The sequence below is a fragment of the Halalkaliarchaeum sp. AArc-GB genome (genome assembly GCF_031432225.1).
Taxonomy (GTDB): Archaea; Halobacteriota; Halobacteria; order Halobacteriales; family Haloferacaceae; genus Halalkaliarchaeum.
In genome coordinates this window covers 1-104,038 of sequence record NZ_JAVKGM010000012.1, presented here as the reverse complement: position 1 = coordinate 104,038, position 104,038 = coordinate 1, and the positions used below count along the sequence as shown (strand labels likewise).

At 63.5% G+C, this 104,038-nt stretch carries 95 protein-coding genes and 1 pseudogene; 57 read left to right on the top strand and 39 right to left on the bottom strand.

What is annotated here, in order from left to right; genetic code table 11:
- Positions 1-734: 734 nt before the first annotated feature.
- Positions 735-2,162 (top strand): MATE family efflux transporter, encoded by a 1,428-nt coding sequence (locus RH858_RS11985; protein ID WP_310561958.1) that lies wholly within the window; start codon positions 735-737, stop codon positions 2,160-2,162.
- A gap of 53 nt (positions 2,163-2,215) precedes the next feature.
- Here RH858_RS11985 and RH858_RS11980 read toward each other — a convergent pair whose 3' ends face one another.
- Both RH858_RS11980 and RH858_RS11975 read right to left on the bottom strand, forming a co-directional pair.
- The gene (locus RH858_RS11980; protein ID WP_310561957.1) at positions 2,216-2,920 is read right to left on the bottom strand and encodes an ABC transporter ATP-binding protein; all 705 of its coding nucleotides are present in this window, start codon (positions 2,918-2,920) and stop codon (positions 2,216-2,218) included.
- Positions 2,917-3,645, bottom strand: coding sequence for an ABC transporter ATP-binding protein (locus tag RH858_RS11975; RefSeq protein ID WP_259533032.1), 729 nt, complete (start codon positions 3,643-3,645; stop codon positions 2,917-2,919). Before RH858_RS11975 ends, RH858_RS11980 begins: the two co-directional genes overlap by 4 nt.
- 334 nt (positions 3,646-3,979) lie before the next feature.
- Between RH858_RS11975 and RH858_RS11970 the strand changes: the two genes are divergently transcribed.
- The 5 genes from RH858_RS11970 (at position 3,980) to RH858_RS11950 (ending at position 9,169) form a co-directional block, all read left to right on the top strand.
- Positions 3,980-5,104 (top strand): ABC transporter substrate-binding protein, encoded by a 1,125-nt coding sequence (locus tag RH858_RS11970; RefSeq protein WP_310561956.1) that lies wholly within the window; start codon positions 3,980-3,982, stop codon positions 5,102-5,104.
- A gap of 60 nt (positions 5,105-5,164) precedes the next feature.
- Positions 5,165-6,025: a branched-chain amino acid ABC transporter permease gene (locus RH858_RS11965; RefSeq protein ID WP_259533034.1), complete on the top strand. Its 861-nt coding sequence runs from the start codon at positions 5,165-5,167 to the stop codon at positions 6,023-6,025.
- On the top strand, positions 6,022-7,002 hold the full coding sequence (locus tag RH858_RS11960) for a branched-chain amino acid ABC transporter permease (protein WP_310561955.1): 981 nt from the start codon (positions 6,022-6,024) through the stop codon (positions 7,000-7,002). The genes RH858_RS11965 and RH858_RS11960 overlap by 4 nt, the downstream gene beginning before the upstream one ends.
- 89 nt (positions 7,003-7,091) lie before the next feature.
- A complete protein-coding gene (locus RH858_RS11955; RefSeq protein ID WP_310561954.1) occupies positions 7,092-7,787 on the top strand; it encodes a hypothetical protein in 696 nt (231 codons plus the stop codon).
- A 164-nt stretch (positions 7,788-7,951) separates the two neighbouring features.
- Positions 7,952-9,169, top strand: a complete 1,218-nt coding sequence (locus RH858_RS11950) for an MFS transporter (RefSeq protein ID WP_310561953.1) — start codon at positions 7,952-7,954, stop codon at positions 9,167-9,169.
- A 559-nt stretch (positions 9,170-9,728) separates the two neighbouring features.
- Here RH858_RS11950 and RH858_RS11945 read toward each other — a convergent pair.
- The 4 genes from RH858_RS11945 to glpA form a co-directional block, all read right to left on the bottom strand.
- Positions 9,729-11,150 (bottom strand): CRTAC1 family protein, encoded by a 1,422-nt coding sequence (locus RH858_RS11945; RefSeq protein ID WP_259533038.1) that lies wholly within the window; start codon positions 11,148-11,150, stop codon positions 9,729-9,731.
- 110 nt (positions 11,151-11,260) lie between these two features.
- The gene (locus RH858_RS11940) at positions 11,261-12,550 is read right to left on the bottom strand and encodes an anaerobic glycerol-3-phosphate dehydrogenase subunit C (protein ID WP_259533039.1); all 1,290 of its coding nucleotides are present in this window, start codon (positions 12,548-12,550) and stop codon (positions 11,261-11,263) included.
- The gene (glpB, locus tag RH858_RS11935) at positions 12,547-13,956 is read right to left on the bottom strand and encodes a glycerol-3-phosphate dehydrogenase subunit GlpB (RefSeq protein WP_259533040.1); all 1,410 of its coding nucleotides are present in this window, start codon (positions 13,954-13,956) and stop codon (positions 12,547-12,549) included. The genes RH858_RS11940 and glpB overlap by 4 nt, the downstream gene beginning before the upstream one ends.
- Positions 13,946-15,661 (bottom strand): anaerobic glycerol-3-phosphate dehydrogenase subunit GlpA, encoded by a 1,716-nt coding sequence (gene glpA, locus RH858_RS11930; RefSeq protein ID WP_259533041.1) that lies wholly within the window; start codon positions 15,659-15,661, stop codon positions 13,946-13,948. The genes glpB and glpA overlap by 11 nt, the downstream gene beginning before the upstream one ends.
- 180 nt (positions 15,662-15,841) lie before the next feature.
- Here glpA and glpK point away from each other — a divergent pair, with 180 nt between their 5' ends.
- The 5 genes from glpK to RH858_RS11905 all read left to right on the top strand — a co-directional run bounded on the left by glpK (position 15,842) and on the right by RH858_RS11905 (position 19,914).
- Complete coding sequence (glpK, locus tag RH858_RS11925) at positions 15,842-17,377, top strand: glycerol kinase GlpK (protein WP_259533042.1); 1,536 nt, start codon at positions 15,842-15,844, stop codon at positions 17,375-17,377.
- Positions 17,343-18,587: an AAA family ATPase gene (locus RH858_RS11920; protein WP_310561952.1), complete on the top strand. Its 1,245-nt coding sequence runs from the start codon at positions 17,343-17,345 to the stop codon at positions 18,585-18,587. Before glpK ends, RH858_RS11920 begins: the two co-directional genes overlap by 35 nt.
- 74 nt (positions 18,588-18,661) lie before the next feature.
- Positions 18,662-19,177 carry a YeeE/YedE family protein gene (locus RH858_RS11915; RefSeq protein ID WP_259533044.1) on the top strand — a complete coding sequence of 172 codons (516 nt, stop codon included), beginning with the start codon at positions 18,662-18,664 and terminating at the stop codon, positions 19,175-19,177.
- Complete coding sequence (locus RH858_RS11910; protein ID WP_259533045.1) at positions 19,174-19,674, top strand: DUF6691 family protein; 501 nt, start codon at positions 19,174-19,176, stop codon at positions 19,672-19,674. The genes RH858_RS11915 and RH858_RS11910 overlap by 4 nt, the downstream gene beginning before the upstream one ends.
- Before the next feature lie 93 nt (positions 19,675-19,767).
- On the top strand, positions 19,768-19,914 hold the full coding sequence (locus RH858_RS11905; RefSeq protein WP_259533046.1) for a hypothetical protein: 147 nt from the start codon (positions 19,768-19,770) through the stop codon (positions 19,912-19,914).
- A gap of 17 nt (positions 19,915-19,931) precedes the next feature.
- On the opposite strand, the gene RH858_RS11900 is transcribed toward RH858_RS11905, so the two are convergent.
- Complete coding sequence (locus RH858_RS11900) at positions 19,932-21,311, bottom strand: YhjD/YihY/BrkB family envelope integrity protein (protein WP_310561960.1); 1,380 nt, start codon at positions 21,309-21,311, stop codon at positions 19,932-19,934.
- Between the two features lie 134 nt (positions 21,312-21,445).
- Positions 21,446-21,889 (bottom strand): universal stress protein, encoded by a 444-nt coding sequence (locus RH858_RS11895; RefSeq protein ID WP_310561951.1) that lies wholly within the window; start codon positions 21,887-21,889, stop codon positions 21,446-21,448.
- Positions 21,890-22,086: 197 nt separating this feature from the next.
- On the opposite strand from RH858_RS11895, the gene gatE reads away from it, so the two are divergent.
- Together gatE and RH858_RS11885 are read left to right on the top strand one after the other, a co-directional pair.
- Positions 22,087-23,967 carry a Glu-tRNA(Gln) amidotransferase subunit GatE gene (gatE, locus tag RH858_RS11890; protein ID WP_310561950.1) on the top strand — a complete coding sequence of 627 codons (1,881 nt, stop codon included), beginning with the start codon at positions 22,087-22,089 and terminating at the stop codon, positions 23,965-23,967.
- Between the two features lie 90 nt (positions 23,968-24,057).
- Positions 24,058-26,385 (top strand): GAF domain-containing protein, encoded by a 2,328-nt coding sequence (locus RH858_RS11885; protein WP_310561949.1) that lies wholly within the window; start codon positions 24,058-24,060, stop codon positions 26,383-26,385.
- 16 nt (positions 26,386-26,401) lie between these two features.
- Here the strand turns inward: RH858_RS11885 and RH858_RS11880 are convergent, their stop codons facing one another.
- The gene (locus tag RH858_RS11880) at positions 26,402-26,803 is read right to left on the bottom strand and encodes an OB-fold domain-containing protein (protein ID WP_259533050.1); all 402 of its coding nucleotides are present in this window, start codon (positions 26,801-26,803) and stop codon (positions 26,402-26,404) included.
- A complete protein-coding gene (locus RH858_RS11875) occupies positions 26,796-27,953 on the bottom strand; it encodes a thiolase family protein (protein ID WP_259533051.1) in 1,158 nt (385 codons plus the stop codon). Before RH858_RS11875 ends, RH858_RS11880 begins: the two co-directional genes overlap by 8 nt.
- Before the next feature lie 97 nt (positions 27,954-28,050).
- On the opposite strand from RH858_RS11875, the gene RH858_RS11870 reads away from it, so the two are divergent.
- On the top strand, positions 28,051-29,001 hold the full coding sequence (locus RH858_RS11870; protein WP_259533052.1) for an NAD-dependent epimerase/dehydratase family protein: 951 nt from the start codon (positions 28,051-28,053) through the stop codon (positions 28,999-29,001).
- Positions 29,002-29,044: 43 nt separating this feature from the next.
- Here the strand turns inward: RH858_RS11870 and RH858_RS11865 are convergent, their stop codons facing one another.
- Positions 29,045-29,518, bottom strand: a complete 474-nt coding sequence (locus tag RH858_RS11865; protein WP_259533053.1) for an N-acetyltransferase — start codon at positions 29,516-29,518, stop codon at positions 29,045-29,047.
- A gap of 78 nt (positions 29,519-29,596) precedes the next feature.
- Here RH858_RS11865 and RH858_RS11860 point away from each other — a divergent pair, with 78 nt between their 5' ends.
- Together RH858_RS11860 and RH858_RS11855 are read left to right on the top strand one after the other, a co-directional pair.
- Positions 29,597-30,028: an archease gene (locus RH858_RS11860; protein ID WP_259533054.1), complete on the top strand. Its 432-nt coding sequence runs from the start codon at positions 29,597-29,599 to the stop codon at positions 30,026-30,028.
- 63 nt (positions 30,029-30,091) lie between these two features.
- Positions 30,092-31,012 (top strand): glycosyltransferase family 2 protein, encoded by a 921-nt coding sequence (locus RH858_RS11855; RefSeq protein ID WP_310561948.1) that lies wholly within the window; start codon positions 30,092-30,094, stop codon positions 31,010-31,012.
- A 104-nt stretch (positions 31,013-31,116) separates the two neighbouring features.
- Here the strand turns inward: RH858_RS11855 and RH858_RS11850 are convergent, their stop codons facing one another.
- The 7 genes from RH858_RS11850 to RH858_RS11820 form a co-directional block, all read right to left on the bottom strand.
- Positions 31,117-32,406 (bottom strand): uroporphyrinogen decarboxylase family protein, encoded by a 1,290-nt coding sequence (locus tag RH858_RS11850; protein WP_310561947.1) that lies wholly within the window; start codon positions 32,404-32,406, stop codon positions 31,117-31,119.
- Positions 32,406-33,074, bottom strand: a complete 669-nt coding sequence (locus RH858_RS11845) for a cobalamin-dependent protein (RefSeq protein ID WP_310561946.1) — start codon at positions 33,072-33,074, stop codon at positions 32,406-32,408. The genes RH858_RS11850 and RH858_RS11845 overlap by 1 nt, the downstream gene beginning before the upstream one ends.
- A 228-nt stretch (positions 33,075-33,302) precedes the next feature.
- Positions 33,303-33,671: a VOC family protein gene (locus RH858_RS11840; protein ID WP_310561945.1), complete on the bottom strand. Its 369-nt coding sequence runs from the start codon at positions 33,669-33,671 to the stop codon at positions 33,303-33,305.
- 96 nt (positions 33,672-33,767) lie between these two features.
- Complete coding sequence (locus RH858_RS11835; protein ID WP_310561944.1) at positions 33,768-34,871, bottom strand: cis-3-hydroxy-L-proline dehydratase; 1,104 nt, start codon at positions 34,869-34,871, stop codon at positions 33,768-33,770.
- Between the two features lie 85 nt (positions 34,872-34,956).
- Positions 34,957-35,544 carry a hypothetical protein gene (locus RH858_RS11830; RefSeq protein WP_310561943.1) on the bottom strand — a complete coding sequence of 196 codons (588 nt, stop codon included), beginning with the start codon at positions 35,542-35,544 and terminating at the stop codon, positions 34,957-34,959.
- Between the two features lie 136 nt (positions 35,545-35,680).
- On the bottom strand, positions 35,681-36,634 hold the full coding sequence (locus RH858_RS11825) for a helix-turn-helix transcriptional regulator (protein ID WP_259533062.1): 954 nt from the start codon (positions 36,632-36,634) through the stop codon (positions 35,681-35,683).
- 283 nt (positions 36,635-36,917) lie between these two features.
- Positions 36,918-37,139 carry a hypothetical protein gene (locus RH858_RS11820; protein WP_310561942.1) on the bottom strand — a complete coding sequence of 74 codons (222 nt, stop codon included), beginning with the start codon at positions 37,137-37,139 and terminating at the stop codon, positions 36,918-36,920.
- Between the two features lie 155 nt (positions 37,140-37,294).
- On the opposite strand from RH858_RS11820, the gene RH858_RS11815 reads away from it, so the two are divergent.
- Entirely contained in the window at positions 37,295-39,403 is a 2,109-nt protein-coding gene (locus RH858_RS11815; RefSeq protein WP_259533064.1) for an ABC transporter ATP-binding protein, read from the top strand.
- Between the two features lie 547 nt (positions 39,404-39,950).
- Here the strand turns inward: RH858_RS11815 and RH858_RS11810 are convergent.
- From RH858_RS11810 to RH858_RS11800, 3 genes are read right to left on the bottom strand one after another with little or no spacing between them, the layout of a single operon-like run.
- Positions 39,951-40,589 carry a bifunctional 4-hydroxy-2-oxoglutarate aldolase/2-dehydro-3-deoxy-phosphogluconate aldolase gene (locus tag RH858_RS11810; RefSeq protein ID WP_310561941.1) on the bottom strand — a complete coding sequence of 213 codons (639 nt, stop codon included), beginning with the start codon at positions 40,587-40,589 and terminating at the stop codon, positions 39,951-39,953.
- Between the two features lie 45 nt (positions 40,590-40,634).
- Positions 40,635-41,576: a bifunctional 2-dehydro-3-deoxygluconokinase/2-dehydro-3-deoxygalactonokinase gene (kdgK1, locus tag RH858_RS11805; RefSeq protein ID WP_259533066.1), complete on the bottom strand. Its 942-nt coding sequence runs from the start codon at positions 41,574-41,576 to the stop codon at positions 40,635-40,637.
- Positions 41,577-41,580: 4 nt separating this feature from the next.
- Entirely contained in the window at positions 41,581-42,537 is a 957-nt protein-coding gene (locus tag RH858_RS11800; protein ID WP_310561940.1) for a C-terminal binding protein, read from the bottom strand.
- Between the two features lie 177 nt (positions 42,538-42,714).
- On the opposite strand from RH858_RS11800, the gene RH858_RS11795 reads away from it, so the two are divergent.
- Positions 42,715-44,052, top strand: a complete 1,338-nt coding sequence (locus RH858_RS11795; RefSeq protein WP_310561939.1) for a DUF362 domain-containing protein — start codon at positions 42,715-42,717, stop codon at positions 44,050-44,052.
- 782 nt (positions 44,053-44,834) lie between these two features.
- Positions 44,835-45,593 carry a VOC family protein gene (locus RH858_RS11790; RefSeq protein WP_259533069.1) on the top strand — a complete coding sequence of 253 codons (759 nt, stop codon included), beginning with the start codon at positions 44,835-44,837 and terminating at the stop codon, positions 45,591-45,593.
- 104 nt (positions 45,594-45,697) lie between these two features.
- Here the strand turns inward: RH858_RS11790 and RH858_RS11785 are convergent, their stop codons facing one another.
- The gene (locus RH858_RS11785; protein ID WP_310561938.1) at positions 45,698-47,389 is read right to left on the bottom strand and encodes an aldehyde ferredoxin oxidoreductase C-terminal domain-containing protein; all 1,692 of its coding nucleotides are present in this window, start codon (positions 47,387-47,389) and stop codon (positions 45,698-45,700) included.
- Positions 47,390-47,607: 218 nt separating this feature from the next.
- The gene (locus tag RH858_RS11780; protein WP_259533071.1) at positions 47,608-48,579 is read right to left on the bottom strand and encodes a TIGR03557 family F420-dependent LLM class oxidoreductase; all 972 of its coding nucleotides are present in this window, start codon (positions 48,577-48,579) and stop codon (positions 47,608-47,610) included.
- 123 nt (positions 48,580-48,702) lie between these two features.
- Here RH858_RS11780 and RH858_RS11775 point away from each other — a divergent pair, with 123 nt between their 5' ends.
- Complete coding sequence (locus RH858_RS11775; protein WP_310561937.1) at positions 48,703-48,987, top strand: ubiquitin-like small modifier protein 1; 285 nt, start codon at positions 48,703-48,705, stop codon at positions 48,985-48,987.
- A 61-nt stretch (positions 48,988-49,048) separates the two neighbouring features.
- Positions 49,049-50,746 (top strand): annotated as a pseudogene (locus RH858_RS11770) (aldehyde ferredoxin oxidoreductase C-terminal domain-containing protein).
- 15 nt (positions 50,747-50,761) lie between these two features.
- On the opposite strand, the gene RH858_RS11765 reads toward RH858_RS11770, so the two are convergent.
- The 3 genes from RH858_RS11765 to RH858_RS11755 all read right to left on the bottom strand — a co-directional run bounded on the left by RH858_RS11765 (position 50,762) and on the right by RH858_RS11755 (position 52,770).
- A complete protein-coding gene (locus tag RH858_RS11765) occupies positions 50,762-51,043 on the bottom strand; it encodes a MoaD/ThiS family protein (protein ID WP_259533074.1) in 282 nt (93 codons plus the stop codon).
- 552 nt (positions 51,044-51,595) lie between these two features.
- The gene (locus tag RH858_RS11760; protein WP_259533075.1) at positions 51,596-52,147 is read right to left on the bottom strand and encodes a PH domain-containing protein; all 552 of its coding nucleotides are present in this window, start codon (positions 52,145-52,147) and stop codon (positions 51,596-51,598) included.
- On the bottom strand, positions 52,144-52,770 hold the full coding sequence (locus tag RH858_RS11755; protein ID WP_259536414.1) for a PH domain-containing protein: 627 nt from the start codon (positions 52,768-52,770) through the stop codon (positions 52,144-52,146). Before RH858_RS11755 ends, RH858_RS11760 begins: the two co-directional genes overlap by 4 nt.
- Positions 52,771-53,054: 284 nt before the next feature.
- Between RH858_RS11755 and RH858_RS11750 the strand changes: the two genes are divergently transcribed.
- Entirely contained in the window at positions 53,055-54,179 is a 1,125-nt protein-coding gene (locus tag RH858_RS11750; RefSeq protein ID WP_259533076.1) for a Xaa-Pro peptidase family protein, read from the top strand.
- A gap of 15 nt (positions 54,180-54,194) precedes the next feature.
- Here the strand turns inward: RH858_RS11750 and RH858_RS11745 are convergent, their stop codons facing one another.
- From RH858_RS11745 to RH858_RS11725, 5 genes are all read right to left on the bottom strand, one after another.
- Entirely contained in the window at positions 54,195-54,452 is a 258-nt protein-coding gene (locus tag RH858_RS11745) for a lipoyl domain-containing protein (RefSeq protein ID WP_259533077.1), read from the bottom strand.
- The gene (locus tag RH858_RS11740; RefSeq protein ID WP_310561936.1) at positions 54,449-55,477 is read right to left on the bottom strand and encodes an alpha-ketoacid dehydrogenase subunit beta; all 1,029 of its coding nucleotides are present in this window, start codon (positions 55,475-55,477) and stop codon (positions 54,449-54,451) included. Before RH858_RS11740 ends, RH858_RS11745 begins: the two co-directional genes overlap by 4 nt.
- A complete protein-coding gene (locus RH858_RS11735; protein ID WP_310561959.1) occupies positions 55,477-56,490 on the bottom strand; it encodes a thiamine pyrophosphate-dependent dehydrogenase E1 component subunit alpha in 1,014 nt (337 codons plus the stop codon). The genes RH858_RS11740 and RH858_RS11735 overlap by 1 nt, the downstream gene beginning before the upstream one ends.
- Before the next feature lie 128 nt (positions 56,491-56,618).
- The gene (locus RH858_RS11730) at positions 56,619-56,993 is read right to left on the bottom strand and encodes a DUF5518 domain-containing protein (protein WP_259533080.1); all 375 of its coding nucleotides are present in this window, start codon (positions 56,991-56,993) and stop codon (positions 56,619-56,621) included.
- A gap of 68 nt (positions 56,994-57,061) precedes the next feature.
- Positions 57,062-58,402, bottom strand: a complete 1,341-nt coding sequence (locus RH858_RS11725) for a heptaprenylglyceryl phosphate synthase (protein WP_310561935.1) — start codon at positions 58,400-58,402, stop codon at positions 57,062-57,064.
- A 152-nt stretch (positions 58,403-58,554) separates the two neighbouring features.
- Between RH858_RS11725 and RH858_RS11720 the strand changes: the two genes are divergently transcribed.
- From RH858_RS11720 to RH858_RS11685, 8 genes are all read left to right on the top strand, one after another.
- On the top strand, positions 58,555-58,755 hold the full coding sequence (locus tag RH858_RS11720) for a hypothetical protein (RefSeq protein ID WP_259533082.1): 201 nt from the start codon (positions 58,555-58,557) through the stop codon (positions 58,753-58,755).
- Positions 58,756-58,883: 128 nt separating this feature from the next.
- Positions 58,884-59,948, top strand: coding sequence for a BMP family protein (locus RH858_RS11715; RefSeq protein WP_259533083.1), 1,065 nt, complete (start codon positions 58,884-58,886; stop codon positions 59,946-59,948).
- Between the two features lie 9 nt (positions 59,949-59,957).
- Entirely contained in the window at positions 59,958-61,532 is a 1,575-nt protein-coding gene (locus RH858_RS11710; protein WP_259533084.1) for an ABC transporter ATP-binding protein, read from the top strand.
- Positions 61,525-62,718: an ABC transporter permease gene (locus tag RH858_RS11705; RefSeq protein ID WP_259533085.1), complete on the top strand. Its 1,194-nt coding sequence runs from the start codon at positions 61,525-61,527 to the stop codon at positions 62,716-62,718. The genes RH858_RS11710 and RH858_RS11705 overlap by 8 nt, the downstream gene beginning before the upstream one ends.
- Complete coding sequence (locus RH858_RS11700) at positions 62,711-63,763, top strand: ABC transporter permease (RefSeq protein ID WP_259533086.1); 1,053 nt, start codon at positions 62,711-62,713, stop codon at positions 63,761-63,763. The genes RH858_RS11705 and RH858_RS11700 overlap by 8 nt, the downstream gene beginning before the upstream one ends.
- Before the next feature lie 96 nt (positions 63,764-63,859).
- On the top strand, positions 63,860-64,075 hold the full coding sequence (locus RH858_RS11695; protein WP_259533087.1) for a DUF2892 domain-containing protein: 216 nt from the start codon (positions 63,860-63,862) through the stop codon (positions 64,073-64,075).
- Positions 64,076-64,081: 6 nt separating this feature from the next.
- Positions 64,082-64,843, top strand: a complete 762-nt coding sequence (locus tag RH858_RS11690; protein ID WP_310561934.1) for a VOC family protein — start codon at positions 64,082-64,084, stop codon at positions 64,841-64,843.
- A 159-nt stretch (positions 64,844-65,002) separates the two neighbouring features.
- The gene (locus tag RH858_RS11685; protein WP_259533089.1) at positions 65,003-66,568 is read left to right on the top strand and encodes a methylenetetrahydrofolate reductase C-terminal domain-containing protein; all 1,566 of its coding nucleotides are present in this window, start codon (positions 65,003-65,005) and stop codon (positions 66,566-66,568) included.
- On the opposite strand, the gene RH858_RS11680 is transcribed toward RH858_RS11685, so the two are convergent.
- Both RH858_RS11680 and RH858_RS11675 read right to left on the bottom strand, forming a co-directional pair.
- On the bottom strand, positions 66,569-67,030 hold the full coding sequence (locus tag RH858_RS11680) for a PUA domain-containing protein (RefSeq protein WP_259536415.1): 462 nt from the start codon (positions 67,028-67,030) through the stop codon (positions 66,569-66,571).
- A gap of 59 nt (positions 67,031-67,089) precedes the next feature.
- The gene (locus tag RH858_RS11675) at positions 67,090-67,587 is read right to left on the bottom strand and encodes an NYN domain-containing protein (RefSeq protein WP_259533090.1); all 498 of its coding nucleotides are present in this window, start codon (positions 67,585-67,587) and stop codon (positions 67,090-67,092) included.
- A 316-nt stretch (positions 67,588-67,903) separates the two neighbouring features.
- Here RH858_RS11675 and dapA point away from each other — a divergent pair, with 316 nt between their 5' ends.
- Genes dapA through RH858_RS11645 form a run of 6 tightly spaced genes read left to right on the top strand, consistent with a single transcriptional unit; the run spans position 67,904 to position 74,129 of the window.
- On the top strand, positions 67,904-68,815 hold the full coding sequence (dapA, locus tag RH858_RS11670; RefSeq protein ID WP_259533091.1) for a 4-hydroxy-tetrahydrodipicolinate synthase: 912 nt from the start codon (positions 67,904-67,906) through the stop codon (positions 68,813-68,815).
- Positions 68,812-69,726 (top strand): 4-hydroxy-tetrahydrodipicolinate reductase, encoded by a 915-nt coding sequence (gene dapB, locus RH858_RS11665; RefSeq protein ID WP_259533092.1) that lies wholly within the window; start codon positions 68,812-68,814, stop codon positions 69,724-69,726. The genes dapA and dapB overlap by 4 nt, the downstream gene beginning before the upstream one ends.
- Entirely contained in the window at positions 69,723-70,562 is an 840-nt protein-coding gene (locus RH858_RS11660; RefSeq protein ID WP_259533093.1) for a 2,3,4,5-tetrahydropyridine-2,6-dicarboxylate N-succinyltransferase, read from the top strand. The genes dapB and RH858_RS11660 overlap by 4 nt, the downstream gene beginning before the upstream one ends.
- 1 nt (position 70,563) lies before the next feature.
- The gene (gene lysA / locus RH858_RS11655) at positions 70,564-71,916 is read left to right on the top strand and encodes a diaminopimelate decarboxylase (RefSeq protein WP_259533094.1); all 1,353 of its coding nucleotides are present in this window, start codon (positions 70,564-70,566) and stop codon (positions 71,914-71,916) included.
- Positions 71,913-72,935: a diaminopimelate epimerase gene (gene dapF / locus RH858_RS11650; protein ID WP_259533095.1), complete on the top strand. Its 1,023-nt coding sequence runs from the start codon at positions 71,913-71,915 to the stop codon at positions 72,933-72,935. The genes lysA and dapF overlap by 4 nt, the downstream gene beginning before the upstream one ends.
- A gap of 27 nt (positions 72,936-72,962) precedes the next feature.
- Positions 72,963-74,129 carry a M20 family metallopeptidase gene (locus tag RH858_RS11645; RefSeq protein WP_259533096.1) on the top strand — a complete coding sequence of 389 codons (1,167 nt, stop codon included), beginning with the start codon at positions 72,963-72,965 and terminating at the stop codon, positions 74,127-74,129.
- A 39-nt stretch (positions 74,130-74,168) separates the two neighbouring features.
- On the opposite strand, the gene purB is transcribed toward RH858_RS11645, so the two are convergent.
- Complete coding sequence (gene purB / locus RH858_RS11640; RefSeq protein WP_259533097.1) at positions 74,169-75,623, bottom strand: adenylosuccinate lyase; 1,455 nt, start codon at positions 75,621-75,623, stop codon at positions 74,169-74,171.
- Between the two features lie 188 nt (positions 75,624-75,811).
- Between purB and purN the strand changes: the two genes are divergently transcribed.
- The 12 genes from purN to RH858_RS11580 all read left to right on the top strand — a co-directional run bounded on the left by purN (position 75,812) and on the right by RH858_RS11580 (position 87,965).
- Positions 75,812-77,440, top strand: coding sequence for a phosphoribosylglycinamide formyltransferase (purN, locus tag RH858_RS11635; protein ID WP_259533098.1), 1,629 nt, complete (start codon positions 75,812-75,814; stop codon positions 77,438-77,440).
- Positions 77,441-77,546: 106 nt separating this feature from the next.
- Positions 77,547-77,960 carry an NADH-quinone oxidoreductase subunit A gene (gene ndhC / locus RH858_RS11630; RefSeq protein ID WP_259533099.1) on the top strand — a complete coding sequence of 138 codons (414 nt, stop codon included), beginning with the start codon at positions 77,547-77,549 and terminating at the stop codon, positions 77,958-77,960.
- The gene (locus RH858_RS11625; protein ID WP_259533100.1) at positions 77,957-78,658 is read left to right on the top strand and encodes an NADH-quinone oxidoreductase subunit B; all 702 of its coding nucleotides are present in this window, start codon (positions 77,957-77,959) and stop codon (positions 78,656-78,658) included. Before ndhC ends, RH858_RS11625 begins: the two co-directional genes overlap by 4 nt.
- Positions 78,655-80,325, top strand: a complete 1,671-nt coding sequence (locus RH858_RS11620; protein WP_259533101.1) for an NADH-quinone oxidoreductase subunit D — start codon at positions 78,655-78,657, stop codon at positions 80,323-80,325. Before RH858_RS11625 ends, RH858_RS11620 begins: the two co-directional genes overlap by 4 nt.
- Positions 80,322-81,383 carry a complex I subunit 1 family protein gene (locus RH858_RS11615; protein WP_259533102.1) on the top strand — a complete coding sequence of 354 codons (1,062 nt, stop codon included), beginning with the start codon at positions 80,322-80,324 and terminating at the stop codon, positions 81,381-81,383. The genes RH858_RS11620 and RH858_RS11615 overlap by 4 nt, the downstream gene beginning before the upstream one ends.
- A 1-nt stretch (position 81,384) precedes the next feature.
- Entirely contained in the window at positions 81,385-81,846 is a 462-nt protein-coding gene (locus tag RH858_RS11610; protein WP_259533103.1) for an NADH-quinone oxidoreductase subunit I, read from the top strand.
- Positions 81,847-81,971: 125 nt separating this feature from the next.
- The gene (locus RH858_RS11605) at positions 81,972-82,232 is read left to right on the top strand and encodes an NADH-quinone oxidoreductase subunit J (protein WP_259533104.1); all 261 of its coding nucleotides are present in this window, start codon (positions 81,972-81,974) and stop codon (positions 82,230-82,232) included.
- The gene (locus RH858_RS11600) at positions 82,229-82,606 is read left to right on the top strand and encodes a proton-conducting membrane transporter (protein WP_259533106.1); all 378 of its coding nucleotides are present in this window, start codon (positions 82,229-82,231) and stop codon (positions 82,604-82,606) included. Before RH858_RS11605 ends, RH858_RS11600 begins: the two co-directional genes overlap by 4 nt.
- A complete protein-coding gene (gene nuoK / locus RH858_RS11595) occupies positions 82,606-82,908 on the top strand; it encodes an NADH-quinone oxidoreductase subunit NuoK (protein ID WP_259533107.1) in 303 nt (100 codons plus the stop codon). The genes RH858_RS11600 and nuoK overlap by 1 nt, the downstream gene beginning before the upstream one ends.
- A gap of 4 nt (positions 82,909-82,912) precedes the next feature.
- Positions 82,913-84,925: an NADH-quinone oxidoreductase subunit L gene (nuoL, locus tag RH858_RS11590; RefSeq protein ID WP_259533108.1), complete on the top strand. Its 2,013-nt coding sequence runs from the start codon at positions 82,913-82,915 to the stop codon at positions 84,923-84,925.
- The gene (locus tag RH858_RS11585; RefSeq protein WP_259533109.1) at positions 84,925-86,448 is read left to right on the top strand and encodes a NuoM family protein; all 1,524 of its coding nucleotides are present in this window, start codon (positions 84,925-84,927) and stop codon (positions 86,446-86,448) included. Before nuoL ends, RH858_RS11585 begins: the two co-directional genes overlap by 1 nt.
- Positions 86,448-87,965, top strand: coding sequence for an NADH-quinone oxidoreductase subunit N (locus RH858_RS11580; protein ID WP_259533110.1), 1,518 nt, complete (start codon positions 86,448-86,450; stop codon positions 87,963-87,965). Before RH858_RS11585 ends, RH858_RS11580 begins: the two co-directional genes overlap by 1 nt.
- A gap of 51 nt (positions 87,966-88,016) precedes the next feature.
- On the opposite strand, the gene RH858_RS11575 is transcribed toward RH858_RS11580, so the two are convergent.
- Positions 88,017-88,250, bottom strand: a complete 234-nt coding sequence (locus RH858_RS11575; protein WP_259533111.1) for a hypothetical protein — start codon at positions 88,248-88,250, stop codon at positions 88,017-88,019.
- 4 nt (positions 88,251-88,254) lie between these two features.
- Positions 88,255-88,533, bottom strand: coding sequence for an acylphosphatase (locus tag RH858_RS11570; protein WP_259533112.1), 279 nt, complete (start codon positions 88,531-88,533; stop codon positions 88,255-88,257).
- A gap of 77 nt (positions 88,534-88,610) precedes the next feature.
- Between RH858_RS11570 and RH858_RS11565 the strand changes: the two genes are divergently transcribed.
- The 3 genes from RH858_RS11565 (at position 88,611) to RH858_RS11555 (ending at position 93,967) form a co-directional block, all read left to right on the top strand.
- Entirely contained in the window at positions 88,611-90,065 is a 1,455-nt protein-coding gene (locus RH858_RS11565) for a phosphomannomutase (protein WP_259533114.1), read from the top strand.
- Between the two features lie 86 nt (positions 90,066-90,151).
- Positions 90,152-91,522 carry a geranylgeranyl reductase family protein gene (locus RH858_RS11560; RefSeq protein WP_259533115.1) on the top strand — a complete coding sequence of 457 codons (1,371 nt, stop codon included), beginning with the start codon at positions 90,152-90,154 and terminating at the stop codon, positions 91,520-91,522.
- A gap of 201 nt (positions 91,523-91,723) precedes the next feature.
- A complete protein-coding gene (locus RH858_RS11555; protein WP_259533116.1) occupies positions 91,724-93,967 on the top strand; it encodes an NADP-dependent malic enzyme in 2,244 nt (747 codons plus the stop codon).
- 73 nt (positions 93,968-94,040) lie between these two features.
- Here RH858_RS11555 and RH858_RS11550 read toward each other — a convergent pair whose 3' ends face one another.
- Positions 94,041-94,325: a DNA-directed RNA polymerase subunit L gene (locus tag RH858_RS11550; protein ID WP_259533117.1), complete on the bottom strand. Its 285-nt coding sequence runs from the start codon at positions 94,323-94,325 to the stop codon at positions 94,041-94,043.
- Positions 94,326-94,419: 94 nt separating this feature from the next.
- Here RH858_RS11550 and RH858_RS11545 point away from each other — a divergent pair, with 94 nt between their 5' ends.
- The 4 genes from RH858_RS11545 (at position 94,420) to RH858_RS11530 (ending at position 98,715) form a co-directional block, all read left to right on the top strand.
- Complete coding sequence (locus RH858_RS11545; RefSeq protein WP_259533118.1) at positions 94,420-95,616, top strand: FAD-binding oxidoreductase; 1,197 nt, start codon at positions 94,420-94,422, stop codon at positions 95,614-95,616.
- A gap of 5 nt (positions 95,617-95,621) precedes the next feature.
- Positions 95,622-96,731: an FAD-dependent oxidoreductase gene (locus tag RH858_RS11540; RefSeq protein ID WP_310561933.1), complete on the top strand. Its 1,110-nt coding sequence runs from the start codon at positions 95,622-95,624 to the stop codon at positions 96,729-96,731.
- Positions 96,732-96,913: 182 nt separating this feature from the next.
- Positions 96,914-98,365: a sodium-dependent transporter gene (locus RH858_RS11535; RefSeq protein WP_259533120.1), complete on the top strand. Its 1,452-nt coding sequence runs from the start codon at positions 96,914-96,916 to the stop codon at positions 98,363-98,365.
- Entirely contained in the window at positions 98,365-98,715 is a 351-nt protein-coding gene (locus tag RH858_RS11530; protein WP_259533121.1) for a hypothetical protein, read from the top strand. The genes RH858_RS11535 and RH858_RS11530 overlap by 1 nt, the downstream gene beginning before the upstream one ends.
- A 66-nt stretch (positions 98,716-98,781) precedes the next feature.
- Here RH858_RS11530 and RH858_RS11525 read toward each other — a convergent pair whose 3' ends face one another.
- Together RH858_RS11525 and RH858_RS11520 are read right to left on the bottom strand one after the other, a co-directional pair.
- Positions 98,782-99,228, bottom strand: coding sequence for a GtrA family protein (locus RH858_RS11525; protein ID WP_259536416.1), 447 nt, complete (start codon positions 99,226-99,228; stop codon positions 98,782-98,784).
- Complete coding sequence (locus tag RH858_RS11520) at positions 99,228-99,959, bottom strand: glycosyltransferase (RefSeq protein ID WP_259533122.1); 732 nt, start codon at positions 99,957-99,959, stop codon at positions 99,228-99,230. The genes RH858_RS11525 and RH858_RS11520 overlap by 1 nt, the downstream gene beginning before the upstream one ends.
- Positions 99,960-100,038: 79 nt before the next feature.
- Here RH858_RS11520 and RH858_RS11515 point away from each other — a divergent pair, with 79 nt between their 5' ends.
- Together RH858_RS11515 and RH858_RS11510 are read left to right on the top strand one after the other, a co-directional pair.
- A complete protein-coding gene (locus RH858_RS11515) occupies positions 100,039-102,438 on the top strand; it encodes a DUF2298 domain-containing protein (protein WP_310561932.1) in 2,400 nt (799 codons plus the stop codon).
- A 37-nt stretch (positions 102,439-102,475) separates the two neighbouring features.
- Entirely contained in the window at positions 102,476-103,927 is a 1,452-nt protein-coding gene (locus RH858_RS11510; protein ID WP_259533124.1) for a DHH family phosphoesterase, read from the top strand.
- Positions 103,928-104,038: the final 111 nt, after the last annotated feature.

Genomic DNA, 104,038 nt, shown 5'->3' with positions numbered 1-104,038 from the left:
CCCGATCGGCCGGCTGTGGGAGTGTATCCCGATCGGCCGGCTGTGGGAGTGTATCCCGACCGGAACACTGGCCGGTTCGAGAACGAAATTCATATCGCCGTGAGTACACCGCTCGATTCGGAACCCGTCTGTTGGGATTCTTCGCCGCCCCGTTCCATTACTTCCGTAATTTTGTAATATCCACTTGTGTTCGGTAGTGGTCCGTCTCCGGCACCGACCTGACACGGTCTCCGTTGAAAGAGAGGGATTCCTCGATGCAACGGGTAAATGTTCGACATCGTCGGACGGTGAATTGATCTCTCCAACGGTATTCCGCAATAATCTCGGAATCAACGACTATTGTAATCGTGTTACTGCCGAAAACCCGCCAGAGCGTGCCGATAGTCGAAAGCTACCGAAACAGTTGGTGCCGCGACGAATTTCCGTTCCAGGAATTTCGACCAGCAGCATTTGCGTTCTCTTCCCCGAAACGACATATGTAATAACCCCTGAACTGTATCGACAACGTGTAATTGGCGTGTTTCACTCACGTCGAACAAATATTCGATGCGATAGTATCAAAATATCTTTACGATACGCTCCTTCTTGCCCGAGGAGATCCATCCCGAACGCCGTTTCGTTCGTCGCGTTCCGACAGTGGGCGCTTGGATTCGGGACAGTATCTCAAGATTTAACAATACCTCGATGTAAGATCTGGATAGCTTTGGATGAGCCCTGCGAGGAGTGTTCGATAAATGTCCCTCCGTGATCTCGTCGGCTACGTGTTCCGTGGACGCGAGCAGATCGATCTCGTTTCGGGTTCGATCGGAAAGCCCCTGTTCTTCCTGTCGCTGCCGCTCGTGTTGACCAACCTGTTTCAGGTCGCGTACAACCTCGCGGACACGTTCTGGCTCGGCCAGTACAGCACGAACGCACTCGCTGCGATCAGTTTCGCGTGGCCTCCGGTGTTCCTCCTTTTGATGCTGGGAATGGGGATCGCCGTCGCCGGGAGCGTGCTCGTCGCCCAGTACACCGGCGCAGAGGAGCACCGGACCGCGGAGTACGCCGCATCCCAGACCGTCGTCTACGCCCTCATCGGGTCGTTTCTGATCGGCGGAACCGCCTATCTCGCCGCGGAACCGCTCCTTTTCGTGCTGGGCGCCTCCCCGGAAGTCCTGCCCCTTGCGACGGGGTATCTCGAAGTCGTCTCGCTCGGGTTCGTGTTCATGTTCGGGTTCATGGTGTTCAACTCGCTCATGCGGGGCTACGGGGAAACGATTACGCCGATGCTCGTGATGTTCGGGACCGTCGTGTTGAACATCGTCCTGGATCCGTTCGTCATCTTCGGGTGGGGACCGTTCCCGGAGCTGGGAATCCTTGGCGCCGCGTATGCGACGGTGTTTTCCAGGGCGCTCGGGTTGAGCGTCGGGATGTACATCATGGTGTGGGGAGATCGCGGCGTCACGGTCAATCTGACGGACATGGTTCCGGATCTCTCGTTCCTCGAACGGATCCTCCGTATTGGGGCACCTGCAGCCGTCGAGGGCGTCTCGCGTGCGATCTCTCAAAACCTGCTGTTGTTCGTCGTCGGCTGGTTCGCGACCCCCGTCGTCGCCGGATACGGGATCGCCACGCGCGTGTTCTCACTGGTGTTCCTGCCCGCCGTCGCCGTCGACCGCGGCGTCGAAACGATGAGCGGACAGAACCTCGGGGCGGGAAAGCCCGACAGGGCGGGAGCGTCCGCCAGGATCGCGGCGGTGTCGCTTTTCGGTCTCATGTCTGTCGTCGGTGTCGTCGTCTGGATCGGTGCGCGGCCGATCGCCGGCCTGTTTACGCCGGATCCGGCAGTCGTCGACGCCGCCAGTGAATTCATGCGATACGTCGCGCCGACGTTCGGGTTCATCGGAATCATGCGGGCGTATTCGGGGAGTTTGTGTGGGGCAGGAAAGACGCTCACCGTCGCGGGAATCGCGATCGTCATGCTCGGGATCCTCCGGTTCCCGATCGCCTGGGGAACCGCCGGGGTGATCGGCGAAACCGGGATCTGGATCGCGTTTGCGATCTCGAACGTCGGCGGTGCCGCCGTCGCGTATCTCTGGTACCAGCGCGGCACGTGGCGGGAGGGGGACCTGACTGACCAAGATCACGACGTGGGTTCCGACTCCTCTCCGGCGACCGACTGATGACGAAAAACACGCTGAAGGGGTCCTTTCTCGAGGAAGGTGAGTTCGGACGATCACCCGCTCAGGTAACTTTCCTTGACGCGGTCGCTTTCGAGCAGCTCCTGGCCGGTTCCTTCCGTCGCAATGCGGCCGTTTTCCAGGAGATACGCGCGATTCGCTAGATCGAGTGCCTGATCGACGTGCTGTTCGACCAAGACGATGGTGACGTCGTCGCTGATCTCGTCGACCTTCTCGAACACCCGGTTCGTCAGTTGGGGAGCGAGCCCTCCCGACGGCTCGTCGAGTGCGAGCACTTTGGGTTTGGCCATCAATCCCCGGCCGATCGCGACCATCTGCTGCTGTCCGCCGCTGAGGGTTCCCGCCTTCTGGTCGTTGCGCTCTTCGAGTATCGGGAACATGTCGTACACTTCCTCGAGAGTCTCTTCGAAGGTTTCGCGTTCGGTGTAGGCACCCATTTTGAGGTTCTCGTACACGGAAAGGTCGCCGAATAGGTTCCGCTCCTCGGAGACGTGGACGAACCCGCGTTCGACGATCTCGCTGGGGGATAAGTTACGACTGTCGGTTCCGAAAATTTCTACCGTACCGTCGGTCGGCGTAATGAGGCCCGACATCGTCTTGAGAAGCGTCGACTTCCCGGTGCCGTTCGGACCGACAATCGCGACGACCGAGTCGTCTTCGCGGATCTCGAGTGAGACGTCCCACAGTACCTGGAGGTCACCGTAGTGAACGTCGAGTTCGTCGACGGTGATTCCCGTCATGCTTCCACCTCGGTACCGAGGTACGCCTCCACAACCTGCTGATTCTGCTGGATCTCGTCGGGAGTTCCCTCGGCAATTTTCTGCCCCTGATTCAGCACGACGATCCGATCTGTCGATCCCATGATCGCGTCCATAACGTGCTCGATCCAGAAAACAGAGATTCCGAGCTCGTCTCGAATGCGGACCAGCGAGTCGGCCATTTCGAAGAGTTCAGTCGGCGTCAGGCCGCTCCCGATCTCGTCGACGAGGATAAGCTTCGGGTCGGAGGCTAACCCTCTCGCCAGTTCGAGAAACTTTCGATCGGCGAGAGTAAGACTCCCGGCGTGTTCGTCCTCTGTGGCCTCGATGTCGACGAATTCCAGACACTCGCGTGCGATCTGCTCGGCCTCGCTTCGGGACAGCGATTCCTGTCGCCCAAAGATCGCTCCGGCTGTGACGTTGTCGAGGACGGACAACTCGTTGAACGTCTGGGGAGTCTGGAAGGTACGAGCGATACCGAGCTTGGCGATCTGGTTGGGTTTCTTGCCGACCAACTCCTCACCCTGAAACTGTATCGAGCCTGCATTAGGGAGATGAACTCCCGTCAAAGTGTGGAAGAGAGTGGTTTTCCCCGCACCGTTCGGACCGATCAGCCCAACGATCTCCCCCTCGTCGATCGCGAGATCGACGTTGTCGACGGCAGTCAAGCCGCCGAACTCTTTGGTAACACCTGTAGCAGTCAGCATGATCGCTCGTTTCGACTATCGATATATAAATTGTCGGGTAGATCTATAACTCGGCAAGAAGGTCGACCGGAACGGCGCGTTTTCTCCCCACCACAAGATCAACCAGCCGTCTACTGATTCGGCGTAACTCCCCGAAAATAAGTCAAATAACCAACGTGAGAGCCGAGCAGCGTTCCAAATCCTGGTCCCGTGCCTGTTCCATAGCCAAACATTTATAATAAATTGGTATAGTGGCCCATACATGGGGAGTAGTAGCTACTCACACAGCCGACGGGCATATATGAAAGCTATCGGTGGAGTTTCAGCGCTCGGCACGGCTTCCTTGGCAGGATGTGTGGGGGAAGATTCGGACGATGTATTGATTGGAAACACCGCAGCGTTGTCCGGACCGATGTCGTCGTACGGCCCCTACATCCGGGATGGACTCGAATACGCGGCCCAGCAAATCAACGACGACGGTGGAGTCCTCGGGCGAGATCTCCGGATAGCGACGGAGGACAACGAATCCGATCCCGAAACCGCCGCAACGACGGCACTCCGGCAAATGGACGAAGGGGCCGTGGCGGTAACTGGGCCCGTGTTGAGCGACGTCTCCATCCGGGTGAGACACGAAACGGAAGCACAGCAGGTTCCGTTCCTCCCGATCCAGGGGGCATCACCCCGTCTACTGGACAAGGAGACCCGGTACACGTTCCGAGTCGGGGCACTGCCGGCACCGTACTACGCGAGAGCTACCGGCGAATTCGTAGAACATATCGGCGCAGATAACTACGCCGCGATCGTGGCTGATTACTCCTACGGCCACTCGTATCAGGAAGGAATCGAAGAGTTCGTGAAGTCGATCGACGGGCTGAACACGCAAGTCGAACTGGCTCCGGCCGGCGCGGACGACTTTTCCAGCCAGCTCCGGGCATTGCCGGACGATATCGAGTACATGGACCTCGGCGGTCACCCAGTCGGCATCTTCACGATCATTCCCCAGATGTGGGAGGTCGGACTCGATCCGGACGCCACGTCGGGTCCCGGGGATCCGTTGCCGATCTTTTATGACGCCCTCGGAGACGACATCGACAGAGGAATCACCCAGATCCACATGGTCGATCCGACGACGGACGAGTATGTAGACGTGGCCCAGCAATACTTCGAAGAAACCGGCGAGTTCTTCGATCCGTTCACCACGTTCGGATACGTCACGGCTCAACTCGTCGCGGAGGCCATCGAAGACGCCGGTGAAGCGGATCCACAGGCAGTTCGCGACGCCATCAGCGATATCCGTTTCGATTCGCTGCTCGCGTATCCGCTCGAATACAACGAGTGGGGTGAGCTAACGGAGTCCAAGCTTCAGGTGCTGGAGTTCAACCTCGACTCCCCGCCGTACTATCCAGACAGCGACTTCTACGTGGAATCTCTCTTCGAGACGGATACGTTCGAACCGCTGGATCCCGATGAGTGGGAGTAGGACGGCCCCGCGGTCGAAACGACGTGAGTGCGGCGGGAACACAATCGGCAGGACACGACTATGGAACTGCTCACGACGCTGATCGAGATAACGATCGATGGAATCGGGAGGGGGATGCTGTGGGCGCTCCTCGGCGCCGGGATCACACTGGTGTTCGGACTGGGGGAGGTACTAAATCTGTCTCAGGGCGTGTTAGCAGTGGTCGGCGCGGCGGTGGTGTTCGAGATGACCAATATCGGCGTCCACGTCGTCCCCGCGGTCGTGATCGGCATCGTCGCGCTTGCGGTGTTGAGTTACGCGATCGATCAGGTCATTTTGAGCAGCGTCTATCGATCGGAAGGGGAAGAGCGGATCATGGTGGCGATCTTCGTCACTGTCGGTATCCTTCTCGCGCTCGAAGGGTTGATGTTCCAACGGTATCCGGGCAGTTTCTCGCTTCCCGGGGGGATTTCGAGCATCGACGTCGGTAGTGTGACGATACTCGGCGCGAGCATCCTGAACATCGCCGTCGGTGTGATCGTTATCTCACTTCTATTCATCTATCTGAATTACACGTATTCGGGGAATGCAGCCCGAACGATCGCCTCCGACGAGACAGGAGCGTATCTGTGTGGCGTTGACGTGCGGAGAATGAGAACAGTTATTTTCATATTGAGCGGAATGTTGGCCGCAATAGCCGGGATCCTCTACGGAATCGGGACCGAGATCTCGGTCGCGGCGGCGTTCGAACTGACCGTGTTTGCGCTCCTTGTGTCAATCGTCGGCGGCGTACGAGACGTCCGAGGAACGATCATGTCCGGTATCGGCCTGGGAGTGGTGTTCACTTACGCGAACTATTTCATCGGTAGCTACGTTGCGATGATCGCCCTGTTCCTGGCAGTCATGTTGACGATCGCGATCAGAAAGGAGGACACACTATGAGTGTGATCGACTACGTACGGGAGTTCACGAACGATAGAGGGAACGGTCGGCTACCCGAGCTCGGAATCATTCTCGCTTTCTTCGCCGTCTTACCGCTTTTCGCCGTCAGCGGCTACTTACTGCGAGTCTTTACGATCGTCGTCGTCTTCGCACTGTTTACCGTCGCGTTGAACATTGTTTTCGGCCATACCGATCAGCTGTTCCTCTTCGTCGGCGGGCTCGCAGGTATGGGAGCATACACGACGGTTATCGCAGCGAACTCCATTGGAACGACGCCGTGGATAACGCTCCCGCTGGGAGTGGCAATTGCAGGGATGATCGGCGGGACGGTCAGCTACGTTGCCGCCAAACGGAAGTTCACTGTTATCCTGATCGCAATATTCACACTGGCCCTCCAGTTGTCCATCATGGAGCTTCTCACGGGAGCGAGAGGCCTGACCGGCGGTAGCGTCGGAATGCCCGTTCAGGGAGTCGGCATACAGAGTGATATACAGTTTTACTATCTGTTTGTCGCCGTTCTGATCGGATTCCTCGTCGTGTACGCACGGATGATCGACTCCCGATACGGACTTGCGTTCGAAACGATAAGACAAGAAGAGCTCGCCGCGGAGGCAACTGGCGTCGACGTTGTCAGGTACAAGGTCATCGCCGGAACTGTCGGATCTCTAATGATTGGATTCGCCGGCGCGGTTTACGCGTTTTGGGCCGGATACATCTCCCCCGGGACGTTCTCGTTTTTGAGTATTGACGTACTCGTGTTGATCATGTTGACTCTGGGCGGGATGCGAACGCTGTCCGGACCAGTCATCGGTGCGATAGCGGTGGTCAGCATAGAGGAAATACTCGCGTCGTATCCCCAGTGGAGGCTCGTCATCTTCGGAACACTACTGATCGTCCTGTATCTCAATTTCCGTCAGGGGATCGTTCCGAACGTCAAGAGCGCGTATCGCGAGCGGTTCGCTTCCGAGAGTGGTTGATACAGCAGGCGACGGAGGAACCGCCAAATCCATTCCCGCGCTCTTGCTCGGTCGATAGTTGTATAGGGGGAGCGGACCTGTAAGAACACATGGGACTGGTAATCGAGGAGGTGACGATCCTTCGGGAGGTGGCGATCGACTTTTCCCTCGAAGACATCCTGGCAACACCACCGCTTTCGAAGTGGCGGAAATCCCGGAACTCGAGAGACCAACTCGAAGCGGCGGTCGAACGGATCCGTCCGGAGGTCGAACGGGAACTGAACCCCCGGGCGATCTACAGAGGAGTGCCCACGGAGACCTCCGGAATTCACGCGTATTCGCCGCCGGCTCCGGTTACGAAAGCGGAATTCGTCGGCAACATCGTCGTGACTCCAGGGGAGCTAGAATACGGGAACGAGCACGCCGAAGGGATGTTCGACGACTTCGTGCGGGACGCGATCGAAAACGTTGCAGTTCAGCGGCTTTCTGCCGTCGTCGGACAGCGGTTCAGGGACGAGGCGAACGAGCGGGGATACAACACGACCCGACTGTTCGCCCCGGGATCCGGCATTGAAAACTGGCCGTTGGAAAACCGCCGATACGTGTTCGACTCACTACCCTGTGAGGAGATCGGCGTGCGGTTGACCGACGCCGGACAGGTCGAACCGAACAAAACAGTGAGCTGTGTGATCGGGTTCGGTCCCGACATCGAACAGGCACCTGGGCTCGTCTCTTGTGAGGGTTGTTCGAAACTGCCCGACTGCCCGTACGCAGGGGCGAGGGACGCGATAGCCGCAAACACGTGAGCGAATGTACTCGCTGACTTCGACACCCGTATCGCATCACAATCGCTAAAGGCGACGAGGTCACACGTTCGGATAGCAGCTGGGAGCTGGCCTCGAACCACCATGCCCTGACGCGAGTGGGTTCCGTTGGCGTGTGTTTAGCTCCCGTCGTCGAAATCACAACCATGAACGATTCAGCGTATCCGACGAAACGATGGGCGATTCTCGGAATAGCCTGGGGAGGATTCTTCGCCGTGGCCATGGCGTGGTACGTAATGCCAACCTTGCAGCCGGACATCCTGGAGCTGTACGGCGTTACGGCCGCACAGTTTCGAACCGCGTTGACGCTTCCCTTTCTCGTTGCAGGGATACTGGCGATCCCGGGTGGGATCGTCGCCGACAGGATCGGTATTCGACGGGCTGCAACGCTCGGTCTCGGAATCGCGGGCGTCGGCTTCCTCCTTCGCTCACAGGTCGGCGGCTTCTGGAGCCTTCTGACTCCGATGTTGCTCGTCGGGGTGGGGATGGGACTGACGATGCCGAACCTCCCGAAACTGGTGAGCGTCTGGTTCCCGCCCGACGAAACCGGATTGGCGACGGGAATCTACAACACCGGCCTGATGGGCGGCCTCTCGACTGGACTGATCATCGCGCCGTTCCTTCCCGGCTGGTCGACCGGGAACCTCCTGCTGGGGGGTGTCGTTCTGGTGTTGGCCATCGCCTTCTTTGCGATCGTGCGCGATTCCCCACCCGGAGACGAGCTCCCGAAAACGCCCATGATCGAAGGGATACAACGGGCAGTGAAAAGCAGGAACACGTGGATCGCGTCGTTCGCGCTGTTTGCGGGACTCACAGGAATGGTGGCGATACAGGGGGAGCTTCCGGTTGGGCTTTTCGAGCTGTACGACATCCCGACTGCGACCGGCGGTCAGATCGCGTCGCTGATCACCTACGCGAGCGTCGTCGGCGCGTTGACGATCCCCGGGTTCGCCACCAGACGGGACCGTCGCAAGACGATGTTGGTCGTCGCCTCCGTCGGGTTCGGTGTCGTGATGTTCCCGGTCTGGCTCACGGGTAACGTGACTGTGCTGTTCGTCGGCACCGCGATCGCGGGCTATCTCGCTGGGGGTGCCCTCCCGATCATCATGGAGGTGCCGACCTGGCTCCCCCGACTGGAGTCCGATCCCGTCGAATCCCAGCACGTGGGTGCAGCCTCCGGCTTGATGACGAGTCTGATGAATGTGGGGGGCTTTGTCGGACTCCCGTTTATCATCGGTCCAATAATCGATCTACAGGGATACACCGTCGCCTTCGGCGTCGCGATGGTCATCTTCGCGTTCCAGGGAATTCTCGGCCTGCTGTTTACGTTCCCGGAGATCACGGAACCTGCCGGGAGTCAATAACAGGAATACACGGAGAGAAAATACCGAAATCATCGAGATCAGTTCATTACCGACATCAGTTCGCCATAATTATCTTATTTGAATAATAACATTGATATTGATATATTAGGGATTTCTGTCTACTGAGAGTACATCCACGATAGATAATCGTTGCCCACTCGGAAAGGTCGAGCAGTGTCCAGTTCGTCGATCGAGCCTTATCAGGTGATTCTATAGCGGTCTCGTCGCCGTTCTCTGCACAACAAAAGATACTAGATAAACTCGATGACCTCCAATAATTACAGAAATAACCCCAATATCGGGGATATATCCAATGTTATGAACTCCAGAACCGTATCGCCATCATCAAACGCTCGAGAGGGCTGTCGAGATCAGTTCGATGTAACTGTGGCGGCAGCTCCCCGTATGTTGAGGAAATCAAAACAGAGTTAGACTAAACGTGACCACCATTCGACAATTAAACAGACATGTAATACTATACATATCTAATACTATACTTTTGAGTAATAGTAAATATAATTACCTAGTATTCGGCCATCGATCGCTGCCCGTCGATCCACTATCGACGTCGCGGATGCTCGACGACGAGTTCGCGACACGTCTCGGGCGAGTCGACCGTCGTCTCGTATCCGCCGGGCCACCACACACGCAGTCGTCGGGGGGTCTCCCCGCCCAGTCCGAAATGTGCGACTGGTTCCGACTGACAGAGATAGCTGGAGCCTGCGTCGACGAGACGTCGTTTCCGGGTTTCGTCCGTTTCGAGTTCGACGACGGCACCGCGTGCGGGCGCTCCGTGAGCCGTCGTGGGTGCCACCCGGAGCCAGTCGTTGTCGTTTTCCACCGCATAGAGGCTGGGTGGCTGGGCGGCGACTTCGCCGTGGACGATGAGCAACTCCAGTGTGCCGTCGTCGTCGAAATCGGCGACGACCGCCCCAGTCCCGAACCCCGTCGGCTCGAGCGCGTCCCCCGGATCGAGTTCCGTCCAGCCGTCGAGTCGCCGACGGAACAGCGCGTTCGCTTCGCCCAGACAGTTCTGAAACAGTTCCACGTGTCCGTCGTTGTCGAAGTCGGCCGCGATCAGCGTCCGCGTGGAGGCTGGACGGGCAAACTCCGACGGGGCCACGTCTTCGAACCCCGATTTCCCCGGCCGAAAGATCCGGCCGGGGCCCTCCCAGTTGCCGACCGCGAGTTCGAACGCCCCCGCGGCCGCAGGCATAGACGACCGAGTGGGCTCTTCGCCGTCGGGAAGATCCGTGGCCCCGACGAGTGCGAGCCCCCGCGTGTTCCCGTCCGGATCCGCGAGTTCGGCGGCGGAGTCGACCTCCGAGAAGTTCCCGCCGCCGTTTTCGAACAGGCGGTTCGGACCCCCATCGACCCCGAGATACAGGTCCATTCCGTCGGAGACGAGCGGCCCGGCACACACCGACCGCCCCCCACAGGTGACGTCGACGCCGAGCGCGGGTGCCATGTCGGTGAGCTCCCCGTCCTCGCCGAGTTCGTAGTACCTGAGTTCGCTTCCGTAGCAGGCGATCGCCACGCCGTACTGTCCGGTTCCGAACCGGTCGATCGCGGCGACCGACCGACCCGAGCGGAAGTTCTCCCGGCCCTCGTTCACCTCGAGGGCGAACACGTCCCGCCAGACGTCGCGGTCGGCAGCCGCCCGATCCAGAAGCAGGTCCCCGTCGGCGGTCACCCCTCCGAACGTGTCGGTGTTGTGAACGTACAGCTCCTCACAGCCGTCGGCGTCGAGATCGGCCGCCGCGACGCCAATGGCGTGACGCCCCGAATCGGCGACGATCCCACACGCGACGTCGACCAGATCGTCTCCGCCGTCGGAACCGGCCGCCGGCTGATACAGCCGATTGTTACCGTCGTACCCACAGACGAACGCGATCGGTCCCCGACGCCCCGGGGTCACCGCGGCCCCGTAGCCGCGCATCGCCCCGTCGTCCACCAGGCGGTCGGAGACGTCCCCGAACATACCCCGCCCTCACAGGTCACCGAATAAGAGGATAGGGGTTCGAATCAGGCCAACAGTTCCCGGATGGAACCGGTCTCCCGGATGGAACCGGTCTCCCGGACCGAACCGTGTCACTCCGATACGACCGCTGCCTCGAGCACCTGCAGAGGATGTTTGATCTCGTAGCCGGTCCCGTGTTCCATCTGCATCGCGCAGGTCGGACACTCGGTCATCCCGACCTCGCCGTCGGACTGCTCCATGTGGTGGAACATCTCCTCGCCCATCGCCATCGACGCCTCGTACTTCTCGGCTTTCCAGCCGTACGTACCCGAGATCCCCGAACAGGAGTCGCCGACGTCCTCGATCGCGACGCCGTCGACCTCGCGGAACAGTTCGACCGCCTGTCGGTCGAGCCCCTGGTTTCGGGCGTGACAGGGCGCGTGATACGCCAGCGCGGGATGGTCGACCTCGGCGTCGGTTACTGCCGACTCCAGATCCTCGTGGATCCGGAGATACTCGAGCGCCTCGTAGGTGTGCTCGGAGACGTCGTCGATTCGATCGATGTCGAACAGTTCGGGATACTCCTTGCGCAACGAGAGCGAACACGAGGTACACGAAGCGACGATGTCGGCGTCGTCGTCGATCGCCGCCGCGAGTGATTCGACGTTCGTTTCGGCGGCCCGCCGTGCGTCCGAGAGCATCCCGTTTGCGAACATCGGCGTGCCCGAACACCGCTGTTCGGGGACGAGCACCTCGTAGCCGAACTCCTCGAACACCCGGACCATCGCCTTGCCGACCTCCGGCGTATTGTAGTTGGAGTAACAGCCGTGGAAGTACGCCACCCGTTTGTCGTCGCTTTCGACCTGCGCACCGCCGCGCTCGCGCCACCACTCCCGGAACGTCTGTGTCGCGAACGCGGGGAACTCCCGCTCGCTCGGAAGCCCGAGCAGTTTCTCGTTGAGCTTCCGGGTCACGCTCAGTCCCATCACGAAGTTGACCAATCTCGGGACCTTGCTACCGACTTTAGCCAGGAGGCCGTAGTTCGCCAGGATCCGGTTTCTGAGGTACTCCCGGGATAACTTGTTCATCTGTTCGTCGACGTATTCGCCCCTGGCCTCGTTGTGCATCTGGGCCAGCGGTACCTCCGAGGGACAGGCACTATCACAGCGGAGGCAGTTCGAACACGAGAGGATCGAGTCGTCGATGTCCGCGTCCTCCTTTCGCTTGAGACGCCACTGTTCGGGCCCCTGGAACTTCGGCCCCGGGAACTCGTCGTCGACCGCTGCGACCGGACACGACGTCTCGCAGGTGGTGCACTTGTAGCAGGCGTCGGCGCCCGCCCTGAGGTCCAGTTCCCGTTCGGGGAACACCTCGATCGGTTCGACCGCGTCGTCGTCGCACGGTGGCTGGTGGTTGCTCATCGGTTTGCCTCCAGTGTGGTGTCGTTTGCAACCGCGGCGGCACCCCTCCCGGCGACGACGCCGGTGGCCAGCGAGACGCCGCTTGCCGACTTCTCCCGAGCGACGTCGGCACCGCCGAGCACCGCGCCGGCGGCAAACAGGTTCGGATACTCCGGCTCGCCGTCGCCGGACGGATCGACGGGTCGAAGCCGATTGTCCGTCGCGAGGCCGAACCTGGCGAAGGGGTGGTCGCCGAACGCGTCGTCGAGGAACCAGTCGTATCGATCCGCCGGATGGGCGACCGGACAGTCGAAGACGGGTTCCGTCACGCGTTTTCGATCCGACTGTAATCCCTTTCCGATCAGCCCACCCGTCGCGAGAACGACGGCGTCGGCGGCGTAGGGGACCCCCGTTCCGTTCCGATCGACCACGACGGTCTCGACGGCGCCGTCCGTGCCGACCGTTCGATCGACGGCTCTTACACCCGTCTCGAAGCTGACTCCCGCCGCGTCCAGTTGCTCGAGCAACAGGTCCTCGAGCCTGAGACCCGGAAGGCTCGGCGGCCCCATCGGGATCTCGAACACCTCCGCACCGAGACGATCTCCGAGTTCCTCCCGGATTTGGTCGGCACGGTCCTCGCCCAGAAACGCCGGAAATCCGACCCGGATGTCGGACGCGTCAGCCACCGAATCGGCGAACTCCGCCAGCTGCGGTTCGACTGCCGTCGTCAGCGCTTTTCGGGCCGGAACACCGTCGATCGGCTCGTCGTCGTCGAGCGCCCTGGCAAAGCGGGTGATCTTCGCGTCGTCCCGGAACGCCTCGGCGAACTTGACCTCCGCGCCCGCCACCGGGAACGGAACGCCGGACGCCGACAGCCCGTCGGCGAGCGCGCCCGCGTCGTACTCCGAAAGCGACCGGAACCCGACGACGAACATCGGGCGCTCGTCGCTGGCGACGCCGGCCGCCGTCGCCGCCGGGTAGCGCGCGGTCGGTTTGACCGTCCCGCCGAACGTCGGTACGAGCGCGTTGCTGTCGGTGTGTCCCCCCCGGTAGGCGTCGCCGACGAGCTCGTCGAACAGCGCGAACCCCTCGGCGACGGCCTCGGAGCCGACGATCGAGTAGGGGTGTTCCTCGGGAAGGTCTTCGATCGCGTCGTACGGATTCACTACCGGGCCGCGGAGCGTGGACTCGGAAGCTCGCTCGGATCCAGACCCGGAACCAGAACCGGAACCGGAACCGAGATCGGACTCGCCATCCTCGCGTTTCGGGACGTATCCGAGTGCGTCGACGAGCCCGGATGACTGTCGGAGAGTGCTTTTTTTGTGGGAGACGAGCCTGACGTCTGCACCCTCCCGGGCGGCCGAGATCGCCGCGGTCGTCCCCGCGAGTCCGCCGCCGATCACGAGCACGTCGCTTTCAAGCCCCATGACTCCCTCCCGACGTGCCGCGTTCGGTTCCCGGGTCGAACGCGTCGAAGTCGATCTCTTCTTTCCGTACGTCCCGCCGACCAGCGGGATCACAGTCGTGGTTCATCGTCGTCGCGTGGAGCATGTGCGTGAGCATCGCCTGCGATAGCTGTTCGCCCCACAGAGAGTGTCTGACGCCCTTGAATCGCTCGCGGTACAACTCCTCGCGCGCCTCCCGGGCGATCGCCTCCCCGTACTCCGGATACAGTTCTGCCGCCATTCGATGGCTGCAGAAGCCGCCCTGACAGTTCCCCATCGAGGCCCGGGTTCGGAGGCGGACGCCGTTCAAGTCGGATCCTGCCTGCGCGATCGCGTCCTGGAGTTCCGCGCGAGTGACCGCCTCACATTCGCAGATCACCGGGTTCGGCCCGTCGGTGTCGAGCACGTCGGGCGATCGCGATCCGAGCCGTTGGACACTCCGTCGGCTCACCGGCGACCGGAGCCCGAACTGGTTCATGTATCTCTCGAGGGCGTCGGGCTCCTCGGATCCGGGGAGGGGGTGATCGGCGGTTTCGCAGTCGGCGTCGACACCCAGGCGATCGCAGACGTGGTCGGCGACGTCCTCGGCCATCAGGCGGTAGGTGGTGAGCTTGCCCCCCACGACGGTCGTCAGTCCGGGAAGGTCGTCGCGGTCGTCGTGATCCAACAGGAAGTAGTCCCTCGTAATATCGGTCGGATCGTCCGTTCCCGTTCCGGGGGGCTCATAAAGCGGTCGCACGCCCCAGAACGACCGCAGCGTTCTAGACTCCCGGAGGACCGGGAGCAGTTCCGCGAGCGTGTCGATCATCAGGTCGACTTCCCACTGCTCTTCGGGATACTCCTCGGGATCCTCGACCTCCTCGTCGGTGGTGCCGAGGATGCACGCAGTCTCGTGGGGGACGACGATGTCGGCGTCGCCTTTGGGTCGACACCGGTTGATCACGGTGTCGACCTGCCGCACGTTCATCACCGTCATCACGCCCTTCGACGGTCTGACCTCGATGTCGACCCCAGCGAGATCCCCGATCCGTCCGGCCCAGGCCCCGGTCGCGTTCACAACGTGGTCCGCCTCGATGCGTTCGGTCGTCCCGGGCGTCCGGTGGACTCGTTTCCCCGGCCCCGAGTCGTGTTCGACTTCCACGCCGACGACCTCGCCGCCCTCGACGAGTACGTCGACGACCTCTGCATGGGTTTCGATCCGGGCGCCGTGGTTCTCCGCATCCGCAGCGTTGGCCACACAGAGCCGGAAGGGATCGATCGCCGCGTCGGGAACGGTGATTGCTTTGTCGACGTCGCCCGCGAGATACGGCTCTCGACGTCGGGCCTCCTCGCGTGAGATGACTTCCGCCGGGATGTCACACGCTTTGCATCCCTCGAGTTTCTCTTCGAAGTACTCCTCGCTGTCCTCGGGCCGCTTTACGAACAGCCCGCCGGTGTCTTCGATACAGTGTCCGGCGATCTCCCGCAGAATCCTGTTTTCGGCCATACACTCCCGGGCACTCTTGCGGTCCGACACCGCGTAGCGACCTCCGCTGTGGAGCAGTCCGTGCATCCGCCCGGTCGTCCCGTGGGTGAGGGTCCCCTTCTCGACGAGGACGGCGTCCAGCCCGCGCATCGCCAGATCCCTGACGATCCCGCAGCCAGTCGATCCGCCGCCGACGACGATCACGTCGGCTGATTGGGTCATTTCCGTTTCGACGTTCGTCCGCACGCACTTTATGTTATCTCCGATTCCGGAGCGTCGATAACGATATCTCGTTTCAACGACCCTGCAGCGCGGTCTCCCCGTGGTGACCCGCGTCAGGGGAAAGATTATGGCCCCGTTCCACGACAGTTATCGATGACGCTTCACCGAGCGTAACGAACCATGCAACGATACGTCGGAGCGATCGATCAGGGGACGACCGGGACGCGGTTCATGCTGTTCGACCACGACGGCACGGTCGTCGGAAACGCGTACCGGAAACACGAGCAGCTGTACCCCTCCCCGGGCTGGGTCGAACACGATCCCGAAGAGATCTGGAAGAACACACGGGCGGTCATCGAGCGTGCGCTCTCGAAGGCGTCCGTTGCGCCGGATGAACTGGCAGCGATCGGAGTGACCAACCAGCGGGAGACGACGCTTTTGTGGGAGCGGGAGACCGGGAGGCCGATCCACGACGCGATCGTCTGGCAGGACCGACGGACCACGGAACGGGTCGAACAGTTGCGCGAAAACGGTTGGGAAGAAAAGATCCGAACGAAGACGGGACTAGAGCCCGATGCGTACTTTTCGGCGACGAAAGCGGAGTGGCTGCTGGAGAACGCCGACCCGATCGAGGTGGAACCCGCACGCCACGAGGACGTCCGCGAACGGGCCGAAAACGGCGAGATCCTGTTCGGGACGATCGACACGTGGCTGATCTGGAACCTCACGGGGGAGCACGTGACCGACGTGACGAACGCCTCCCGGACGATGCTGTACGACATCCGCTCTGGGGAGTGGGACGACGAGCTGCTCGCGGAGTTTTCGCTGCCCCGCGAGATGCTCCCGGAAGTTCGGCCCTCCTCCGACGAGGAGACCTACGGGACGACTGATCCGGACGGCTTTCTCGGCGCGGAGGTATCCGTCGCGGGCGCGCTGGGCGACCAGCAGGCGGCGCTGTTCGGACAGACGTGTTTCACCCCCGGCGAGGCGAAAAACACCTACGGTACTGGGAGTTTCTTCCTGATGAACACCGGCGAAAAGGCAGTCGACTCCGAACACGGCCTGCTCACGACGGTGGCGTTCCAGCGTTCGGGCGAGCCGATCCAGTACGCCCTCGAGGGGTCGATTTTCATCACCGGCGCGGCGATCGAGTGGCTGGAGGACGTCGATCTGATCGAGGATCCGGCCCAGACCGAGGAACTCGCACGATCAGTCGAATCGACCGACGGAGTGTATCTGGTTCCGGCGTTTACGGGCCTCGGTGCGCCCCACTGGGATCAGCGTGCGCGGGGAACGATCGTCGGCATGACCCGCGGCACCCGGAGGGAACATCTCGTGCGGGCGACCCTCGAGTCGATTGCCTACCAGACGCGAGACGTCGCCGAGGCGATGGCCGCCGACGCCGACGTCAAGCCGGAACAGCTTCGCGTCGACGGCGGCGCGGTGAAGAACAACTTCCTGTGTGGGATCCAGGCCGACATCGTCGACACGGAGATCGTCAGACCGGAAGTCGACGAGACGACCGCGCTGGGGGCGGCGTACGCGGCCGGCCTCGCGGTCGGATACTGGGAGGACCTCGACGAGCTCCGGGAGAACTGGCGGATCGACAGGACCTTCGAACCGGGCGGTGACAGACGCGATATCGAACGGCGGTACGACCGCTGGAAGGAAGCAGTCGACCGTGCGAAAGGCTGGGCGATCGAGCCGGACGAGTGAGATCGAACACGGCTACACGCCGACATCCATCCGACAGATGAACCTCGAGGAACGAATTACCAGACGGCTACGGCGGAACCGGAGCCGGCAGCTCGTCCGGGACTACGCCGCGGTCAGTCCGGTGTCTCATCCACCGGAGCCTGTCGCACGCGAGGCTTCACTCGAGCGGATTCTGGACGCACTCGAGCCGGCATTTTCGGGGGCGCTTCCCCCGTCGACGTACGTCTGGGGGCCGAAAGGAGCCGGCAAAACCGCGCTTGTGAAAGCCACCTTCGATCTCCTCGCCGGCGTCTCGCGGGAACAACACCGTGGCATCCACACGACGACGAGAACCGAGCGTCCGAAGACGCCACCGTTCGTGTACGTCGACGCACGCGATGCGGACAGCGAGTTCGCCCTGCTTGCGGCCGTGCTGAACGGACTGCTCGATCGTCCCGCACCCACCCAGGGAGTGAGCACCGGACGGATCCGGGAGCAGATCTCCCGGGAGATCGACGGCCGCGATGGCGTCGTCGTCGCGGTCGATCACGTCGGGGAACCGCGCACACACGACCTCACGTCGGTCGCGGAAACGCTCGCCACCGTGGAGGGTACGTTCGTCTGGATCGGTATCGGTCGGGACTCCCCCGACGTGTACTCGACCGAGCCGGACCAGGTCGTCGAGGTTCCGGCGTTCCGGCGTCACGCGATGGTCGACGTCCTCACCGACCGCACGTCCGCCGGGCTCTCCCGAAACGCGGTGACCCACGAACAGCTCCGGGAACTCGCCGTCTGGGCCGAGGGCGACGCACACGACGCCCTGGCTGCGGTGTTCGGCAGTGCTGTCCTCGCGGAACGGAACGGTACCGACACGATCCGACCGTCCGATCTCGACGCCGGCATCGACGCCGTTCCCCGCCCGTGTATCGCGCTCGGACGGGTGCTCTCGTTACCGAAGAACTGGCAGCGCGTGCTCGCCGCGCTGGTCGATCTCCCCCGTGACGACCGGACGTCGGTGACGAAAGCGACCGACGCGCTCGCCACGTCTTCCGGGATCGAACTCTCTGCGGGAACCGTCCGGCGGATGCTGTACGAACTCGCCGAGGAAGGCATCCTGGACCGAGAGCCGGCGGAAGCGTCCGGAAGCCGGGGACGACCCCCCAGCCGGATCGAACCGCTGTTTCCGACGCTGGTGTTTCGCGAACTGTATCGCGAACGGACCGACGAATGACGCGTCGTCGACGGCGGCAACCGGTGCGCTGGACGTGTAACTTTTGAACGTCGGTCCCTCACTGACGGGAAACGATGATCGAATCGACCGTACAACTGGGGGAGCTGGGGATCGGACTTCTCGGCTCCGAGCTGTTCCCCCGCGGGTGGGAACACTACCTCCTCGGCGGACTGCTCATCGGGCTGGGAACTGTCGTCATCTACGCTGCGACGGCGATCCCGGCGGGCGCGAGCACGTTCCTCGAATCGACGCTGTCGTACGCCTCCCGGCTCCGGCGGTTCCAGCAGCCGCGGTTCGTCGGCTCCCGTGACTGGCGGGTAGTGTTCACACTCGGGATCGTCGCGGGCGCGGCGGGCTACTCCGTCGTCGCCGGCGAGTTCGGCTGGCTGACCGACGTCCAGCCGTGGCGGCTGTTCGTCGGGGGAATCCTCATCGGCGTCGGGACCCGCCTCGGGAAGGGCTGTACGTCGGGACATGGGGTCTGTGGAGTCGGCTCCGGCTCCCGGACGTCGATCCTCAACGTCGCCGTGTTCATGCTCGTCGCGATCGGCGTCGCGCAACTGGTGTTCGCGATGGGGGTGCGGCCGTGAGTCCGACCGCCGAAGAGGGAAGCTCCGGGGAAACCGACGGCGGTCGCGACCAGCATCCGCTGTTTCTCCCCACCGTCTTCCTCGGGGGCGTTATCTTCGGCGCGGGGCTTTCAGTGAGTCGGATGGCACGGCCGGAGATCGTCCTCGAGTTCCTGCAGTTTCGGGATCTCGGGCTCCTTTTCGTCATGGGCGGGGCGGCGGTCGTCGTCGGGATCTCCGTGTTCGGGCTGGTCCGCTCCGGAAGGCGCGCGCCGCTTACCGGCGACCCGTACCGGCGGCGGTTGAAGTCGATGGACAGAAACGTCATCCTCGGGGGCGGAATCTTCGGTGTCGGCTGGGGCCTGTCCGGGATCTGCCCGGGAGCGGCGTACGCCAGCCTGGGTATCGGGAACGTGATCATTCTGTACGGCATCGCGGGGATGTTCCTGGGCGCGTATCTCCAGGGGTATCTCCGGGAACTAACGGCGGAGACGCCGGAACCTGCCGTCGCGGACTGAACGCCTTATCGGCCGACAGCGTCGACACGACAGCCGCCGAAACCGGCCCGCACCCGCAGCCTTTTATCGCCGGCCACCGTTGCCGCAGATGAGATGCCCCAGGTTCACCTCGACGAGGAAACGATCGACCGCCTCGACCGCCTCCGGGAAGAAGACGAGGAGTACGACGAAATAATCAACGAACTGATCAACATCTACGAGGTCGAGGAGCTGACGCTTTTCCGCAGCGGCGGGGAGTGATCTCCGGCTCGTTTGCGTTACCGCCTCTCGCGGACGAAATCGATCGCCTTCCACGGGGTTCCCAGCGCATTCAAGCCGATACCGACCAGCACGAACAGCACGTACAGCCCGAGTGTCGAGAGGAACAGCACGATCATCGCGGCGATCGCCCAGCCGCCCGAGAGATAATAAAACGCCCCGAGGGTGAGAACAACCCCGTACAGCAACACCAGATACGGCCCCCACCCTCGAGCGTGTCCGCGCCGGAGGCGGGACCGAACATATCGTTTCAGTTCGGCCTCGAGTTCCGGCTTCTCGACGGTCCGCCGTTCGACGTCACCTTCGAACTCCTCGAGCCGGGCGCGCAGCTCCTCCAGCTCCGTTTGCATCGCCGCCACGTCGGGGGCGCCCCTCACGCCGTCGGTCGGATCCGCGGACGGGGCGTCGTCGGACCCCTCCGTCGATTCGCCATCGTCGCGGTCGTCGTCCGCCATACGTCCCCCCACACGAACGGGGGACTGTTGTAGTTGCCGGTCCGTCGACCCGTCGGGCCGTCGTCGTACCCCCTCCCGGTTGGTGAAGGTATCACGCAACCGGCTGATCCCTCGCGAGGGCGACGAGTCGCCCTCAGATGGCGGTTCGCTGTCTCCATCTCCGTCGAGCACGGCGTTGATCGCGGCCCCGACCAGGAGCACGATCGCCGCGAAGTACAGCCAGGTAACGATCAACAGGATACCGCCGACGAGCCCGTACACCTGATACTGTCCGGCCGCGCCGGCGTACACCTGGAACCCCGCCTGCAACACCGTCCAGCCGACCGCGGCGAATATCGTTCCGGGAAGCACTTCGCGAGCCGTCACTTCCGGGTAAGGAAGCAGGTAATACAGCGGGAAGAAGACGACTGCGAGCACGATCGGCAACGCGAGCACGCTCGTGATCCCGAACAGCGGACCCACATTCAGGGCGGCAACCACGCCCGCCGTGACAACCATGAGCACCGCCCCCAGGCCGATGCTTGCGGCGACGAGAACGGCATCCAGAAGTTCGTCGAGGAGCCCGATCGACTTCTCGGAGTCGTACACGCGCATGAAGGCGACGTCCAGCCCGCGAAACACCTTCAGTGCCGACCAGATCAGTCCAACGACGCCGACGACCGTTGCCCCGACCCGGCCTTCCGCCCCAGCGATCGCCCCTTGGATTATCTGTTCGCCTTCCGGCGTGATAATCCCGGCGACGAGGCTCACGAGCGTCGCCGCCATCCGTTCGCCGAAGAACGTCGTAGAGAGAGCGACAACGAGCAGAAGCGCCGGGAAAAGCGAGACGAACGCGTAGTAGGCGACGCTGGCAGCGAGAAACGTGACCTGCTGGTCGCGAACGACGGCTACGACCTCCCGTACCAGCCTTCCCGTCGTCGCGATCCGCGATCCGGGCCGATCGGGCCCCGTTTCGTCCCCGGAGCGGGATGACACAGCGCTGTTCACACGGGGGATTTCGGCGCTTTCCTACATAAGTCGACGGGGACGGTTTCCCGTCGTCACACCGGCTCCCGTCGTCACACCGGCTTCGTGGATTTACGAACTGTCATCACCGGAACGTCCGCGGTCCGGACGACTTTCTCCGTGACGTTGCCGACGAGGAAGCTCTCGATGTTGCCGCGTCCCCGCGTCCCCATGACGATCGCGTCGAGTCCGTTCTCCTCGACGTAGTCGACGATCGCCTCGTAGGGCTTGCCCTGTTCGACCGCCTGTTCGCAGTCGACGCCTGCCTCCTCGGCCAGTTCGGCGATCCGACCCGTCATCTCGAGACCGTGTTCGCGAAGCTCTTCTATCCCCTCTTTTTTGCGTTGCAACTTGAACGGCTGCCCGCCCACCTCTGGATCGATCACGTGCAGGGCGTGGACTTGTGCGCCGAGCTCGGCGGCGAGCTCGACACCTTTTTTGGCAGCAGCTTCGGCCTCGTCGCTTCCGTCCGTCGGGATGAGAATTGTTCGGTACATGAGGTTGTCACACGTACAAGTGAAACAACTGACACCGCTTATAAAATACTTTATGTGGGGTATAAACTACTTTATCGGCGACTAAAGGTAGTAGACATCGGGAGACGGCCGCCGAAACGGAACGACAGCCACCGACAGCGAGCGGCCGGAAAGCGTATCGAGCCACCTTTTTACCGTCCGACCGCACACGTCCGATAATGACCGACAGCGACTCCGCGTACGACTACGGGGATCTCGGGCTCGTCGCCGGCCTGGAGATCCACCAGCAGCTGGACACCGAGACCAAGCTCTTCTGTGATTCGCCGACGGCGTTGCGGGAACCCGAGGAGGCCGAGCGGACGATCACCCGGTATCTCCACCCGACGAAAAGCGAACTCGGAGAACTCGACGACGCGGCACTGGAGGAGAGCCGCGTCGACAGGGAGTTCGAGTACCTCGCGTACGACACCACCTGTCTCGTCGAGGAAGACGACGAGCCACCCCGTCGGGTCGACGAGGAGGCGCTCGAGGTCGCGCTACAGATCGCCAGCCTGCTGGACGTCGACGTCGTCGACCAGGCGCACGTGATGCGAAAGCTCGTCATCGACGGCTCCAACACCTCCGGCTTCCAGCGGTCGATGCTGCTCGGACAGGACGGCGAGATCCAGACGAGCGAGGGCGCGATCTCCATCGTCGATCTCCTGCTCGAAGAGGAGTCGGCACAGCGCGTCGAAGAGCGGGACCACGGTGTCGTCTACAGCCTCGACAGGCTCGGGATCCCGCTCGTCGAGATCGGAACCGGGCCCGACATTCGCTCCCCCGAACAGGCCCAGGAGGCCGCAGAGCGGATCGGAATGCTGCTCCGGTCGACCGGCCGCGTAAAGCGCGGTCTGGGAACCATTCGACAGGACGTCAACGTCTCGATCGCGGAGGGGGCCCGCGTGGAGATCAAGGGCGTCCAGGAGCTCGGCGAGATCGCCGACATCGTGGAGCTCGAGGTGCGGCGTCAAGTGGAGCTGCTGGAGATCGCCGACGAACTTGCCGATCGGGGCGCAAGCGTCGCCGATCCCGTCAACGTGACCGACGTGTTCGACGACACCGACTCGGGAGTCGTCCGGGGTGCCGTCGATGACGGCGGGAGCGTGTACGCGGTCCGTCTGGAAGGGTTCGACGGGCTCGTCGGCAGGGAGATCCAGCCCGATCGCCGTCTCGGAACCGAGTTTTCCGATCACGCGAAACGCCACGGCGCAGGCGGGATCTTCCACACCGACGAACTCCCGGCCTACGGGGTGACCGAAGCCGAAGTCGAGGCGCTTCGGGAGGCAGTCGACGCCGGGGCGGAAGATGCGGTCGCGATCGTGGCCGACGGCACAGAGACCGCGGAATTGGCGATCGACGCCGTCGCCGAACGGGCGGAAACGGCGCTCGAAGGCGTGCCCGAGGAAACCCGGGGTGCAAACGACGACGGGACGACACGATACCTCCGACCGCTCCCCGGTGCGGCTCGGATGTACCCCGAGACCGACGTACCGCCGGTCGAGCCGGATCCCTCCGACGTCGAGACCCCAGAACTGCTCACCGAGAAAGTCGAGCGCTACCGCGACGAGCTGGGCCTCGACGAGGGACTGGCCCGACAGGTTGCATACGGCCGGCGAATGCCGCTGTTCGAGTCCGCCGTCGAGGCGGGCGTCGATGCGACGTTCGCGGCCTCGGTTCTGGAGAGCACTACGACCGAGCTCCGTCGCGATGACGTGGCCGTCGAGAACCTCGAGGACGACCACTACCTCGGGGTGCTGCAACTCGTCGAGGACGGCGACCTCGCGAAGGAGGGTGTCGAAGACGTGCTCCGGACTCTCGCGGACGATCCGGTGTTGTCACTCGAGGATGCGATCGACGAGGCGGGCGTCGCAGGAGTCGACGAAAGCGAGGTTCGAGAAGCGGTCGTCGAGGTGGTCGAACGCAACGCCGACCAGATCGAATCGGAGGGAATGGGTGCCTTCTCCGGGTTGATGGGCGAGTGTATGGGTGCGCTCCGTGGAAAGGCCGACGGCGAACTCGTAAGCGACGTGTTGCGCGAGGAGATCCAGCGCCGGAGCTAACTGCCTTTCAGTATCTTTACGTTCCGTCGCCGTAACCGCCAGACGACAACTGTAACGATCGACTCATGAAACGAGCGTGGGAGATGACAGATGCGTCCAGTTGCTGAGCCGATCCAGGTGCTGTACGTCGACGGTGATCGGGAGCGGTCCGAGCGAATCCGGACAGCCATCGAAGGAGTGGACCGGGAGATAACCGTGCTGACCGCCAGCAGCGCCGCGGACGGCCTGGCGGTACTGTCCGATCGGGACGTCGACTGTGTCGTCGCCGTCCACGAGCTGCCGGAGACGAATGGAATCGAGCTCCTGGACGCTGTTCGTGAGCGTGAGTCGACCTGTCCGTTCGTCCTTCGTCCGGACAATGGATCCGAAGAGATCGCGAGCGAGGCGATCTCCGCCGGTGTGACTGACTACCTCCAGACGAGCGCCGGGGACGACCCACACGAACTGCTTGCAACCCGAATCCGGAACGCGGTCGAGGACACTCGGACCGGCGAGCAGACGGCAGTGGAACACCGGATCAACGTCGTGGTCAGGCGCATCAACGGGGCGCTGGTTCGTGCCTCGACGCGGGACGAGATCGACGAACGCGTCTGTGAGATCATCAGCGACTCCGAGCCGTACAGGTTCGCCTGGATCGGCGAGTACGACGAGAACACCGACACCGTCGAACCTCGAACCTCCGCCGGGACCGGAGACGGATATCTCGAGGGACTCGAGATCACTGCAGACGACAGTCCGACGGGACAGGGACCGACCGGGAGAGCAATCAGAAACAGGGAGTTAACCGTGCTCCAGAACATCCCGGAGACCCCGGAGTACGAACCGTGGCGCGACCGGGCGCTCGAATACGGCTACGGATCCAGCGCGGCAGTCCCCCTTATTTATAACGACACACTGTACGGCGTGTTGAACGTCTACGCCGACACGAAGTACGCGTTCGACGAACACGAACGGGAGCTTTTGTCGAACCTCGGCGAGACCATCGCTCATGCGCACAGGCGCATCGAACTCCAACAGCAGTACACCGACCAGTACCGCACCCTGTTCCAAGACGCTCCCGTGATGCTCGTGTCCACTCGGGCCACCGGCGACGGGCCGGTCATCGAGGACTGCAACCGGACGTTCGCCGATCGGCTCGGATACACTCGCGAGGAACTGTCCGACACCCGGCTTGCCGACTACTACACCACGGAGTCGGCGGAACAACTCCTCTCGGAGGACGGGTATCGACGCGCACTCGACGGCGATTTCGTCCGGGAACAGCGGACCCTCGTGACACGCGATGGCGAGGAACTGCTCACCGTCATGCGCGCGTCACCCCGACAGAATACGGACGGTGAGATCGTCGGAACCCACGGACTGTTCGTGGACATCACGGACGAACAGCAAGTTCGAGAGCTCGAACGCACGAACGCGGTGCTGTCGACGCTGTTCGACGCGTTACCGCAGGGCATCCTCGTCGAAGACGAGTCGCGTCGCGTCCTGCTCGCCAACGAGCGGCTGTTCGAGCTGTTCGAGTTCCCGGCCAGTCCCGAGGAACTCGTCGGCGAGGACTGTGATCGGATTGCCCGCGACGTCAGCCAGAAATTCGAACGACCCACGGAATTCGTCGAGCGCATCGACGACCTGATCGCCGACCGTGACCCAGTCGACAACGAGCCACTGACACTGGCGGACGGACGAACGTTCGAGCGGAGCTACCGTCCGATCGAACTCTCGGAAAGCGAGGGCCACCTGTGGGTGTACCGGGACGTCACCGATCGCACCGAGCGCGAGCGGGAACTGGAACGACAAAACGAGCGACTCGAGGAGTTTACCTCCGTGGTCTCTCACGACCTGCGCAACCCGTTGAGCGTCGCCCGAGGACGGCTCGAACTCGCTCGCGAGGAGTGTGACAGCGACCATCTGGACCACGTCGAGCGGATGCACGGTCGGATAGAAACGCTGATCGAGAACCTCCTCACGCTGGCCCGGGAAGGAACGTCAGTGAGTACCGGCGAGCGGGTCGAGCTCCCAGCTCTCATCGACGGCTGTGCCGGGAACGTCGAAATCGACAACTCGGCAGTCGTCGTCGACCTCGAGCGAACCGTGCTGGCCGACCGGAACCGCCTCAAACAGGTGTTCGAAAACCTCCTTCGAAACGCAGCCGAACACGGTGGGGCAGATGTTTCGGTGCGGATCGGCGAACTCGACGACGAGGACGGGTTCTACGTGGAGGACGACGGTCCCGGAATCCCGGAGAGCGATCGCGACGAGGTGTTCGAAGCGGGCTACTCGTCGTCCCCCGAAGGCACCGGATTCGGACTGAGCATCGTCAAAGAGATCGTCGAAGCACACGGATGGGAGATCCGCGTCACCGAAGGCACGAACGGGGGTGCGCGCTTCGAAATCACCGGCGTGGAGTTCGAGGGCGGGTAGCCATCCACGGCGGGATTCATCCGTCGGCTACTGGTTCGAACATGAATCCGTCCCACTCCTGGCTGTCGGCTTCCCGGATCCCGGCCTCGGGGTCGCGAAGCTGGGTGCAGTAGACCGGCTCGACCCGGTCGCCGATTTCGACGTCGCCAGTCGTGAGCTGGCCGATCGCCCGAACTGACTCGCCCTCGAGGTCGAACTCGACGATCGCGAGATGGTTCGGCTCGCGGACGCCCGGCGGCGTCGCCGTCGAGGTCGTCCAGGTCACGACCGTCGCAGTGCGATCGCCGAGGTCGATTTCCTCGACGGGTTCGCCGCCGTTGCGACCGACAGGATGTCCAGGATACGTGATCGTGCCGTCGTCGTATCTGACCGCACTCAGTTCCGGCCGAACTTCGGACTCTGTGTCGCGCTCAGACATCGCCGGCCTCCATGATCGTCGTGGTCACGCAGTTTCCGAACCCGCCGACGTTGCATGCGAGTCCGACCTCGGCGTCGACCTGTCTGGGGCCGGCCTCGCCGAGCAGTTGCTGGTAGATCTCGTACACCTGGGCGACGCCGGACGCCCCGAGAGGGTGACCCTTGGACTTGAGGCCGCCGGAGGTGTTGATCGGCAACTCCCCGTCCCGGTCGGTGACGCCTTCCTCGACGGCCTTCCAGCCGGCCCCCTTCTCGAAGAACCCGAGATCCTCGCTTTGCAGGAACTCGAGGATCGTGAACATGTCGTGGAGTTCGGCCACGTCGATGTCCTCGGGACCCCGGTCCGCCATCCGGTAGGCGATCTCCGAGGACTCCACGACACCCCGCATCGTCGTCGGATCGTCCCGCTCGTGAACGACGTGGGTGTCGGTCGCGCCGCCGATTCCAGAGACAACGACGTGATCGAATCCACGCTCCCGCGCGAGGGACTCGGGACAAAACAGGAGTGCAGCGGAGCCATCAGTGATCGGACAGAAGTCGTACAGCCGGAGGGGGTCGGCGACGATCGGTGATTCAAGCACCGTCTCGAGGTCGACCTCCTTGCGGAACTGAGCGTGGGGATTGTCGATCCCGTTGCGGTGGTTCTTGACCGCCACCTTCCCGAGGCTCTCCCGCGGAGCGTCGTACTCGTGGAGGTACAGCCGGGCGGTAAGGCCCGCAAACGACGGGAGCGTGACGCCGTGTTTGTACTCGACCGGGTGGGTAAGCGACGCGATCACGTCGGTCGCCTCCGCGGTCGACCGGTGGGTCATCTTCTCCCCGCCCACGAGAAGCGTCATCTCGGAGGCGCCAGACGCCACCGACTGCCAGGCCGCGTACACGCCGGCACCGCCCGAGGAGGAGGTCTGGTCGATCCGCTGGGTGTACGCCGGCAGCGCAGAGAGGTCGTGTGCGAGCGCGTTCACTACGCCGGTCTGTCCCTCGAACTCGCCGCTTGCCATGTTCGAGACGTACAGGTGCGCTATCTCGTCGGGGGTGACGCCGGCGTTCTCGAGACACGCTGCGCCCGCCTCCGCGAGTAGTTCCCTGATCCACGCCTCGCGGTCGCCGAACCGCGTCATCGACGCGCCGATTATCGCTACGCGATCCATACGCGGAGGCCGTGGGGAACCCCGGTATAGCTTTCGGCACGGGCCGACCGGATCGTCGACCGGAACGCACTTGTCCCCCGCCACGGATCGCCCGGACATGGATCTCACCGACGCCCGCGTGCTGGTGACCGGCGGCGCGGGACTGGTTGGATCGCACCTCGCGGCGGCGCTTCTGGAGGACGCCGATCACGTCCGCGTCGCAGACGACTGCTCGAAGGGCGATCCCGACCGGCTCCCCGACGGGGTCGAGTTCGTCGAAGCCGACATGTGCGACAGTGGCGACGTCGCCGACGTCGTGACGCCGGATCTCGACGTCGTCTTCCACCTGGCGGCGTACACGGACACGAACTTCACGGACGGTCGACTGCTGTTCGAGGAGAACACCCAGATGACGTACAACGTGCTCGAACGGATGGACGAGGTCGGCGTCGACGCCTTCGCATTCACCTCCTCCTCGACGGTGTACGGGGAGGCACCCCGTCCGACGCCCGAAGATCACGCTCCCCTCGAGCCGATCAGCGTCTACGGCTCCGCCAAACTCGCCGACGAGGCGCTTACCTCGACGTACGCTCACACCTACGGGATCCAGTCGTGGGTGTTCCGGTTCGCGAACATCGTCGGTCCCCACCAGCGGGGAACCGTGGTGCCGGACTTCATCGAAAAACTGCTTGCTGATCCAGACACGCTCGAGATTCTGGGCGACGGCCGTCAGGAGAAGTCGTACATGCACGTCACCGACTGCGTGGACGCGATCCGCCACGTCGTCGAACACGCCGACGACCAGTACAACGTGTACAATCTCGGGACGGAAACGACCACCTCTGTCACCCGAATCGCCGACGTCGTCTGTGCCGTGATGGGCGTCGATCCCGGCTACGAGTACACCGGCGGCGACCGCGGCTGGGAGGGTGACGTCCCGCGGATGCGCCTGGACGTCGAACGGCTCTCGTCGCTGGGGTACGAACCGGAACTGTCGAGCGACGAAGCGGTCCGCCGGGCAGCAGAACAACTGTACGCGGAGCTCCGGGAAGAGAACACCGCAGGCTGATTGTGGCTGCTGACAGCTATTCCGGGATCGGCCGCCACCGGCGTCACCGCCGGATGAGGTTCGACAGCTTCTCCGTGAGCCCGCCGTCCCCGAGCTTGAGGTAGTAGGCGTCGCCGCCGTCCTCGTAGTAGTTGCGGATGTGTCGGTCGACGTCGAAACCGAGATGACGGTAGAATTCGAGGGCGTTCTCGTTCGTGGTTCGGGCGTGGCAAGTCACTGTCCGGTGGTTCGCGGCGACGTCCGCGACGAGACGTTCGCCGTATCCTTGTCCACGGAATTCGGGGGTGACCGCGAGAAACAGGATGTAGCCGTCACGTCGGACGGAGGCGAACCCCGCAAGTTCGTCGTCCTCGAAGTAGAGGTGAGAGGTTGCCCGGCGGTAGGCGTTCCTGAAAAAGCCCTTCCGCTGTTTCAGGACGTTCTCCTCCCGGCGGATCCGCTCTTTGAGCTCCCAGGCGAGCTCGAGGTGTTCGCTGTCCCCGGGTTCGTCGATCCGTTTCTCCACCCTGACGCTCACTACTCGCTGTTACTGTGCGATAGCAGTTAACTCCACTGGGCCGAAGCGAATACTACCTCCCCCAGCAAAATACCCCGTATGGAGTACACGCTGCGGGACCACACGGCCGACGTCGCCGTCGAGGCGACCGGCGCCACGCTGGGGGAGGCGTTTGCAGCCGTTGCGGAGGGACTCACTGAGGCGATGTGTGAAACGTATCCCTCCGGCGGCGAACGGTTCTCCGTCGAAGAGCGCGCCGAGAGTCGGGAAGCGCTGCTGTTCGACTATCTGGATCGACTCATCTACGAACGGGACGTTCGGGGCGTGCTCCCCGTCGACCACGACTGTGCCGTCTCCGTCGACGAATCGACAGCGAACGGGGAGGACGACGAGTGGGTTGCCGTCGCGAGCGCCCGCGGCGTGCCCCTCTCGGAGGTGACCGCACGCGACGTCAAGGCAGTCACGTACTCCGAGATGACTCTCGAGGAACGTGACGGCGAGTGGTACGCGTACGTCGTGTTCGACGTCTGATCCCCCGATCCCGGCGAACACCCGACGGATTGATTTATAAGTCTGGTTTCCCGAAACGTTCCCATGTCCCGAGACCCTCCAGCGAGCGTTCTCCTCCCGACGACTGTCTGGACGTCCGCGATCGAGGAAGTCGCCGACCAGCTCGGCCCGTCGGACGAGCTCCTCGTGATCTGCGATACGGCGTCGGATCCGGTCGTCAGAGACGTCTCGGAGGACACGGGCGCGGTCCGGCTCGTGATCGCCGGTGAGCCGGTGGGTTGTTCCGGGAAGGCGAACGCCATCGCCGCCGGGATGGAGGCCGCCGAACACGACCGGATTGTCTGGACCGACGACGACTTCCACCACCCGGACGACTGGCTCGAGAGGCTGCTGTCGGCGTACGACCGACAGGGGCCGACCACCGAGGTGCCGTCGTTCGTCGGTCGGGATCCGCTGTCGACGCTTTTCGAACCACAGTACGCTCTTGGCGGTACGGCCGGCGTCTACTTCGGCGACGTCGCGTGGGCCGGCGCCGTCGTCTTCGAGCGCAATGATCTCCCGGACGAAGGGATGTTCGTACGCGACCTCAGGAGTACGGTGAGCGACGACGGCCTGTTGACCGACCGCCTGGACATCACGCCGGTAAAGCGTGTGCGACGCGTCGAGGTGGGCGGTACGGTTCGGGAAACGCTCGAACGACACGTTCGGTTCGTCCAGATCGTCCGTCGACACGCGCCTGCCGGATTCGCGATCAACGGCGTCCTGGCGCTGGGGACAACGGTCGCAGGGGTACTGTTTCCCCTGCCGACGTTGGCCCTGTTGACCGGACTGTTTGCAGTCCTGTACGCCGCGTTCGGTGTTCGACGCTGGACGTTCCTTTTGGCGTATCCGTCGGTGATGGTGTCGGTACCGTTTCTGGCGTACGGCCTGCTGCGCCGCACGTTCGTCTGGGGAGGTCGGCGCTACCGGTGGCGGAGTCTGTTCGACGTCGAGGTAGTTGAGTAAACAGTTCCAGCTCGGCCGGCACGGTGGAGGGAGAATCGGTACGGTGGGGGCAGAATCGGTACGGTGGGGGCAGAATCGGTACGGTGGAGAGAGGAGACGTCGTCCTACCGGACGGAATTTACCATCGCCCGGACGTTCTCCGGTTTGGCTTCGTCGAGTCCGACTCCCGGCGCCAGAACGAAGCCGTTCTCCCCGACGGTCTCCACGAGCTCTTTCGAGTAGTCGCGGACCTTCTCCGGTTCCGCAGTGTAAAGTAGCGACGTTGGAACGTTTCCGGCGATACACGTTCTGTCCCCCAGCACCTCCGCCGCCCGGCCCATGTCCGTGTTCTGGAAGTGCCAGACCATCGGCCCGTCGGAATACTCGGCAATGATTTCGAGTCTGCTCTCGTAGCTCCCCTCCGCGAACAGCCAGGGAATCAGACCCTCTTCGTGGAGGGCTTCGATCACTGTCCGGAGCTGCGGCCAGTAGAACTCCTCGAACTCCGCAGGGGACATGAAGCTGTCCGCCCCTTTGTGCAATGGAATGAACACGTGTGGGTTGTTGTTCACCCGTGCGGTCGTGATCCCGAGTTCGATCGCCCACGGGGTAATCCGCTCGATCGCTTCGAGGAGAGTGTCGGGGCGGCGCTTCAGATCCATCATCACCCCTCTGGTGCCCCTGATGGTGTCCCCGAGCATATCATACGGTGCGAGAGTGATCCCGCCAACGTTTTGAGGGTGACCGGACGCGACGATCTCCTCGACGGTCGCTCCGACGACGCCTTGCCACTCGAGGGCCGCCTCTCCCGCCTGCTCGAGCGCATCGAACGCCTCCTGCACCTCCGGGAGGCCGAACGGGAGAACGAACGGGTGGACGCTTGCGATCCCGACGCTGAGCGAGATCAACTGGGGTAACTGCGCTAGCCCACCCAGCTCCCCGAACGCTGCCGGTACGTAGTTCCGAAGGAGGAAGTCCGTCGGATCCCGGATGAACGCGTCGTAATCCTCCGCGCTCATGTAGTCGGGCTCCTTGGCCTGATAGACGGTGTCCGGCGAGGAGCCGTCCCCCGGCCAGTCGAACACCCGGTAGTCGACTGCCTCGAGGGACTCCGCCGACGGAATGAGGGTCGTCGACCACGGGAAGACGTCGAGATCCAGGTCCTCCGCGAAATGAAGGAGCGCCGCACTGAGCTGTTCCCCGTCGTTCATCGCCGTTTCCGGCGTGATCCCGTGATGAAACGCCGGGTAAAACGTGCTCAACACGGAGACTGGAACCCGATCCGGACCGTCCATCCGGACCGCGTCGGCGTATCGTTGCGCCCGTTTGCGGTACTGCTCTCGCGCGTCTTCGTCCGTGAATTCGACTCCTTCCCCGGCGATCCACGAGTCGAGAGTCGGCTGGGGCAGCGACATCACGCCACCTCCGCCCCCTCCAGCCACTGTTTCGCCAACTTGACTCCGCCGGGTGCGTCGGTTTCGTAACCGTCGGCCCGAACGTACATGCGGACGTCGTCGGTGATCTGCCCGCCGCCGATCATCACTTTCGTCCCCTTGCGTAGCCCGTCGTCGTCGAACTCCTCGATGAGTCCCGCCTCTTCGAGCGCGTCGACCGTCTCTTGCATCGAGTCGAACGCCGCCGTCAAAAAGCCGCTCAGCGCCACAATGTCGGGATCGTGCTCCTCGACGGCGTCGACGAAGTCCTGCACGGGGACGTCGATCCCCAGGTCGTGTACTTTGAACCCGTTCAGATCGAACATGAAGTACACGAGGTCCTTCCCGATGTCGTGGATGTCGTCCTTCACCGTTCCCAGCACGACGGTTCCGAGCGTGTCCTCCTCCTGTTCGGGGAGCTCCTCTTGGATGAGCTGTGAGATCTGTTCGATGATGTCGCCCGCGTACATGAGGTCGGGAATGAAGTAGTCTTCCGCCTCGTACCGGTCGCCGACGATCGCCATTCCCGCCTTCAGATCGTCGAGAACAGCCATCGGATCCTCGCCGGAGTCGAGACGCTCCTCGGCTATCTGTATTGCCCGTTCCTCCTCGAGATCCGCCAACGCGTGTATCAGTTCGTCTGAAGCCATATTACACCAATATGTCGACTATCACATCACTTAAAGTACGACTGCTATTCCCATTGAACGGCAGGTAGAACGTTTGAAATTGGACTTTCGCAAGTTCAGTATGAACTACAATATATAAACAGACAGTAATGGGTAGTTGTCACATATTCGGAAAGCCAACGCGTCGTCGTTCCACAGAACTGTAACTGGAAGAATGCGTTTTTCGAGTAGTGACCGAGATTGTTCGCATCAGAGCGGTTCGATCAGTTCGACGACGTGGCCGTCGGGATCCTCGAGGAACGCGGTGCGGGCGCCCGCGGCGGGCTGGTCCCCCGGCTCTTTTATTGCGCCGTGGTGATCGATCCGCTCGAAGGCGGCGTCGACGTCGTCGACCTTCACTGCGACGTGGTCGTACAGGTCGCCGCTTTCCTCCGGTTCTTCGCCCTCGGTGTCGGACAGCTGGAACTCGACGCCCCCTTCGTCGGCGACGTACACGTTCCGGGTGGCTCCGTCCTCGGTGGTGAACTCCCAGGAGCGCTCGAACCCGAGCTGTTCGACGTACCAGTCGGCCGTCCGGTCGGCGTCGGCGACGTTGAGGCAGGTGTGGAGTATTTCCATAATACGAGGTGACTCGGTGAACTGATAAATCCCCGCAAGAAACGGGCTTTAAAACCTCACACCGGACTGGCTCGGACTCCCACCACCTGGCTGGCGCTACGTGTACGTCGCGACCGGCTCGCCGAGCACGTCCTCGCGGGGCTCGACGCCGAGGCCGGGATCGGTCGGCGCCACGAGCGTTCCGTCGTCCCCGGTGGGGGCGCCGTCGGCGGTGGTCACGTCGTTGTAGTTGTGGAAGTCGGTGGCGGCGAAACAGACGTCCGGCGGGGTGCTGACTGCGAGATGGGCGATCGCGGTCGTGGCGATCTCGCTTCCCCAGGTGTCCTCGACGATCATCGCGATGCCGAGTTCGCTGCAGAGATCACGGACCGTTCGGGCCCGCGTCAGCCCGCCGACCTTCGAGATCTTGAGGTTGATCAGGTCCATCGCGTCGTCCTGGTGGCCCCTGATGACGGGCTGGACCCCGTCGATGATCTCGTCGAGCACGAATGGGTGATCAGTCCGTTTTCGGACGGCCCGACACTCCTCGTAGGTAGGACACGGCTGTTCGATGTACACGTCGACGTCGTCGACAAGTTCGACCAGCCGGACCGCCTCGTGGCGGGTCAATCCCGTGTTGCAGTCGGCATCCAGGACGTGCTCGTCGTCGAGTTCTGCCCGGGCCGCCCGGACGCGTTCGGCGTCGATCACTGGCCCCTCGCCGACCTTGAGCTGGAACTTCCCGTATCCCTCGTCGCGATAGTGTGCGACGCGTCGAGCCATCTCGTCGGGCGTCCCCTGGGAGATCGCCCGATAGAGGGGAGCGCCGTCCCCGAACCGTCCGCCCAGCAGTTCGGCCACGGGCGATCCAGCTACTTTTCCGGCAATGTCCCAGCAGGCCATGTCGATCGCCGACTTCACGTACGGATGGCCGCGGAGCCGTCGATCCATCCGTTCGGCGAGAACCGCCGGCTGCGTGGGATCGGCACCGAGAACGGTGTCTGCGAGTTCTTCGATTCCCGCCCGTGCGCCACGGGGAAAGGCGGGGAGATATGCGGTGCCCAGCGTCGACAGTTCGCCCCAGCCGACGACTCCCTCGTCGGTGTCGAGACGGACGATCGTCGAATCGAACGCCTCGTAGGAGTTGCCGCCCGCCCAGTCGTAGCTTCCCTCGGCGATCGGGAGATCCACCTGATAGACGCGTATCCCTGTGACGTGCATTTACAGGCTACCAACCTGCCGCTTTGGCTAAAAGGTTAGGGGCGGAAAACGCGTTCGAATCGCGCCGGTAGAACCGCTCTCTTCGTTACATTCGACGATCTCGGTAGCGATGAACCACGGACAGCCCCAGCAGCGCACCCGCAAACAGTGTGGCGTATCCCATCCCCGGCACCGCCGAAAACGGCGACAGCCCGAGCCACGCCAGCCCGACCACCCCGAGCGACAGGCAGGCGAGCGCCAGATAGTACCTGCTCCACGTGTGACGCACCTGGCTGCTCCTCTCGAGATACGCGAGGAGTTCGTCGGCTTCTCCGGCCAGTTCGACCCGTCCGCGATCTCTGTCGTAGTCGATGACGCCTTCGGCGGCGAGTTTCGGCAGATGTGACTGGTACAGCGAGATGTAAACGCGCTTTCGTTGCTCCGAGGCCACCTCCCCCATCGGCAGGTCGTGTTCCCCGGCGGCAATCCGGGCCGCGAGGTCACCGATGGTCGTCTCCGCCTCGACGTGTTTCAGGTACTCGAGGACGTCCCGGCGGCGTCGGCTGCTCAACAGCTGGTGGACGGCGTCCGGAGAGAGGTCCCCGGCAACGTTCGCGTTCGGATCCACAGGTCGGTCGTTGCTCGGCTTCGTCGACTTCCGCGAGAGGGCTCCCGCAGCGAGTATTTTCCCCATTAAAGATCCCTGTCGGAGGAAACGAAGCAGTCGACAAAACAGTTTGCAGCAACACAGTACTATAGTCGAACTGACAGTATTGCCGGGCTGGTTGTGATTCGATGGCCAACCCATGCACAACAGGCGTTCGACGGCGTCACTCGTCGATCGGACACCTGGTCAGTTCGACGACTTCGACCGCCTCGTTCACTGTGACGCGAAGCTCTTCGGTGTCGACCGGAATTCTGATTCGGATCCGCAGGGGGTCGGCTTCGAGCAGTTCACACTCTATGTTGCTGATGTACGGTGCGTTTCGCCAGGTCAGTTTGCTGAACGGGATCGTCTCCTCCAAGCCGTGCTCGTAGTAGAAGGCGACCACTCCAGGATCGTTCAGGATCTCGAACCAGATCAGGCACCGGCGGGTGTACTCGCAGCGTTCACACACGTAGTCGACCCAGATGGGATTCCGAAAGCCGCAGGAATCACAGACGCCTCGGTCGCCGGCATCGTGCCCGTGGCAGATGTCGATCTTCGAGTCGACGCGTCCGGCACACTCCGGACAGACCCCGCTCATCATCGGGGTGGCCTTGGCGTCGTAAAAGGCGTGTGCGGCCTCGAGGAGTTCCTCGGGTGTTCTGTCCTGGATCCCTGCCGGCGGAAACGCGAACCGCATGTACGTCCCCGCCGGATACTCCTCGCCGCCGATACCCGGACACTCCGTACAACGAACCAGGATGCGCTCGTTTACGTACTGTAATTCCACAGGCGCGCCACAGTACGGACACCTTGAGTCACATTCGACCGGCTCGATTCGCGGTTTTCGGTTGATGCTCCCCGCGAGAACCGCCCGAATAACCTGTTTTCCCGCCTCCCGGAGGTCGTACCCCCTCTCGGTTTTCCGGACGAAGTTCCCAGTGAGCTTCGAGAGGTGATAGTTGAAGTTGCCGGGATCGTTGTGGCCGACTTTCTTCCGGAGGACAGCAAACCGGACGGGGGTCTCGGACGCCTTCCAGAGCGTTCGGAGAATCTCGATTCGGGTCCCGTCCCCGAGAATTGCGAACGCCTCGTCGGGCGTTAGTTCCTGGGACGTCTCAGAATCCGGGGAGACCATATCGTGTAATAGTTTCACATAACTAATTCTTTTTGGATAACTCGACGGGCAGATCGGGAGATCGCTGACTCGCGAGACTGTACTCCGAGTGAATACGTTCCCGGGGAACAGTCGACTCGGTGTCTGACCGACTGAATCGTACATCCTGTCTCATCCATCGTTATCACAGTCACGGATCCGGACGTACTCCGGATGTGGATGATCGAGACTGTGCTCACGCTGTCGTCGCCGATCCCCTATCGAGCGTTCGAGCCCCAGCCTCAGAATGGTCCGAGCCCCGATCTCAAAGCGTTTCAGCGATTTCCTCGACGGCGAGGGCGATCCGATACAGGAGATAGACCACCAACAGGAAAATGCCGACGCACAGCAGTCCGGCCCAGACCGCGAGCGGTATAATGAGGCTTCCCATGATCAGTAGTCCATACACGAGACTCGCGACGAACAAGACGACGACCGCTCCGACGAGCCCTGTCGGGACCTCGACCTCCGCGAATGTGATGCTCATACTTCCACACTCCGACGAGCGGACTAATAGATCCTGATCAATCAAACGCGTGTTTGCGCCTCTCACTCCGGCCACCGAACCACCTCCCCCGGACAAACAGCGGTCGACTTCTCCGGAGCCGTCGGATACTTGCTCCCCGAGGGCCAGTGTCGGGTGTGTCGACGGACGCGGACGAACGGAACGTCTTCGAGGTGTATCGGGACCGGGTCGACCGGCCGATCACGCGGCTGTTCCGCGAGTACGGCACCGCCGAGTGGCCGTACCTCGCGGTCGGGATGACCGCAAACGTGATCGCCCGTCTGGCGAGCCTGGTGCCGCCGCTGGTGTTGGGGGTGGCCATCGACGCGGTGTTCACCGGCGAGGGGGAGTTTTCCCTCCCGATCGTCCCCGACGCGTGGCTTCCGGCCGAGCAGGCCGGCCAGTTCTGGCTCTCGGTCGGGCTCATCGTCGGCGGCTTCCTCCTCACGGCGGTGTTCACCTGGATCTACGGCGTCGCTGCAAACTACTTCGCCCACCGGGTGATGCACACCGTCCGGACGGACTCGTTTGCGAAGATGCAGCGGCTCGATATGACCTTCTTCGACGACAAACAGACCGGCGAGGTGATGAGCGTCCTCAACAACGACGCCACCAACCTCGAGCGGTTCCTCGACAACGCCCTGCAAAACTCCGCCCGACTCGGGGTGATGGTGCTCGGGATCGCCGCCGTCCTCTTTTATCTGAACTGGCAGCTCGCGATCGTCACGCTGATCGCAATCCCGCTGATGGTGCTTTTCACCGTCTGGTTCATCCGGGCGATCGAACCCCGCTATGTGAAACAGCGCGCCGCGGTCGGCGATCTCAACACCGTCCTCGAGAACGCGCTGTCGGGCGTGGAACTCGTCAAGACGAGCAACACCGAGGAGTACGAGACCGAACGCGTCCGCCGGGCCTCCTTCGAGTATTTCCGGCGGACCATCTCGATCCTCAAGCTCAACTACCTCTACCGGCCCGGAATGGAACTGCTGGCTGGAGTGGCGTTCGCGGCGACGTTCCTCGTCGGCGGGATCTGGCTGTTCGCCGGCCCGCCAGGGCCGTTCACGCTCCCGCTTACGGTCGGCGCGTTCGTCACGTTCGTCTTCCTGACCCAGCAGTTCGTCGCCCCGCTTGCCGAAGTCTCCAACATCGTCGATCAGTACGAGAACGCGAAGGCGTCCGCCGAACGCGTGTTCGGCCTCCAGGACGTCCCGATCCGGATCACCGACGCCCCCGAGGCGGTCGACCTCGACGTGGAGGGTCGCGTCGCGTACGAGGACGTCTCCTTTGCCTACACCGAGAACGCACTCCAGGACCCCGACGAGGCCGGCGAGTACGTGCTTTCGGACGTCTCCTTCGAGGCCGAAACCGGCGAGACGGTGGCGTTCGTGGGGCCGACAGGTGCCGGCAAGTCGACTCTTTTGAAACTCCTGCTCCGGCTGTACGAACCGACGGAGGGATCGATTCGCGTCGACGGATACGACATCCGCGACGTGCGAATCGAGAGCCTCCGGAACGCGATCGGCTACGTCTCCCAGGACACGACGCTTTTCGACGGGACGATCGCCGAGAACATCCGCTACGGTCGCTACGAAGGAGCGATCGAGATCGGCACCGATCCGGACGCGACCGGGGGCGGGCTCCGTCGTCGGCTCGTGGATGTCTCCGCCGGCGACGGAGAGAGTGACGTTGACGCCGGCGGCGTGAAGCGCCGAATCGACCGGAGTCGGGAAATCCCGAACCCGGAGGAACTTCGCGAACAGGTGACCGAGGCGGCGAAGGCGGCGGAGGCTCACGAGTTCATCTCCTCGCTACCGGACGGCTACGACACCCGGGTCGGCGAGCGGGGCGTGAAGCTGTCGGGGGGTCAGCGACAGCGGATCGCAATCGCCCGAACTGTTCTCCAGGATCCCGAGATCCTGATCCTCGACGAAGCGACTTCGGCGGTCGACACGGAGACGGAAATGCTGATCCAGCGGTCCTTGAACCGCCTCGCTGCAGACCGCACGACGTTCGCGATCGCACACCGACTGTCGACGATCAAGGACGCCGACCGGATCCTCGTTCTGGAGGGTGGACGGATCGTCGAGCGGGGTGCCCACGAGGAGCTACTCGAACGCGACGGGCTGTACGCGAAGCTGTGGGGAGTGCAGGCCGGCGAGATCGAGTCACTGCCCGAGGAGTTTATCGAGGCCGCCCGCGAGCGCGCGAACGAACGGGGCGTCGAAACCGAGTATCTCGACGATTGAGACGGACTGGGAGTGACTACTTTCGATACGTTTCGATGTCCACGAGGAGTATCGACAATAGAGCCACTACTGTCCACGATACTACCATATTCAAATATTATCTGTATATATGATATTTATTGAATACTGATCGATGGGGTTCGAACAGGGAGCTCACAGAATCCATCTATTACCTTTCGTAATCGAACGGTTCGTCGCGCTGTACTCAGTCGATTATCGGCCAGTTCCTCGATCGGGTGCCTGCCAGTCCCCAGTCGAGGGCGATGACGCGAACTATACCGAATCTTGGCGAGAGAAATGCAGATTACACGTCGCTATCTGCCGATAAAGCGGAATTACTTATCGGATATATTCGGAAAACAGTCGAGATCTCGAAATCGAACCAAAGGATCCTTAAAAACATACGATAATTGATTTAAAGTCGGATTAGACAGATAATCGATTATTATCTGTCCCGAATCGATCTCGGCCAGCCTCAGACCGAAGTGAGTCCCGACCGATATCGAACCGGAGACTCGATCCGGCCTCACCGTAGGAACTTCCGCCGTCACTCCCGGGCAGCGGCGACTGCCTCGACGGTCCGACACGCGTTCTCCGTGATCCTCGAGTACTCGCCCCTGTCGACGGCCTCATCGGAGACGATTCCGCTTCCCACGCCGACAGCTGCTGCGCCGGCCTCGACGTACGACCCCGCGTTCGAGGGGCCGACACCGCCGGTGGGAACCAGCGGGATCTGTGGGAGGGGGCCGCCGATCGCGGCGACGTGTTCGGGGCCGCCCGTTTTCGCCGGGAAGACCTTGACGAATTCGGCACCCGCTTCGTACGCCTGTAACGCTTCACTCGGAGTGAACGCCCCCGCGACGACGGGCGTTCCGTAGCGATTACACGTCTCGATGACGCCGGGATCAACCGTCGGAGTCACCACGAACTCGGCACCGGCCAACTGGACGGCGCGGGCGGTTTCCCCGTCGAGGACGCTCCCGGCCCCGACGAGCACGTCGTCGAAGAGGTCCGAAACGGCGTCGACGAGTCCCGTCACGTTCGGCGTGTCCGCCGTGATCTCCAGTGCGGTTACGCCCCCGTCGACGACCGCGGAAGCGACTTCGACGACAGAATCCTCGGTCACACCCCGGAGTATCGCGAGTACGCCACTGTCGGTGATCCACTCGAGTTGACGATCCTCCATGTAGGCACCCGCGTGCCGGCCCCCTTAAAGCCAACTACCCGAATGCTACCTATCGATGTCGGAACTCCCTGTTTCGATGACGGACTCCACCTCCCGGGGCGTTACGACTGCGAGATCCCCTTCGATCGTACGCTTCAGCGCGGCCGTGGCAGCCCCCCACTCCAGTGCGTCCGCGATCGACTCCCCCCGGACGCGCTGGGAGAGGAACCCGCCGACGAACGCGTCTCCGGTGCCGATTGGATCGACGGTTTCGGTCCCGAACGACGGTTGCCACACGGGTCCGTCCGGACAGCTCGCGAGCGCGCCGTCCGAGCCTCGCGTCACCACGACGGTCTCACAGTCGTAGCGTTCCCGGAGCTGTTCGGCGATCGATTCGGCCCCCCCATCGACGTTCAGTATCGTCTTCGCGTCCCGCTCGGGGACGAACAGGAGGTCGACGTCCGGCAAGAGCTCGTCGTACGCCGACCGCGCGGTTTGGGGCGACCAGAGCTTACTCCGGTAGTTGAGATCGAACGCGGTCGTGGTGTCCACCGAGAGGAGTTCACTCGTCGTCCGATACAGCGTCTCGGAAAGCGCCGGGGTTATCCCCGTCGTAAAGAAGACGTCCGACTCCCGGATCCACCGAACCGAAAGTTCTTCGACGGTAGCTGAGGTTATCGCCGCGTCGGCACGGTCGTAGATCACATCCGTCCCCCGTGGCTGTCCACCCTGTTCGATGTAGTAGGTTCCCTGCCGGCCGTCGTCGCTCCAGGCGATTGCCGGAGTCACGCCGTGCTGTCGGATGTCGTTTCTGACGCGCCGGCCCAGTGATGTATTCGGGAGCTTCGACAGCCAGACGGCGTCGACCTCGAGACGGCTCGCGGCGATCGCGACGTTGCTCTCGGCGCCTGCGGTCCGGAACTCGAGCTGTGATGCGGTTTCCAGTCGCTGGCCGCGTTGCGGGGAAAGACGCAGCATCGTCTCGCCGAACGTCGTTACCTCGACCATTACCCTACACGTCGGTATTGACGAGGTTCATCGGTCCGTCCCCATTGAGTACGCCGATTACGTCTTCGGTTACGGTACGACGTAGCTCCGCGAGCGAGTCCTCCGAGTACCAGGCGACGTGGGGGGTGAGGATCACGTCGTCCCGGTCGATCAGGGGGGAGTTTTCCGGGGGTTCCTCGGGCAACACGTCGAGCCCGGCCCCGGCGAGCTCGCCAGTCTCGAGCGCCTCGGCGAGCGCGCCGGTGTCGATGACCGCCCCGCGGGCAGTGTTGACGATAAACGCGTGATCCCGCATCTGCTCGAACGCCGCCGCGTCGAAGAGTTCCTGTGTCTCGTCGGTCAGGGGGACGTGCACCGAGAGGACGTCCGACCCTGCCAGCAACTCGTCGAAATCGACCTTTCGCGCGCCGTGTTCTGCGATCTCTTCCGCCGAGAGATACGGATCGTACGCGATCACGTCCAGACCAAAGGCTTCGGCCTTCCTGGCGAGTGTCTGTGGGATCTCGCCGAACCCGGCAAGGCCGAGCGTCTGTTCGGTCAGGCGGTGGATCGGTTTCCCCTGGTTCCAGTCCCAGGTTCCGCCCGTTATTTCCCGATCGAAGAGCGCTACCTTGCGGACACATCCCAGGATCAGCGCCATGGCGTGTGTCGAGACTTCGTCGAGACAGTACGAGGGTACGTTCACGACGGAGACGCCGTGCTCGGTCGCGGCATCGAGGTCGACGGAGTCGACACCGATCCCGTACCGACCGACGACCTGGATTTCGGGACGCGCCTCGAACACCTCTTCGGTCACCTCGCCGTACTGGACCAAGAGCCCGTCGGCGCCCTCGGCCGCTTCGATGATTTCCTCCGGTGATCTGGCCTGTGCACCCTCCAGCTCTACGCCCGCACGGTTCGCGAGATCTTGTTCTATCGACAGATCAGGGAAGTTGTAATCCGTGACGAGTATCTTCGCCATACTGGCACCTATACCGGGTGAAGAAAATAGGGTTTCCCTTGCTGCAAGATTGTTGATGTGTGTAGGTCCCGGGTCCCCCTTCACGAGTTGTGAAGGGAAGCGATCCATCCGGCCTGTAGTCCCCGATCCGAAATGAGGGATCCTTTTTATAGCTATCGACCGAAACCGAAAATCACGATGACAGACGACACAGGGAGGGACGTAGTGATCTCGGAGGCGACGATCCTCGAGACCTGTGGCGATCGGGTGCTCCCGGAAATGGGAGTCGTCGAACAGCTCTGGGAGACCGATCCGATCCCGCCCGAGGAGATCGAGGATCGTGCCGCCGCGTGTGTGACGTCATTCGAGTGGGACGATGTCCCGGACGGTGGCTCAGTCGCGATCGGCGTGGGGAGCCGCGGGATCGCGAACCTCCCCACGATCGTGCGTGGGGTCGTCCGTGGGGTCGAGGACGCGGGCTATGAGCCATTCGTGTTCCCCGCGATGGGGGGTCACGGGGGTGCGACCGGGGACGGACAGCGGAAGAAGCTCGAGGCGCTGGGGGTGACCCCGGAGTCGATCGGCTGTGAGATCCGCTCGGAGATGGCCGTCGAGCAGGTGGGGACGACCGCCGACCGGGACGTCCCGGTCGTGGCCGACGCCAACGCCGTCGCCGCGGACGCGATTGTCCCGATCAACCGGATCAAGCCACACACCGGCTTCAGTGGGTGCGTCGAGAGTGGCCTCTCGAAGATGCTCGTCATCGGAATGGGGAAACAGCGGGGCGCCAAGCTCGCCCACGAGTGGGCAGTCGACTGGAGCTTCCGGAAGATGATCCCGTCGATCACCGAACGATTGCTCTCGGAGCTCCCGATCGTGGGCGGCGTGGCGATCGTCGAGGATCAGTACGATGACACGGTCATCGTTGAAGGGATCCCATCTTCGGAATTCCTGGATCGGGAAGCAGAACTTCTGGAGATAGCATACGACTACATGCCGACGCTCCCCTTCGATGAACTCGACGTCCTCGTTGTCGATCGAATGGGTAAGGAGATCAGCGGGACAGGGATGGACACCAACGTAATCGGTCGGATCCACATCGCCTATGAGCCACCACCGGAGCGGCCGACGATCGGCCGGATCTATGTTCGATCGCTCACCGGGCCCTCTCATGGTAACGCCACGGCAGTGGGGCTTGCCGACTTCGTCCACGCCGACCTGGAGGCGGCGACCGATCGAACGAAGACCTGTATAAACGCATTGACCGCGAGCGCTCCGCAGGGGTCCCGGATGCCGCCGGTCGTGGAGACGGATCGCGGCGGGCTCGTCGCCGCGCTCTCGACGATCGGGGTGTACGATCCCGGGACGGTCAGGGTGGTCCGCGTCACCGACACGATGCACCTGGACCGGTTTTACGCCTCCGCTGCGCTCGTCGAGGCCGCCCGAAAACGGGATGACCTCCGCGTACTCTCCGAACCGAGCCCGATCGAGTTCGAGAACGAACGGTTCCGTGCACCCTCCCCTTCTACAGGCTGAGCAGACCGAGTGCCTCGGGGGCCGTGGACTCCCCAACCGTGACCCGCCCGACCGCCCGAGGCTACCAGGCCGATGGTCGGATGGGAATGTTTGACTAACCCACGGGAAGCCTCGGAGTCGTCCGGAAATCTTCGATTTCCGTAATGACGTGAGACGAAATCTCTCGAACCACTTGAGCCCGAGGCGGTTCACTCCTTGCTCGTGACCTTCGAGATGCCGACGACGGTATCGACCTCGAGTAACCACATCAGCTACAATTGGATGGCGTTGGCGTCTTTCTTGATTGCGACCATCGCCAGTACCTCGCGCTTGACACCCCCTACGTGTTCGACTCCAATCTCGTATTTAGGTTACAATACTAATTTTGTAACGTTCAGGTATTCTGTACGGCAATTCACTGTCGTCGCAACACGCATCATCCGCTCAGCCACGGCAATCGGACAAGTATCCGGCTTTCGAAGTCGTCGAAACGGCCGGACGATCGACAGCGTCGCGAGTCGGCTGCTCAAGTCGGCGGAGACAGTAGCGCTCGAGGTTGTCCAGAACCCGCGGAATTATCGTCTCCGAAGGCCGTCTACGCAGCAGTTTCCGAGGAAGCATTGACAGGGGACACCTTTCGGATCAATAGCGGAGTTGACAGCGGTCCCGGATCCCACGTCCGAATGTATCGATCCACTTCTGGTGAACTGCCTCGGCCTGCTCCGCCTGTAGAATCGTTTTCGAGGAGAGTCGGTACAGTTTTGGCCGGTACATTTTTGAAGATCTGAGAAGAAAACAGTGACATGGGAACGCTCGACCATGTAATGATCCGCGTGGAGGATCTCGATGAATCACTGGACTGGTACAAGACGCACCTCGAATACGAGGAGAAGGGACGCTGGGAGGCGGACACATTCACGAACGTCTTCCTCGGCCCGAAAGACATGCACGAGGACGGAGCGAAACTCGAATTGACGTACAATCACGACGGCCGAAGTTACACGATGGGCGACGCGTGGGGACACATCGCCGTCCGCGTCGACGACCTCGAGGACGCCTACGAGGGCCTGATGGAACAGGGCGTCGAAGACTACCGGGATCCCGAATCCTGCGGGTACAAGTACGCGTTCGTGAAAGACCCGGACGGCCACGAGATCGAGATCGTCGAGCGCGATCACGGCGCCCAGTGGAGCCTGGATCACACCATGATCCGGATCGAAGACCCAGACGAAGCGCTCGGGTGGTGGACCAGGAAGCTCGAATACGCGTACAACGGGAAGCGGTGGGAAGCGGACACGTTCGCGAACTACTTCATGGAGCCGCTCGACGCCGCGCCCGAGGAGATGGCAGTCGAACTCACGTACAACTACGACGACCGGACGTACACGATGGGCGACGCGTGGGGGCATCTCGCCGTCCGCGTCGACGACCTCGAAGCTGCGTGGGAGGACCTGATGTTGCGGGACGCCGAGGACTACCGGGACCCCGAGTCCTGTGACTACAACTACGCCTTCACGAAGGACCAGGACGGCCACGAGATCGAGATCGTGACCGTCGACTGAGAAGAGCGGGTGTCGTGATTTTCTGGTCGATCGGTCTTCCGAAAGGCTGGTCGAACGGTAACGACCGACAAATGTCAGACTAGCTGACATCACTTCTCGTGGACTTACGGGGCTAACCCGTAGATATTCTGGATCTGCTGTTCGGGGACGGTTCCGTCGTCGTTCCAGCCCCGCGTGTCGTAGTACAAATCGAGCGCGTCCTCGAACCCCGCTAACTGGTCGACGTACGGGAGCGTGTCGTCCGCGCGGTCGAAACCCCGCCGGTTGTTGAAGTCGCGCTCGAGTGTGACCACCCGTTCGCCGACGGCCGTCAACGCCGAGAGATCGGCGTCGAACAACGCCTCGAGTCGCTCGGGATGCTCGGCGATCATCCCCCGGGAGAACCGACAGATGACACCGCAATCCTCGAGGGCGCGCATGTTCTCCTGGGTAGCGACGGCCGGCGCTTTCCCCTCCAGTCCCTCCGGTGGGAACGCATCCGCCTCGTCGACCAGCGGGTACTCCCACGCGTAGAAGGTGGAGTACATGTGGTCGCCGCCGCGGTTGGCGACGGCGTACGCGAGCCCCTGGCCGTGGAGCGTCCGCCCTTCGTGGGCCGCAAAGTCCAGCCCTTTTACCGTCCAGTTCTCTACCCCCAACTCCTCGTGACACCGGGCGATCCCCTCCGCGAGCGTGTCGCCGATCCCCTCGCGGTGGGCGATCTTCTCGACAGTCTCGTGGATCAATTCGACGTCGCCGAACGCGTCCTCGCTTTCGAGATACGCCGCGATCGTGTTGCCACACGAGATCGTGTCCATCCCGAGTTGATCACAGAGTTCGTTCGACTGCATCACGTCGACGACGTCGTCGACGGCCTGGTTCGAGCCGAACGCCATGATCGTCTCGAACTCGGGGCCTTCGGTCTCGAGGCCGCTTTCCTCGTCGCGGGTGGGGAGCTTGCAGGCGAACGCACAGCGGGAGCAGGTGCCGCGTTTGTGCTTTTTGGCCTCGACGGCGTCGCCGTTGATCCCCTCGATCCCCTCGAACTGTTTCTCCGACCAGTAGCGGGTGGGCATCCCCTCGATCTCGTTTGCGAGATCCGTCACCGACGCCGTCCCCTGCCGTTTCATGATGCTGTCGCTTTCGGCAGCCTCCCGATGGATCTCCGCTTGCACGTCCGGAATCTCGATGTCGGGGGCCGAGTCGCCCTCGAACGTGACCGCCTTCAGGTTCTTCGCCCCCATCACCGCCCCGAGACCGCCCCGCCCGAACGCGCGGCTCTCGGAGGTCATGATCGAGGCGAACCTGACCTGGTTCTCGCCGGCCGGTCCGATACAGAGCACGTTTTCGGCCTCGAGACCGCGCTCGTCGTGTACGTACTCGGTGACCTCGGGGACGCGCGCACCCTCGAGTTCCGGCGCCGGATCGAACTCGATGCCGTCGTCGGTGACGTGAACGATGAGCAACTCGTCGCTTTCCCCGACGAACTCGACGGCGCCGTATCCCGTCTCTGCAAAGGGGCGGGAGACGAATCCGCCGGCATTTGAAGATGCGAGCCCGTTCGTGAGCGGCGACACGGCGGTCGCGTTCGTTCGGCCGGTGAAGCTCATCTCCGACTGCTGGAGGGGGCCGGTCGAAAAGTAGAGCCTGTTGTCCGAGCCAAGTGGATCGGCGTCGAAGGGAATTCGTTCGTGAGCCAGGCGCGTTGCGACCCCGCGTCCGCCGATAAACTCGTCGCGGACATCGTCGATCCGTTCCGTCTCGTGGTCCCTCGCAGACAGATCTACTGTGAGGAGTGACCCTTGCGTTGTAAGCATCGTTCGATTCATCGCTCCGTTACGTTTTGAATCTACTGCTCGGTTACCGTGCTGCTGTCCGGGCGTCGATGGAACTATGACCGTCGTCGATTGGTTCGCTTGTCGACACCGTTTACGGACGACGTCGACTGGCACAACCCGATCTGGAGGCACGAGGATGGCAGCGTCGCGGAGTGGTAAGTTACCGGTACACGAGCTACCGATCGAAGAGCCTCCTCCTACCGATCGAGGATCTCCGTCTCCATCATCTCGATGAACTTCTCTTGATCCCGACTCGTGGACAGCAGTTCGACCTCGTCGAACCCGGCGGCCTCGAGTTCGTCGAGTTTCTCCCGGAGGTCGGCGGGATCGTCAGTGACCAGGAACTCGTCCGTCATCTCCTCGAGGGGGATCTCCCTGCCCGCAGCCTCGATTTCCCGCGGATCTGCGATTTCCTGGTCGAAGCCGATCGCCGGCGGCCCGCGCCAGAACCCGGTGCTCTCGAGCGCGCGCTCGTAGTCCTCGTCGTAAGACACCAGCAGCTGACGGATCCGCCTGATCTCGTCCGGATCGCGGTCGGCCGTGGCGGCACCGTCTTCCAGCGCCGGGACGAGATGCTTTTCGTAGACGTCGACGTCACGGAGCGTGAGGAACCCGTCGGCGTACTGTCCGGCGACGTGGGTCGATTTCGGTCCGTTTCCGGCGACGTACAGCGGCACGCGTTCCTCAGGAAGCGTGTAGAGGTACAGGTCGTTTGTCTGCCAGTAGTGGCCGTCGAAGTCGACGACTTCGCCGCTCCAGAGTCGGGTGATGATCTCGCAGGCGTCGATCAGCCGCTTTCGTCGTTCCGGATACGGGGGCCAGTCGTATCCCAGTGGCACCTCGTTCATCGCCTCCCCGGTACCCAGTGCGAGGTGAACTCGCCCGGGATACATCGCCCCAAGCGTGCCGAACGCCTGCGCCAGGAACCCCGGATGGTAGCGGGCGATCGGCGGTGTGACTCCCGTCCCCATCCGCAGGCTGTCGGTCCGCTCCAGGGCCGAACCAAGCCACGGGTGGGCCGCTCCGCAGTGAGCGTCGGTGTGCCACCACGGGTGTACGTGGTCGCTGGTCCAGACGGTGTCAAAGCCCGCACCCTCGGCCCGCTGTGCGTGATCGAGTAACGTCGTCGGGTCGTACTGCTCGTGGGCGGCAAACAGGCCAATCTCCATAGCTCCACTTGCTCGGTCAGTACGCATATAAGTATTCCCTGCTCCGAGAGATACCGTTCCCTGCCCCGACCGACATCATTCCCTGCCACGACAGATAAGTATCAGTAGACCGAGCGTGCGTGTATGGAGGTCGAGTGCAACTTCTTTGGACCCGTTCGCGACGTTGTCGGAACGAAGACTGTCGTCTGTGAACTTCCGGTGGGGGCCACCGTCGCCGAACTCGTCTGCGATCTCGACGAGACCTACGACGGGCTCGCCGATCAGCTACTGGAAAGAGAACACGAACTGGCCGAAAACCTCGTGATCACCGTCGACGGTCGGAACGTCCAACAGCTCGACGGGGGAGAAACGGAACTCGACGACGGGGCGGTCGTTCGGATCTCTCCATCCGTCGGTGGCGGCGGCTAGAAACCGGAGACGGTCGCGTCCGAAACCAACGTTTAATATGTATGGTATTGTCTCACCAGACATGATCACTGCAGGTGGTCCACTGTTGACGTTGGACGTCACCGATCGAGAGGCCAGAGAGGAGAACATCGACGACGTACTGGGGACGTTTATCGGTGGACGAGGTGTCGCAACCAAACTCGCTCACGACCGGATCCCGTTCGACGCCGATCCGTTCGGACCCGAAAACCGGGTGTACGTCTCGACCGGGCCGCTCCAGCAGGCGACGATGAGTTTCACGGGCCGGATGAACGTGACCGGCCTCTCGCCGTTGACTGGCGGCCTCCTCTCGACGAACGCCGGCGGCTATCTCTCGCGGAACTTCGTCGGGACGGGTCACAACTGCGTCGAAGTCGTCGGTGAAAGCGACGAGTTGCTCGCGATCCACGTCACCGACGACGGCGTCGAGTTCGAGGAAGTCCCCGAACTCGAGGAAGCAACCGTCCCCGAGGTCACCGAGCACGTAAACGACGAGCGCGATCTCGAGGCCGAAAACGTGCTCTGTATCGGTCCGGCGGGGGAAACCCTCGTCCGGTACGCCTGCGTGATGACCTACGAGTCCCGGGCGTTCGGCCGCGGCGGCATGGGGGCAGTGCTCGGGTCGAAAAACGTCAAAGCCATCACCTTCGAAGGGGACACCGAGTTCGACGTCGGCCTCCCGGAAGACGTCCAGTCGGAGGTCCACCAGAAGGCGGCGACGTCGGATTCGATCTTCCGGCGACAGGGCACGACCTCCGGGACGGAGTTCATAAACGACGAGTTCTCGCTGCCGACCCGATACTTCAACGACTACCACTTCGAAGCGGTCGAAGGGATCGGTGGCGACGCTGTCGAATCGAAGAAGTACAAAAAGGAGGCGTGTTCTGCCTGTGCGTTCGCCTGCAAGCTCCCCACCCGCGACGAAGCCAGCGGCCTCGAAACCGAAGGCCCCGAGTTCGAGACGGTCTACTCCTTCGGCTCGAACCAGGGCGTCGGAGACGTCGTCGACGTGATGAAGTCCAACGACCTGTGTGACGAGTTCGGTCTGGACACCATCTCGTGTGGGGTCACCATCGCCGCCTACATGGACGCCCACGACGAGTTCGGCAACGCGGCGCTCGCCCACGAACTCATCGAGAAGATCGCCTACCGTGACGGGGAGGGGGACCTCCTCGCGGAAGGCGTCGACCGCGTCCACGAGGAACTGGGCGTCGACAACTACACGGTAAAGGGAATGGAGTTCGCCGCCCACGACGGACGGACGATCCACGGCTAGGGGCTGTCCTATGCGGTTGCCAACCGCGGGGGCGACCACATGTACTCTGTGATGCTGCGGGACGAATACGACGGCAATTTCCCGCGTGAAGGGCTCGACGGGAAGCCCGAGCGCATCGTCGAACTCGAAAACTACGCGGCGTTCCGGGACAGCGGCATCATCTGTGCGTTCTCGAAGGAGGCGGAGGGGTTCGTCTCCGAAGAGACGTTCGAGAGACTGTTCGATACAGAGTACGAGAAACTCGTGGAGGTCGGGAGCCGGGTCGTCGAACTCGAACGGCACTTCAACAACAGACGCGGGATGGACCGCGAGGACGACGATCTGCCGTACGAGATCCCCGGGTTCGAGGCCGGTCTCGACGAGTATTACCAGACGCGTGGCTGGAACGACGACGGGACCGTTCCCGAGCACCGCGTCGCCGAATACGCAGAAACCGACGAGCCGGGCGGAACGGCCGACGACTGACCGTCACACCCCGCGTTATCCCTCTGGCATCGGTGAGGAAGTGATGCTAAGTCGATCGCCGTCTTCGAGTGTCGTATCGCCCCCGTCGAGTAGTTTCGCGTTCGTGCCGTTCCGCACGACCAGTACGGTTTCCTCCCGGAACCCCTCGAGGAGACAGAACTCGGCGGAACGGTCGTTTTCGGTTTCGAGTGCGGCGAGCAGATCTTCGACCGTCGAATCCGGCGGGACTGTGTAGGTGAACTCCGTTCGATCGAACAGCTCTCGAACCGCTCCGTACGTCTTGATTTCGATTTCCATGGACGGTGGTGGTGGTCCGACCGTTTGAATCTACGGCTCCGGAAGATGGGGCCCGATCGGGGAGTAATAAAAAGTATATTTCTACCTAACTACCATATTTCGTATATTAAATTCGAACGGAGATACCATCGATTGTTCACCTCCCGATCGAGTGAAACTAAAGGCGACGCGAGACGATGGTACCCGAAGGACGATCGCCCGATCGACAGCCACTCCTGGACGTAAAATTCGTCCGTCCGCCAAGCGACAACGAAACGGATTTGGACCGTTAAACCAGAGGATCAGTTGGCTCACCGTGGTTTTCGAATCGGATCTTCGAGTTCCGTCCGTAGTCGGTTACCTACTCCTCGAGATCGCGGTCTAGCTCGGATCGTTCGATGCGACGATCGTAACGAGTAGTTGTAAATTATCTCGTGATCCCATGGCATAATACTCAGTAAAAATACTATAACTGAAACATTATACTTATAACAATCCTTTGGGTTTTCAACCGGTGCCGAACCCCACGTTCTTTCTTCCTCCACAAACGTTTCTAGAACGGCTTCCGGAGCGCTACGACTCGAGACTTTTCCGGAGCGCTACGACCTCGTCGCGGATCGCGGTCCACGCTTCGAGAGATCCCGGGATTTCAGCGGCCGTCCGTCCCGTGGCCAGTTCGCGAACGATCTCGTAGGGCTCCGTCGGGTCGTACACGTCGTACAGTTGCAGATCGCGTCCACCGGCGATCTCGACGTCGACGGTGCCGTAGCCGAACACCGAGCCGGTGAGCCCCTGCGAATAGCCGACGTTTTGAACGCGGCTGTATTCGACGCGACGAACCGACCGACCCAGGATTCCAGTTTTCACCGCGATCTCGCCGTCGGTCAACACGAAGTTGGTCGTGACCACCCGCAAGTAGTGGTACAGACCCGGCACGGCCGCAACGGGAACCAACAGTAGCGCCCAACCGCTGACGGAAACGGCGAGCCAGAACACGACCACGAGCAACGCCACGCTGAGCCCGATGCCCGGCAATGCGCGAGTCGTTCGTGGTGACGCCTCCCACATGACAGTCTCGCCGTCGAATCGACGCCAATCGTCGGATACGACCGGATTCGGACTCATCGGTCTCGGGTGTTATCGGTGCCGGCGCCGTCGGTGTTACTGTCACCGTTGCTGTCCGTTCGATTGGCGTCGGTATCGTTTCCGTCCGTTCCAATCTCGTCGTTACCGTTGTCGTCCTGACCCTCCTCGACGATGCGCCGAATCGTGCGCAGTTCCGTCAGAATCTCCGCGAGTACGTCCTCCTTGTCGTCTCCACCACGTCCGTCTCTACGCTCGATCCGGCTGTCGATGAGCTCCTGGACGTCTGCGGGTGCCGGCACGCTCCGGAACTGCATCTCGACGCCGGAACTGCCGGCGGTGCTCACCTCGACGTTGCCGTAACCGAAGTAGGAACCGATGGCGCTCTGGCTGTAGGAGATGTTCTGTACCTTGTCGAAGCCGATTTTCTGGACGTCCCGCGAGAGGATGCCGGTCTTTTTATACAGGCCGGAGGTCGTGACGACGTAGTTCGTGTTCGTATAGGTGAGATACGCCCCGAGGATGATCACGAGCCCGATGAGGAGAATGGAGAGCGGAATGCCGACGATCAACGCCGGGACGAGGCTACTTCGGTGTGGACGGCTCGACCACAGCACTTCCTCGTCCTCTTCCAGCGTAAGCCAGTCGAAACCGACATCGTCCATCGAGGTCGCTGTCGTCACGTCAGGGGTTTCTGTAGTCACGTCCCCAGTCACATCCCCGGAGGGGAAAGATCTATCGCGACTTTCCGATGACTTTCCCGGGATCGACGTCTCGTATCGCAACTCCGTGAGAGTAGTTCACCGTCCGATCGGGTAGCCACGCGCTGACGGACGATTCCGCGGAACGGAGACGGCCGAACACACAATATCGGTACGGGTCGGCCGAATAGCAAGAAGCGGAACGCATACGGCCACAGTTTCCGAACGGGTTCAAAAGGGCCAAAACAATGACCGATCACGACGCAATAACGACACGGCTGTCACGGGCCAGGAGCGGGCTTCGATCCGGAGTCGCCGACGCGCTCGTCTGTTTCCCCAGTTCCAACATGTACTACCTCTCGGGGTTCGAGGACGAGCCGATGGAGCGGCACCTCTTTTTGATCGTCACCCCCGACGACGCGCTGTTTCTGGCGCCGGAGATGTACGACGAACAGATCCGGGAGGAGTCGCCGATCGCCGACGTCCGAACCTGGGGGGACGACGAGGATCCGATCGCATTGCTTGCATCCATCGGCGAGGAGTTGGAACTCGCCGCTGGACGGCTCCTGGTCGACGACCGCATGTGGGCAATGTTCACCCAGGACCTCCGGGAGGTGTTCCCGGAGGCCACCTTCGGTCTGGCGAGCGAACTGCTGACCGACCTGCGCATCCGCAAAGACGACAGCGAACTGGATCGCCTCGAACGGGCGGCGTCGATCGCTGATTCGGTGAGCGAATTGATCCGCACGCTCGGTTCGGACGCGATCGGCATGACCGAACGCGAACTCGCCGTCGAGATCGAACGTCGACTCGAGGACGCAGGCGGCGACGGGATCTCCTTCGACGTCGTCGTCGGGTCCGGTCCGAACGGTGCCCGTCCCCACCACCGCCACGGCGCCCGGGCGATCGAACCCGGCGATCCGGTAGTGCTCGACTTTGGGACCCGGTTCGGCGGGTATCCGAGCGACCAGACCAGGACGGTCGTGTTCGGCGGGAATCCGCCGACGGAGTTCGAATCGGCGTTTGACGCCGTTCTGGCTGCACAGAAGGCGGGGATCCAGGCGATCGAACCTGGCGTCGAGGCCAGCGAGGTCGATCGGGCCGCACGCGAGGTCATCGAAAAGCGAGGCTACGGCGACCAGTTCATCCACCGGACTGGCCACGGGGTCGGACTCGACGTCCACGAACCCCCCTACATCACCGGAGAAAACGACCGGAAGCTCGAGGAGGGAATGGTGTTCAGCGTCGAACCCGGCGTCTACATCGAGGGGGCGTTCGGGATTCGCATCGAGGATCTCGTCGTCGTCACTGGGGACGGCTGCAAGCGCTTGAACCGATCACCCCGAACCTGGAAACCGCTCGGTGAGGAATAAGGTCGGTTCCAGGCGTCACGCCGGCGCAAGTACCGCCAGCGTCGCCCCGCGGGTGAACTCCTCGTCTTCCAGGAGGTGAATTTCCTCGAGTTTCCCCGAGACCGGTGCGGAAACGTCGAAGCTCACTTTTTCGACCTGCAGTTCACACAGCGGATCACCGGCCTCGACAGTCGCCCCCTCCCTGAGGAACCAGTTGACGACGACCCCTTCCTCGGACTCGACGTCCGCAGGCCAGTGATCGTCGACGAGGACGGCGACTCGCTCCCCACTCATTCGTGGACAGCCCGGACGGCGTCTGCGATGTCACCGGTATCCGGGATCGTTTCGTTCTCCAGCGGCCGGGCGTACGGGATCGGGACGTCCGGGTGGGCGAGCCGTTCGACCGCCTCGAGGTCCGCGAGACCGCCCTCGACGACCGAGGCAATTATCTCTCCGGTCACACCGAACGAACGGTAGTCCTCGTCGACGACCACCAGCCGACCGGTCTTCCGGACCGATTCGAGGACGGTGTCGGTGTCCAGCGGAACGAGCGATCGGAGATCGACGACTTCGACGTCGATCCCCTCCTCAGTCAGCGATTCGGCAGCCTCGAGCGCCCGATGGACGTGGAGTCCGAGCGTGACCACGGTCACGTCGCCACCCTCGCGTTTCACGTCTGCGCTCCCGAACGGGATCGTGTAGTCTGTCTCGGGCACCGGCGTCTTCGGTCCATCCGGTGCGGGCATCCAGCCAATTCCCATCAGCCGCTTGTGGAACATGTACACGACCGGATCGTCGTCCCGGATCGCGTTGTGCATCAACCCCTTGGCGTCGAACGCCGTCGACGGGACGACGACTTTCATTCCCGGGAGATGAGCGAACGTCCCGTACAGCGTCTGTGAGTGCTGGGCGGCGTCGTTGTACGTCCCACCCACGGCCGCGGTGAGCACCATGGGCACGTTGACGGCGCCACCGCTCATGTAGGTGTTCTTCGCCATCTGGTTGTAGATCTGATCCATCGCGACGCCGAAGAAGTCGACGAACATCAGCTCCGCGATGGGCCGCATCCCTTCCTGTGCAGCGCCGACAGCCGCCCCGAGGTAGGCGGTTTCACTGATTGGGACGTCCATGACGCGGTCGTGGCCGAACTCGTCGAGCAGCCCCTGCGTGGAGTCGAAGATGCCGCCGTAGTCGGCGACGTCTTCCCCCATGTAAAACACCTCCTCGTTGTCGCGCATTTCGTCGGCGATGGCCTCGACCATCGCGCGGCTCATCGTCAGTTCGCGGTCGACCGACTCAGGGGGAGCCTCTGCCGTCATTAGTCGTCACCTCCTGCCAGATCGAACTCCGGTTCGGTGTCTGTTACTCCCGACGGCGGATTGACGAACGCGTCCTCGTAAGCCGCTTCGGGATCCGGTTCCGGCTGCTCTTTGGCCCATTCGATCGCCTCGTCGACGCGCTCGTGAGCCGCCGTTTTGATCGATTCCATGGTTTCCTCCTCCACGCCGTGTGCCCGCAGCTCTTCTTTCAAGCGTTCGATCGAATCGCGTTTCGCTGCCAGTTCCTGGTCCTCCTCGGGCCGATACGTCTCCGGATCACCCATGAAGTGCCCCATTCGACGGTGGACCTGGAGTTCGAGCAGCGTCGGGCCGTTGCCGTCGCGGGCGCGCCCGATCGCCTCGTCTGCGGCCCCGTAGACGGCGATCACGTCGTCCTCGTCAACGCGGATTCCGGGCATGTCGAATCCGTCCGCGCGCCTGGAACCGTCGAGGGGTGTCGTGACTCGTTCCTTCGGCATGCTGATCGCCCAGTCGTTGTCCTCGATCACGAACACCACCGGCAGGTCGTGGACGCTCGCGAGGTTCAGCGACTCGAGGAACGCCCCCTGGCTGATCGCCCCCTCACCCAGGAACGCTACGGCGACGCTGTCTTTCCCGCGCTTTTTGGCGGCCATCCCTGCCCCGACCGCGGGCGGACAACCCTGGGCGATGATCCCACTGCAGGCGAACTTCACGTCCGGATCGAACAGGTGCATGTGTCCTCCTTTCCCGGAGGAACAGCCGGTTTCCCGGCCGAAAATCTCCGCCGTCATTCGGTCGAGGTCGACCCCCTTCGCGATGGCGATGTGGTGGGGTCGATGTGGTGCCGTCACCGCGTCGTCGTCCCGGAGGTGATGGCACACGCCGATTCCGGACGCCTCGTGGCCCGCTGCGAGGTGAAGCTCGCCCGGGATCGGTCCGGCGCTGATGTCGAAGGCCGGCTGCTTGCCCACGAGGTACTCCTCTTGAAGCCGTTCTTCGTAATACCTGGCCGTCACCATGTCCTCGTACAAGCCCGTCAGCTTCTCTTTGCTTATCGTTGTCATACTACAATGTGTGAGCTACGACGCTAAACGTGATAAAGCTATGTCACGAATGTGTCCGGCGGCTGGTGGGTCCGGCTGTCCCTGACGTCGACTCCTCAGGAGTCACGTTCCTCGCGGAGATACGCCCCCAGATATCCACCGAGTGCCCCGAGCCCCGCGTTCCAGACCAGAAGGATCGGAAAAAACAGGAACAGAACCACCAGCAGTTCAATGCCGGCTGGAATCCCTGGACCGCCACCAGTCACGGGGGCGACCACAAAGAAGCCGAAAATAACGAGCCCGAAAAGCAGGAACGGAACGAACGCGAAGAGCCCCGAGAGGGCGCCGACCTTTGCTCCACGTTTGCGGTTTTCCCCCTGTAGATAGCCCGCCACGCCGCCGCCGAGGACCGGGGAGATGCCGGTAAACGAAAGGACAACCGTAACGACCGCGCCGATGATCGCGTTGAGGAGAGTGTCGCCTCTTGCCATAGAGGTTCGAGGACAGCGACCGATAAAATAGTTCCTCGTCTCCGTGTTTTTGTCCGGCTCTCACCACGCTACCGTGGAAGTTCTTCGATCGGGAGGTGATGGGCCGGGAACGACACCGACGGCTCGTCGTCCGACTGAGGCGATCTGGTTGACTCCCGAAACGTCCGAAGGCAGACTGAATCAAGGAGATTTGCAGCGAGAGTCGACGTCGACGAGTTGCCTCCGGGTGGCCCGAGCCTGGCTTCGAGCCGACTGTGGTAGTCGTCCCGGAACACCGCCGACATCTCCGCCGGATCCGTGAGCCGCCCCTCGCGGATCGCCTCTCGAACGTCCGTTTCGGCCCTCGCGAGGACGCAGTGGGCTGTAACTCCTGCAACCAGACAGTCGCGTGCGGCCCCGGCCGGATCCTCGACCGACGGGATCGTCGAGAGGTATTCGACCGCAGCAGTGTCGGCGACGTCGGCGGTGCCCTCGAGCCACGCTTCGATCCTGTCGGGGTGAGCCGACGTCCCGATCTCCGAATCGGCGACGAACGAGGAAGCGAGATCGGCTTCCTCGGCGGCGATCCGGTGGAAGACGTCCCCGACGATCACCGTATCGGCGCCTGCCGAGAGGATCTCGGTCGCCTTATCGCGGGAGTCGATCCCGCCGCCGTACCACAGCCGGGTCCAGTCGAGAGCGGGGGCAGTCATCTCGAGAATGTCGACCGCTTCAGAGCCACCATATGTACCGGAGTATTCGAGGTAGAGTACTTCACTGCCGAGATACCGTTCCGCTGCCATCGCCCGGTCTCTGGCCTGTTCGGGGGAGAGAAGATCTGACTCGCCGACCCCCGCCTCCCGGGCGGCCGCGCTGTCGGGGTTTTGGATGACGTACGCTTCGAAGACCGCGGAGTAGAGCATCCAGTTCGTGAGAAACTCCGCGAGACGGTCGCCGTATCGGTTCACGACCCGTGACGGCAACAGCTTCTCGACGGCTGCAGGTGCCAGTTCCTCCCGGATGAACCGCGTTCCGGTTCCGAGGGTGCCGACGAACGCCTCGTCGTCACCGTTGAGGACCTGCGGCACCGCCAGGAACGACGACGCAGACAGCGTCTCCTCGGTGACGTGACTCGCCGCGCTCGGCTCGTGAAACGCCGGCGTCGACACCGACGAGAGCAGCCTGAACGTCTCGACGGTGTTCGTTTCCGTTACGTCCGCCGACCCGCCGACGGAGATGCCGTCCGTGTGTTCGAGATACCGCGGATACGCGATCGGGAGCTTCTTTGCGTCCTCCGGATCGACCTTGGTGACGTGCTCCCAGCCCCCCGGAACCGGGTTCGTGTCGAACGGCAACAGCGTTCGACCGGCGAGACACCCCGCCGTCGTCGCCCGGCCGATCGTTCGCGCGATCCGGTCGAATACGCTCATCACACGTATCCTGCCCCGCGTGACCGAATAAGCGCTGCGTTTGAGCGTCGACTGCAATCAACTCCCTTCCAGGGCGTGAATCCAGATGGAATTTGATACCATAGTATTTCGACACGATTATACGTAGAGCGTCGAACCACCCGATACAGTCGATGCCGGATCCCTCCCGCCTCCGCGACAGCACGCAGATCGTCTTACCGTGTGCTGCACTGGACGGGATAGAAGAAAGCATCGAACAACAGTTTACGGTCACGGTGTTTCAGGACTCGGACCAGTGCCGGATAATCGGTAGTCCCGTCGAGATCAAAGCGGTAGGCGAATACCTGGCACGCCAGGGATATTCAATCAGATGACGGCCACCGGCTAGAGAAGAATTACGAGCAGTTCTCAAGCAGTACCTGCCGATATCCTCCTGTAAAGCGTGAGGAATTCACTCCACAGATCCGTAACAATAAATACCCCGTGTGCGGCAACGGGTGATATGGATCGACGGCAATTTCTGACGACGGTAAGCGCGGGAACAGCAGCAGCGATCGCGGGCTGTATGGGCGGCGGCGGCGGCGCAGACTTCAACGTCGGGATGGTGTACGCGACTGGCGGGCTCGGCGATCAGTCGTTCAATGACATGGCACACACCGGTGTTCAGGAGGCCGAAGAGGACTTCGAACTCGACTACCAGAACGCCGAACCCGACGGTCCAGACGAGGTAGGGGAACTCCAGCGTCGATTCGCGAACAGCGAAGACCCCGACTTCGACCTCATCAGTTGTATCGGCTTCGTCCAGGAAACAGACCTGCTCGACAACGCCCGGGAGTTCCCGGAGCAGAACTTCATGATCGTCGACGGCGTCGTCGAGGCAGACGACGGGTTCGTCGACAACGTGGCGAACTACATCTTCAGGGAGCAGGAGGGTTCCTTCCAGGTGGGCGTTCTCGCCGGAATGCTGACCGGGATGGAGTACGACCACGGCGGGGGATCGACGAACACCGACGAGCAGATGGTCGGGTTCGTCGGCGGTCAGGAAGTGCCGTTGATCGAACGGTTCGAAGCAGGATACAAGGCCGGCGTCGAGTACGTCGACGAAGACATCGAATTCACGTCGGCGTACGCAGGCGACTGGAACGATCCGTCCACCGGGCAGGAGATCGCCTCGTCGATGTACGACGACGGTGCAGACGTCGTGTATCACGCGGCCGGCGGCACCGGATCGGGCGTCTTCGAGGCAGCCCAGTCGGAAGGGCGGTACGCGATCGGCGTCGACGACGACCAGTCGCGTACGGCGCCCGAGTTTTCCGACGTGATCGTTGCCTCGATGCTCAAACGGGTGAACGTTGCAGTGTACGAGTCGATCGAGAACACTCTCAACGACGACTTCCGCGGCGGAGAACTGAACGATCTGGGTATCGCCGAGGATGGTGTCGCCGCAGTGATCGGCCAGGACTTCGAAGGCGAACTCCCCGCAGCGATTACCGACGAACTCGAACTGACGCGGGAGGCCATCGTCGACGGCGACATCACGGTTCCCGACAACCTCGATGACGTGTAGTCCGTCAGAATGAGACAGTACGAAGGGCCGGACGGCGCCGAGGAGGCCGATAGCGTCGACTACGCCGTCAGAATGGAAGGGATCACGAAACGGTTCCCGGGCGTCGTGGCGAACGACGACGTCGACTTTGCCGTCGAACGTGGCTCTGTGCACGCACTGGTCGGCGAGAACGGTGCCGGCAAAACGACGCTCATGAACGTCCTGTACGGCCTCTACCGGCCCACGGAAGGGAGACTCGTCGTCGACGACACAGAGCGGACGTTCGGGAGTCCCCGTGACGCTATCGACACGGGAATCGGGATGATCCACCAGCACTTCATGCTGATTCCGCCCATGACAGTCGCGGAGAACATGGTGTTGGGAGAGGAGCCGACGAAATTCTTCGGGCTCCTGACCGACGAAGAGCGAGCGATCGAGGAGACCCGTACGCTGGCAGAACGGTACGGATTCGACATCGATCCGACCGAACGCGTCCACGAGATCAGCGTCGGCGAACAGCAGCGCTTGGAGATACTGAAAGCCCTCTATCGGGGGGCAGACGTGCTCATCCTGGATGAACCGACCGCGGTGTTGACGCCCCAGGAAGTCGAGTCGCTGTTCGACATCTTCGACGAGCTCGTGGCGGACGGCAAGACGATCATCTTCATCACGCACAAACTCGGCGAGGCACTCCGCGCCGCCGACCAGATCAGCGTACTCAGAGACGGGAAACTCGTCGACACTGTCGACACCGACGAGACCACACGGGAAGAACTCGCGACGATGATGGTCGGACGCGAGGTGCTGCTCGAGGTGACCAGCACGCCGGCCGACCGGGGAGAGACGACACTCGCTGTCGAGAATCTCGAAGTCGACGACGACCGCGACGTGCGGGCGGTCGACGGCGTGTCGTTTTCGGTCGCCAATGGGGAGATATTCGGAATCGCTGGCGTGGACGGCAACGGGCAGTCTGAACTCGTCGAGGCGATCACCGGATTGCGGGCCGCCGAATCGGGCCGGATTATCCTGGACGACGAGGACGTAACCCACGACTCCCGACGCCAACGAATCGCCGCCGGAATGTCGTACATCGCGGAAGATCGACAGCGCCGGAGTCTCGTATTGAACTACGATCTCCGCCGGAACGCGCTGTTGGGGACTCAGCGGCTCCCAGAGTTCGCCGACGGCGGATTCGTCGACTGGGACTACACAGGCGAGTACACTGACACAGTTATCGACGAGTACGACGTCAGACCGCCCGACCCAACCGCATCAGCCCGCTCGCTTTCGGGCGGGAATCAGCAGAAGTTCGTCGTCGGTCGCGAACTCGAACGGGACCCTTCACTCGTCGTCGCTTCACAGCCGACCCGGGGCGTAGACATCGGTAGCATCGAGTTCGTCCACAACCGGCTGCTGGATCTCAAAACGGAGGGGGTCGGACTGCTGCTCGTCTCCTCGAAACTCGAGGAGGTACAGCGCCTCTCCGACCGGATGGCGATCATGTACGACGGTCGGTTCATGGACGTCGTCGATCCGGACGACGTGACCGAAGAAGAGATTGGACTGTTGATGGCAGGCGAGTATCCGGAGGGGGACGATGAATAGCGAGTCGATCGAAGAGTTGCTGGATCGGCTCGTCGACGCCTCGGGGACCGAACGGATCGCAATCAGCCTGGCCGCGCTGGTGTTCGCGAGTCTCGTCGGGGGAATGCTGGTGTTCGTCTCCGGCGCGGTCGCGACGTGTCGAGTCCCGGCGTTCGGGATCGCGGGCGTGGAGTTCTGCTACAACCCGATCGAGGTGTACGCGATGCTTGTGTACGGTGCGTTCGGGACTCCCGTGAACATCGGCCTCACGCTCCAGGAGACGACGCTTTTGCTTTTCACCGGCCTGTCGGTGGCGGTGGCGTTCCGCGCCGGCCTTTTTAACATCGGGACGCAGGGACAGATGGTCGTCGGGGCGCTGGCGAGCGCGCTTACGGTGATCTGGCTGGCGCCGTATGTCCCCAATAACCTGCTCGGGGCGCTTCTTCTGGTGCCACTTTCGGTCGTCGTCGGCGCAGCCGTCGGCGGCTTTTACGGCGCTATTCCGGGAGCAATGAAGGCGTACGCCGACGCCCACGAGGTGATCACGACGATCATGCTCAACTTCGTGGCGTTCGGAATCACCTTCTATCTCGTACGAAACCACGTCGGCGATCCCACGGTCGACGCGGTACAGACCGTGTCTGTCCCGGAGTTCGTCCGGTTGTCACCGACCATCGGCGGGACGCGTTTTTCGCTGATCGCCCTGATCTCGGGACTTGTCGTCGCCATCGGCGTGTATTTGCTGTACAAGCGCACAGTAATCGGCTACGAACTGCGGACGAGCGGGCTCGCACCCGAGGCGTCAGAATACGGCGGGGTGAACGCCGAACGCAACATCGTCACGAGCATGACGCTGTCGGGTGCACTCGGCGGAATCGCCGGGTCGATGTACGTGTTGATGATCCTGTACCGGTTCCAGACGGAGATGCCGCCCCTGGGATTCGACGGGATCGCCGTCTCGATTCTGGCCGGGAACAATCCCATCGGGGTGATCCCGGCGGCCGTGCTGTTCGGCGCGTTGAAAGCCGGTGCGCTACAGATCGACTTCGCCCTCGGCGTGCCGAACGAACTGATCGAGGTGCTCCGCGGGCTCATCATCCTGTTCGTCGCGATGCCGGAGTTCTTCCGGATGCTCGGCAAGCGTGCCGGCTACGGGACGGACGGTTCGGACGCCGCAGTGACCGACGGAGGTGAAACGGATGGATAGTCCCCGACTCTCCCGACGGTCGGGACTCCTCGCAGGTGGAATTATCGCACTGCTGTTCGTCGTCGCAATGGTGCCAGGGCTCCGGGAAATCGGCGCCGACGTGGTGGGGGTCGTCGACGCCTCCTACGTTCGCAGCGCGCTCCGGTTGACGGTCCCGATCGCGTTCGCCGGGATGGGCGGGATCTTCGCGGAGAAGTCCGGCGTCATCAACATCGGGCTCGAGGGGCTGTTGATCATCGCCGCCTTCACGGCCATCGCAGTAATGTGGGCGCTCGGCGGCAGGGGCGCGGAGGGCATGTGGATCGCCTTCTTCGCGGCCGTTGTGGCGAGCGCAACCGTCGCGTTCCTCTTTGCGGCGGTGTGCATCGAGTTCAAGGCCGATCAGATCATCGCCGGGCTGGCGGTCTGGTTGATCGCGCTCGGGATCGCCCCGTTCGGCAGCATCATCATCTGGGAGACGGTCAACAGCCCGAGCGTCGGCACACTCGATAGAATCCCGCTTCCGGTCCTGTCGGAACTGCCGTACGTCGGTCCAGCACTGTTCGACGTGAGCCCGCCCGTCTACCTGCTGTTTCTTGCCGTTCCGTTCTCGTGGTACCTGCTGAACCGAACGTCGTTCGGCAAACACCTCCAGGCCAGCGGCGAGGACCCCAAAACCCTCGACACAGTCGGCGTCGACGTGAGGAAGATCCGGTACGCTGGCGTCCTGCTGTCCGGAATCTACTGTGGCATCGGCGGCGCCGGGCTCGCGCTCAACACCGGCCAGTTCGTCGGCGGCGGCGAAACGATGATCGACGGTCGCGGCTGGATCGGCATTACGACGTACCTGATCGGCAACTACAACCCGATCGGCGCCGCCGTGGCGTCGTTTTTCTTCGCCGGACTCGACGCGCTACAGCTCGAACTGCAGCGGATCGCCGGCATCGAAGTCTCCTCGACGCTCGTCGGGATCATCCCGTACGTTGCCGTGCTCGTCGTGCTCACGTTCGTCGGGCGAACCCGGATGCCGGGCGCCGCCGGGGAACATTACGATCCCGACGAGTGACGGGTTCGATACGACGTTCTCGACGAGAGTGGTGGTCGCGACGGACACGGGATCAGTGCGCACAAGCGTTTTACTCCACGACCACCACCAACGCGTATGGAACGAAACGTCGGCGAAACGGACCGGCTCGTCAGGATCGCGCTCGGCGCCGTCTCCGGCCTCGCGTCGCTTGGGATTCTCGGTGGCGTCATCGCGGCGAGCGGTGGCCTGGCGCTGGTGTTGGGTCTCGTTGCGATCGTCCTGCTCGCGACCGGGACGGCGGGCACCTGTGGCGCATATCAGGTGCTTGGTGTCAACACCTGCAAGCGGTAGCCGACGATGCTGGGTGGGTGCAGGTGGCTCGCACTGGAAGTGACGTATCTCGATCCGGTCGTGGAGTTCTATCGAGAGCGACTAAATCTCGAACCGATCGTCCGATCGGACCGCGAGGTGGCGTTTCCGATCGGGCCGGACGGCGATGTCGAGAGGGCCCGAGGTAGCACCGATAGATCCGGGAGCGGAACCGGAAGTGAACTCAGGCTGCGACGGCCGGAGGGCGTCCCCCGCGGGGGGCTTCACACCCACTACGCCTTCGCCTGTCCGAGCGACGTCTACGACCACTGGTACGAGCGTCTCGACGACGACCTCGAACTCCAGGAAGTCGACTTCGGTTCGATGCGGTCGCTGTACGCGGACGATCCGGCAGGGAACTGCGTCGAAATCGCTGGGGCGGACCCACCGAGCGGATCCGGGGACCTCCAACTGACCCGATTCTTCGAGGTGGTACTGGAGGTCGAGGACCTCCCGGACGCGGAGGCGTTTTACGTCGATCTGGGGTTCGAGGTCGTGGATAGGGGATCGAACCGTCGCCGGACGCGGCTCTCGACCGGCGCCGTCGATCTCGAGCTGTGGGAACCGCACCTCGGGCTCGCCGACGCCCGGGGAGGCGTCCACGTCGACCTCGGACTCGAAGCCGCCGATCCGGACGCGGTCGCCGACGCGGTTTCCGACCGGGTGACAAAGTGGGAACGTATCGAGGACGGCGTTCGGATCCGCGACCGGGACGGGCATTACATCACTCTCGTCGAGATCGGTACGTGAATCCTCGAGACCGGTGTGTGAATCTGCAAGACTGTGGAGGGCTGTGACACGATCCCGCCGGTTTCCCGAACCGTAGGATGCGTCGAAACGCTGAAACCCGGGCTCTCTTAATTTATAAGAGACGACGTTCCGGATCGAAATCGAACCTACAGTACAACAATGACGAAAAACACGCTGAAGGAGTCCATTCTCGACGAAGACGAGTTCGGAGTGACGTGGGAACACGTGCCCGGTCGCGGGGCACGCGAGCAACAACAGGATGCGGTCTTCGAGGCCGCCGAGGTCGCCGCCGAAGGCGACGTCGTCCACGGGATCTCGGTGACGGAAAACGCGGGTGGAAACCCCGCTATCTCCGCGGAGTATCTCGGGATGAAACTCGAGGATCTCGACGTCGATCCCCTCGTGCACTTCACCGCGAAAGACAAGAACCGAAATCAGCTCGAAAGCCTCCTGTACGCGATGGACCGGGAGGGGATCCACAACCTGCTTGTAATGACTGGCGACTACCAAAACGACGGCTATCAGGGCCAGTCCAAACCCGTCTACGATCTGGACCCCGTCCAGATCATGGACCTGATTTCGGACCTCAACGAGGGGCTCGAGTACACCGACAAGTTCGGCCGCGAGAAGAGCCTCGAACCCACCGACTTCTTCGCCGGCGTCGCCGTCTCCCCGTTCAAAAAGCTCGAATCCGAACTCGTCCCCCAGTACTGGAAGCTCGAAAAGAAAGTCGAACAGGGCGCCCAGTTCGTGATCCCGCAGGTGGGGTACGACGCCCGCAAGTTCCACGAACTCCTCCAGTACGTAGAAGATCACGACCTCGACGTCCCCGTGATCGGCAACATCTACGTGCTGGATCCCGGCTCGGCGAAGGCGATGAACGCCAATCGGGTACCCGGCGTCATCGTCACCGACGAGCTGCTCGAGGACATCGAAGAGGAAGCCGAAGAACACGACGATGACGGCAAGCAGGCTCGCCGCGATCGTGCCGCCAAGATGTACGCCTTTATGAAGGGGATGGGTTACGACGGCGTCCACATCGCCGGCCACGAGATCGACCACGACGGCGTGGAGTACATCGTCGAGCGCGGCGAAGAGCTGGTACCGGAGTGGCGCGATCTCGTCGAAGAGTTCGACTACCCCATGGAGGACGGCTTCTACTACTACGAACGCGACCCCGAAACCGGTCTCAACACCTGGGATCGAAACGCGTTACCGGAAACGCCCAAGCGGTCGCTCAACTACCGGGCATTCAAGGTGATGCACGACCAGCTGTTCGAACCCGACGGCGCCCTCTTCGGTCCCATGCGCTGGAGCGCGGAGAAGGTCGACGGCAGCCGTCTGGAGGGTCCCTACCAGATGACCGAACGGATGGTCAAAACCGCCTCCAACGACTGCGAAGAGTGTGGCAACTGCGCGCTCCTGGATCTGGCGTATCAGTGTCCGATGTCCCAGTGTCCGAAGAGCCAGCGAAACGGCCCCTGTGGCGGCAGCTACGACGGCTGGTGTGAGGTCCACCCCGGCGAACAGAAGTGCATCTACGTGAACGCCTACCGGGAGCTGAAAGCCGACGGCGGCCCCGAAAAGGCCCGCGAAAAGCTGCGCGAACTGTACATCCCCCCGCCCGACTGGGAGCTGGAGAACACCTCCTCGTGGCTCAACTACTTCCTCGGGCGCGACTACGCCAGCAAAAACGCCGGCATCAAGCCCCCGCAATCCGACTGATCACTCCGCGTCGGGATCTCCGGCACCCTCGCGTACTTTCACGGCCATTCCGGTTTCGAACGTTCGCATGCCGTCAGCCGACAGCTCGGCACGTCCGACAGCCAGCACGTGGCCCGCCTCGTGGATCACGACCACCTCGTCGCGAGATCTGACGTCATCGTCGACCTCGGCGACGAACTTCGCGAACACGTTTTTGCCATCGCGGACGAACGGCTCCGACTCGTCGCCGACAACGACTGTGTAGCTCCCTTCGAGTGCTTCGTACAGCCGTCGCCCGCCAGCGATTCCGAGGGTGAACCGTCCGTCGACACCGTAGGAAACGAGCCGACCCTCCTCGGCGACGATCTGACGTGGACGGCCGCCGGTCGACCGACGAACCGTCAGCTCCTCTTCCGGCGGGAATAGGGCCTTGCCTGCGCCTGCGCCGAACTGGTAGTCGGCGACCGTGCGCAGCGACGCCAGATCCGGCGCGCTCGCATCGGGTGGCTCTTCGGTCGGTGAGTCGTCGGGGGAGTCCGCCGTCACAACAGGAACACCTCCTCCCGGTCCGAGAGGTCGAGGAAGCTGTCCGCCGCATCGACGAGTTCCTCGGCCGTCGAGGAGCCGAACCCCATCACTTCCACCCGGACCCCCATGTGACGGAGATGCGAACAGAGCCGGGAGAAATCCCCGTCGCCGGTACACAGAACGACGACGTCGACGTGGTTCGCAAGCGTCACAGCGTCGAGGCTCATCCCCACGTCCCAGTCGGCCTTCTTCGAACCGTCGGCGAACGTCTTGATGTCCTTGATCTTCGTCTCGAATCCGATGTCCTCGAGCGCCTCGAAGAACGTCTCCTCTTCGGGCGAGTCCGCACGGATAACGTACGCGATCGCACGCACGAGTTGCCGGTCCTGAACGGCACGGGACAGCAGTTGCGTGTAGTCGATGTTTCGAGAATAGCGACTCTGTGCGGTGTGATACAGGTTCTGAGAGTCGGCGAGGACGGCGATCCGCTGGTCCGGATGAATGTCGGTCATGGGAGGAAACTCGGCCGGCCGGATGTTAGGGATGTCGTTCGCCGCCGGCGCGAAACACGCCGAAGACGCAATATATAAGAGTCTCACCACCGTTCCTCCGTCCGTGACATCTACCGCACCTGTCGACGGCACGCTCCGCTCGGCAGCTTCGCGTCCCTTCTTCCCCAAAAAACGGGTGCGGTAACGCTCGTTGCGGGAGTGGCGATCCCGTCTCGGGCGGCGTTCGACTCGAAGCGAGTATCAGCGTCCGGACAACCAGTAGCGAACTACCAGCGAACCACGAAGGCGGATTACCCACTACGAACCCGAGATCACAATGACAGAAACACACTTCGAAGGCGTCTACCCCGCAATGGTGACGCCGTTTACCGACGACAACGAGGTCGACCACGAAACGCTCGCAGCCGACGCCCGCCGACTGGAGGCCGCCGGCGTCGACGGGCTGGTCCCGGTCGGATCGACCGGTGAATCGGCGACGCTCACCCACGACGAACACGCGGAAGTCGTCGAAACCGTCGTCGCAGCCGTCGAGGACGTCCCGGTCATCGCCGGCACCGGCTCGAACTCCACCCACGAGGCGATCGATCTCTCCCGGCGCGCCGAAGAGTCGGGGGCCGACGGCCTGCTTTTGATCTCGCCGTACTACAACAAGCCGGAGGCGCAGGGCTTTTACGAACACTACACCGCGATCGCCGATGCGGTCGATCTGCCACAGATCGTCTACAACGTCCCCTCCCGAACGGGACAGAACATCCCCATCGATACGACCGTCGAACTCGCCTCACACCCCAACATCGCCGGCTACAAGGCCGCTTCGGGCGACCTCAACCAGATTTCCGAGATCGTCGAACGGACCCGAGAGGAGTCGTTCGATGTGCTCTCGGGCGACGACGGCATGACGCTCCCGATCCTCTCGGTCGGTGGAACCGGAACGATAAGCGTCGTCGCCAACGTCGAACCCGAACGAACCTGTGCGATGGTCGGCGCGGCGCTTGCAGGCGACTACGACCGCGCCCGGCGGCTCCACCACGAGCTCGGCCCGCTGATGCGGGCGCTGTTCGTCGAAACCAACCCGATCCCGGTGAAGGAAGCCATGCACATTCGAGGCCACACCAGCCACTACATCCGATCGCCGCTGACGCGACTCACTCCGGAGAATCGAGATTACGTCAGGGAGGTACTCGCACAGCTGGACGCGACGGAACCGCCGGAGGTGCCGAACCCGTGACGCGGGACGACACGCCGGTCGAAACCGACGGTGGCACTACCCCCGTTTGCATCGCGGTCACCGGTGCCGGCGGCCGAATGGGGCGGGAGGTGATCGAACTCGCGAGCGACCGGAACGGGGTCGAGGTCGCGCTCGCGGTAAACAGGTCCGCTGTCGACGACGTCAGGGACCACCCCGTTCGGACCGTCGGGGGACGCGAGGATCTCGCGGAAGCGCTCGCGGACACCGAGCCGGACGTCCTCGTCGATTTTACCGCGCCGGCGGCGACCGTCGAGTACGCCGAGGCGTGCGTCGCGGCGGACGTCCCGATCGTCACAGGGACGACCGGCTTCGACGAGACCGACCGCGAGCGACTCGACCGGGCGAGCGAATCGGTTCCCGTCCTCGTGGCGTCGAACTTCTCCCGCGGGATCCTGGCGCTCCGTCGGGCGGTCGAGGAGGCGGTCCGTGCGCTCCCCGGTTACGACGTCGAACTCACCGAAACACACCACAACGGCAAGCGGGACGCGCCGTCGGGCACCGCCAAGACGATCCTCGAGGACGTCGAGGCGATCGTCGGTGACGGAGAGGACGCGCCCGGTCGGGTACACGGCCGGGAGGGCGACCAGCCCAGAACAGCCGGCGAGATCGGCGTCCACGCCCGCCGAGCTGGAGACGTAACTGGAGAGCACGAACTGCTTCTTGCGGGCAACCGGGAGGCACTCGAACTCACTCATCGAGCCGGCGACCGGGGCGTCTTCGCGGCGGGCGCGCTCGATGCAGCCGCCTGGCTCTCCGAGGAGGAGGCGGGGCGATACGAGTTCGCCGACGTCGTAGACGACCACCCGAACAGCGATTCGAACGGCAAGCAGACCGCGGAACGAAACGAGAAGCCACCGACGACAGACGATACGAAGGGAGACGATACATGACGCTCGAATCTGCAATCGACGACCTGTGGAACCGATACGACAACGGACTGACCGCCGCCGAGGCGACCGACGACGACCTGGCTACCCTCGAGGCGTTCCTCGAATCCCTCGAGGCGGGTGAGATCCGCGCCGCCGTCAAAACCGGCGACGGCGTCGAAAGCTGGGAGGCAAACGAATGGGTAAAGCGTGGAGTTCTGCTCAACTTCGGCCTCCGCGAGACCGAACCCAGACAGTACGGCGGAGTTACCTACTACGACGTGCTCCCGCTTCGCCGGACCGACGATCTCGGCGATCGAGGGACGAGAAACACGCCCGACGGGACGGTGATTCGTCGCGGGGCCCACCTCGGCGCCGACTGCATCGTGATGAGCCCAGCGTTCGTCAATGTCGGCGCCTCGGTGGGCGACGGGACGCTCGTCGACTCCTGTGACACCGTCGGCTCGTGTGCCCAGATCGGCGAAGACGTAAAACTGGGAGCCAACACGCTGATCGGCGGCGTGCTGGAGCCGATCGAGGACGCCCCGGTGATCGTCGAGGACGGCGTCTCGCTGGGTGCCGGCTGCAGAGTCACCTCCGGCTTCAGAGTCGGAAAGAACAGCGTCGTCGGGGAGAACACGCTTCTCACCCCTCGAATTCCGGTGTACGACCTGGTAGAGGAGGAGGTCGTCTACGGCCACCTGCCAGCGAACCGTCGAGCGTTCACGCGATACGTGGAGTCGTCGGTGTCGGACCACGACCTGCTGGAGGGTGGCGCGTACAAACCCGCCGTCGTTGCCACTCACGTCGAGGAAGAGACCCTGGAAGCGACGCGGCGGGAGGGAACGCTGCGGGAGTGAGATGGCCGGAACGAACGACGACCGGATCCCGGACCACGACGACCGGATCCCGGACCACGACGATCCAATCCGTCGACTCGACGACTGGAACGCGAACGCACTCGAAGGGTTAGCCGAGGAGTACGACACTCCATTGTACGTCGTCGACCTCGGGCGCGTCACGGAAAACTGCGATCGGCTCCGGGAAGCGTTCCCGGAAGCGGACGTCAGATACGCTGTCAAGGCACACACCGGACGTTCGGTCCTGGAGACAGTCCGACGCGCCGGGCTGGACGCCGAGTGTGCCTCCGCAGGCGAGCTTCAGCGCGCTCTCGCTGCCGGCTTCCCCGGAGACCGGCTCCACTACACCGCGGTGAATCCACCCGCCCACGACCTCGATGCGGTCGTTTCCGCGTGGGAATCCCATCCCGACCTCACTGTCACCGTCGGCGCGACCGACACCCTCGATCGACTCGAGGAACGAGGCTTCGACGGCCGGATCTGTCTCCGCGTCAACCCGGGAATCGGCGCCGGCCACCACGAGAAGGTCCGGACCGGGGGGGACGCGAAGTTCGGCGTCCCGCGTACCCGCGCGTCGGAGGCCGCCATCGACGCCGCGGAACGGTTCGATCTCGTCGGGCTTCATGCACACGCGGGGTCCGGGATCGCCGGAGACGACCTCGCGGACCACCGCGAACTCGTCGACCGAATGGGGAAGCTAGCCCGGACAGTCGCCAACCGGCTCAACGAGGTGGAGTATCCCGGACTCGAATACGTCGACGTCGGCGGCGGGTTCGGCGTCCCGTACCGAGAGGAGGAACCGCCGCTGGATCTGGCTGCGGTCGCTGCGGCCACGAGGGACGCACTCGGTTCCGTTCCGGGGCGAAACGGCAATGGGGCGCGCCTCGCGATCGAACCCGGCCGGTACGTCGTCGCGGACGCCGGCGTGCTGTTGACCCGGGTCAACACGGTCAAGCCGACCGCCGAAACGACGATCGTCGGCGTCGACGCCGGGATGACCGACCTGCTCCGTCCGGCGCTGTACGACGCCTACCATCCGATCGCGAACCTGTCAGCAGGTCGATGCCAGGAGGCGATACCTGCCACAGTCGCGGGACCTATTTGTGAAAGTGCCGATGTCTTCTGTGACAATCGTCCGCTCACCCGGCCCGAGCGCGGTGACGTCCTCGCCGTGGGGATCGCCGGAGCCTACGGGTACGAGATGGCGAGTCAGTACAACTCTCGCCCCCGTCCGGCGGAAGTCGCCGTCGACGGTTCCGACGCGTCCGGCCCCTGTCTGGTCCGGCAGCGGGAAACCGTCGAGGACCTCACCCGGGTCGAGCGACCGATCGAGCCACTGGAGGATTACGAATGAGCCAAACCCACGCAGCCCCGTTCGAGAAGTACCACGGAGCAGGAAACGACTTCGTCGTCGTCGACGCGAGCCACCCCGCCGTCCGGGGGATCCCGGATCGACGGGCGTTCGCGACGACGGTCTGTGACCGAAAGAATGGCGTCTCCCGCCTACAGAACGGGGACGACCACCCGTCCAGGCCGGACGGCGGTGCGACCGCACTCGACGGCGGTTCCGGATCGGCCCTCCCCGAAGGTGTGGTCTCCGAACCCAGGGTCGGTGCCGACGGCGTCCTCTTTCTGGACCTCTCCCCGGAGTTTACCCCAGCCCGGGTCGTCATGACGCTCGTCCAGCCGGACGGCTCGGTGGCGGCGATGTGCGGCAACGGCGCCAGATGTGCCGCCCAGTGGGCCCACGAACGCACCGGCGAGACGGAGTTCATGATCGATACGATGGCGGGGACCCGGTACGCGACGGTCGAACCCGACGAACCGGGCGAGGGATGCGTCGAGATCGAAATGGGGACGCCCAGGTTCGACGAGAGCGTGATCGAACGCGAGATTGGGGAGCTGACCGTTACTGCTGTCGACACCGGGGTCCCACACGCCGTCGCCTTCGTGGACGACGTCTACGAAATCGACCTCGAGTCGGTCGCTCCACCGATCAGACACGCCGACGTCTTCCCCGACGGGGCGAACGTGAACGTCGCCTCCCGCGTCGAGGAATCCACGGACACGGGGGACACAGAAGACAGAGCTGCAACATTCGAACAGCGAACCTACGAGCGGGGGGTCGAAGGAGAAACCCGGTCGTGTGGGACCGGCGCGGTCGCCATCGGCGCAGTCGCGGTTCACCTCGGAATCGTCGAGGGAGACGTCGTTGACCTGCGTCCCTCGGGCGGTGAGCTGCGAGTCCGAGTCCCCGACGGCGAGCCGGCACACCTGTCCGGTCCAGTCGAGCGGGAGTTCACCGGGACGGTGCTTCCGGGCGTCGCCGAAGAGCCGGGAGAACCGCCGGCCGCGGAAGGGTCAGCCAAGTGACGACAGCGTTTCCCCCGTTTCGTATCCGTGAATGAACACTCCCCGGAGTTCGATCCGATCGCGTTCCTCGAAGACGCAGTACAACGACCGTCCAATGAGAGTGTCGAGGACGTCACCGCGTTGCTCGTGGAAACCATCCGGAGCCACACCAATCCCTCCGTCGAGGTGACCACCGACGACCACGGGAACACGCTCGCCCGGAAACAGTCGGGGGCACCCGAGGCCGGCCCACACCTGGTCTTCAACACGCATCTCGACACGGTATCCCCACACGTCCCCTTCGAACGGGACCGGGCCGGAACCGGCGACGACCGGAGCGACGTGATCCGCGGTCGTGGCGCCTGCGACGCCAAGGGCCCGCTCGCGGCGCTGCTTGCGGCGTTCATCTCGGCCCGGCCCGAAACCGGTCGACTCACCCTCGCGGTTACCCCCGACGAGGAGACGCTTTCGACCGGTGCGGCCGGGCTCACCGGCCGCCTGCCGGGCACCGACGACACGCTCGCAGGGGACATGTACGTGGTCGGCGAGCCGACCGAACTCGACGTCTGTACCGCAGCGAAGGGGCGGTTCCAGGGGACGATCGATCTCGACGGCGTGGGAGCCCACGCCGCGGAGCCCGAAAGCGGAGTCAACGCGGTTGCTGCGCTGGAGGGCGCCCTCGGCGCGATCAGGCAGTTCGACGAGGGGTCCAAGTCGCATCCGCAGCTGGGTTCCCCCTCGCTCGTCCCGACGACCGTCGACGGCGGCGAGTCGACGAACCAGGTGCCGGCGTCGTGTCACCTCGTCGTCGACCGTCGTCCGATCCCCCCGGAAACCGCAGCCGAGTTCGAAGCTGCGCTGGAGACCGCTGTCCGTGACGCGATACCGGACGACGTCGGTGTCTCGTTCGACCTCACGGATCGTCCGTCGCCGTTCCTCGAGTCGTTCGCTACCGACCCCGATCACGAACTGGTGGAAACGCTCTCGAAGGCTGCAGCTTCGACCGGGGACGGGGGCAACGTCCGCCCGTTCGCCGCCGCGACGGAGGCGTCCTATTTCGCCCCCGCCCCGACGGTCGTGTTCGGCCCGGGAAGTCTCGCAGACGAGAACGGGCCAGTTGCTCACGCCGATCGAGAGTACGTCCGTGTCGCGTCAGTTCGGCAGGCGGCCACGGCGCTGTCGAAAACGGTCGAGGAGCTTCTCGGACACCGTTGAGCGGACTCGGTGAAAGCGAAATCGACCAACCGACGTGGCTCAGTCGAGTTCGTCGACGAGGTCGTCGGCAAGACCCGTGTAGCCGGCCGGCGACAGCTCCTGTAGATCCGCACGCACCGACTCGTCCACGTCGAGTTCGGCGAACAGCTCACGGAACGCCTCGAGGGTGACGCGCTGCCCCCGAGTGAGCTCCTTTACTCGTTCGTACGCCTCGGTATCTCCCTCCCGCCGGAGAATCGTCTGGACAGCCTCGCCGATCACCTCGGGAGTTGCCTCGAGCTCCTCGCGCATCACCCGCTCGTTGGGCGTCACTTTCTCGAGCCCGTCCGCGAGTTTCGAGTAGGCGATCAGACAGTGCGCCAGGGCGGCACCGACGTTCCGTTTCACCGTCGAGTCCGAGAGGTCACGCTGGAGTCGGGAGGTGGTCACGTAGTCGGCGAGGAACGTGAGGTCGCTGTTCGCCTTCGAGAGATTCCCCTCCGCGTTCTCGAAGTCGATCGGATTCACCTTGTGCGGCATCGTCGAGGAGCCCGTCTCCCCCTCGGTGGCCTCCTGGCCGAGATACCGGTCGGAGACGTACAGCCAGGCGTCGAGCGCCAGGTCCCGCAGAACGTTGTTGACACCCCGGACGGCGTCGAACAGCTCCGCGAGGTCATCACAGGGGTTCACCTGCGTCGCGAGCGGACGGTGATCGAGTCCGATCGATTCGACAAACGACCGCGAGAACGACCGCCAGTCGACGTCCGGGTAGGCCGCGTGGTGGGCGGCGTAGGTTCCCGACGCGCCGGCGAGCTTGCCCGCGAGACTGTCGACGGCCGCGACGAGTCGAGCCTCGGTCTCGCGGGTTCTGGCGGCGTACACTGCCATCTCCTTGCCGAACGTGGTCGGCGTCGCAGGCTGACCGTGCGTGCGTGCAAGCATCGGGACGTCGCGGTGGTCGCGAGCCATCGACGCCAGCCTCTCTCGCACGTCACGTATCGCCGGGAGCACCACGTCCTCGAGAGCGTCACGGACGAGCAGACGGTGGGCGAGGTTGTTGACGTCCTCGCTGGTCAGCCCGAAGTGGATCCACGGGTACAGCCGTTCTGCGTCCTCGATCTCGTCTGCCGCCTCCAGATGGATCCTGAGGAAATACTCGACTGCTTTCACGTCGTGATTCGTCGGCTCGTACCCGTGGGACCCCTTCGTTTCGAGCCGCTTTACGAGGCGGGCGTCCTCGGCGTCGAACCCTTCGACGGCGTCCCGAATCGCGGCCCGGTCGTCCCGGGTGAGCGAAAGCGGGATCGCATCGAGATCGGCCAGCGCGAGGAGATACGCAGCCTCGACGTGGACTCGGGCCCGCATCAGCCCCGCCTCGCTCGCGTACGGCGACAGCGGCGTCGTTCTCCCCGCATAACGTCCGTCCAGCGGTGAAACGGCCGCGAGCGGATCCGATCGCGGGAGGTCCGACAGCGCACCCGTCCCCCAGGTCGACGGCTCGGTGTCTGTGGGCATGCCCGCTCGTGCCGTCGGGACGCGCAAAAGGCTGTCGGTGCGGCCAGCTCTCGGTGGCCACGGGCGTGCATATACTCCGGTAGTAGCTGCAATAATGACAGGTATGTATCCGAGAACGTGCGTATTTTCTCGAGACAAGGGAGGGGACGACCGGAACGGTTTTCCGAAGGCACGGGGAGTGATCACACATGGTGAAACTCGCTGGACTGGCGAGCAATCGGGGACGGAACCTGCTTCGGATCGACGAACTCGCGCCCGGCGGTGCCGAGTTCACCGTCGTGGTCACGAACCACGAGGGGGCGCCCGTGGTGGAGTCGGCCTCCGAGCGCGGAATTCCCACCGAGGTAGTCGAACGGGACGACGGCGAGTCGCGGATCGCTCACGAGCGCCGGTTGCTCGAGCGTCTCGAAGCGTACGACTTCGATCTGGTGTGTCTCGACGGCTACATGCGGGTGTTGACCGATGAGTTCCTGAACCAGGTGCCGGTAACTCTCAACGTCCATCCGTCGCTTCTGCCCGCGTTTCCCGGCGCGAACGCCCACGAGGACGCTCTCGAAGCGGGCGTCCGTACCTCCGGCTGTACGGTCCACGTCGTCACCGAGGAGGTGGACGGCGGGCCGATCGTGACCCAGGAACCGGTGCCGGTGTACGCGGACGACGACGAATCGACTCTCAAACGACGAGTGCTCGAGCGTGCCGAATACGTCGCGTATCCACGGGCAGTACGCTGGTTCGCCGAGGACCGCGTGGTCGTCGGTCACGACGGGGACGGTCGACCCACGCACGTCCACGTCGACGGCGACATAGACGACGCGTTTCCGGAACGCCGGATCGCCTCCAGCGACCGGGTTCGCAGGCTTCGCTACGGGGAAAACCCCCATCAGGAGGCGGCTGTCTATGCGGATCCGACCTGCAAGGAGCCGAACGTAGTGGACGCCAAGCAACGCAATCCCGGGGCAAAGGCGCTGTCGTACAACAACTACAACGACGCCGACGCCGCGTTGCGGCTCGTACGGGAGTTCGAGGATCCGGCCGCCGCCGTAATCAAACACGCGAATCCGGCCGGCTGTGCGACCGCCGACTCGCTCGCGGACGCCTACGACCGCGCGCTCAGAACGGACGCCAAGTCCGCGTTCGGAGGGATCGTCTCGCTCAACCGAACGTGTGACGTCGAGACTGCAGAGCGAATCGTCGACTCCTTCAAGGAGGTCGTGGTGGCTCCTGGATACACCGACGGCGCAATCGCGGTGTTGGGGGAGCGCACGGACCTTCGGGTGCTCGACGTCGGTCCGTTCGGCGAGGGATCGACCGACGGAACCACCGCCGAACAGACGGACCGGCCACCGATGACCGAAAAGCCGATCGTGGGCGGACGCCTCCTCCAGGAACGCGACGAGTGGGCCCCGTCGGCCGAGGAGCTCGAAGTCGTCACCGAACGGGAGCCGACCGACGCGGAGATCGAAACGATGCTGTTCGCCTGGAAGACACTCAAACACGTCAAATCGAACGGGATCGTCTTCGCGACCGGGACGGAGACGGTCGGACTCGGTGTCGGCCAGGTCAGTCGGGTCGACGCCGTGAACATCGCCGCGATGAAAGCCGAAAAGGACGCCGACGGGAAATCCGCCGAAGGTGCGGTGATGGCTTCGGACGCGTTCTTCCCGTTCCCCGACGGGATCGAAGACGCCGCCGAGTCCGGAATCGAAGCGGTGATCCAGCCGGGGGGCTCCGTCAACGACGCCGACGTGATCGAGGCCGCCGACGATCACGGGATGGCGATGGCGTTCACCGGTCGGCGGTGCTTCCGACACGACTGACAGCCGTGGGTCGGTTCCTCACGGTGATTTAAACACGTTCTCGACTAAGAATCAACCCTTATATATTGGGCCATCCAACCCTCGAGCGTTACGGAGAACTCCCCTAATGAGCTGGATAGCGATTGGCGCGCTCGCGGTGGTCGGACTCGTCATCGGACTGTCGATGATGGTGATATCCGCCCTGATCCGGCCGAGTGTGCCCGAACAAGGTAAAACCGCCATATACGAGAGCGGTGAGGTGCCGACCGGCACGGCGAGGCTGCGATTCAACATCCAATACTACATGGTTGCGCTGCTTTTCGTCGTGTTCGACATCGAGACGGTCATGCTGTTCCCGTGGGTGCTGGTGTATCGTCCGGCGCTGGAGCAAGGCGTCCCGGCGATGCAGCTGCTCGCCCCGATGTTGATCTTCGTCGGCATCCTGGTCATCGGTCTCGTGTGGGCGTGGCGCATCGGCGCGGTACAGTGGGTGAAATCACCGCGGGCGACCAGACGGAAGACGGAGCGTGATGCACAATGAGCACGGAACGAGAACCGTTCGTCGCCGACGAATCGAAGGTACAGACGGACACTCGCGACGCCCGGATGACGGGACAGGACAACCGATTTAACTCCCCCCTGCGGGACGCGCTCGGTTCCTCGCCGTTCATTCTCACGAAGTTCGACAAGTTCATGAACTGGGCGCGGGGGTCGTCGATGTTCATGCTGCAGTTCGGGATCGCCTGCTGCAGCATCGAGATGATGCACACCTACGCGGTCAAACACGACCTCGACCGCTTTCATGCGGGCGTCCCGCGCGCCTCTCCGCGGCAGGCGGACGTGATCATCGTTCCCGGGACCGTGGTATCGAAGTTCGCTCCGCGGATGAAGCGGGTGTACGACCAGATGCCCGAGCCGAAATTCGTCGTCGGAATGGGATCGTGTACTATCTCCGGCGGCCCCTTCCAGGAGGGGTACAACGTCGTCAAAGGCGCCGAGGAAGTCATTCCGGTCGACATCCACATTCCCGGCTGTCCTCCCCGACCCGAGGCGCTCATCTACGCGATCGCGAAGCTTCAAGAGCGCATCGCGAACGGCGAGTCCAGCCCCGTCACAGTGAAGCCGTACGAGCTCGAGCAGTTCGGCGACCTCGAACGGGACGAGATCGTCGACAAGCTGGCCGAACAGATCGACGAGGACGATCTGGTGATGCGTTACAACTGGGCTGATTCGCCATGAGCATGGAAAAACAGACGACCGAAACCGGACCGGAACCCATCGCACAGCAAGAGCCCGACGAACTGGAGTCGCTGCTGGGTGATCTGGTGCTCGAACGCGACGATCACGTCAACGCTCCCGGGTTCGTAATCCGCCCGGATCACGTTCAGGACACGCTCTCGCTGCTCAAGGAGGAGGCCGGCTTCGACCACCTCTCGTGTGTGACCGCCCAGGAGTACGAGGACCGTTACGAGTCGATCTACCACCTGAAGAAGTTCGACGATCCGACCCAGGAAGTCGACGTGGTCGTTCCCGCCGACAAGGACCGACCCGTCTCGGAATCGGCCGAGCCAGTGTTCAGGACGGCCGACTGGCACGAGCGGGAGGCGTACGACCTGGTCGGGATCGAGTACGACGATCACCCCGACCTCAGACGGATCCTGCTTCCCGAGACCTGGCAGGGACATCCGCTGTCGATGGACTACGACGGCAACCAGCCCCAGATCGTCCCACTGCGGGAACACGCCAACCCGCTACAGGAGGATCACATGGACGCCGAGGCGGACACGATGTTCCTGAACATCGGTCCCCACCACCCGGCGACCCACGGGGTGCTCCACCTCAAGTGCGTGCTCGACGGCGAGCAGGTTGCCGACGTCGAATGTGACATCGGCTACCTCCACCGGTGTGAAGAGCAGATGTGTCAGCAGGGCACCTATCGCCACCAGATCATGCCCTACCCGGATCGCTGGGACTACACACCCGGCGGAATATTGAACGAGTGGGCGTACGCGCGAGCGGCCGAAGATCTGGCGGACATCGAGGTCCCCGAGTACGCGCAGGTGCTCCGGACGATGAGCGCCGAACTCACTCGGATCGCTGCGCACATGCTTGCGCTTGGAACGTTCGGGCTCGACGTGTACGGCGACTTCACGGCGATCTTCATGTACGCCGTCAAGGAGCGCGAGAAGGTACAGAACATCCTCGAAGAGCTTACCGGCCAGCGGCTGATGTTCAACTACCTCCGGCTCGGCGGAGTCGTCTGGGACATCCCGGAGCCCCGCGAGGAGTTCTTCTCGATGACCAGGGACTTCCTCGACGAGCTCCCGGTCGCGATCCAGGAGTTCAACGACCTCGTCACCAGCAACGAGATCTTCCAGATGCGGACGATCGACACCGGCGTGCTCCCGCCGGAGGTCGCGAAAAACTACGGCGCCACCGGCCCGATCGTTCGGGGCTCCGGCGTCGATTACGACCTCCGCCGTGACGACCCGTACGGCTACTACGACGAGCTCGACTGGGACGTCATCACGATGGACGGCTGTGACAACTACAGTCGGGTGCTCGTCCGGATGAAGGAAGTCGAAGAGTCCGCGAAGATCATCGAGCAGTGCGTCGACCTGCTCGAAGACTGGCCCGAAGACGAGCGCAACATCCAGGCGAACGTCCCGCGGACCCTCAAGCCCGAGAAGGACAAGGAGATATACCGGGCAGTCGAGGGTGCAAAAGGTGAACTCGGCATCTACATCCGCTCGGACGGGACCGACAAGCCCGCCCGGTTCAAGATTCGGAGCCCGTGTTTCTCCAACCTGCAGACCCTGCCGGAGATGTCCACCGGGGAGTACATCCCGGACATGGTCGCGTCGCTGGGTAGCCTCGACATCGTTCTCGGGGAGGTGGACCGGTGACGCCCCTCCAGCTGTTCCCCGAACAGATCGCCGATCTGCTCGGGCTCGAGGGGTTGCTCGGTGCCGTCGTCGGAGGCGCCATCGGGGCGGCGTTCGTCGCGGTCGTCATGCTGAGCATGACCGCTCTCGCCGGCCCGTGGGCGAAACGGAAAATCACCGCGGCGTTCACCGACCGGTACTCGGTCGAACGGGTCGGACCGTGGGGCCTCGGGACGATCATCGTCGACTCGGTTCGCCTGCTGTCGAAGGAACTCATCATTCCCGACGGCGTCGAACGCCCGTCGTACGATCTCGCGCCGTTGATCCTGCCGGCGTCGGCGATTCTCGGCTTCGCGGTTATTCCGATGGGTGATCTCGGACCGTTCAACATCCATCTGGCCGATCCGGAAGTCGGACTGGTCTTGGTGTTCGCGTTCGCGTCCATCGCGTCGATCTCGCTCGTGATGGGTGGGTACGCCTCGAACAACAAGTACTCGCTTCTGGGATCACTGCGTGCGGTCGCTCAGAACATCGCCTACGAGATCCCGCTGATCCTCGCGGCGATGTCGGTGGTGATCTTCGCCGGAACGCTCCAGTTGGGCGAGATCGTCGCCGCACAGCAGACCGCACTCGTCACGATCGCCGGCTTCGAGATCCCGGCGTGGTACGCGATCGTCAACCCGTTCGCGTTCGTGTTGTTCCTTACGGCGAGCATGGCCGAGATCGGACGCAACCCCTTCGACATTCCGGAGGCGCCGACCGAGATCGTCGCAGGCTACCAGACCGAGTACTCCAGCGTCTACTTCGTGCTGTTCTACCTCGGGGAGTTCCTGCACATCTTCCTCGGCGGTGCGATACTGGCGACGGTGTTCCTGGGTGGCCCGGCAGGACCGGTCCTGCCGGGCTTCGTCTGGTTCATCATCAAGATCTGGGCGTTCTTCCTCTTGACCCAGTGGCTCCGCTCGGCAATTCCGCGGGTCAGGATCGACCAGCTGATCGAGATCGGCTGGAAGGGACTCCTCGTGCTCGCGCTCGCCAACTTCGTGTTGACCGCGGTTATCGTGGGGGTGATCGTCTGATATGATCGGACTGCTCAAATCGATGGCGGTGACGATGAAACACGCACTGGACGGCAAGAAGTTCACAGTGAAATATCCGGAAGAGGAGCCGGAAGTGAGCCCGCGTTTCCGCGGAGTCCACAAGTACAGCCAGGAGCGATGTATCTGGTGTCGTCAGTGCGAAGGCGTCTGTCCGAACGACACGATCCAGATCGTGATGGACGACCAGCGAAACGGCGAACAGTACAACCTCCACATCGGACAGTGCATCTACTGTCGGCTGTGCGAGGAGGTCTGTCCGACCGACGCGATACTGCTCACGCAGAACTTCGAGTTTACGGCGGACAGCAAACACGAGTTCGCCTACAATAAAGAACAGCTGAAGAACGTACCCTGGTATAAGGGGATTGACCCGCTCCAGGCGCGCGAATCGGACAAAAGCGCCTGGGTGGGCGAAGGGGACGGGGAGATCGACTACCAGTAAGAGTACGGGACCGATTCGCCCGTGGGTTCAAAGGGTCGCCGCAGCCGGGGGCCCGATTCCCGCACGGTGACAGCGGCGATCGGACTCGTAATCTTCAAAGGGATACCTCAAGCACACTTAACACAATGGTATATGAAATCGTCGCGTTCGCGCTGTTCGCCCTGGTGACAGTGGGGTTCAGCCTGGGCGTCGTCCTCGCACGGAACGTGTTCAACGCCGTGTTGATGCTGGGCGGCGCGCTGATCAGCGTCGCGGTGCATTACGTGATGTTGCAGGCGGAGTTCCTCGCCGCGGTTCAGATCCTCGTGTACGTCGGCGGGGTACTGGTGCTCATCACGTTCGCCGTGATGCTGACGCGCAACGAAACGGAGGTGGTAACGGCATGACAGGACGCAACCGGCTACTGCCGGGATTGGCCGCGGTCGCATTGTTCGTCGTGATGGCGGTCGTCTTCGTGACCGCACCGTTCGGGGCCGCCGCGGGCTTTCCGGAGGGAGAGTCGCTCGTGATGAACCTCGGATACGCCCTGTTCGATCTCGAGCTGGGCGGGATCCCCGCTGAAGGCTTCCTCGCGGCGTTCCTGATCATCGCGATCGCCCTCGACGTCGCGATCGACTCGGCGATCTTCCTCGCCAAACGCGAGGACGGTGGTCGGTTCGAGACCGGCTTCGGCGGCACAGACGACGAATCGGACGCTGCACCTGCCGGCGGTGCTGCGACGGCCGCCGACGGGGGCGCTTCCGAAGGGGGTGACGTCTGATGGTGTCACCGGAATACTACCTGCTGCTTTCGGCCGCAGTCTTCTCCATCGGTCTGTTCGGTGTTTTGACGCGGCGGAACGCACTGTACTTCCTGATGTCTGTCGAGTTGATGCTGAACGCGGCGGCCATCAACTTCGTCGCGTTCTCCCTGTACTGGGGGAACATGACCGGACAGACGTTCACGCTGTTCGTAATCGCGCTCGCGGCCGCGGAAGTCGCCGTCGGGCTCGGCATCATCCTCGTGCTGTATCGCAACTTCGGTGAACTGGACGTGACCAAAGCCGCAACGATGAGGTGGTAAATTCATGGCTGCATTCGACTACGTACCGGCGATCGTGTTGTTGCCGTTCGTGGCGTTCGTCATCAGCGTGTTCGCTGGACGACTGCTGCCGAAGAAAGGGGCCTTCGCCGGGATCGCCGCGACCGCCGGATCGCTTTTGTTTTCGATCTGGGTGGGCGCGTCGCTCGCGCTGGGGGCTGACCCGATCCAGGAAACGCTGTACACGTGGGCCGCGGCCGACACCTACGAGCTCACGTTCGGAATCCTGATCGATCCGCTCTCGGCGCTGATGCTCGTGATCGTGTCGCTGATCGCCTTCCTCGTCCACGTGTTCAGCCTCGGCTATATGAACGACGAGGGGGAACGCGACCTCCCGAGGTACTACGCCGGACTCGGGCTGTTCACGGCGTCGATGCTCGGGTTCGTCGTGGCGGACAACCTGCTGATGGCGTTTATGTTCTTCGAGCTGGTGGGGCTGTGTTCGTACCTCCTCATCGGCTTCTGGTTCCGCGAGGCAGGTCCGCCCAGTGCCGCAAAGAAGGCGTTCCTCGTTACGCGGTTCGGCGACTACTTCTTCCTGATCGGCGTGGTTGCCGTCTTCGCGACGTTCGGCACCGCCCAGTTCGCGGGCGCGGGCTCGTTCCCCGAACTGGCCGATCTCGCGATGCAGGGCGAAGAGACGATCTGGACGCCCGGCGACCTGGGCGTCGAGACCTGGCTGACGATCGTCGGCCTGCTCGTGCTGGGCGGCGTCGTCGGCAAGTCCGCGCAGTTCCCGCTGCACACCTGGCTGCCCGACGCGATGGAAGGCCCGACCCCGGTGTCGGCGCTGATCCACGCCGCGACGATGGTCGCCGCCGGCGTCTACCTCGTCGCGCGGATCTACGGGTTCTATGCAGTGACCCCGACCACGCTGGCGATCATCGCCTTTGTCGGCGGGTTCACCGCGCTGTTCGCGGCGACGATGGGCGTCGTCAAGGACGAACTCAAGCAGGTGCTCGCCTACTCGACGATCTCCCAGTACGGGTATATGATGCTCGCGCTGGGTGTCGGCTCCTACGTGGCCGCGACGTTCCACCTGATGACCCACGCGTTCTTCAAGGCGCTTCTGTTCCTCGGCGCCGGGTCGGTGATCATCGCGATGCACCACAACGAGAACATGTGGGACATGGGCGGCCTGAAAGACCGGATGCCGGTCACCTACTGGACGTTCCTCGCGGGGTCGCTCGCACTCGCGGGCATCTTCCCGTTCGCCGGCTTCTGGTCGAAGGACGAAGTGCTGTACGAGGCGTTCGTTCACGGCCTGAACGAACCGCTCCTGCTCGGTGCGTACGTGATGGGGCTTTTGGCCGTACCGGTGACCGCCTTCTACACCTTCCGGATGGTGTTTCTCACCTTCCACGGCGAGCCCCGGAGTGACCTCGCCGAGGACCCCCACGGCGTGCGCTGGAACGTGAAGTTCCCGCTCGTGGTGCTCGGCGTGCTGGCGGTCGTCGCTGGCTTCGTCAACATGGTCCCGGTCCAGAAGCTCACCGGGATCCAGCTGGACTATCTCACACAGTGGCTCGACTCCGGGTTCCCTGCGGTGAGCTACTCGCATTACAACGATCTCATTGCGTTCTCCGCCGGCACGATCGCGGACTCGCCGGAGGTAACCGTGATCGTCGCGGCCGGCGTGTCGCTGGGGCTGGCAGTGCTCGGGCTGCTCGTCGCCTGGCAGCTGTACAACGTCCCCGAGCCGACCGAACACACTGAGAAACTCGGAACGGTCAAAGACGTGCTGTACAACAACTACTACCAGGACGAATACCAGGTCTGGCTGGCGAACAGGGCGGCAGACGTCGCGGGCGCCGCGGATCGGTTCGACCAGGGCGTCGTCGACGGCGTCGTCAACGGCATCTCCTCGGTCAGCCTCGCTGCAGGGAGCCGCGTTCGGCGGCTCCAGACCGGCGTGGTGACCAACTACGCTGCGCTGCTTACACTCGGGCTCGTAGCGCTGATCGTGATCCTCGGCGTCGCAGGGGGGTGGTTCCTGTGATGCTCGAAGCGCTACTCGCCGTGACGTTCCTCTCGGCGTTCGTCGTGCTGCTGTCGCCCGACGAGTACGCCGGAAAGCTGGCGTTCGCACTGAGCCTGATCCCGCTTGCGGGCAGTCTACTCCTGTGGCGAGGATTCGACGCCGCCGGTAACGCGCTTACCGACGGGACGCTCGCGTTCGAGACGCAGGCGACGTGGGTCGAGTTCGCGGGCTACGAGATTCAGTGGTTCGTCGGACTGGACGGCATCAGTCTGCCGCTGGTCGTGTTGACGGCGTTCCTCACGACGCTTTCGATCGTGAGCGCCTGGACGCCGATCGACGAACGCCAGAGCCAGTTTTACGGCCTCATGCTGTTCATGGAGGCGAACCTGCTTGGTGTGTTCGTCGCGCTCGACTTCTTCCTGTGGTTCGTCTTCTGGGAGGCAGTACTTCTGCCGATGTACTTCCTGATCGGCGTGTGGGGCGGCCCGCGCCGGAAGTACGCCGCGATCAAGTTCTTCGTGTACACGAACGTGGCGTCGCTAGTAATGTTCATCGGCTACATGGCGCTGGTCTTCTCGCTGCCGGTCGAGACGTTCGGTCTGCCGGAGACGACCGCCGCGATCGCGGCAGGACAGATCGACCCCATCCTCGGCCTGGCGCCGTCGACGCTGCTTACGGCAGCGTTCGTCGCAATGTTCTTCGGGTTCGCGGTGAAGGTGCCGGTCGTCCCGCTTCACACCTGGCTGCCGGACGCCCACGTCGAGGCGCCCACGCCGGTGTCGGTGATGCTGGCGGGCGTCCTGTTGAAGATGGGCACCTACGCGCTGCTCCGGTTCAACTTCACGATGCTTCCCGAGCAGGCGTCCGCGCTCGCGATCCCGATCGCGATCATCGCGGTGCTCAGCGTGATCTACGGTGCGATGCTCGCGCTTGCCCAGCAGGACCTCAAGCGGATCGTCGCCTACTCGTCGGTGTCGTCGATGGGCTACGTCATCCTCGGACTCGTCGCGTTTACCGAGTACGGCGTCGGCGGCGCGACGTTCCAGATGATCGCCCACGGCCTCATCTCGGGGCTGATGTTCATGGCGGTCGGCGTCGTGTACAACGCGACCCACACCCGGATGGTGACCGACATGTCCGGGATGGCAGACAGGATGCCGATCGCGGTGTGGATCCTCGTTGCCGGCGCGTTCGCGTACATGGGCCTGCCGCTGATGGCCGGATTCGCCGGCGAGTTCTTCATCTTCGTGGGCTCGTTCGGCTCGCCGGCCGCCGCCGGACTGATGCCGCTGTTTACGGCGCTTGCGATGTTCGGCATCGTCATCGTCGCCGGCTACCTGCTGTTTGCGATGCAGAAGACGCTGTTCGGGCCGTACCGGCTGGAAGCCGACTACGACGTCGGGCGCGCTCCGGTTCACGACGTGCTGCCGCTTGCGGCGCTGCTCGCGGCGATCATCGTGCTCGGGGTCGTCCCCGACTTGTTCTTCGAGATGATTAGGGACGCAGTTATGCCGCTCGTCGAGAACGGAGGTGGACTGTAATGGTGGCACCCGAATCGGTGATGGCGGCCTCGGAGTGGTTCGCGCTCGCGCCGCCGGTCGTGTTGATCCTTACGGCACTCCTGCTGTTGACGGTCGACGCGATCCGCCCCGACGACCCGTCTAACGGACTGTTCGCGGGTATATCGGCGACCGGCGCGCTCGTTGCGCTGGCGTTTTCGGTGTGGTATCTCGTCGCCGGGGACGCCGTAAACGGGGGCGCGGTGACGTTCTTCAGTGACGCGATCGTCGTCGACGGAATGGCGCTGTTCTTCACCGCCATCTTCGCCTCCGTCGCGGCGATGGTCGTCGTCGCGAGTTTCAACTACCTCGAAGACCTCGACAACACCGCCGAGTTCTACTCGCTCGTGCTGTTTGCGACGTCCGGGATGGCGCTGATGGCCGTCTCGAACTCGCTGGCGACGGTGTTCGTCTCACTCGAACTGGCGTCGCTGCCGTCGTACGCCCTCGTCGCGTTCCTCAAGAGTGACAAGGGCAGCATCGAGGCAGGGACGAAGTACTTCCTCATCGGCGCGGTCTCGTCTGCGATATTCGCGTTCGGGATCTCGCTCGTGTACGCCGCGACTGGCTCGCTGCTGTTGCCGGAGGTCGCCGCCGGCCTCGCCGACGTCGACGGGCTGGCCGGCGTCGCCGGCATCGGTATCCTGATGGTGCTCGGCGGGTTCGCGTTCAAGACCGCCTCCGTCCCGTTCCACTTCTGGGCGCCGGAGGCGTACGAGGGCGCGCCCGCACCGGTGAGCGCCTTCCTCTCGTCGGCCTCGAAGGCCGCCGGCTTCGTGGTGGCGTTCCGGGTGTTCGTCGAAGCGTTCCCGCTTGCGACCGCGGCCGCGATCAACGTCGACTGGGCGCTCGCCTTTGCGATTCTGGCGGTCCTGACGATGACCGTCGGTAACTTCGCGGCGGCAGTCCAGGAGAACGTGAAACGGATGCTCGCGTACTCGTCGGTCGGGCACGCGGGCTACGCGCTGATCGGGCTCGCGGCGCTTTCCGCCGGCGGTCCCCACAACGCGGACGTGATGGGTGCGGCGATGACCCACCTTCTCGTTTACGGGTTCATGAACACCGGCGCGTTCCTGTTCGTCGCCATGGTCGAGTACTGGGGCGTCGGACGGACCTACGACGACTACGCCGGTCTCGCCCGGAAGGCCCCGATGGCCAGCGTCGCGATGACGGTGTTCATGTTCTCGCTCGCGGGGCTGCCGCCCTTCGGCGGGTTCTTCTCGAAGTACTTCCTGTTCGCGGGCGCGATCCAGAACGGCTTCGTCTACCTCGCGGCGGTCGGCGCGGTGAACAGCGCGCTGTCGCTGTACTTCTACAGCCGCGTGGTGAAAGCGCTGTGGATCGACGACCCCACCGGGAGCCTCGATGCGGTCGGCTCCCGACCGACCGGGATCTACGCGGCGATCATGTTCGCTGCCGTGGCGACCGTACTGCTGCTGCCGGGAATCGGCCCGGTCATCGAGACGGCGCAGGCGGTGGCGGCGGTCCTGTTCGCCTGATCGGCGACGACGGCTTCGATTTTTCGTTTCCGTGATCGTCGGCCCGACGGTTCAAAACTCGAACGCGAGCCGTGCGGCCTTCGTCCAGCCGAGGATCATGAGAATCAATCCGCCGATGAGTGCAAACAGCGCGATCATGAGCGGTTCCCCGGTGACGGACTCCCCACTGAAAAAGGCCCCTTCGAGGAGCATGTATCCGCCGTACCCGAGCACCGCAGCGCCGACAGTGCCGACGAGGAACCACGGATACGCGAACACGTGAACCAGAACGTGGTTGGTGGTCACTGAATCACCACCTGACCTCGAACCCATCTAGTCCCGTGGGCTGTTCGTACTCGACGTCGACGTTCGAAACGTCGGCGGCGGGGCTGCCCTCGTGACACCAGTCGACCAGTTGCTCGACCGCCGGTTCGGACCCCTCGAAGACGGCCTCGACCCGGCCGTCCTCGAGGTTCCGAACCCAGCCGTCGACGCCGAGTTCTCTCGCCGTATCACGCGTGTTCGCCCGGTAGAACACTCCCTGTACGTTCCCCGAAACGTACACGTGCGCTCGCGTTTGCTCGCTCATACGCTACTCTCACCCCTTGATTCACTTATAGGTATTCGAACCGACGGACTCAGGTTACCCGCGTTCGATGCACGTGTATGGATCTGTTCGGGACCGCGGGTATCCGGGGGGACGCACGCACTCGAGTGACTCCACGGCTCGCACTGGCGGTCGGGCAGGCGGTCGGAACCGGAATCGGAGAGCAGGACGCCGGGACCGGCCTCGGGCGGAGATCGGAAACGGGCGGCCCGCCCGAGGTGGTGATCGCCCGTGACGGCAGGGACACCGGTCCGGCGCTTTCGGCGGCGATGGAGGCCGGGGTGGCCTCGGCCGGGGCCCGTCCCCTGCGGGCGGGACAGCTCCCCACACCGGCGCTCGCGTACGCCTCGCGCGGGCGCCGCGGTGTGATGCTCACCGCATCGCACAACCCACCACACGACAACGGCATCAAGCTGTTTGCGGACGGCAGCGAGTTCCACCGCGAACTGGAGGGAGAACTCGAGGAGGCGATCGCGGCGGGAACTGAACCGGCCGCGTGGGACGACTGGACAAAAGCGGAAACGACGAGCGTTCTTCCGGCGTATCGGCGAGCAGTCGTCGAATACGCGGCGTCGTTCAGCGGAGTCGGATCCGACGAGGAACCGCCGCTTGCGGGGATGCGAGTCGCCGTGGACTGTGGCAACGGGATGGCGTCGCTCGCCACGCCGCAGGTGTTGCGCGAGCTCGGTGCGACCGTCCTCACCCTCAACGGCAACGTCGACGGTCACTTCCCGGGGCGGGAGAGCAAACCCACCCCGGAATCGTTGTCCGATCTGCGCCGGTTCCTCGCCGACGCCGACGACGTCGCGTTCGGGATCGGCCACGACGGGGACGCCGACCGGATCGTCGTCGTCGATCCCGAGGGGGAGGTGATTCACGAAGACACGATCCTCGCGATTCTGGCCGAAGAGTACGTCCGGCGGTCGACAGCCGACGAACCGGGAGCCCGATCGAGCGATCCGGTCGTGGTAACGACGCCGAACGCCTCGAGCCGGATCGACGAGCGCGTTCGGGCGGCGGGTGGGCGCGTCGAGCGCGTCAGGCTGGGTGCTCTCCACGAGGGGATCGCGACTGTCGAGGCCGACGGTGGGGACGTCGTCTTCGCCGCGGAGCCGTGGAAACATATCCACACCGCGTTCGGCGGCTGGATCGACGGCGTCGCAAGCGCCGCCGTAACGTCGTGTCTGGTCGCCCGCGAGGGGTTGGATGGGCTCTGTGCCCCGGTGTCCGCGCGACCGTATCGGAAGGTGAGCGTCGACTGCCCGGACGACCGGAAAGCAGGTGCGATGGAGCAGCTTTCCGAGACGCTACCGGCGGCGTTCCCCGCGTCGAACGTCTCCACCGAGCACGGGATCCGACTGTCGTTTCCCGACGATTCGTGGCTGCTCGTTCGTCCCAGCGGGACCGAGCCGTACGTCCGGTTGTACGCGGAAAGCGACGACGTCGAAGAGCTGGTCGCCAGCGCGCGGGACGCCATCGAAGGTGCCGTCGAAGCTGCTGCCCGCGCAGAATGAAGGCCGCCGTAGCAGGTTCCTGACCGTGACTCCCCGACGCAATTCGGGATAAAGAGTTTTGCTCCCCCGGCAGTCACAACAGTGCAATGACCGCCCAGGAGTACGACATGGTCGTGGTCGGCGCGGGCACCGCCGGCTGTTACGCCGCCGCCACAGCCGCACGCGAAGGGCTCGACGTCTGTATTGTCGAACGGAAAAACGAATCGGAGGCAGGACATATCGCCTGCGGAGACGCCCTCAAGGGAGCGGACGCGTTCCCGGACGCGATCCCGAAGTCCCAGATCGAGCCGGCGATCACCAACCCTGCGGTCGATCACGGTCGGTTCGAGATCCCACAGGAGGACACTGTACTCGAGATCCCCGTCCCGGGGGAACTCGCAGTGATCGATCGGTGGGAGTACGGGAAACGGATCATCGACGGGGCGACCGACGCAGGCGTCCAGATCGATTACGAGACGGTCGTCGCCGACGTGAAACAGACCGACGACGGGCGCGTCACCGGCATTCGCGGGAAAAAACACGGCAACGTCGTCGAGTACGACGCGGACGTGGTGATCGACGGCGCAGGATCGCTGTCGATCCTGCAGGACGCGGCCGATCTCTCCGAGGGGACCTTCGACACGAACGTCTCGTTTTCTCAGTTCAGCTCCGCCTATCGGGAGATCGTAGAGGTTCCCGAACCCGTCGAGTGGGACGACGCGCTGGTGTTCAAACCGACAGAACGGTCGGCGGGGTATCTGTGGTACTTCCCCCGGACGGAGACGGAGATCAACGCCGGGTTGGGATTCCAGATGAACGAAGAGCCGATGAAGCTGGTGCAGGACCTGAAACGGGACCTCCAGAACCGACCGGAGTTTTCCGGTGCGACGGTGACGGACAAACTCGGCGCGGCGCTTCCCACCCGGCGACCGTACGACTCCGCAGTCGCCCCCGGATTCATGGCGGTCGGCGACGCCGCCGCACACGTCAACCCGACGACCGGCGGCGGGATCGCCGGCGCCGCCTACGCAGGCAAGTACGCCGCAGAGGAGGCAGTCGAAGCGATCACAGACGGTGACGTCTCGGAGGGGGCACTGTGGAAGTACAACGAACGAGTGATGGACCACTTCGGCGGACGATACGCCGGGCTCGACGTGTACAACATCCTCTCGACAGCGGTCGACGTCGACGACCTGATGGGGCTTCTCGCGACGCTGCCCGGGGAGAAACTCGCCGAAGCGCTGTACTCGGGGACGACGTCGGTCGGGCTCGGACTCAAACTGAAGACGGCGATACAGAGCTTCGGGTACTGGGGGCAGATCTGGAACTTCTACGAAACGAAGTCGCTCGCCGACGAACTCATCGACGAGTACGAACGGTACCCCTCCTCGCCGGACGGGTTCCGGGAGTGGCAGCGCCGGCGCGACGGGATCATGGATCGGATCTACGAGACCACCGGCGCGGAGCCGAAGTACTGACGACGACGTTTTTACTCTGGGTTCGCGCGCTCGCCCGGCGCATGCGTCCCGCTGGAACGATTTCTCGACGGTCCGGACAGTACAAAACTGGAAGCCGACACCGTCGGGACCGATCGACAGCGCGGGCCTGTTCGACGTTCGACGAATAAATCATTCGACACCGATACATAGATTTTTACTTGCCCGCAGGGACGTCCCACCATGGGACTGGAAGACGACGCCCGCGAGTACCACCGGCGAGATCCGCCGGGGAAAATCGAGATATCGACAACGAAACCGACGAACACCCAGCGAGATCTGAGTCTCGCGTACTCGCCCGGTGTCGCTGCGCCCTGCATGGACATCGACGACGACCCCGAGAAGGCGTACGCCTACACCGCGAAGGGGAACCTTGTCGGCGTCGTTTCGAACGGCTCGGCGGTGCTCGGGCTCGGGAACATCGGTGCACAGGCGTCGAAACCCGTCATGGAGGGGAAGGGTGTGCTGTTCAAGCGCTTCGCCGACATTGACGTGTTCGACGTCGAACTCGATCACGCCGATCCCGACGACTTCGTCCGATCTGTGGCCGCGATGGAGCCGACGTTCGGGGGGATCAACCTCGAGGACATCAAGGCCCCGGAGTGTTTCGAGATCGAAACCCGGCTCCACGAGGAGATGGATATCCCGGTGTTTCACGACGACCAGCACGGCACCGCGATCATCTCCGGCGCCGCGCTGTTGAACGCGGTCGACATCACCGACAAGCGGATCGAGGACATAGAGATCGTCTTTTCGGGCGCGGGCGCTTCCGCGATCGCGACCGCCCGCTTTTACGTCTCGCTCGGAGCGAAAAAGGAGAACATCACGATGTGTGACTCCTCGGGAATCATCACGGAGTCGCGGGCGGTAGAACTCAACAAGTACAAACAGGAGTTCGCCCGCGACGTACCGGAGGGCGACCTCGCGGACGCGATGCGCGGCGCGGACGTGTTCGTGGGATTGTCGATCGGCGGGATCGTCTCCCCGGAGATGATCAAGTCGATGGCCGCAGACCCGATCGTGTTCGCGATGGCCAACCCGGACCCGGAGATCGACTACGAGGCGGCGAAAGCCGCCCGCGAGGACACCGTCATCATGGCGACCGGCCGATCGGACTATCCGAATCAGGTGAACAACGTGCTGGGATTCCCCTTCATCTTCAGGGGAGCATTGGACGTTCGCGCGACCGAGATCAACGAAGAGATGAAGCGGGCGGCCGCACGGGCGCTCGCGGAGTTGGCGCGAAAGGACGTGCCCGACGCCGTCGTCAAAGCCTACGGCGATCAGCCGCTCCAGTACGGTCCCGAATACGTCATCCCGAAACCGCTGGACCCGCGGGTGCTGTTCGAGGTCGCGCCGGCGGTCGCACGGGCGGCGATGGAGTCTGGGGCCGCCCGAAAGGAGATCGACATCGAGGCGTACGTCGAACGGCTCGAAGCTCGCCTCGGAAAGTCCCGGGAGATGATGCGGGTTGTGTTGAACAAGGCGAAAAGCGATCCCAAGCGGGTCGCGCTGGCGTCAGGGACCGACGAGAAGATGATCCGTGCCGCCTACCAGCTCGAAGAACAGGGGATCGCAGAGCCCCTGTTGCTCGGCAACGAAGAGAAGATTCAAAAGACGGCACGGCGACTGGGGCTCGCCTTCTCGCCGACCGTCGTCAATCCGCGAAAGGAGAACCACGAGGAGTACGCACAGCGGCTCTACGAACTCAGAAAGCGGAAGGGGATCACGCGAAGCGAGGCCGAGGAGCTGATCAAGCGCGACTCCAACTACTTCGGAAGCGTAATGGTCGAACAGGGAGACGCCGACGCCCTGCTCACCGGCCTCACTCACCACTACCCGTCCGCGCTTCGGCCGCCCCTGCAGGTGATCGGAACCGCAGAGGACACCGATTACGCCGCGGGCGTGTACATGCTGACGTTCAAGAACCGCGTCGTGTTCTGTGCGGACACGACCGTAAACCAGTCCCCCGACGAGGAGGTGCTCGCGGAGGTCACGCGCCACACTGCCGAACTCGCACGCCGGTTCAACGTCGAACCGCGTGCGGCAATGCTGTCGTACTCCAACTTCGGCAGCGTCGACAACGAGGGGACCCGGAAACCACGGCGTGCAGTCGACATGCTCCATCAGGATCCCGAGGTCGACTTCCCGGTCGACGGGGAGATGCAGGCGGATACCGCCGTCGTCGAGGAGATCCTGAACGGCACCTACGAGTTCGCCGAACTCGAGGAGCCGGCGAACGTGCTGATCTTCCCGAACCTCGAGGCGGGCAACATCGGCTACAAGCTGCTCCAGCGGCTCGGCGGCGCGGAGGCGATCGGCCCGATGCTCGTCGGCATGGAAAAACCGGTCCACGTTCTCCAGCGGGGCGACGAAGTGAAAGACATCGTCAACCTCGCCGGAGTCGCGGTGGTCGACGCCCAGTAACCGATCGGAGGTGAAAGCGCCGCCGGGGGAGCACCGCTGGGGGAGCGCCGCCGGAAACGTCCGGGTCGCTCGACTATACCGCGGCGTCGAACGCCGCAGTGAAGTCGTCGGTCTGGTCGCTCACTGCCTTTGCGGCCGACTCCAGCGCGTCGAGGGGATCGACGTCGCCGTCGGTCGTGATCGAAAGTACCGGATCCGTCTGGCCGCCCGACTGTTCGGGGTTCATGTCGTAGGTCGCGGCCTCGACTCCGTCCTCGTCGAGCAGCGCGCCCTTCAGCACGTTCATGAACGTGTGGTCCTCCCCAGCGATCTCGATGCGGAGTTCGACGTCCGTCTTCTGTATGACCCGCAGTTCCATAGCTCCTTTTTGCCTGTTCGAGGTTTCAACGTTTCGTATCGGCTACCGCCCCGGCCGAGAAAGCTATTTGCCTGCCCCCCGACTGCCGACGTACATGGGAACCCAGTCGCTCCCGGACCGGGCCGACGTGGTGATCGTCGGCGGCGGGATCGTGGGAACGAGCACAGCCTTCTTTCTCGCCACGGAGACGCAACTGGACGTGGCGCTTCTGGAGCGAGACAACATCGCCAGCGGTTCGACCGGTGATTCCTCGGCGATCCTTCGCCACCACTACGGCCCACAGGAGATCTACACTCGGATGGCCGCCTGGAGCCACGAGTTCTACCGGGAGTTCGAGGAACACACAGGCGAGCCCATCGCGTACGAACCGAACCCTCTCGTCAGGCTCGGCCGGGAAGACACCCCCGCCGGTCGCTACGCCCGGAAGGGGTTCGACGTACTGTCCTCGCTCGGGATCCCCGTGAGCGAATACGATCGGGACGCACTCGCGGAGGCGTTCTCGATGCTGTCGCTCGGTGACGTCGAGTTCGGCATCGTCGACGAAACTGCCGCCTATTCGGACGGGGCCGACGCGGCCGGCGGCTTCGCACGGGCGGCTGCGGAACACGGCGCGACGGTGCTCACGGGGATCACCGTCGACGATTTCCTGGTCGAGGAGGGGGCCATCACGGGTGTAACCACCGACGCAGGGACAGTTCACACCGGGAAAGTCGTCGTGGCTGCGGGACCGTGGACTCCCGAGCTACTTGCGCCACTCGGCGTCGAGATACCCGTCACGCTCACGAGGGAGGAGGTACTTCTCCTAGAACCGGGCGAGGGGTTAGACCAGGGGGCCGTCGGACAGATCCCGACGACCGCCCCGCCGGGCGGGGACTGGTACGTGCGGTCGGACTTCGGCGACGGCGTCCTGATCGCGACACACCACACCGGGAAAACCGTCGGTCCGGACGCGCCCACCGGCACGGTCGAGGAGTCGACGGTGCTGGAACTGACCGAATCACTCGTCGAGTTCGTTCCCGAACTCGCCGACGCGGGTCTGCGTGGCAGTTACGGCGGGATCTACTCCAACACGCCGGATCACGACTTCGTGATCGATCGGGTCGGACCGGACGGCTGTCACGTCGCCTGCGGGTTTTCCGGACACGGCTTCAAACACGGCCCAGTCGTCGGGAAGGCACTGAGCGATCTGGTCGCGGCGGGCTCGACTGACGCCTTCGACGTCGAGTTCTTCAGCCTGGACCGATTCGAAGACGATCCCGCCGGCCACGGCAAGCCGGCCGACAGCATCTAATCGCCATGAAACCCACAGTAATCGTCGGTGGCGGCATCGTCGGTGCGAGTCTCGCGTACCACCTCTCCGAGGGGGAACGTCCCGTCAAACTGTTCGAAAAGAACTCGCTGGGCTCGGGGACGACGGCCGCGTCGATCGCACAGTTCATCCGATATCAGGAAAGCCCAGATCGGGCGGAACACGAGCGCCGAGAGCTGTCCTGGGAGTGGTACGAACCGCTGATCGAGGCGGGCGAGTTCGAGTTCGACCCGATCGGAACCCTGCATACGGGCTCCTCGGAGGACGAGATGACACATCTCCGGGAGCTATACGCGGCATACGACGAGTTCGGACTTACCGCCGAGCTGGTCTCGCCGTCGGATCTTTCGGCGTATGGGCTCGATTCCGACAGGTTCGCCGGGGGCCTCCTCGTCCCCGACGACGGCGTGCTCGATCCCAACGAGATAATCCAGCACATGGTCGCCCGGGCTCGGGACCGCGGCGCGGAGATCGAGATCGGGGTCGCCGTCACCGACGTGATCGTCGAGGAGGGCGCCGTCGCGGGCGTCGAGACGACGGAGGGGCAAACCGACGCGGAGCGAGTAATAAACGCGGCCGGACCGTGGGCGCACGAAATAAACGAAATGGTCGGCGTCTCCGCGCCGCTGCGCCACACGGAGGGGCCGATCGTCGTCCTCCAGGCGAATCGGAATCACCCAGTTCCGCTGACGTTCTTCGAGGACGAAGTGTACGTGAGACAGGAAGGGAGCGGTGACCTGCTTGCAGGTCGGTTCGCCAGGGCCTACGAGGACACCACGCGGTTCGATCCGGATCACGCCCGGCCCATCGAGGAGTCGTACTACCTCACCGTCGCCGACGTTATCGACCGGTACTTCCCGTCGTTTTCGGACGTTCGGATCCTGAACGAGTGGAACGGCCTTCGGACCGTGACCCCGGACGGGCTGCCGATCGTCGACGACACCGCTGTCGACGGCTACCTGCTCGCTGTCGGGATGAGCGGCTACGGGGTCACGACGGCGCCGGCGCTCGGCGAACTGGTCGGAGAGTGGCTACGGAGCGGGATAAAGCCGGATCTGCTCGAGCCGCTCGCGCTGAATCGATTTGACACACAGTAATCATTACTGTTCAGGATTCCGAAAAAGGAAGTGACTGCTCGAGGCGTTCGTCCGTTCGACCGTGGAGTCATCGGCCGTTGTCACGAGATGAAATCTCATGGTACAACCTATCAATCATCATAGGGAACCATCAAGAATTAAGTACTTTGTGGTCGCTTGCCAGTAGTGAGGCATGGTATGACATGAGTGATGCTGAACTATCACGCGCAGAGTGGGGGACCCGGTTCGGGTTCCTGATGGCAATGATCGGCGCCATGGTCGGCTCCGGGAACATCTGGCGGTTCCCGTTCGTACTCGGGGAGAACGGTGGGGGAGCGTTCCTGCTTGCGTTCCTGATACTGTTGTTCCTTATCGCCGTTCCCGGATTGATGGCCGAAACGGCGCTGGGGCGGTACAGCGAGAAAGGTGTTATCGGGGCGTTGCGAGACTGTACGGGCCCGGGAGGAATGGCCGGGCTCGGGGTGATCGTCATCCTCGTGAACATCGCGTTGATGACGTACTACTCGCCTGTGGTCGGCTGGATCCTGTATTACATGCTCCAGTCGTTCACCCTGGAGTTCACCTCCGCGGGCTTCGAGGCGGAGGCGTTCTGGACCGCGTTCACCAACAGCCCGGGCATCATGGTCCTCATGCACACGATCGTGATGGCCCTGGTTGCGGGCGTGCTCGTGCTGGGTATCCGTGACGGCGTCGAGCGGCTCGTCGTGTACGCCGTTCCGGGGCTTGTGATCGCCCTCGCCGCGATCGCGATCCGTGCCCTGACCCTGCCGGGTGCCGCCGAGGGGCTCGAATTCACCTTCACAGTGCAGTGGGAGTACCTGCTGATCAGTGACACGTGGATCGCCGCGCTCGGTCAGGCGCTGTTCTCGACCGGTCTCGGCTGGGGTATCGCGATCACCGTCGGGAGCTACCTGCGCGAGTACGACGACGCGCCGCTGGGCGGCGGTTTCTTCACCGCGATCGGCGAGGCGTCGATCGGCGTGCTCGCGGCGTTCGCGATCTTCCCGCTGGTGTTCGCCTACGGGCTGGATCCGGACGCGGGCGCCGGGCTGACGTTCATCACGCTGGTGCAGGTGTTCGAGCCGATGCCGATCGGCGACCTGTGGGCGATCGTCTTCTTCGTCGGGTTCTTCCTCGCAGCGTTCACCTCCGCGGTGGTCATCACCGAGGTGAGCGTCACCACGATCTTCGAGGAGAGTCCGCTGAACCGAAATCAGAGCGTGTTGGCGGTCTGTAGCACGATCTGGCTGCTCGGCCTGCCGAGCGCCTACTCGGTGACGTTCCTCGACTTCGCTGACTTCACGTTCGCCAACTGGGGGCTGCCGCTGGCCACGCTGGCCGTGATGGTCGGTATCGGCTGGTACTTCGGCCCCGAACGGCTCCGCGTGCTGTCGGTGAACAAGACCAGCGGGATCTACGTCGACACGTGGTTCAACCCGATCGTGAAGTACCTGATCCCCGCCGTGATGGTCGCGATCATGGCGTTCTTCGCCTACGAGAACTTCATGGCCGACGAAATGATCGCGGGCGTCGGCGTCCTCATCGCGTTCCCGATCGCCGGCTACCTGATCATGAAATACGTCGACAGATCGAAAGCAACTACCGGAGCCGCAGCACCGGGAGGTGACGACTGATGGCTGAACCAGCCGTCGTGGTCGGACAGGTCGCAGGGATTTCGCTCGAAGCCTGGATCGGGATGGTCATCGCGATCATCGCGTTCTGGGTGCTCGCCACGTGGGCCCTGTTCAAGACGCTCCGTCAGGACGAACGGAAGATGGAAATGATCGAGCGGCAAGGCAAAATCGAGACGTACTCGCCGAAGGCGCTGCAGGATCTCCGCGACTGGATCGAGACCAATCCCGACGATCCGCTCGTCGAGGAGGCGAAAGACGAGTACAACGACTGTGTCGAGTCGCTCAAGGAGGTCGAGGAACCGTTCTACGACTGGCCACAGGAGAAGATAGACAACCTCGAGAAACTGTAGCGAGCGTCGCAGTCGCGAGACGAACCTCTCGTCGTCGATTTTTCCGGTGTCTTCGAACTGCCTCAGCTACCGGTCCCGAAGCACCCGCCAGGTGATCAGACTCTCTGCGGTGTAGTTGAAGACGAACGCACACCCGATCGCGATCGGGAACGTCAAAAACGCCCACACGTCGGTTCCGGCGAGGACGACGCTGACGTCGAGTCGGGTGAGCGTTCTCACGACGAGAAACTGGACCACAAGCCCGCCGCTCCGGACGAGGTTCGACTTGAGCAGTCTCCGGCCGGTCGAGAGTACCCCGGATTCCCCGTGTTCGGGGAACGTCCACCGGTCGTTGACGAAAAACATCGCGATGATCGCACACTCGGCGCCGATGACCTTGGCGTACTCCGGCGGGAGTCCGCCGATCGTCACTGCAGAACTCACCGAAAGATCCAGCACGGCGCCCGCAGCGCCCACGGAGAGGAACTTTCCGAACCGGTCTGCGGTGGCCAGTTCCCGGATCGCCGCGGTGATCACGCGTCGATTCCCTCCCCCTCGCGGTCGGTTTCGCGCCGCACGTTCCGGGCACACAAACTGGCCGACAGCAGGGTTCTCGCCATCCGGACTCCGTCATTCGCCGGCGATACCGTCGAACCGGGCTGGTCCTCCCACTCGATCGGCACCTCCCGGATCCGGTAGCCCAGCGCAGCCGCGGTCGCGATCAGTTCGATGTCCCAGCCGAATCCGGTTTCGGTCAGATGGTCGCGAACGTCCCTCCAGGCGCCTGCGGTGAGCGCTTTCGCGCCACACTGGTAGTCGTACAGCCTCGCTGGGAGCAACCGACGGGCCGACCACGCGAACGCGTCCCCGAGAACCCGACGGACGACGCCCTGATGACCGGAAACCCGCGAGTCCGGATGCCGCCGCGAGCCGACCGCGACTGGGACCTCACCGCGGACGACCGGGGTGACGACCGCCTCGGCCGACCCCGGCGGCGTCGCCCCGTCTGCGTCGAAGAACGCCAGTACGTCGGTTTCGAGCGCGTCGAACCCCTCCGTTATCGCCGCCCCCTTCCCCCGGCGACGGTCGACCGCGTTGACCGTCGCGGGCGAGTCCCCGAGCGCTGCAACGACGTCCGGATCCGGATCGTCGAGCTCCAGCCGGATGACCTCGGGCGCGAGAACCGACTCCAGCTCCCGGAGATACGACAGCGTCCGCTCGACGTCCGGGCGAAACGCGGGGACGACAACGCCGACGGTGGACACGAACGACGGTTTCGTCGGAGGGCTTAAAAACCCGTTCGAATCCGAAAGCGTATGGTGGATCGCACGCCCCACACTGACGATGGAGTATCTGCTCGTCGGACGGTGGATCCTCGCGTTCGCGATCCTGGCTGTTCTGGGCTATCCGATCGGCGCTCGGCTGTTTTCTCGGTTTTCCACCGGCGGCGCCGGCTTCGCGCCGATCGTCGGGGTCACGGTCGTCACGATCGTCGCCTACTGGATTGGGCAGATCGCGTTCGGCTGGTGGACCCTGTGGATCGGACTCGCGGTGCTCGTCGCGCTCTCGGCTGCCTCCACGATGGATCTCGACCGACTCCGGGCCGGCGATCTTTCGGTCGACGACGACCTCCCGTTCAACCGCCGGGGCGCCGCCGACGCAGCGGTCGTGTTCGCGGCGGCGTTTTTGCTCGTGATCGCGATCCGGTCGGCCGACCCCGCCGTGAACCCGATCGGCGGCGAGAAGTTCCTGGATTACGGGCTCTTGCGGACGCTGCTTCGCGCCGAGACGCTCCCGCCGCCGGACATGTGGTTCGCCGGGGAGCCGCTGCAGTACTACTACGGCGGCCACCTCGCAGCGACGCTACTTTCCGGGCTCACGGCGACCCCGCCACAGTACGCGTACAACCTCGCGCTCGCCGGCTTCTACGCGATGCTGGTCACTGCAGCGTTCGATCTCGCCGGCAACGTCGCGTCCGAACGCGGGCTCTCGCGGCGCCGGGCAGGCGCGTTCGCGGCGGTGTTCGTCGGTCTCGCCGCCAACCTGCTCACCGCGACACAGCTGCTGGCGGGCTGGCTCCCCGAAGGGATTCGGAGACGGGTCGCCGAACTGGTCGCCGCCCGCGCGGAGCCGGAAGCCGCCGATCTCCTCGCCGGCGTCGACGGGTTCAGCTACTGGACCGCGAGCCGGGTCATCCCCGGAACTATAAACGAGTTCCCGCTTTTCGCCTGGCTCAACGGCGACCTCCACGCCCACATGATGGGTGGCTCGTTCCTTCTGTTGGCTGTCGCGGTCGCGTTCGCCTACTGGCAGACGCCGGCGGAGCGACTCCGACGACGACGGCTGCTGGTGTTCGTCGTGCTTCCGATCCTGGGCGGGTTCCAGATCCCGACAGACACCTGGAGCTTCCCGACGATCTTCGGCGTCGCGTGGCTGGCGCTCGCGTTCGCACCCGCGAGGCCGCTTTTGCTTTTGCCGGGCGGAGAACGCATCGAAACCGTGCTTCGGTCGGTGGCCGGCGGCGACACCACGACCGACGCGCCGTCGGGATGGGAGAAAAAACCGCTGTCGACCGAACTGTGTCGAACCGGCGGGGCGCTGGTCGTCGCGGCGCTTTCGGGGGCCGTGGGCTTTGTTCTGGGCGCGTCGTTCCTGCTGGGCGCAAGCGCCGGTCAGACGGTCGCGATCCTGGAGGCTGCGGATCGGTCGGGACTGGGCGCGCTGATGGTCGTACACGGCGCGTTCCTCGCGGCGTTTCTCGCATTTCTCTTCGGAACGCTCGGTTCCGGAGGTCGTGGGGCGCTTGCAGTCGCGGTGGCGTTTGGAGCCGTCTCGGGCGTGCTCTTCGAGTTCGCCGCGCTGGTCGTCGTCGCGCCGCTTCTGGTCGGCGGCTGGATCGCGTTTCGCCTCGAGCGCGAGGTCGGATTCGAAACCGTGCTTCTGGTGGGTGGGGCCGGGCTCGTCACCATCGTCGAGCTCGTGTACGTCGCCGAGGAGGCCGGTCCGGGGCGGCTCAACACCGTCTTCAAGACGTACTTCCAGGTGTGGGTACTGTGGGGGGTCGCCATGGGGCCGGTGCTCTCGGATCTCTTCGAGCCGCCCGAGCGGGATCGGATCGCCGACTGGTGGCCCAGTCCGGACACCCGACGGTTCGCTGGCCGCGCGTTCGTCGGGCTCCTGGTTTTGACCACGCTCCCGTACGCCGCGCTCGCGCTGGACGCCCACTTCGACCGGCACGACGCGGGCACTCTCGACGCGACCGCCTTCCTCGAGCGCGACCACCCGGAAGAGGCGCCGGCGATCGAGTGGATCGACGACAACGCCGACGCGGAAGCGACAGCTATCGACCGGGAGCCGACGCTACTTGAGGCGCCGGGCGCGTACAGTTCGCCCAGCGGACTCGCGGCAACCCCCAGCGAGCCCGGAATGTACGCCTGGAACGCCAACCCGGCCTCGAGTCTTACCGGGATCCCGACCGTCGCCGGGTGGCAACACCAGATCGGCTACCGCGGGGGCGACACCTACTGGTCGAGAGCGAACGCGGTCGATCGGGCGTACGCCGGCGAGGAAGCCGAGCGCGTCGCCGTCCTCGAGGAGTACGGGGTCACCCACGTGTGGGTCGGTCCCGGGGAGCGCGACCGATACGGCGAGGTTTCCTTCGAACAGTTCGACGGGGTCGAACTCGCCTTCGAAACGGAGACCGTCCGGATCTATCGTGTCGACCCAGCCGAAGTCACCACGTGACGGTAGCGTTTTCCGCCCGGGAGCCGTGGCGAGAGATATGATACGGCGGCTGGTGCTCGGGTGCGGGACGATCGCACACACCGTCATCGAGAGCGTCTCGAAGGGACGGGACGCGCTGTACGTGGTCACCGCCGACAGCGGCTGGGCATCCACGCTCCGCGAGGAGAGTATTCCCGCCCGGGAGGGCGACCCGACCGATCCGTCGACGTTTCCGGACGCAGCCGACGTCGTGATCGTCGCCTCCGATCGACCAGAACGGAACGTCGCTGCTGCCGGCGCGGCAAGGGGAGCATTCCCCGACGCGGAGATTCTCGCGTCCGTCGGGACCGATCCGACACCCGACGCCGTCGAAACACTAACGCGGGTGACCGATCGGCTGATCGACCCGACAGAGGCGGTCGCCGAGCGAGTTCTCGACGCCGCCGCCGGCGAAGGGGGACAGCTGATGGCCGACCTCCACGCGACGCTTCGGGGACTGTCTGGCCCCCTCGGCGTGTTCGCCCACGACAACCCGGATCCCGACGCGATCGCCAGTGCGATCGGGTTGAGCCGACTCGCAGAGGAGATCGGGGTCCAGGCGGATGCCTGTTACTTCGGCGAGATCGCCCACCAGGAGAACCGGGCGCTGGTGAACCTGCTTGACCTTCCGATCCGTCAGATCGAGGAGTTCGATCCGTCCGCATACGACGGGATCGCGCTGGTCGACCACTCGCGGCCGGGAATAAACGACAGCTTACCGACCGAAACCGAGGTCGATCTGATCGTGGATCACCACCCGATGAGAGAGCCGATCCAGGCACCGTACACGGACATCCGCAGCGACGTGGGGGCAACGAGCACACTGCTCGCGGAGTATTTCAATCGGCTGGGGATCAAACCCGGAGAGACACTCGCGACGGCACTGCTGTACGGCATCCGAATCGACACCCGCGACTTCACGCGGGAAGTAGCCGCCCCGGACTTCGATGCCGCCGCATATCTCGTCCCGATGGCCGACGTGACGGCGCTCGAGCGGATCGAGTCGCCCGGCGTCTCCGGTGAGACCATGGACACGATCGCCCGGGCGATCCGGAACCGCGACGTGCGAAACTCGGTGTTGAGCTCCTGTGTCGGCGAGATTTCCAACCGCGACGCGCTGTCGCAGGCGGCAGACGGGCTACTCAACATGAACGGGATCGCGGTCACTTTCGTGTACGGCTTCACCGACGGGGTCGCGTACGGCTCCGCGCGTGCCCGTGGAGCCGACGTCGATCTCGGCGAAGTGCTCCGGGACGCGTTCGCGGAGGTGGGATCGGCCGGCGGTCACGCCGACATGGCGGGCGCACAGGTGCCGCTGGGTATTCTCGGGACGACGACCGGCGAGGACCTCACGGAGCTCTCGGCGGTCGTCCGGGAGGTCATCGCCGATCGGTTCTTCGAGGCGATCGACGACGCCAGGCAGGTCCCGACCCTCGAGTTCGACACCGACGTGACGTTCCCGGAAGACTGAGCGCCTGACGATCGCCAGCCCGCCGCAGACAGCAGGTGGCTACGCTTTTCCGTACGCTTCCCGTACGAACGGTCGATGAGCGGCAAGCCGACCGTCAAGGAGTACATGACC

Excerpts from the sequence above, each read along its gene's own strand:
- RH858_RS11965 (WP_259533034.1), top strand. The coding sequence starts at position 5,165 with ATGGAACTGCTCACGACGCTGATCGAGATAACGATCGATGGAATCGGG.
- purB (WP_259533097.1), bottom strand. The coding sequence starts at position 75,623 with ATGCCCACAGACACCGAGCCGTCGACCTGGGGGACGGGTGCGCTGTCG.
- dapA (WP_259533091.1), top strand. The coding sequence starts at position 67,904 with ATGACAGAAACACACTTCGAAGGCGTCTACCCCGCAATGGTGACGCCG.
- RH858_RS11580 (WP_259533110.1), top strand. The coding sequence starts at position 86,448 with ATGGTGGCACCCGAATCGGTGATGGCGGCCTCGGAGTGGTTCGCGCTC.
- RH858_RS11905 (WP_259533046.1), top strand. The coding sequence starts at position 19,768 with ATGCCCCAGGTTCACCTCGACGAGGAAACGATCGACCGCCTCGACCGC.
- RH858_RS11695 (WP_259533087.1), top strand. The coding sequence starts at position 63,860 with ATGGAACGAAACGTCGGCGAAACGGACCGGCTCGTCAGGATCGCGCTC.
- RH858_RS11765 (WP_259533074.1), bottom strand. The coding sequence starts at position 51,043 with ATGGAAATCGAAATCAAGACGTACGGAGCGGTTCGAGAGCTGTTCGAT.
- RH858_RS11755 (WP_259536414.1), bottom strand. The coding sequence starts at position 52,770 with ATGGACGATGTCGGTTTCGACTGGCTTACGCTGGAAGAGGACGAGGAA.
- RH858_RS11515 (WP_310561932.1), top strand. The coding sequence starts at position 100,039 with ATGGAGTATCTGCTCGTCGGACGGTGGATCCTCGCGTTCGCGATCCTG.
- RH858_RS11880 (WP_259533050.1), bottom strand. The coding sequence starts at position 26,803 with ATGTCTGAGCGCGACACAGAGTCCGAAGTTCGGCCGGAACTGAGTGCG.
- RH858_RS11555 (WP_259533116.1), top strand. The coding sequence starts at position 91,724 with ATGGGACTGGAAGACGACGCCCGCGAGTACCACCGGCGAGATCCGCCG.
- RH858_RS11550 (WP_259533117.1), bottom strand. The coding sequence starts at position 94,325 with ATGGAACTGCGGGTCATACAGAAGACGGACGTCGAACTCCGCATCGAG.
- RH858_RS11605 (WP_259533104.1), top strand. The coding sequence starts at position 81,972 with ATGGTATATGAAATCGTCGCGTTCGCGCTGTTCGCCCTGGTGACAGTG.
- RH858_RS11685 (WP_259533089.1), top strand. The coding sequence starts at position 65,003 with ATGACGAAAAACACGCTGAAGGAGTCCATTCTCGACGAAGACGAGTTC.
- RH858_RS11625 (WP_259533100.1), top strand. The coding sequence starts at position 77,957 with ATGAGCACGGAACGAGAACCGTTCGTCGCCGACGAATCGAAGGTACAG.
- purN (WP_259533098.1), top strand. The coding sequence starts at position 75,812 with ATGGTGAAACTCGCTGGACTGGCGAGCAATCGGGGACGGAACCTGCTT.
- nuoL (WP_259533108.1), top strand. The coding sequence starts at position 82,913 with ATGGCTGCATTCGACTACGTACCGGCGATCGTGTTGTTGCCGTTCGTG.
- RH858_RS11660 (WP_259533093.1), top strand. The coding sequence starts at position 69,723 with ATGACGCTCGAATCTGCAATCGACGACCTGTGGAACCGATACGACAAC.
- RH858_RS11835 (WP_310561944.1), bottom strand. The coding sequence starts at position 34,871 with ATGCACGTCACAGGGATACGCGTCTATCAGGTGGATCTCCCGATCGCC.
- RH858_RS11790 (WP_259533069.1), top strand. The coding sequence starts at position 44,835 with ATGGGAACGCTCGACCATGTAATGATCCGCGTGGAGGATCTCGATGAA.
- RH858_RS11820 (WP_310561942.1), bottom strand. The coding sequence starts at position 37,139 with ATGAGCATCACATTCGCGGAGGTCGAGGTCCCGACAGGGCTCGTCGGA.
- RH858_RS11560 (WP_259533115.1), top strand. The coding sequence starts at position 90,152 with ATGACCGCCCAGGAGTACGACATGGTCGTGGTCGGCGCGGGCACCGCC.
- RH858_RS11830 (WP_310561943.1), bottom strand. The coding sequence starts at position 35,544 with ATGGGGAAAATACTCGCTGCGGGAGCCCTCTCGCGGAAGTCGACGAAG.
- RH858_RS11895 (WP_310561951.1), bottom strand. The coding sequence starts at position 21,889 with ATGTACCGAACAATTCTCATCCCGACGGACGGAAGCGACGAGGCCGAA.
- RH858_RS11715 (WP_259533083.1), top strand. The coding sequence starts at position 58,884 with ATGGATCGACGGCAATTTCTGACGACGGTAAGCGCGGGAACAGCAGCA.
- RH858_RS11945 (WP_259533038.1), bottom strand. The coding sequence starts at position 11,150 with ATGTTCGGGGACGTCTCCGACCGCCTGGTGGACGACGGGGCGATGCGC.
- RH858_RS11850 (WP_310561947.1), bottom strand. The coding sequence starts at position 32,406 with ATGTCGCTGCCCCAGCCGACTCTCGACTCGTGGATCGCCGGGGAAGGA.
- RH858_RS11950 (WP_310561953.1), top strand. The coding sequence starts at position 7,952 with ATGAACGATTCAGCGTATCCGACGAAACGATGGGCGATTCTCGGAATA.
- dapF (WP_259533095.1), top strand. The coding sequence starts at position 71,913 with ATGAGCCAAACCCACGCAGCCCCGTTCGAGAAGTACCACGGAGCAGGA.
- RH858_RS11840 (WP_310561945.1), bottom strand. The coding sequence starts at position 33,671 with ATGGAAATACTCCACACCTGCCTCAACGTCGCCGACGCCGACCGGACG.
- RH858_RS11860 (WP_259533054.1), top strand. The coding sequence starts at position 29,597 with ATGGAGTACACGCTGCGGGACCACACGGCCGACGTCGCCGTCGAGGCG.
- glpB (WP_259533040.1), bottom strand. The coding sequence starts at position 13,956 with ATGGGGCTTGAAAGCGACGTGCTCGTGATCGGCGGCGGACTCGCGGGG.
- RH858_RS11825 (WP_259533062.1), bottom strand. The coding sequence starts at position 36,634 with ATGGTCTCCCCGGATTCTGAGACGTCCCAGGAACTAACGCCCGACGAG.
- RH858_RS11915 (WP_259533044.1), top strand. The coding sequence starts at position 18,662 with ATGATCGAATCGACCGTACAACTGGGGGAGCTGGGGATCGGACTTCTC.
- RH858_RS11810 (WP_310561941.1), bottom strand. The coding sequence starts at position 40,589 with ATGGAGGATCGTCAACTCGAGTGGATCACCGACAGTGGCGTACTCGCG.
- RH858_RS11795 (WP_310561939.1), top strand. The coding sequence starts at position 42,715 with ATGACAGACGACACAGGGAGGGACGTAGTGATCTCGGAGGCGACGATC.
- RH858_RS11845 (WP_310561946.1), bottom strand. The coding sequence starts at position 33,074 with ATGGCTTCAGACGAACTGATACACGCGTTGGCGGATCTCGAGGAGGAA.
- RH858_RS11800 (WP_310561940.1), bottom strand. The coding sequence starts at position 42,537 with ATGGCGAAGATACTCGTCACGGATTACAACTTCCCTGATCTGTCGATA.
- RH858_RS11780 (WP_259533071.1), bottom strand. The coding sequence starts at position 48,579 with ATGGAGATTGGCCTGTTTGCCGCCCACGAGCAGTACGACCCGACGACG.
- glpK (WP_259533042.1), top strand. The coding sequence starts at position 15,842 with ATGCAACGATACGTCGGAGCGATCGATCAGGGGACGACCGGGACGCGG.
- RH858_RS11530 (WP_259533121.1), top strand. The coding sequence starts at position 98,365 with ATGGCTGAACCAGCCGTCGTGGTCGGACAGGTCGCAGGGATTTCGCTC.
- RH858_RS11610 (WP_259533103.1), top strand. The coding sequence starts at position 81,385 with ATGATCGGACTGCTCAAATCGATGGCGGTGACGATGAAACACGCACTG.
- RH858_RS11565 (WP_259533114.1), top strand. The coding sequence starts at position 88,611 with ATGGATCTGTTCGGGACCGCGGGTATCCGGGGGGACGCACGCACTCGA.
- RH858_RS11705 (WP_259533085.1), top strand. The coding sequence starts at position 61,525 with ATGAATAGCGAGTCGATCGAAGAGTTGCTGGATCGGCTCGTCGACGCC.
- RH858_RS11675 (WP_259533090.1), bottom strand. The coding sequence starts at position 67,587 with ATGACCGACATTCATCCGGACCAGCGGATCGCCGTCCTCGCCGACTCT.
- RH858_RS11585 (WP_259533109.1), top strand. The coding sequence starts at position 84,925 with ATGCTCGAAGCGCTACTCGCCGTGACGTTCCTCTCGGCGTTCGTCGTG.
- RH858_RS11700 (WP_259533086.1), top strand. The coding sequence starts at position 62,711 with ATGGATAGTCCCCGACTCTCCCGACGGTCGGGACTCCTCGCAGGTGGA.
- RH858_RS11600 (WP_259533106.1), top strand. The coding sequence starts at position 82,229 with ATGACAGGACGCAACCGGCTACTGCCGGGATTGGCCGCGGTCGCATTG.
- RH858_RS11955 (WP_310561954.1), top strand. The coding sequence starts at position 7,092 with ATGGGACTGGTAATCGAGGAGGTGACGATCCTTCGGGAGGTGGCGATC.
- RH858_RS11730 (WP_259533080.1), bottom strand. The coding sequence starts at position 56,993 with ATGGCAAGAGGCGACACTCTCCTCAACGCGATCATCGGCGCGGTCGTT.
- glpA (WP_259533041.1), bottom strand. The coding sequence starts at position 15,661 with ATGACCCAATCAGCCGACGTGATCGTCGTCGGCGGCGGATCGACTGGC.
- RH858_RS11760 (WP_259533075.1), bottom strand. The coding sequence starts at position 52,147 with ATGAGTCCGAATCCGGTCGTATCCGACGATTGGCGTCGATTCGACGGC.
- RH858_RS11855 (WP_310561948.1), top strand. The coding sequence starts at position 30,092 with ATGTCCCGAGACCCTCCAGCGAGCGTTCTCCTCCCGACGACTGTCTGG.
- RH858_RS11740 (WP_310561936.1), bottom strand. The coding sequence starts at position 55,477 with ATGACGGCAGAGGCTCCCCCTGAGTCGGTCGACCGCGAACTGACGATG.
- RH858_RS11960 (WP_310561955.1), top strand. The coding sequence starts at position 6,022 with ATGAGTGTGATCGACTACGTACGGGAGTTCACGAACGATAGAGGGAAC.
- RH858_RS11720 (WP_259533082.1), top strand. The coding sequence starts at position 58,555 with ATGCCGGATCCCTCCCGCCTCCGCGACAGCACGCAGATCGTCTTACCG.
- RH858_RS11975 (WP_259533032.1), bottom strand. The coding sequence starts at position 3,645 with ATGCTGACTGCTACAGGTGTTACCAAAGAGTTCGGCGGCTTGACTGCC.
- RH858_RS11870 (WP_259533052.1), top strand. The coding sequence starts at position 28,051 with ATGGATCTCACCGACGCCCGCGTGCTGGTGACCGGCGGCGCGGGACTG.
- RH858_RS11690 (WP_310561934.1), top strand. The coding sequence starts at position 64,082 with ATGCTGGGTGGGTGCAGGTGGCTCGCACTGGAAGTGACGTATCTCGAT.
- RH858_RS11545 (WP_259533118.1), top strand. The coding sequence starts at position 94,420 with ATGGGAACCCAGTCGCTCCCGGACCGGGCCGACGTGGTGATCGTCGGC.
- RH858_RS11710 (WP_259533084.1), top strand. The coding sequence starts at position 59,958 with ATGAGACAGTACGAAGGGCCGGACGGCGCCGAGGAGGCCGATAGCGTC.
- gatE (WP_310561950.1), top strand. The coding sequence starts at position 22,087 with ATGACCGACAGCGACTCCGCGTACGACTACGGGGATCTCGGGCTCGTC.
- RH858_RS11750 (WP_259533076.1), top strand. The coding sequence starts at position 53,055 with ATGACCGATCACGACGCAATAACGACACGGCTGTCACGGGCCAGGAGC.
- ndhC (WP_259533099.1), top strand. The coding sequence starts at position 77,547 with ATGAGCTGGATAGCGATTGGCGCGCTCGCGGTGGTCGGACTCGTCATC.
- RH858_RS11510 (WP_259533124.1), top strand. The coding sequence starts at position 102,476 with ATGATACGGCGGCTGGTGCTCGGGTGCGGGACGATCGCACACACCGTC.
- RH858_RS11570 (WP_259533112.1), bottom strand. The coding sequence starts at position 88,533 with ATGAGCGAGCAAACGCGAGCGCACGTGTACGTTTCGGGGAACGTACAG.
- nuoK (WP_259533107.1), top strand. The coding sequence starts at position 82,606 with ATGGTGTCACCGGAATACTACCTGCTGCTTTCGGCCGCAGTCTTCTCC.
- RH858_RS11980 (WP_310561957.1), bottom strand. The coding sequence starts at position 2,920 with ATGACGGGAATCACCGTCGACGAACTCGACGTTCACTACGGTGACCTC.
- RH858_RS11775 (WP_310561937.1), top strand. The coding sequence starts at position 48,703 with ATGGAGGTCGAGTGCAACTTCTTTGGACCCGTTCGCGACGTTGTCGGA.
- RH858_RS11745 (WP_259533077.1), bottom strand. The coding sequence starts at position 54,452 with ATGAGTGGGGAGCGAGTCGCCGTCCTCGTCGACGATCACTGGCCTGCG.
- RH858_RS11885 (WP_310561949.1), top strand. The coding sequence starts at position 24,058 with ATGCGTCCAGTTGCTGAGCCGATCCAGGTGCTGTACGTCGACGGTGAT.
- RH858_RS11535 (WP_259533120.1), top strand. The coding sequence starts at position 96,914 with ATGAGTGATGCTGAACTATCACGCGCAGAGTGGGGGACCCGGTTCGGG.
- RH858_RS11620 (WP_259533101.1), top strand. The coding sequence starts at position 78,655 with ATGAGCATGGAAAAACAGACGACCGAAACCGGACCGGAACCCATCGCA.
- lysA (WP_259533094.1), top strand. The coding sequence starts at position 70,564 with ATGGCCGGAACGAACGACGACCGGATCCCGGACCACGACGACCGGATC.
- RH858_RS11940 (WP_259533039.1), bottom strand. The coding sequence starts at position 12,550 with ATGAGCAACCACCAGCCACCGTGCGACGACGACGCGGTCGAACCGATC.
- RH858_RS11540 (WP_310561933.1), top strand. The coding sequence starts at position 95,622 with ATGAAACCCACAGTAATCGTCGGTGGCGGCATCGTCGGTGCGAGTCTC.
- kdgK1 (WP_259533066.1), bottom strand. The coding sequence starts at position 41,576 with ATGGTCGAGGTAACGACGTTCGGCGAGACGATGCTGCGTCTTTCCCCG.
- RH858_RS11725 (WP_310561935.1), bottom strand. The coding sequence starts at position 58,402 with ATGAGCGTATTCGACCGGATCGCGCGAACGATCGGCCGGGCGACGACG.
- RH858_RS11785 (WP_310561938.1), bottom strand. The coding sequence starts at position 47,389 with ATGCTTACAACGCAAGGGTCACTCCTCACAGTAGATCTGTCTGCGAGG.
- RH858_RS11875 (WP_259533051.1), bottom strand. The coding sequence starts at position 27,953 with ATGGATCGCGTAGCGATAATCGGCGCGTCGATGACGCGGTTCGGCGAC.
- RH858_RS11985 (WP_310561958.1), top strand. The coding sequence starts at position 735 with ATGTCCCTCCGTGATCTCGTCGGCTACGTGTTCCGTGGACGCGAGCAG.